The 85763-nt window shown below is 68.8% G+C and carries 67 protein-coding genes, 2 pseudogenes and 1 riboswitch; of the genes and pseudogenes, 32 read left to right on the forward strand and 37 right to left on the reverse strand.

The annotated features are described in order from the left end of the window. Window positions 1-164: 164 nt before the first annotated feature. Window positions 165-1559, reverse strand: coding sequence for a glycine--tRNA ligase (locus tag GZ997_RS00110; protein ID WP_161924254.1), 1395 nt, complete (start codon window positions 1557-1559; stop codon window positions 165-167). Window positions 1560-1692: 133 nt separating this feature from the next. Between GZ997_RS00110 and GZ997_RS00115 the strand changes: the two genes are divergently transcribed. Genes GZ997_RS00115 through GZ997_RS00130 form a run of 4 tightly spaced genes read left to right on the forward strand, consistent with a single transcriptional unit; the run spans window position 1693 to window position 4991 of the window. Continuing rightward, complete coding sequence (locus tag GZ997_RS00115; RefSeq protein ID WP_162678385.1) at window positions 1693-2739, forward strand: metal ABC transporter substrate-binding protein; 1047 nt, start codon at window positions 1693-1695, stop codon at window positions 2737-2739. Between the two features lie 31 nt (window positions 2740-2770). Further along, window positions 2771-3637, forward strand: a complete 867-nt coding sequence (locus tag GZ997_RS00120) for an ATP-binding cassette domain-containing protein (protein WP_162678386.1) — start codon at window positions 2771-2773, stop codon at window positions 3635-3637. A gap of 8 nt (window positions 3638-3645) precedes the next feature. Beyond that, the gene (locus GZ997_RS00125; protein WP_162678423.1) at window positions 3646-4560 is read left to right on the forward strand and encodes a metal ABC transporter permease; all 915 of its coding nucleotides are present in this window, start codon (window positions 3646-3648) and stop codon (window positions 4558-4560) included. Continuing rightward, a complete protein-coding gene (locus GZ997_RS00130) occupies window positions 4557-4991 on the forward strand; it encodes a transcriptional repressor (RefSeq protein ID WP_162678387.1) in 435 nt (144 codons plus the stop codon). Before GZ997_RS00125 ends, GZ997_RS00130 begins: the two co-directional genes overlap by 4 nt. Before the next feature lie 80 nt (window positions 4992-5071). Here the strand turns inward: GZ997_RS00130 and uppS are convergent, their stop codons facing one another. The 3 genes from uppS to leuA all read right to left on the reverse strand — a co-directional run bounded on the left by uppS (window position 5072) and on the right by leuA (window position 8443). Next, a complete protein-coding gene (gene uppS / locus GZ997_RS00135) occupies window positions 5072-5830 on the reverse strand; it encodes a polyprenyl diphosphate synthase (RefSeq protein ID WP_203233831.1) in 759 nt (252 codons plus the stop codon). A 73-nt stretch (window positions 5831-5903) separates the two neighbouring features. Then, complete coding sequence (gene recO / locus GZ997_RS00140; RefSeq protein WP_161924259.1) at window positions 5904-6653, reverse strand: DNA repair protein RecO; 750 nt, start codon at window positions 6651-6653, stop codon at window positions 5904-5906. Window positions 6654-6664: 11 nt separating this feature from the next. After that, entirely contained in the window at window positions 6665-8443 is a 1779-nt protein-coding gene (gene leuA, locus GZ997_RS00145) for a 2-isopropylmalate synthase (protein WP_162678389.1), read from the reverse strand. A 332-nt stretch (window positions 8444-8775) separates the two neighbouring features. Between leuA and GZ997_RS00150 the strand changes: the two genes are divergently transcribed. The 4 genes from GZ997_RS00150 (at window position 8776) to GZ997_RS00165 (ending at window position 11419) form a co-directional block, all read left to right on the forward strand. Further along, window positions 8776-9711, forward strand: coding sequence for an ABC transporter ATP-binding protein (locus tag GZ997_RS00150; RefSeq protein WP_162678390.1), 936 nt, complete (start codon window positions 8776-8778; stop codon window positions 9709-9711). Further along, window positions 9708-10559: an ABC transporter permease gene (locus GZ997_RS00155; RefSeq protein WP_162678391.1), complete on the forward strand. Its 852-nt coding sequence runs from the start codon at window positions 9708-9710 to the stop codon at window positions 10557-10559. Before GZ997_RS00150 ends, GZ997_RS00155 begins: the two co-directional genes overlap by 4 nt. 1 nt (window position 10560) lies before the next feature. Then, complete coding sequence (locus tag GZ997_RS00160) at window positions 10561-10785, forward strand: helix-turn-helix transcriptional regulator (RefSeq protein WP_162678392.1); 225 nt, start codon at window positions 10561-10563, stop codon at window positions 10783-10785. A 286-nt stretch (window positions 10786-11071) separates the two neighbouring features. Then, window positions 11072-11419 (forward strand): type II toxin-antitoxin system PemK/MazF family toxin, encoded by a 348-nt coding sequence (locus GZ997_RS00165; RefSeq protein ID WP_162678424.1) that lies wholly within the window; start codon window positions 11072-11074, stop codon window positions 11417-11419. A gap of 36 nt (window positions 11420-11455) precedes the next feature. Here GZ997_RS00165 and GZ997_RS00170 read toward each other — a convergent pair whose 3' ends face one another. The 13 genes and pseudogenes from GZ997_RS00170 to GZ997_RS00230 form a co-directional block, all read right to left on the reverse strand. Beyond that, window positions 11456-12139, reverse strand: coding sequence for an ABC transporter ATP-binding protein (locus GZ997_RS00170; protein WP_162678393.1), 684 nt, complete (start codon window positions 12137-12139; stop codon window positions 11456-11458). Beyond that, window positions 12132-13184, reverse strand: a complete 1053-nt coding sequence (locus GZ997_RS00175; protein ID WP_162678394.1) for a hypothetical protein — start codon at window positions 13182-13184, stop codon at window positions 12132-12134. The genes GZ997_RS00170 and GZ997_RS00175 overlap by 8 nt, the downstream gene beginning before the upstream one ends. 25 nt (window positions 13185-13209) lie before the next feature. Beyond that, window positions 13210-15087: an acyl-CoA thioester hydrolase/BAAT C-terminal domain-containing protein gene (locus tag GZ997_RS00180; RefSeq protein WP_238994132.1), complete on the reverse strand. Its 1878-nt coding sequence runs from the start codon at window positions 15085-15087 to the stop codon at window positions 13210-13212. A gap of 12 nt (window positions 15088-15099) precedes the next feature. Next, window positions 15100-16116, reverse strand: coding sequence for a GTPase Era (era, locus tag GZ997_RS00185; protein ID WP_161924266.1), 1017 nt, complete (start codon window positions 16114-16116; stop codon window positions 15100-15102). A gap of 5 nt (window positions 16117-16121) precedes the next feature. Beyond that, entirely contained in the window at window positions 16122-17462 is a 1341-nt protein-coding gene (locus GZ997_RS00190; RefSeq protein ID WP_162678395.1) for a hemolysin family protein, read from the reverse strand. Further along, window positions 17459-17917, reverse strand: a complete 459-nt coding sequence (gene ybeY, locus GZ997_RS00195; RefSeq protein ID WP_162678396.1) for an rRNA maturation RNase YbeY — start codon at window positions 17915-17917, stop codon at window positions 17459-17461. The genes GZ997_RS00190 and ybeY overlap by 4 nt, the downstream gene beginning before the upstream one ends. Then, window positions 17914-19074, reverse strand: coding sequence for a PhoH family protein (locus GZ997_RS00200; RefSeq protein ID WP_162678397.1), 1161 nt, complete (start codon window positions 19072-19074; stop codon window positions 17914-17916). Before GZ997_RS00200 ends, ybeY begins: the two co-directional genes overlap by 4 nt. A gap of 118 nt (window positions 19075-19192) precedes the next feature. Further along, a pseudogene (locus GZ997_RS00205) lies at window positions 19193-20557 on the reverse strand (IS256 family transposase). 536 nt (window positions 20558-21093) lie between these two features. After that, a complete protein-coding gene (locus GZ997_RS00210; protein ID WP_162678398.1) occupies window positions 21094-21840 on the reverse strand; it encodes an ABC transporter permease in 747 nt (248 codons plus the stop codon). Next, window positions 21837-22622, reverse strand: a complete 786-nt coding sequence (locus tag GZ997_RS00215) for an ABC transporter ATP-binding protein (RefSeq protein ID WP_238994133.1) — start codon at window positions 22620-22622, stop codon at window positions 21837-21839. Before GZ997_RS00215 ends, GZ997_RS00210 begins: the two co-directional genes overlap by 4 nt. Window positions 22623-22708: 86 nt before the next feature. Continuing rightward, window positions 22709-23362 (reverse strand): TetR family transcriptional regulator, encoded by a 654-nt coding sequence (locus tag GZ997_RS00220; RefSeq protein WP_161924271.1) that lies wholly within the window; start codon window positions 23360-23362, stop codon window positions 22709-22711. 272 nt (window positions 23363-23634) lie between these two features. After that, entirely contained in the window at window positions 23635-23898 is a 264-nt protein-coding gene (locus GZ997_RS12900; RefSeq protein ID WP_257505926.1) for a zinc-binding dehydrogenase, read from the reverse strand. Window positions 23899-23984: 86 nt separating this feature from the next. Further along, the gene (locus GZ997_RS00230) at window positions 23985-24857 is read right to left on the reverse strand and encodes a 16S rRNA (uracil(1498)-N(3))-methyltransferase (protein WP_162678399.1); all 873 of its coding nucleotides are present in this window, start codon (window positions 24855-24857) and stop codon (window positions 23985-23987) included. A gap of 55 nt (window positions 24858-24912) precedes the next feature. Here GZ997_RS00230 and GZ997_RS00235 point away from each other — a divergent pair, with 55 nt between their 5' ends. After that, window positions 24913-25761 (forward strand): YggS family pyridoxal phosphate-dependent enzyme, encoded by an 849-nt coding sequence (locus GZ997_RS00235; RefSeq protein WP_162678400.1) that lies wholly within the window; start codon window positions 24913-24915, stop codon window positions 25759-25761. A 50-nt stretch (window positions 25762-25811) separates the two neighbouring features. Here the strand turns inward: GZ997_RS00235 and dnaJ are convergent, their stop codons facing one another. Both dnaJ and hrcA read right to left on the reverse strand, forming a co-directional pair. Next, window positions 25812-26933: a molecular chaperone DnaJ gene (gene dnaJ, locus GZ997_RS00240; protein ID WP_161924275.1), complete on the reverse strand. Its 1122-nt coding sequence runs from the start codon at window positions 26931-26933 to the stop codon at window positions 25812-25814. Window positions 26934-26977: 44 nt separating this feature from the next. Further along, a complete protein-coding gene (gene hrcA, locus GZ997_RS00245) occupies window positions 26978-28039 on the reverse strand; it encodes a heat-inducible transcriptional repressor HrcA (RefSeq protein WP_161924276.1) in 1062 nt (353 codons plus the stop codon). 189 nt (window positions 28040-28228) lie between these two features. Between hrcA and GZ997_RS00250 the strand changes: the two genes are divergently transcribed. Continuing rightward, a complete protein-coding gene (locus tag GZ997_RS00250) occupies window positions 28229-29335 on the forward strand; it encodes a DUF3097 domain-containing protein (protein WP_219109889.1) in 1107 nt (368 codons plus the stop codon). A gap of 194 nt (window positions 29336-29529) precedes the next feature. Further along, window positions 29530-31467, forward strand: coding sequence for a subtype A tannase (locus GZ997_RS00255; RefSeq protein WP_162678401.1), 1938 nt, complete (start codon window positions 29530-29532; stop codon window positions 31465-31467). Between the two features lie 69 nt (window positions 31468-31536). Here the strand turns inward: GZ997_RS00255 and GZ997_RS00260 are convergent, their stop codons facing one another. The 6 genes from GZ997_RS00260 to glf all read right to left on the reverse strand — a co-directional run bounded on the left by GZ997_RS00260 (window position 31537) and on the right by glf (window position 39682). After that, on the reverse strand, window positions 31537-32940 hold the full coding sequence (locus GZ997_RS00260; protein ID WP_161924278.1) for a sodium:proton antiporter: 1404 nt from the start codon (window positions 32938-32940) through the stop codon (window positions 31537-31539). Between the two features lie 259 nt (window positions 32941-33199). Beyond that, on the reverse strand, window positions 33200-34468 hold the full coding sequence (gene hemW, locus GZ997_RS00265; protein WP_162678402.1) for a radical SAM family heme chaperone HemW: 1269 nt from the start codon (window positions 34466-34468) through the stop codon (window positions 33200-33202). Beyond that, complete coding sequence (trmB, locus tag GZ997_RS00270) at window positions 34465-35373, reverse strand: tRNA (guanosine(46)-N7)-methyltransferase TrmB (protein ID WP_161924280.1); 909 nt, start codon at window positions 35371-35373, stop codon at window positions 34465-34467. The genes hemW and trmB overlap by 4 nt, the downstream gene beginning before the upstream one ends. 88 nt (window positions 35374-35461) lie before the next feature. After that, the gene (locus GZ997_RS00275) at window positions 35462-36331 is read right to left on the reverse strand and encodes an MOSC domain-containing protein (protein WP_162678403.1); all 870 of its coding nucleotides are present in this window, start codon (window positions 36329-36331) and stop codon (window positions 35462-35464) included. Window positions 36332-36425: 94 nt separating this feature from the next. Beyond that, complete coding sequence (gene lepA / locus GZ997_RS00280) at window positions 36426-38297, reverse strand: translation elongation factor 4 (RefSeq protein ID WP_161924282.1); 1872 nt, start codon at window positions 38295-38297, stop codon at window positions 36426-36428. Between the two features lie 230 nt (window positions 38298-38527). Next, window positions 38528-39682 carry a UDP-galactopyranose mutase gene (gene glf / locus GZ997_RS00285; RefSeq protein ID WP_162678404.1) on the reverse strand — a complete coding sequence of 385 codons (1155 nt, stop codon included), beginning with the start codon at window positions 39680-39682 and terminating at the stop codon, window positions 38528-38530. Window positions 39683-39944: 262 nt separating this feature from the next. Here glf and GZ997_RS00290 point away from each other — a divergent pair, with 262 nt between their 5' ends. Continuing rightward, window positions 39945-40685, forward strand: a complete 741-nt coding sequence (locus GZ997_RS00290; RefSeq protein WP_161924284.1) for a LytTR family DNA-binding domain-containing protein — start codon at window positions 39945-39947, stop codon at window positions 40683-40685. Next, on the forward strand, window positions 40682-42016 hold the full coding sequence (locus GZ997_RS12980) for a GHKL domain-containing protein (protein ID WP_161924285.1): 1335 nt from the start codon (window positions 40682-40684) through the stop codon (window positions 42014-42016). Before GZ997_RS00290 ends, GZ997_RS12980 begins: the two co-directional genes overlap by 4 nt. Window positions 42017-42576: 560 nt before the next feature. Here GZ997_RS12980 and GZ997_RS00300 read toward each other — a convergent pair. The 4 genes from GZ997_RS00300 to GZ997_RS00315 form a co-directional block, all read right to left on the reverse strand. Continuing rightward, window positions 42577-43665: a glycosyltransferase family 2 protein gene (locus GZ997_RS00300; RefSeq protein ID WP_161924286.1), complete on the reverse strand. Its 1089-nt coding sequence runs from the start codon at window positions 43663-43665 to the stop codon at window positions 42577-42579. A 122-nt stretch (window positions 43666-43787) separates the two neighbouring features. After that, window positions 43788-44429: a hypothetical protein gene (locus GZ997_RS00305; protein WP_161924287.1), complete on the reverse strand. Its 642-nt coding sequence runs from the start codon at window positions 44427-44429 to the stop codon at window positions 43788-43790. Between the two features lie 78 nt (window positions 44430-44507). After that, window positions 44508-46925, reverse strand: coding sequence for a glycoside hydrolase family 3 C-terminal domain-containing protein (locus tag GZ997_RS00310; protein ID WP_162678405.1), 2418 nt, complete (start codon window positions 46923-46925; stop codon window positions 44508-44510). 126 nt (window positions 46926-47051) lie between these two features. Further along, entirely contained in the window at window positions 47052-49976 is a 2925-nt protein-coding gene (locus GZ997_RS00315) for a glycoside hydrolase family 3 N-terminal domain-containing protein (RefSeq protein ID WP_343212227.1), read from the reverse strand. A 234-nt stretch (window positions 49977-50210) separates the two neighbouring features. Here GZ997_RS00315 and GZ997_RS00320 point away from each other — a divergent pair, with 234 nt between their 5' ends. Continuing rightward, window positions 50211-50996 carry a hypothetical protein gene (locus GZ997_RS00320; protein ID WP_162678406.1) on the forward strand — a complete coding sequence of 262 codons (786 nt, stop codon included), beginning with the start codon at window positions 50211-50213 and terminating at the stop codon, window positions 50994-50996. A gap of 72 nt (window positions 50997-51068) precedes the next feature. Here the strand turns inward: GZ997_RS00320 and GZ997_RS00325 are convergent, their stop codons facing one another. Then, window positions 51069-53474, reverse strand: coding sequence for a glycoside hydrolase family 3 N-terminal domain-containing protein (locus GZ997_RS00325; RefSeq protein ID WP_162678407.1), 2406 nt, complete (start codon window positions 53472-53474; stop codon window positions 51069-51071). 388 nt (window positions 53475-53862) lie between these two features. Between GZ997_RS00325 and trpB (GZ997_RS00330) the strand changes: the two are divergent. Further along, a pseudogene (trpB, locus tag GZ997_RS00330) lies at window positions 53863-55038 on the forward strand (tryptophan synthase subunit beta); the annotation flags it as partial. A gap of 58 nt (window positions 55039-55096) precedes the next feature. Here the strand turns inward: trpB (GZ997_RS00330) and GZ997_RS00335 are convergent. Continuing rightward, window positions 55097-58138, reverse strand: a complete 3042-nt coding sequence (locus tag GZ997_RS00335) for a glycoside hydrolase family 3 protein (RefSeq protein ID WP_203233827.1) — start codon at window positions 58136-58138, stop codon at window positions 55097-55099. Window positions 58139-58560: 422 nt separating this feature from the next. Here GZ997_RS00335 and GZ997_RS00340 point away from each other — a divergent pair, with 422 nt between their 5' ends. The 7 genes from GZ997_RS00340 (at window position 58561) to GZ997_RS00370 (ending at window position 66970) form a co-directional block, all read left to right on the forward strand. After that, window positions 58561-60246: an anthranilate synthase component 1 gene (locus GZ997_RS00340; RefSeq protein WP_162678409.1), complete on the forward strand. Its 1686-nt coding sequence runs from the start codon at window positions 58561-58563 to the stop codon at window positions 60244-60246. A gap of 1 nt (window position 60247) precedes the next feature. Then, window positions 60248-60883, forward strand: a complete 636-nt coding sequence (locus GZ997_RS00345; protein ID WP_161924293.1) for a gamma-glutamyl-gamma-aminobutyrate hydrolase family protein — start codon at window positions 60248-60250, stop codon at window positions 60881-60883. Window positions 60884-60936: 53 nt separating this feature from the next. Continuing rightward, window positions 60937-62064 carry an anthranilate phosphoribosyltransferase gene (gene trpD / locus GZ997_RS00350; protein ID WP_162678410.1) on the forward strand — a complete coding sequence of 376 codons (1128 nt, stop codon included), beginning with the start codon at window positions 60937-60939 and terminating at the stop codon, window positions 62062-62064. Continuing rightward, window positions 62061-64343, forward strand: coding sequence for a tryptophan synthase subunit beta (gene trpB / locus GZ997_RS00355; RefSeq protein ID WP_161924294.1), 2283 nt, complete (start codon window positions 62061-62063; stop codon window positions 64341-64343). The genes trpD and trpB (GZ997_RS00355) overlap by 4 nt, the downstream gene beginning before the upstream one ends. A gap of 1 nt (window position 64344) precedes the next feature. Beyond that, window positions 64345-65220 (forward strand): tryptophan synthase subunit alpha, encoded by an 876-nt coding sequence (gene trpA / locus GZ997_RS00360; protein WP_162678411.1) that lies wholly within the window; start codon window positions 64345-64347, stop codon window positions 65218-65220. A 363-nt stretch (window positions 65221-65583) separates the two neighbouring features. After that, complete coding sequence (locus GZ997_RS00365; RefSeq protein WP_162678384.1) at window positions 65584-65784, forward strand: hypothetical protein; 201 nt, start codon at window positions 65584-65586, stop codon at window positions 65782-65784. A 202-nt stretch (window positions 65785-65986) separates the two neighbouring features. Continuing rightward, on the forward strand, window positions 65987-66970 hold the full coding sequence (locus GZ997_RS00370; RefSeq protein ID WP_343212229.1) for a putative sulfate exporter family transporter: 984 nt from the start codon (window positions 65987-65989) through the stop codon (window positions 66968-66970). A gap of 369 nt (window positions 66971-67339) precedes the next feature. On the opposite strand, the gene GZ997_RS00375 is transcribed toward GZ997_RS00370, so the two are convergent. Further along, complete coding sequence (locus GZ997_RS00375; protein ID WP_162678412.1) at window positions 67340-68137, reverse strand: hypothetical protein; 798 nt, start codon at window positions 68135-68137, stop codon at window positions 67340-67342. 404 nt (window positions 68138-68541) lie between these two features. Here GZ997_RS00375 and GZ997_RS00380 point away from each other — a divergent pair, with 404 nt between their 5' ends. The 9 genes from GZ997_RS00380 to ribH all read left to right on the forward strand — a co-directional run bounded on the left by GZ997_RS00380 (window position 68542) and on the right by ribH (window position 75846). Continuing rightward, a complete protein-coding gene (locus tag GZ997_RS00380) occupies window positions 68542-68952 on the forward strand; it encodes a hypothetical protein (RefSeq protein ID WP_162678413.1) in 411 nt (136 codons plus the stop codon). 127 nt (window positions 68953-69079) lie between these two features. Then, entirely contained in the window at window positions 69080-69712 is a 633-nt protein-coding gene (locus tag GZ997_RS00385; RefSeq protein ID WP_162678414.1) for a type II toxin-antitoxin system PemK/MazF family toxin, read from the forward strand. A 229-nt stretch (window positions 69713-69941) separates the two neighbouring features. Beyond that, window positions 69942-70202, forward strand: a complete 261-nt coding sequence (gene rpsT / locus GZ997_RS00390; RefSeq protein ID WP_161924300.1) for a 30S ribosomal protein S20 — start codon at window positions 69942-69944, stop codon at window positions 70200-70202. Window positions 70203-70449: 247 nt separating this feature from the next. Next, window positions 70450-71937 (forward strand): DUF1846 domain-containing protein, encoded by a 1488-nt coding sequence (locus GZ997_RS00395; RefSeq protein ID WP_161924301.1) that lies wholly within the window; start codon window positions 70450-70452, stop codon window positions 71935-71937. Window positions 71938-72005: 68 nt separating this feature from the next. After that, window positions 72006-72134: riboswitch (FMN riboswitch) on the forward strand. Window positions 72135-72220: 86 nt separating this feature from the next. Further along, window positions 72221-73327: a bifunctional diaminohydroxyphosphoribosylaminopyrimidine deaminase/5-amino-6-(5-phosphoribosylamino)uracil reductase RibD gene (gene ribD, locus GZ997_RS00400; RefSeq protein ID WP_162678415.1), complete on the forward strand. Its 1107-nt coding sequence runs from the start codon at window positions 72221-72223 to the stop codon at window positions 73325-73327. Further along, window positions 73327-73779, forward strand: coding sequence for a riboflavin synthase (locus GZ997_RS00405; RefSeq protein ID WP_275405334.1), 453 nt, complete (start codon window positions 73327-73329; stop codon window positions 73777-73779). The genes ribD and GZ997_RS00405 overlap by 1 nt, the downstream gene beginning before the upstream one ends. 2 nt (window positions 73780-73781) lie before the next feature. Beyond that, window positions 73782-73982 (forward strand): hypothetical protein, encoded by a 201-nt coding sequence (locus tag GZ997_RS12905; RefSeq protein WP_343212228.1) that lies wholly within the window; start codon window positions 73782-73784, stop codon window positions 73980-73982. Between the two features lie 2 nt (window positions 73983-73984). Next, entirely contained in the window at window positions 73985-75373 is a 1389-nt protein-coding gene (locus GZ997_RS00410; protein WP_161924304.1) for a bifunctional 3,4-dihydroxy-2-butanone-4-phosphate synthase/GTP cyclohydrolase II, read from the forward strand. Then, window positions 75370-75846 (forward strand): 6,7-dimethyl-8-ribityllumazine synthase, encoded by a 477-nt coding sequence (ribH, locus tag GZ997_RS00415; protein ID WP_162678416.1) that lies wholly within the window; start codon window positions 75370-75372, stop codon window positions 75844-75846. The genes GZ997_RS00410 and ribH overlap by 4 nt, the downstream gene beginning before the upstream one ends. Before the next feature lie 41 nt (window positions 75847-75887). Here ribH and holA read toward each other — a convergent pair whose 3' ends face one another. The 4 genes from holA to GZ997_RS00435 all read right to left on the reverse strand — a co-directional run bounded on the left by holA (window position 75888) and on the right by GZ997_RS00435 (window position 80380). Further along, the gene (gene holA, locus GZ997_RS00420; RefSeq protein ID WP_162678417.1) at window positions 75888-76922 is read right to left on the reverse strand and encodes a DNA polymerase III subunit delta; all 1035 of its coding nucleotides are present in this window, start codon (window positions 76920-76922) and stop codon (window positions 75888-75890) included. Window positions 76923-76925: 3 nt separating this feature from the next. Next, window positions 76926-78662, reverse strand: coding sequence for a ComEC/Rec2 family competence protein (locus GZ997_RS00425; protein ID WP_161924307.1), 1737 nt, complete (start codon window positions 78660-78662; stop codon window positions 76926-76928). Beyond that, complete coding sequence (locus tag GZ997_RS00430) at window positions 78659-79450, reverse strand: ComEA family DNA-binding protein (RefSeq protein ID WP_203233828.1); 792 nt, start codon at window positions 79448-79450, stop codon at window positions 78659-78661. Before GZ997_RS00430 ends, GZ997_RS00425 begins: the two co-directional genes overlap by 4 nt. A 99-nt stretch (window positions 79451-79549) precedes the next feature. Then, window positions 79550-80380 (reverse strand): DegV family protein, encoded by an 831-nt coding sequence (locus GZ997_RS00435; protein ID WP_162678418.1) that lies wholly within the window; start codon window positions 80378-80380, stop codon window positions 79550-79552. 229 nt (window positions 80381-80609) lie between these two features. On the opposite strand from GZ997_RS00435, the gene GZ997_RS00440 reads away from it, so the two are divergent. Then, complete coding sequence (locus GZ997_RS00440; RefSeq protein WP_161924308.1) at window positions 80610-82604, forward strand: helicase HerA-like domain-containing protein; 1995 nt, start codon at window positions 80610-80612, stop codon at window positions 82602-82604. Between the two features lie 118 nt (window positions 82605-82722). Here GZ997_RS00440 and GZ997_RS00445 read toward each other — a convergent pair whose 3' ends face one another. Continuing rightward, window positions 82723-85683, reverse strand: coding sequence for a class I tRNA ligase family protein (locus tag GZ997_RS00445; protein WP_162678419.1), 2961 nt, complete (start codon window positions 85681-85683; stop codon window positions 82723-82725). Window positions 85684-85763: the final 80 nt, after the last annotated feature.

Consider the following 85763-nt stretch of genomic DNA (forward strand, 5'->3'; position numbering starts at 1 on the left):
CGTTGCACGACCTTGGTGCCTGTTGCACGACCACCCGGGGGTCGTGGAACACACACCAAGGTCGTGCAACGTCCCGAGGCCGTGGAACGGTCGCACGCACCGGCCAGACGCCACTCAGGCGTCTGGCCGGGCAGCCGGCATCTGACCGGCGGGCAGCCGACTGTTCAGCAGCCGATCAGGCGCTCGGCCAGGTAGCGCTCCACGCCCTCAAGCGGGATGCGCTCCTGGGCCATGGTGTCGCGCTCACGCACGGTGACCGCGCCGTCCTGCGGCGACTCGAAGTCGTAGGTGATGCAGAAGGGGGTGCCGACCTCGTCCTGGCGGCGGTAGCGGCGGCCCACCGCGCCGGCGTCGTCATACTCGACGTTCCAGGTGCGGCGCAGCCGGGCGGCAAGCTCGCGGGCAGGGCCGGTCAGCTCCTCCTTGCGGCTCAGCGGCAGCACCGCCGCCTTGACCGGAGCCAGGCGCGGGTCCAGCCGCAGCAGCACCCGCTTGTCGACGCCGCCCTTGGTGTTGGGAGCCTCATCCTCCGTGTAGGCCTCCACCAGGAAGGCCATCAGGGATCGCGTCAGTCCGGCCGAGGGCTCGATCACGTAGGGGGTCCAGCGCTCGTTCTTGCCCTGGTCGAAGTAGGACAGGTCCTTGCCGGAGTGCTCGGCGTGGGTAGACAGGTCGAAGTCCGTGCGGTTGGCAATACCCTCCAGCTCGCCCCACTCCCCGCCGGCGAAGCCGAAGCGGTACTCCAGGTCAACGGTGCGCTTGGAGTAGTGGGACAGCTTCTCCTTGGGGTGCTCGTACAGCCGCAGGTTGTCCTCGCTGATGCCCAGGTCGGTGTACCAGGCCTTGCGGTAGTCGATCCAGTACTGGTGCCACTCCTCATCGGTGCCGGGCTCCACGAAGAACTCCAGCTCCATCTGCTCGAACTCGCGGGTGCGGAAGATGAAGTTGCCGGGGGTGATCTCGTTGCGGAAGGACTTGCCTACCTGGCCGATGCCGAAGGGCGGCTTCTTGCGCGCGGCGCTCATCACGTTGGTGAAATTGATGAAGATCCCCTGGGCGGTCTCGGGGCGCAGGTAGTGCAGGCCGGCCTCGTCGTCAACCGGCCCGAGGAAGGTCTTAAGCAGGCCGGAGAACGCCTTGGGCTCGGTGAAGGCGCCACGAGTACCGCAGTTGGGGCACACGAGCTGGTCCAGGGTGACGGTGTCGGGGTTGTCGATGCCGTGCTTAGCGGCGTAGGCCTCCTGCAACTCGTCCTCGCGCAGCCGCTTGTGGCAGGAGGTGCACTCGATCAGCGGGTCGGTGAAGGCCGCCACGTGGCCGGAAGCCACCCAGGTCTCGCGCGGCAGGATCACCGAGGAGTCCAGGCCGACGACGTCGTCGCGCGAGCGGACCATGTACTGCCACCACTGGCGCTTGATGTTCTCCTTCAGCTCCACGCCGAGCGGTCCGTAGTCCCAGGCCGAGCGGGTGCCGCCGTAGATCTCGCCGCAGGGGAAGACGAATCCGCGCCGCTTGGCAAGGTTGATGACACGGTCGAGCGTTGAGGGAGTTGCTGCCACTGTGTTTCTCCGTAGGTCCAAATACTGATGCCGTCTACAGTCCGCACGCGGTCGGTGGGACGAGCGGGGCCAGTCTACGGGTCCTGAACAGCGGATTTGACGACTCACCCACGAGGAGATGAGAATGGTTCCCATGAACGTTCCTTTCCGCCCCCGTCGAGCACTCGCTGTCACCGCTGCGGCCGCGCTCGGAATCGCCTGCCTGCCGCTGGCCGCCTGCTCCTCCGACGCCGGCGGTAGCGACTCCAGCCAGGCGCTGTCCGTCGCCGCGTCCTTCTACCCGATCCAGTACTTGGCGCAGGCCGTCGGCGGGGAGCACGTGAACGTCACCTCCGTTACTCCCACGAATGTCGAGCCGCACGACTACGAGCTCGCCCCCAAGGACGTCACCGCACTGTCCGGAACCGACCTGGTGGTATATGTCCCCGGCTTCCAGCCCTCCTTGGACGACGCGCTGAGCGAGGTCTCCGGCCCAGACGTTCTCGATCTCACCGACGCGGTCGAGCTCACTCACCACGACGGCGTAGAGCACGACCATGACGATGCTCGTAAAGATGCTCACGACGATTCCCATGACGATTCCCATAACCATGACGGTGACGTCGATGCGCACGGCGACCATGCGGATGAGGCCGACGCTGACCACGCTGAGGAGCATGACGCCGACGCAGCGGACCCCCACTTCTGGCTCGACCCGGTGCGCATGCAGTCTGCCGCGCAGGCCATCGAGACCGCCCTGTCCCAGGCCGATCCGAATCACGCGGATGACTACCAGGCCAATCTCTCCAGCCTCACCGAGACCCTCGAAGGCCTGGACTCCGACTACTCCACCGGTCTGGCCCAGTGCGAGCGCACCACCTTCGTCACCTCTCACGCCGCCTTCGGCTACCTGGCGGATCGCTATGGACTGACCCAGGCCTCCGTGTCCGGGGTCGATCCCGAGTCCGAGCCCAGCCCGGCCGAGCTGGCCGCCGTGAAGAAGATTGTGCAGGAGACCGGCACGACGACGATCTTCACCGAGGACCTTGTCTCCTCCAAGACGGCCGACGCCCTTGCCGCGGAGACCGGCGCCACCACCGCCGTCCTGAACCCGCTTGAGTCCGCCCCGTCCTCCGGTGACTACGCCGATGCCATGTCAGCCAATCTGCAAGAGCTGCGCACCGCGCTATCCTGCCAGTGATCACGGTTCCCATCATCGGCAGAAGGACTTCATGACACTCAAGTCGCTTTCCACCTCCACGAGCTCGGGCACCGCGCCCATTGAAGTGGCTGAAGCCAGCGTGGTACTGGGATCCAGCCTCATTCTGGACGGGGTCGACCTGACGGTAGGCGCGGGTCAGTCGCTCGCGCTGCTGGGCGCGAATGGCTCGGGCAAGTCGACCCTGGTAAAGGCGATCCTCGGCCTGGTGCCGACCTGCTCCGGATCGGTGCGCCTGTTCGGCCACGACGTTCGCGAGCGCCGCGCGGTGCCGTGGCAGCGAGTCGGTTATGTGCCACAGCGGGTGGGGGCCTCCTCCGGCGTGCCGGCGACGGCGCTGGAGGTGGTCCGCTCCGGACTACTCTCGCCGGGGCGCCCCTTCGCCGACCGCGGCCGTGCGGCCCGTCGGCGCGCCCTGGATGCTCTGGACGCCGTAGGTCTGGCCGACCGCGCGCAGGACCACGTGCAGGTGTTCTCCGGCGGACAGTCCCAGCGCGTGCTGATCGCTCGCGCCCTGGTGCGCTCTCCCGAGCTGCTGCTACTGGACGAACCCCTGGCCGGGATTGACCGCGCCTCGCGTGCGGCGCTGGCGGTCACCCTGGACGACTTGCGCGCGCAGGGACTGACGCTGCTGACCGTCCTGCACGAGATGGGCGAGCTGGCGGATGTTGTTGAACGGGCGGTGGTGCTGTCAGAGGGGCGGGTGGTATTCGACGGGCCGCGGGAGGCGCTGGCCCACGATCACGCCCGCCATGACGAGCTCGGCCACGACCGCCTGGACAACTGCGAGCACGAGCATGAACACGGCGCCACCGAGCCGACGGCCCACCACGCCCCGGTACTGACCACCTCCGTGCGGCAGGCAGGAGGCCTCCAGTGAATGACTTTATGACCGCTCTTGGCCAGATGCTGGCAAGCCCGCTCATGCAGCGTGCTTATATCGTGGCCGTGCTGGTAGGGCTGTCCGCCCCGGTGGTGGGCACCTACCTGGTGCAGCGGGGCCTGGCACTGCTGGGCGACGGCATTGGGCACATCGCCCTGACCGGCGTGGCGCTCGGCTGGATCGCCGGCGCGGCCGCGAACGTCACCCCCCACGACGCCTGGGCCATTCCGGGGGCCATCATCGCCTCCGTGCTCGGCGCGGTGCTGATTGAGGTCATTCGCGCCCGCGGGCGCACCCGCGGCGACGTGGCCCTGGCGATCCTGTTCTACGGGGGCATCGCCGGCGGCGTGATCCTGATCAAGCTGGCAGGCGGGACGACGACGAATCTCACCAGCTACCTGTTCGGCTCGATCGCGACCGTGTCAACCTCTGACACTTGGTTTACGGTGGTGCTCGCCGCCGTGGTGCTGGCGGTGGGGATCGGCTTGCGTGGGCCACTGTTCGCGCTGTGCCACGACGAGGAGTTCGCCCGCTCGATTGGCCTGCCCACGGCCGCGCTGAACGTGACTGTGGCCGTGGTGGCGGCACTGACCGTATCCGTGTCCATGCGGGTGGTGGGCGCGCTGCTGGTCTCCGCAGTGATGATCGTTCCCGTGGCGATCGCCCAGCTGGTGTCATACTCCTTCGGACGCACCATGCACCTGGCCATGGTGATCGGCGTGGTCGCCTGCGTAGCCGGGCTGACCATCACGTATTTCCTGGCGGCCTCCCCGGGTGCCATGATCGTTGTGCTACTGGTGTGCACATACGCCGTTGTAGCGCTTGTCGGCGGGGTGGTGCGTGCCACCCGCTCCCGCCACGGTCGCCGCCAGGGAGGCGGCATGCGAATTGATCACGGACAGCAGGAGGTGCCCGCATGAGTGTCAACGCCACCAGGGGTAATGGAAATCCACCGCATCACCGCGCTACCTGGCAGCGGGCTGCAGTGGCCGACATCCTGTCCCGCACCAACGAGTTCCGCTCCGCCCAGCAGATTCACGCCGCCCTGCAGGCGGAGGGCACCAAGGTGGGGCTGGCGACCGTGTACCGCAACCTGACCGCCATGGCCGAGGCCGGGGAGGTCGACCAGATCCGCAGCGCCGACGGTGAGGCGCTGTACCGGGAGTGCGAGCGCCCCGGGCACCACCACCACATCGTGTGCCGCTCCTGCGGTCGCACGGTGGAGGTCGCCGGGGACGAGCTGGAGGAGTGGATCCGCCGAGTCTCCGCCGAGCAGGGCTTCACGGACATGCAGCACACCGTGGAGTTCTTCGGCCTGTGCCCCGCCTGCTCCCGAGACCGGCACCAGTAACACACCCAGACCGGCACTTGTTACGTACCGAGACCGGCACTTGTTACGTACCGAGATCGGTAGAAGTAGCGCCGCGATGCTTAGGCGCCGGCGACCCGCTCGACGGCGCCGCCGAAGCGGCGCTCGCGGTGCGCGTAGGCCTCGCAGGCGCGCCACAGCTCGGTGCGGTCGAACTCGGGCCAGGGCAGGTCGGAGAAGTACAGCTCCGCGTAGGCCGAGGACCACATCAGGAAGTTGCTGGTGCGCTGCTCCCCGCCGGTACGGATCAGCAGGTCCACGTCCCGCATGTGCGGGGAGTACAGGTAGCGCTGCACGGTCTTCTCGTTGATCGACCCTGCCCGCAGCCGCCCGGCCTCCACGTCGCGGGCCATGGCTCGGGCGGCGTCGGCGAGCTCGGCGCGGCCGCCGTAGTTAAGGCACATGTTCAGCACCATGGTGTCGTTGCCGGCGGTGATGCGCTCGGAGCGACGCACCTCCTTGAGCACCGACTTCCACAGCTTCGGCTCGCGGCCCACCCAGTTCACTCGCACGCCCCAGGCAAGCAGGTCGTCGGTCTGGGCGCGCAGCACCGTGCGGGTGAAGCCCATGAGGAAGCGGACCTCCGCCGGTGAGCGCTTCCAGTTCTCGGTGGAGAAGGCGTACACGCTGAGTTCCTTCACCCCCAGCTCGACGGCTCCGGCAATCACGTCCATCATGGTCGACTCCCCCACCCGGTGCCCCTCGGTGCGGGGCAGGCCGCGCGCATTGGCCCAGCGGCCGTTGCCGTCCATGACGCAGGCGATGTGCGCGGGCACGGACGCCGGGTCGAGAGCCGGCGGGGTGAGTCCCTCGCGGTGCAGGGGGACGACGTCGAGCGGGCGAGGGTCGGAGCCGCCCCCGACGGCGGGAGCGGCGTCGGTAGCGTCAGGCACGTCAGGCCCTTTCTACGAGGGAGAGTGAACGCAGGCGCCGTTCCAGGTGCCAGGTCAGGTAGGCGGACACGCATCCGGATGCCTCGGCGCGCTCGCGCGGACTGGAGGCATCGGCCAGCTCCCAGTTCCCCGAGAGCAGGGCGCCGAGCAGCGCCATGGCACCCGGCTCGACGTCGACGGAGCCGGCGGGTCGGCAGGCGGAGCAGACGGCACCGCCCGCCTGTACGTGGAAGGCGGTGTGGGGGCCTGGGGCGCCGCAGCGGGCGCAGTCGTAGCAGGAGGGCGCCCAGCCGGCCAGGGCCAGGGCCCGCAGCAGGTAGGAGTCCAGCACCAGACCGGGCGCGTGACGGCGTCGCGCCAACGCGGACAACGCCCCGTACAGCAGCAAGAACTGCTGGGGGGAGTCGGTGGTGCCCAGGTCGCCGTCGTCCTGCGTGAGGCGCTCGGCGGTCTCCGCCATGGTCTCGGCGCAGGTGAACATGGCGTAGTCGGCGGCGATGTTACGGCCGAACGGATCGATGGTCTCCACCTGGGTAACCACGTCCAGGCTGCGCCCGGCGTGCAGCTGCACGTCAATCATGGAGAAGGGCTCAAGGCGCGCACCGAAGCGCGAGGTGGTGCGGCGCACTCCCTTGGCGACGGCGCGCACCTGCCCGTGGGCGCGGGTGAGCATGACGACGATGCGGTCCGCCTCGCCCAGCTTGTAGGTGCGCAGGACGATGGCCTCGTCCCGGTAGAGCCTCTCCCCCAACGGCGCCCCTGTCAGCGCATGGCGCGGTTGACGGCGGAGATAACGGCCTTGAAGGAGGCAGTGGTGATGGAGGGGTCGATGCCCACGCCCCACAGGACCTGACCACCGACCTCGCACTCGACGTAGCAGGCGGCGCGGGCGTCGCGGCCCTCGCTTAGGGCGTGCTCGGCGTAGTCGAGGATGCGCACCTGTACACCGGTCTGCTCCAGGGCGGTGACGAAGGCATCCAGCGGGCCGGAGCCGGATGCGGTCAGCAGCTTGCGCTCGTCGCCGTCGGAGATGGTGACGGTAAGGATGGACTCGTCGTCGCCAACCGCGGTGAGTGTGGCGCCCTTGAGGCTGTAGCGGCCCCAGGTGGGCAGGTCGGCGCCGGGTGCCGCCGAGGCCGGCAGGTACTCGTCGGCGAAGATCGACCACAGCTCGTTGGCGTCGACCTCGCCGCCGAAGGTGTCGGTGTGGCGCTGGACGATGTTGGAGAACTCAATCTGCAGGCGGCGCGGCAGATCCAGGTTGTGGGTGGTGCGCAGCAGGTAGGACACCCCGCCCTTGCCGGACTGGGAGTTCACCCGCACCACGGCCTCGTAGGAGCGGCCCACATCGTGCGGGTCGATGGGCAGGTAAGGCATGGACCAGGGCACGGCCACGTCCACCTCGGCCTCGGTCAGTCCCTCGGCGGTCTTGGCGGCGACCTTCTCGGCGCGTGCGGCGAAGCCCTTCTTGATGGCGTCCTGGTGGGAGCCGGAGAAGGAGGTGTAGACGAGCTCGCCGGCGTAGGGGGTGCGCGGGGGCACGTCCATCTGGGTGGAGTGCTCGACGACGCGGCGCACCTCGTCGATGTCGGACAGGTCGAGCATGGGGTCGATGCCCTGGCTGAACAGGTTCAGGGCGAGGGTGACCAGGTCGACGTTGCCGGTGCGCTCGCCGTGGCCGAACAGGCAGCCCTCCACGCGGTCGGCCCCGGCGAGCACGCCGAGTTCGGCGGCAGCGATGCCGGAACCGCGGTCGTTGTGGTTGTGGATGGACAGGCACACGGCGTCGCGGTGGGAGAGGTTGCGGCTCATCCACTCGATCTGGTCGGCGTAGACATTGGGGGTGGCGCGCTCGACGGTGGCGGGCAGGTTGAGGATGATCTCGCGGTCGCCCTCGGGCTGCCACACGCCCATGACGGCCTCGCACACCTCCAGGGAGTACTCGCGCTCGGTGTCCACGAAGATCTCCGGGGAGTACTCGTAGCCGAAGATGGTGTCATCGGTGAGCACCTTCTCGGCACGTGCCATTACCTGGCGGGTGCCTTCGACGGCGAGTTCGCGGATGTCGTCCTTGCCCATGCGGAAGACGACCTCGCGGAACAGCGGGGACAGGGCGTTGTACAGGTGGACGGTGGCGCGCGGCGCGCCGACGCAGGCGTCCAGGGTGCGGTCAATCAGGTCCTCGCGGGACTGGGTCAGCACCGAGATGGTCACGTCCTCGGGAATGGCGTCGTCCTCCACCAGGGAGCGCACGAAGTCGTAGTCGGTCTGGGAGGCGGCGGGGAAGCCGACCTCGATCTCCTTGAAGCCCATGCGCACCAGCAGGTCGAAGATCGCGCGCTTGGCGGCGGGCCCCATGGGCTCGATGAGGGACTGGTTGCCGTCGCGCAGATCGGTGCTCAGCCAGCGGGGGGCGTGGGTGATGCGGTTGTTCGGCCAGGTGCGGTCCGGCAGGGAGACGTCGACCGTGTCGAGGAAGGGCCGGTACTTGGTGAAGGGCATGCCGGAGGGCTGCTGTGGGGCGGGGCGGGCGGTACGCATGGGTCTGGGTTCTCCTGAGCAGATGTGCTGGTTGCCGGCGCCGGAGCCCGGCGCGCCGGGGTGGCTGGCTACGCGAAGTTAGCCGCGGTCGGGGTGCCGGCCTGTTCAGGCCCCGCCGCGGCGACTAAGCAGGAGGTTCCGCTCCCGGACCGAGGTCGCGCGCACGGGGACACCGTACCGCGAATCCGCCGCTCCGCCACGCCAGGTCACAGTGTGGACGGCGCGACGACGAGCAGCTCTCGCAACTCACGGCCACAGCACCCGTCATCATCACACGCAATATGTAGTAGGTCTGCTACATTCAGTAGCGCACCTACCAGGAAGGAGCGGACATGTCCCCTGCCCCACCCGTGATTAGCGCCCAGGGTGTCGGATTCGCCTATGGCAAGCACCCCGTGTTGCACGACGTCAGCCTCACGGTCCAGCCCGGCGAGGTGGTCTGCCTGCTCGGCCCCAACGGCGTCGGCAAGACCACGCTCGTGGAGAACCTGCTCGGCTCACTGCGCCCGCACGCGGGCAGCGTCCGCGTCTTCGGTACGGATCCGCGCCGCACGGATGCAGCCTTCTGGGCGCGGATCGGGCTGGTGCAGCAGAACTGGACCGATCACGCCAAGTGGCGGGTGAAGGACCAGCTGGAATGGATTCGCTCCATGCTGCTGACAGCGACGACGCGGGTGGCCACGGTGGCTGAGGTGCTCGACGCCGTGGGGCTGGCGGACAAGGCCGATTCCCGCCTCTCCCGGCTTTCGGGAGGGCAACGCCGCACGCTGGACTTCGCGGCGGCGCTGTTGGGTCACCCCGAGCTGCTGATTCTCGACGAGCCGACGACGGGGCTTGACCCCGTCTCCAAGGCGCGTCTGCACGACCTGATCATGGAGCGGGTGGACGACGCGGCCACCGTACTGATGACCACACATGACCTCTCCGAGGCGGAGCGCCTGGCCTCGCGGGTCGTCATCATGGCGGCGGGCCGGATCATCGCCGAAGGCACCGTCACCGAGTTGCGTGAGCGCATCGGCCGGGAGGCCGAGGTGACCTGGATGCAGGATGGCGAGCGCCATGTGCATGCCACCGCAGCTCCGGAGCGCTTCCTGCAACAGCTGGACCTGGACGCGATCAGCGAGTTGACGGTCACTCGCCCCACTCTGGAAGAGGCCTACCTCGCCCTGGTCTCCCAGCCCGCGGACGCCGGACAAAGCAGCACGGATCACTTGGCCATCCGGAGTGATTCGGCAACCACCCCTAGCGCCAAGGAGCCCAGGCCATGACCTCCACTCGATCTTTGCCCCTGTCCGTACTACGCGCAGCGGCGCGTCAGGCCTACGGCGACCTGCGCCCGAGCATCGTGGGAGCCGGAGCGACGTCCATCCTGTTTACAGTGGCCGCCATATTGGTCGTCTCCCGGATAAGCGACGGCCCACTCAGCGGACTCGACTCCACCAGTGCCTTCGGCACCATGCTCGCGGCCGGCGCCGTCGGCGGCTTCGCCAGTCTCGTCATGGCACAGATTGGAGCGGAGACCTATACCGATCGCATCGGGGGCGCACTGCTGCGGGTGCGCATCCTCCCGCACGGACCGCTCACCTGGGCGATCGGCAAGACGCTGTCCACCGTGGTGCTGGTGTTCCTCATGCAGGCGATGATCCTTCTAGGGACTGTCCTGTTCATTGCTGTCACGATGCCCTCCACCGGAACGACGCTGCTCTGTCTGCTTATTGCCGCGCTGGCCTCGTTGGCGTGCGCGCCGCTCGGGTTCTTCCTCAGCGTGTTCATCCGCGGCGTTTACAGTTACATGGTGAACATGGTGATCTGCCTGGTGCTGTTCCTGGCCGGTTGCTGCTACCCGACCTCCGCGCTGCCGGGCTGGGTGCAGGGCATTCAGATGGTGCTGCCGACCTACTGGTCCGGGCACCTGACCCGCTGGGCGCTCGTGGGCGATCCGTCCTGGGAGATCGGCGGCAGCTTCCACCCGGCGCTGGCCGTCGGGGTGCTGCTGACCTGGATCGTCGTCGGCTTCGGGCTGGTGCCGCCGGTCATTCGCCGCAGCTTCCGCAAGGAGACAATCGGCGGGCTGAATCGCACCCAGTCGACGATCCGCTCGCAGACTGGGCTGTGAGATGTCCGGAGAGGTCGTTCACAACCGCATCGCCGTGCTGCGCGCGGACCGCAGGGTCAGCCGCCGGCAGCTGGCGGAGGCGCTCGGCGTGCACTACCAGACGGTCGGCTATCTGGAGCGCGGCGAGTACGCCCCGTCGCTTTACCTGGCGCTGCGCATCGCCCGCTACTTCGACGTGCCCGTGGAGTCGGTGTTCTCCCTGGAGGAGTTCCCGCCCCTGGCCTGAACACAACACCGGCACACCGGTTCTGCCACCAGACTGCCACCGTTTAGCGACTAGCGGTAGTTGTTGGGTATGAAAGTCAGTGTGAGCCTGAGTGAGGCGGATCTAGCACTCCTAGACGAGTACGTGAGCCAGGAAGGTCTTCCTTCAAGATCCGCGGGAGTCCAAACGGCTATACGTCGTCTTCACCGGGAGAATTTGCGCGATGCCTACATGGAAGCCTGGAGGGACTGGGCGGATTCCCCAGACTCATCCGAATGGGACATGACAGTCGCCGACGGGGACGATGATGCTGCGCGGTGAGATACGGATTGTGAACCTCGATCCCGTGATCGGCAGCGAGGCAAACACGCGCAGACCTGCCGTCGTGGTAAGCAACGACGACGCCAATACGGCGGCCGCGGTTCTCGACCGAGGTGTTGTAACGGTGGTACCAGTCACGAGCTCAACTGAGCGTGTTCTCCCGTTCCAAGTCCTTCTCCCTGCGGAGTTAACCGGGCTGTCATTGGACTCCAAGGCACAGGCGGAACAGGTGCGTTCCGTGGCGGTTCAACGCCTCGGTCAGGTGGTAGGACACTTGCCGGCAGAGCTCATGGCCAAGGTTGATGCCGCATTACGACTTCACTTAGCACTGTAGGTCACCATCCAGAGTGTTACGTCAATGCGTGCCCACTCACTGCCCAAAGACCTCGAGGTAGGCCCGCTCGGCGCCGCCGTTGCGCACGTCCACGGTAGCGGCCACCAGCCCGTCCTTGAGCAGCACCACCCGCTGACAGACCTCGTCGAGCACGCTGAGGATGTGGCTGGACATCAGGGCGATGCCGCCGCCGTCAAGGTAGTCGGCCAGGGCGCGTCGGAACAGCAGCACGCCCTCCACATCGAGCCCGTTCAGCGGCTCGTCCAGCACCACCACCCGAGGGGCACCGAGGAAGGCGCAGGCGATCCCCAGGCGGCGGGTCATTCCCTGGGACAGGTGCCTTACCTCGGTGTCGCGGAAGTCGGCGCAGCCGAAGCGGTCCAGCTGCCCCTCCAGCGCGTCCTCGTCCACCTCCAGGTGCCGCATGGAGGCCTCGAAGCGGCACGCCTGACGGGCGGTGAGCTGTGGGAACAGCCGACTTTGCTCGGGCAGGAAGCCACAGGCCTCGGCGGGCAGGCGCCGCCCCAGCTCGCGTTCGTCCAGGCGGACGGTGCCGGACTGGAAGTCGTTCACCCCGCACAGGGCGCCGAAGAGCGTGGTCTTGCCCGCCCCGTTGGGGCCGACGACGCCGAGCACCTCCCCCGCTGCCACCTCCAGGGTCAGCGGCCCGGTGCCGCGCCCGCCGCGGTACCGACGCTGTACGCCAATGACTTCAAGCATGTTTGCTCCTGCGCAGTAGGTGGGCGGCGGCCGGGAGCACCGCCAGGGGCAGCCCCGGAACCAGGGTGAGCAGTGCCCCGCCCAGTTCCGCGGCGGGCAGCATGCGATGCCGCCGGGTGTAGGCGGTGGCGGCGTCGGCCAGCGCAATCGCCAGTAGCGGCAGGTATACCAGGCACACCAGCAGGTGGACGGCATCGATGCGGGCCCCGGCGACCATGCCGAGCGTGCTAGCCGCCAGGCATTCGGCAACCAGTAGCGGCAGCGCCAGCGCGAGCTTGGCGCGCCGCAGCTCCGCGTCGGCGATGGCGTAACGGCTCCTGGCATAGCGGGCTGAAGGCGTGTCATCGACCTCGGCGAGAACGCCGATCACCGTCGCAGCCAGGTAGGCACCCGCGACGAACACGCCAACGAAGACCGACTGACCGAAGCGTCCCAGCGCGTATGCGCTCACCATGCCCGCAGCTGCCACCAGAATCGTCGGCAACCAGGAGGCCGAGCACAGGTAGACCACGCACAGCGAAGAGACCCGGGTCCGCAGCCTGGCACCAATCCGCAGCTTTAGCCGCGTCATTGGGAGCCCGGGTGCAATGCCGACGTGTCCAAGCCAGTCCGCGGCAACCGCCCCCAGCGCCGTCGTCACCGTCCACGCCGCCAACAGCAGCCCGAAGCGGCCCGGTTCGGACCAGCCCGGAAAGTCCAGTACTAACGTTCCACACACAGCCTCCAACGCCGTCAGCGGCAGGGACATGACTGCGTACAGCGCGAGGAAGTCCGCCGGCCGGAATCCGTAGTAGCGCAGCGCCCCGCGTCGAGCGGAGTCGAGATCGCGCAGCAGTGCCGAGGCATTCGCCACCGCGACCAGTGCCCCGAGGCCCGCAACCGTCAGCGACCGGGCGAGACCGCCGGTGATGGTCACCTCGCCCCGGGTGGCGGCCCAGATGAGTACGAGCATCAGCGCTAGCGCGAACGAGCGTACCGACGGGGCGAATACCAACCCGGGGCTACGCAGGCTGCACGCCCAGGCGACCAGCTTCAGGGCTCTCACGGCCTGCCTGCCCGCTCACTACCACTCATACCAGCATGGGGAACAGGCCCCAGTAGGCGATGGCAACTAGTAGCGTCGCAGCCCCGATCACGGCCGCAGAGAGCACCGCCGCCGCAGGGACGGTGAGCCAGCGTCCCTTCTCGCCGCGCTCCCGGTTGGCATCATGCGCCGCCGCCCGCATGAGGCGGGCGCGGTAGACGAGCTTGACGAGCATGACGACGGCGATAACCGCCACCAGCTGGACTACTACCCAGCCACCGTAGGAGAACAGGTGATTGGTGCGGTAGCTAGTGGCAAGGGAGGCCACCCCCAGAATGTAGACCACGTACAGCAGCCAGGCCGCAGTCACACTCATGCACAGGGACACGGACCAGCGCCCGATGGGGTCGGGCAGGTGCAGGCCACGCCGTCCACGCAGCCGGGGCGCCTGCCCCACGAGCCAGCCGATTCCCGCCATCACCATCAGGCCGAAGCCGATCACGAGGGTGGCGAGCATCAGGTCTCCGGAGGCGTACCAGCGGGTGGGGTCGGGCGTCTGCGCCCAGTAGGCCTGGGTGGGGGTGGCGCCGGCGACGTGGGGCTCGGCGGCCGCGGTCTCCGGCAGTCCTGTCACCCACCGTGAAAGGTCACGGGTTACCCCCGGGGCCAGGGACCCGTCGGTGGTGATACCGAGCTTGAGGCCGTGGTTTGCGCCGTCGTAGTAGCGGACGGTGAGCTGGTCGTTGCCCGCGTCCTGCAGGGCCTCCCACACGGTGCCGGGTCCCTGCACCAGGGGCATTGAGGCGTCGGCGGTGCCGTAGACCATGAGCACAGGGACGCTGATCGTCTCTAGGTAGGCCACGGAGTCGAAATCGGCGTACTCGAATCCGCCTCCGGGAATCTGGGTGCTGCCGAGCACCCGCGGGATCAGGTCGAGCATCGCATCCGGCACACCCACGTTGCGCATGTAGCTGTCCACCGCCAGCGCGGCCTGCTCCCGCAGCCGCACCACGGGGGCACTGGCCAGGATCAGGAAGGCAACGCGCTCGTCCTGGGCAGTCAGCACAACGCCGGGAATGGCGCCCTCTGACTCGCCGTAGACGCCGACGTCGTCGGCGTTCACGCCGTCCAACGCAATCAGATAGTCAAGACTGCACTGATAGTCGGCGGCCATGGACAGGTAGTTGCGCTCGGTTGTGGAGTAGTCCTCCATGGGTTTGGAGGGAACCAGGGTGGTTACTCCGGCCGAGGCCAGCGACTCGGCCTGCTCGGAGAAGCCCCAGATGCTGTGAGTGCCGGCGCCGTGCATGAAGACGACGCCGGGGGTGTCTGCATCCACCCCGATGGGGCGACGCAGCAGGGCGGGTACCTCCTCACCGTCGGCCTGAGTGACCATGACAGTGCTGGTGTCCACCGCGTACGTGCCGACGGGGGCGGTGGTCACGGCCCCGCCGATGCTGGTGTCAGTGGTGGTCGGGGCCAGGGAGTCCGTCAGGGGCTGAGGGTTCCAGCGCGGCCCGGCGAGCGTGCCGACGAGGCTGAGCCCCAGCACGGTAACCGCCACCCCGCCGATGGTGCGGTGGTCGGTGGAGACCGCAAGTACGAGGGCGCCCAGCCCTATGGTCAGCAGGATCTCCCAGATCTCCCGCCCCCCAGTCCCGAGCAGCCCCATAAGGATGGCCACGCCGATCGCCGCGGCCAGCACGATCAGGGTGCGACGGCGCTCAGTGCGCCACAGCCCGGACAACAGCGTCCAGGCGCGGTGCGGGAACTCGCGCATCCAGGCCCAGCCGGAACGCAGCTCGGCTGCGGTAATGCGTGCGGGTTGCCGCTTGGGGCCGATCCTGCGAGCCAGGATGGTCATGGGGCGGCCGCGACGGGTCCGGCGCTTGGGACGGCGGTGGGAGTCGGGGAATGGGTGCATGGGCGAGGAGTCTTAGAATCCTAGTTTGGTCAGTGCCTTGGGGTCGGACTGCCAGTCCTTGACGGTGCGCACATGCAGGTCGAGGTAGACCTTGCGGCCCAGCAGCTCCTGGATGCCGCGCCGTGCCTCGGAGCCGATGGCCTTGAGGTTGGCGCCTGCCCGGCCAATCACAATGGCCTTCTGCGAGTCGCGCTCCACCAGCAGGCTCACGCGCACCTGCAGCCGGTTTCCGGTGCCCTTTACACGGCCCGCATTCTCCGCCTCCGCGGCCGGGTCCACGATCTCGTCGACGACGACGGCCAGCGAGTGCGGCAGCTCATCCCGCAGGCGCTCCAGGGCGGCCTCTCGGACGAGCTCGCCGACCATGACGGCCTGGGGCTCATCGGTGACGGAGTCGGTGGGGTACAGCGGCGGGGAGGGTGGCAGGTGGGAGGTGAGGACCTCCTCCAGCACGTCGACCTGGTCCCCCTTGAGCGCGGAGACGGGCACGATATCCGCCCAGTCGCCGAGTGCGTCGACGGCAAGCAGCTGCTCGGCCAGCTTGGCGCGGGAGACGGAGTCGGTCTTGGTGACGACGGCGACGACCGGCTTGCCCAGGTCGGCCAGTTCCCGGGCGATGAGCCGGTCGCCGGGGCCGATCTTGTCGCCGGCGGGGATGCAGAAGGCGACTACGTCCACGCCCGTGAGCGTTTCACGCACCAGGTCGTTCAGGCGCTGGCCGAGCAGGGTGCGGGGGCGGTGGAAGCCGGGGGTATCCACCAGCACCAACTGGCTGTCCGGTCTGCTGACGACGCCGCGCACGTTGTGGCGGGTGGTTTCTGGGCGGCCGGAGGTGATGGCGATCTTTTGGCCCACCAGCGCGTTGGTGAGTGTGGACTTGCCGGTGTTGGGGCGGCCGAGCAGGCAGACGAAGCCGGCGCGGAAGTCCTCAGGGTGTTCGGGGACGGCGATGGGTGCGCGGGTGGGGTCATCCGCGTCCGGTTCGTCCGGCAGGATGGGGAAGCCGTCGGCGTCGGTGGCATTGGTCATCGGTGTCACTCTTCCTTCCGATCATGGTCGGTTCTCGCGCCCGCCGTACTGCCGGCAGCGGCGGCGTTCCGGGGCCGCGACTGGGCGGAGGCGCTGCGGGAGGCCAGCAGGGTGGCAACCTGCCGCCGTCGCCCGGTGGCCTCCTCAGCCACCAGGTGGATGCCCTGCACGTCACCGCTGGCGCCGGGCAGCGGCACCCTGCCGATGGCCTTTGTGAGCAGCCCGCCGGCGGTGTCGACGTCGTCGTCCTCGATCTCCAGGTCGAACAGCTCACCGAGGGCGTCCAGGCCCAGGCGCACGGGCACGCGGAACGTGCCATCACCAAGGTCCTCAGCCACCGGCTCGGCGGGGTCGTGCTCGTCGGTTAGCTCTCCCACGACCTCCTCCAGCAGGTCCTCCAGGGTAACCAGGCCGGCGATACCGCCGTACTCGTCCACGGCCAGGGCAATGTGAAAGTGCCCCAGCTGCATCTCGCGCAGCAGGTCATCGGCGAGCTTGGTCTCGGGCACGTACACGGCCTCACGCGTGAAGTCGGATACCGGCCGCTCCCAGTACTCAGGGTGGTCCGACAGGCGCCGCAGCACGTCCTTGAGGTAGAGGATGCCGTGCACGTCGTCGGCGTCCTCCCCGATCACGGGTACGCGTGAGAAGCCGGAGCGGATGAACAGGCGCATGCCGGCAGAGGTGGGCTTGTCCTCATCGATGGTGACCATGTCCGTGCGGGGCACCATGACCTCGCGCACGAGGGTTTGCCCGAGCTCGACCACGCTGCGCATCATCTCGCGGTCCTCGTCCTCAATGGTCTCGGAGTCGCCGATCTCGTCGATCATCTCGCGCAGGTCCTCGGTGACCTCGGCGCGCAGCTCGGCATCAGTGAGTGCGGCGGCGTGCCCGAACCGGGCCTGCAGCCAGCGCCAGGGTGCGCCGAGAGCATCGACCCGCTCCAGCAGGCCCGCCAGCGCCAGAAGGGTACCGGCGGGGTTGCGGCGGCCGGCCGAGCGCGGAGAGACCCCTACGAGCAGGCCCAGCAGCACCAGGTTCAGGCCGATTGCCACGAGGAGGACCTGCCACCACTTCTCGAAGTGCCCGGCAACGCCCAGGGTGACCAGGACCGCCACCAGCATGTCCACGCCTGCGCGCAGGCCGACGAGCGTGCCGAGGACCTGCTCGCGGCGGGATGTCAGGGCCACGACCCTCTCGGCGCCGCGCCGCCCTGCCTCCGCGAGATCCTCGGCGGCGGCCCGGGTCATGCGGGTAAGCGCCCCCTCCCCCGCTGACAGCGCCATCCCGAAGCCGAGCGCCACCACCGCGGCGAGCAGCAGTAGCACGGAGGGAGCGGCGGTCACTTGCCGCGCTCCGCCAGGAAGGTCAGCAGGAGCTGGCGCTGGAGGTCGAACATCTCCTTCTTCTCCTCCGGCTCGGCGTGGTCATAGCCGAGCAGGTGCAGGATGCCGTGCACGGTCAGCAGCAGCATCTCCTCCACGGCGCTGTGCCCGGCCTCAAGCGCCTGCTTGGCAGCCACCTGCGGGCACAGCACCACATCACCCAGGGTGCCCGGCGGTGTCTCGTTCTCGGCAGTACCGGGCCGCAGCTCATCCATGGGGAAGCTCATCACGTCCGTGGGGCCCTCCAGGTCGAGCCAGCGCACGTGCAGCTCGGCCATGGGCTCGGGGTCGATGAACAGGATGTTGAGCTCCGCCATGGGACTGACGTGCATGGCGGACAGCACGTGGTCCGCCAGGGCGGCGAACTCGGCGGCGTCAATGGTGGTGGTGGTCTCGTTAATGACCTCGGTGGTCATGGGCGGTTCCTGTCTCGGTACTCGGAGGGGGTGCGGCGGTGGGAGCCTTCACGGCGGTGCGGGGCCGGACCGGGGCGACCGGCCGGTTCGGCGTGCTCGGCGTCATAGCGGGCGTAGGCGTCGACGATCTGGCCGACCAGCCGATGGCGTACTACGTCGGCGGCGGTCAGCTCGCAGAAGCTGATGTCCTCCAGGCCGTCGAGGATGCGGCGCACCACCCGCAGCCCGGAGGGGCGCCCGCCGGGCAGGTCGATCTGGGAGACGTCCCCGGTGATCACCATCTTGGAGCCGAAGCCGAGGCGGGTGAGGAACATCTTCATCTGCTCGGGGCTGGTGTTCTGGGCCTCGTCCAGGATGATGAAGGCGTCGTTCAGGGTGCGTCCGCGCATGTAGGCCAGCGGGGCCACTTCGATGGTGCCGGCGGCGATCAGCTGCGGCAGGGCCTCGGCGTCGAGCATGTCGTGCAGGGCGTCGTACAGGGGCCGCAGGTAGGGGTCGATCTTGTCGGTGAGGGTTCCGGGCAGGAAGCCGAGGTTCTCCCCCGCCTCCACGGCCGGGCGGGTGAGGATGATGCGGGAGACCTGCTTGCGGGCCAGGGCGTCGACGGCCTTGGCCATGGCCAGGTAGGTCTTGCCGGTTCCTGCGGGGCCGATGCCGAAGGTGATGGTGGAGTTCTCAATCGCGTCGGTGTAGGCCTTCTGGCCGAGGGACTTGGGGCGGATGGAGCGCCCGTGGGTGGTCAGGACCTCGTCGGTGAGGATGTCGGCGGGGCGGGCGGAGGCGTCCAGCAGGCTAATGGCGCGGTCGACGGCGTCGGCGGTCAGGGGCGTGCCGGCGCGGGCGACGTCGATCAGTTCAGACAGCAGCACGACCACCACGTCCACGCGGGCGGCAGCGCCCGTGACAGTGACGGTGGTGCCACGCACGTGCACGGACACGTCGGGGAAGCCGCGCTCGACTGCGCGCAGCACCTCGTCGCGGGCGCCGAGCAGGGCGACGGGGGCGAGGTCATCGGGCAGGGTCAGGGTGCGGGTGACGTCCGCCGGTCCGGCGGTTGCGGACGCACCGGCAGAACCTGCGGTGGAAGTGGATCCGGCGGAGGCCGGAGAGGTGGTCGCCGCGGTCGCGGCTGCTGGTGTGATGGGCGAACTCGTCATCTTGTCCCCCATGCTACCGGCCAACCGAAGCAACCGCCGAGGTCGGTCGATATAACCGCCGAGGTCCGTAGACGTTACGTGTGAGCCTGTCAAGTTTTCTGTGTAAGCGGGTTGTTGCTTACAGGTAGGGGCGGATTCGTTCGGGGTAGGCGGCGGCGAGTTGGGCGAGGGCTTGCTTCCAGTTGGTGGTGACTTGTCCTTCGACCATGCGGCCCTTGGCCTTGCGTTTGCTGGCGGGTAGGCCGGCTTCCTTGGCTCGTTCTCTGGCGCGCTCGTCCTCGATGTTGCAGATGGCCAGCCACAACAGCTTCACGGCGGCCTCGTCGGAGGGGAACTGTCCCCGGTTCTTCGAGACCTTGCGCAGCTGGTAGTTCAGCGACTCAATGGAGTTGGTTGTGTAGATGACCCGGCGCAGCATCGGCGGGAACGCCAGGAACGGCGTGAAACGCTCCCAGGCCCTCTCCCAGGTCGCCACCGCCTCGGGATACTTGCTGCTCCACTGGTCGGAGAAGTCGGCCAGTGCCTTCAGGGCGGCCTGGTCGTTGGGGGCGGTGTAGACGGGCTTGAGCGCTTTGGCAACCTGCTTGCGGTCCCCATAGGCCACGAACCGCATCGAGGCGCGTATCAGGTGCACGACGCAGGTCTGGACCAGGGAGTTGGGCCAGGTCGCCTCGGGTCGCCCCTGGGCAGGCCGACAAGTCCGCCCGGCACACGATAAGCACGTCCTTGATGCCGCGGTTGGCCAGCTGCGCGCACACGAGCCGCCCTTCAGCGAGGCTCCTTCCTCGGCCTGTACCCAGATGCCCAGCACGTGCTTGATCCCGTCCATGCCCGTCCCCTACGGCGATGTGGGCTGACCTGGTGGTCACGCGGTGGTCGGCGCGGACCCTGGGTGCGGATGGCATCGAGGTAGATGACCGGGTAGAACTCCTCCAGGGGGCGGTTCTGCCACTCCAGGACCGCCTCGCACACGGCGTCGGTGACCTTACTGATCGCCCCCGGGCCGACCCCGCCCGCACCCAGGGTGGTCTCCAGGTGGTGGCGGATCTCCCGCACCGTCATGCCGCCCGCGTACAGGCTCACAATCATCGAGTCCAGGCCGCCCCGTGCGCCGCTGGCCCTTACGCACCAGGCGGGGCGTAAACGAGCCGGCCCGGTCCCGGGGGACCTCGATCTCGAAGGAACCGACCTCGGAGTCGATCATCTTGGTCGTAGTGCCATTACGAGCGTTACCACGGGCGGCCTTGGTCGGCTCGCCTTTCTCGTAGCCCAGGTGGTCGGTCAGCTCCGCCTGCAGGCCCCGCTCCAGGGCTTCCTTCAACAGCGCCGGCAGCAGACCGTCAGCACCAGTGAGCTCCACATTGCCGGACCCGACCTGCTCAAACAGGTCATCCAACGCACCAGAGGCGGCCAGCTCCCGGGCCACACCACTACCAGTCGGAACGGTCTCAGACGGCGCGGTCTTCTTCTTCTCATCAGTCACAGTCATGACAGTAGGTCCTCTCAATCAGGGCTTACACAGACCATTGAACACGCCCTTACGTGTCGAAGTCGGTCGAAGTAACGTGCCGAAGGGCGGTGTCTGGTGCTGGGCGTCGAACTCCCGCTCCCGCTCGCCGAATAGGCGCGCATTGCCAGCCGCATCGATGACAGGATCTCACCCCAGCTCGCTCCAGCCATCGACGTGTGACGCTGGGAGAGACGACAATCCTTGCCGCCTGCCCCGCCCCACCCGCTTCCTGGGGGCACCGGCGTCCGGCGCGTATTCGAGCAGGCGGCCGAAGCCTGCACACCTGAGCCCGTCATCGATGTGGAGGACCGGGTGCGCGCGGACTACCTTTCCGGCAACAACTCGGCCAAGGTCGGTGAACAAGCGCGCGAGTCAGCCGAGTGTGACGGTACCCCAAGCGTGCCGGTCGAGTCACTAAGTCGAGCCACTAAGTCGGTGCACGAAGGCACCAAGATGAGGCACTAAGACACCAAGTCGGTGCAGCGAACACACCGCCCGCCACACCGCCCTCACCGCACCCGCCGCGGCACGGTCAGGGCGGCCACCGCGAGGATCGCCACGCCTGCCCCGGCCACCAGCCCCAGGTCAGCGCCGAAGGCGGTGGTCGGTACGGTGTTCGCGCTCAGCTCGCCGACGGCGTCGACGGCCCAGCTCATGGGCAGCACGTTGCTGCACAGCTCCAGCACCCGCGGCAACTGATCGCGCGCGACCAGCAGGCCGCACAGGAAGATCTGCGGGCCGATGATCACGGGGAAGAACTGCACGGCCTGGAACTCGGTGCGGGCGAAGGCGGAGACGAACAGGCCCAGTGCCACGCCGAGGAAGCCGTCGACCAGCGCGGTGAGAATCACCCACGCCCAGGAGGCGGCGATCTGCACCCCCAGGCACCACGCGGCCACGGCGCACAGCACCAGCGACTGCCCCACCGCCGTGGCGGTGAAGGCGGCGGCGTAGCCGAGCAGCAGGTCGGCGCGGTGCAGGGGTGTGGTCCACAACCGCTCCAGCGTGCCGGAGCCGCGCTCGCGCAGCATGGTCACGCTGGTGACCAGGAACATAACCAGCATCGGCAGAATCGCCATCATGGCCACGGCGATCCGGTTGAACAGCTGCTCTCCGTGCGGGTAGTCGTAGTAGACGAAGTAGAGCAGGGTCAGCAGCGCGGCGGGCACCACCATGATCAGCCCGAGGGTGCGGCGGTCGGCCACCAGCTGCGCCAGGACGCGGCGGACGGTGGCGGCGAAGGTACGCGGGTTCACCGCTCCCCCTCCCCGCGCTCCGCCCGCCGGACGACGTCGAGGAAGGCGGCGTCGAGGGTGTCGGCGCCGGTGCGCGCCAGGAGCTCGGCGGCGGTAGTCGAGGCCAGGAAGCGGCCGGCGCGCATGAGCAGCACGCGATCGCACCGCAGGGCCTCGTCCATGACGTGGCTGGAGATCAGCAGGGTGGCACCCGCATTGGCCAGATCCCGGAAGGTCGCCCACAGCCCCTCCCGGGTCAGTGGGTCCAGGCCGACCGTCGGTTCGTCGAGTATCAGCAGTTCCGGTCCGGCCACCAGGGCGCAGGCGAGCGAGACCCGACCGGTCTCGCCGCCGGAGAAGGTACTCACGCGCCGGTCGGCGAGGTCGGTCAGGCCCACCGTGTCCAGCACCTCGTCGATGTCGCGGGCGCGCCGACCGGCCAGTGCGGCGAAGTAGCGCAGGTTCTGGCGGGCGGTCAGGTCCCTGTACACGGCCGCCGCCTGCGTCACATAGCCGACCCGGTCGCGGACGGCGGGAGCACCCGGCCGCTTCCCCAGCACTTCAATCGTGCCTTCGTAGTGCTGTACGCCGACGAGTACGCGCATGAGGGTGGTCTTGCCGCAGCCCGAGGGGCCGAGCAGGCCGATGATGGAGCCGGGGCGCAGCTCCAGGTCCAGGCCGTGCAGGATCTCGTTGCCGGCGCGACGCACCCGCAGCCCACGAACGCGAACAGCGCTCGGGGACGCGACCGCTCCGGTAGGCGCGCGGCCACCGCGGCGGGTACTCCACCCGTTTTTCATCATGCGATGAATATAGGGGTGCCATACCTGCAAGGCAAGGCCGCTCCGCCTTGTGCACGCAAACTCCCGGCGACTCAGCCTGCGGCTCCCTAGGCCCGGGAGTCGGAGTCGGTAGCGTCGAGTTGCCCACTGGCGACGCCGTCTTGTCCGCCGAGCTCGCCGGTCAGGTAGTGCTGGATCACCGGCCCGACGGCGGCCGCAAGTTCCTCCGGGCTCGCGGCGGATACGGCGTCGAGGCGGGCGACCCAGCGCGTCATACCCAGTCCCACCAGGTGGCCCGCAACCAGTTGGGAGCGCAGGCGGACTCGGTCTGGGGCTACTTTCGCGACCAGCGGGGTTATCAGAGCGCCGACCACGAGTTCACGCACTCGCCCCACCATGCCCTCGTTGGTCAGTGCCGCGCGCAGCAGCGCAGAGAAGCGGTCCTGGCCCATGCGATCCCACTGAGTGATGAACACGCGCACCAGTGCCCCTCCCTGCTGACAGGCGGGCAGGCGTCGGACTTCGTCAAGCGCACTCGGGTCCATCGGCGGCCCGTCTGGCCCGTCATAGACCGCCTTCACGAACAGGTCGGAGCGCTCCGGGAAGTAGTGGTGCACCAGCGCCGGGTCCACGCCCGCCTCGCGTGCAATGCCGCGCAGCGAGGTGTTGTAGCCGTCGCGGGCGAAGGCGGCGCGGGCCGCCTCCAGAATCGCCCGCCGGGCATCCGGGCTCCCGGCCCGCCTACGACCCCGCGTGCCCATCTCACCCTCCTGCGCGACTATTGATAGGTCGAAGGATACGTTCGGTGTCGCCCTGCTGCCGAGCTTCAGCAGATAACCGCCACCCACCGACACGGCGTCCGCACCCAAAAGTGTCCATCTCTCGCCACTTTCAGATATCGACTCAGCGGATCCCGCAACAACAACGGCTCTATAGCAGGCACAACTGTGGTTCCTCCGGCGAACGAACGGGCACCGCACCGTCAAAGTGGCGACGGATGGACACTTTTCCGCCGAACACACCCCACCCGAGCTCACGCACCGACCGATCCGGCCACGTCGCAGACGAGCTTGCCGATCTGGTGGCCCCGGGCGAGTCGGGCGTAGGCGGCGGGCACCTCGTCCAGCGGCATAGTCTCAGCCACGCAGGTGTTAAGCCTCCCGCCAGCGACGAGCTCCAGCAGCTCGGCAAGCATGGCGGCCAGGTCGGGCCGCCCGTCATAAAGGCCGGGCCGCCGGTGAGGGCGAGCGCACCCAGTTTCGCGCCGTCGCCGACGCTCGTGCGGCCGGTGAGTCATGGACCGTAATAGGCGCGGCCCTCGGTGTCTCGAAACAGGCCGCGCACAAGCGTTTCGGCCACTCGTCCCCCTGCTAGAGACCCGCCTCAGCCCCAGAGGCCGGCGCGCTGCGCGAGGACCGCGAGCGCCACCGGCCCGGCCGAAGCCGTACGCAGCACATGCGGCCCCAGACGCACCGTGGTCGCCCCGGCATTCTCCAGCGCCGCCACCTCTGCGGGGCTGATCCCGCCCTCGGGCCCGACGACGACGGCGAGTACCGGCACCTCTCCCGCACCGCCAGCACCCCCCTGATGGTCGCCCTCGGTTGTGCCAGCCGCTTCCGATGCCGCCGCTCCCACCCGCGTCTCCGACAGCACCACGTCGCCGACCGGCCTGGTCGCCTCCTCGTGCAGGATCAGCACCGTCCCGCCGTCCCGACACACCTGCCGCACCCAGTCGGTCAGCTCGGCGGTGGTGAGCAGCTCCGCGATCTCGGGCACGCGGGCTCGCCTCGCCTGCTTGGCGGCCTCGCGGGCGGCTGCCTGCCAGCGCTGACGCCCACGGGCAGCCTTCACACCCCGCCACACCGCCACGCAGCGCTCAGCCGACCAGGGCACGATCAGGTCCGCACCGACTTCGGTGGAGGTCTCCACCGCCTGCTCGTCACGCCCGCCCTTGGCCAGCGCCTGCACCAGCGCTAGGCGTGGCACCGCCTGGGGTTCCACCAGTCGTTCAGCCACGCGTACGGCCAACCGCTCTCGGCGCCCCCCTTCTGCGACGGCGTCGGTCACCTCACATACCAGTCGTAGGCCGGCGCCGTCGACCAGGTCCACCCGTTCTCCCGGTCGCAGCCGCCGCACGGACACCGCATGGTGCGCCTCAGGGCCAACCAGCGTGAGCAGGCTCCCCGGACCCGCCGTGTCGGCCGCCCCGGCGGGCTCGACGGTTTCGGGAGTGAAAACGAATACAGGCGCGGTCACCTCCTCAGGGTACGTTGGCCGACGCGCCCACACCGCAGTGCTAGCGTCACGGAACATGACCGATCCCGCGCCCGTAGCGCCCTCCCCGAAGCCCGCCGCCCCGTCATCCGCACTCCCGCCCACTGATCACGAAGCCGCGGGCCCACTGACTGAGTCGGCAGCACCGAGTGCCACCACCGCCGAAGACTTCCGCCGCAACCTTGCCGCCGTGCGCGCCCGCATCGACGCCGCCGCCCGCGCGGCCGGCCGGGATCCAGCCGAGATCCGGCTGCTGCCGGTGTCCAAGACGGTACCGGAGGAGCGGCTGCGGGCCGCCCACGCCGCCGGCATCACCCAGATGGGCGAGAACAAGGTGCAGGAGGCCAAGCGGAAGGCTACGAATCTGGCCGACCTGGGCATCCACTGGGCGCTGATCGGCCACCTGCAGACCAATAAGGCCAGGGATGCGGCCGCCTTCGCCGACGAGTTCCAGGCGCTGGACTCGCTGCGCGTGGCCGAGGCCCTCGACCGGCGGCTGCAGGCGGCCGGCCGCGGCCTGGACGTGTACGTGCAGGTCAACTCCTCCGGGGAGCCCTCCAAGTTCGGCCTGGAGCCGGACGCCGTGGCGGATTTCCTGGCGGCCCTGCCGGCCTACTCCTCCCTGCGGGTGCGCGGCCTGATGACGCTGGCCGCACATACCGACGACGCCGACCGCATCCGTGAGTGCTTCCGGATCATGCGCTCCCTGCGGGACGCCGGCCTGCAGGCGGGCACCGTAGGCGACGGGCAGCTGTCCATGGGCATGAGCGGCGACTTCGAGCTGGCGATCGCCGGCGGCTCGACGTGCGTGCGCGTGGGCCAGGCGATCTTCGGGGCGCGCCCCGCCACGGATTCGCCGCAGCGGCCTGCAAGCAGTGCCCGTTAGGCGCCCGCGGGCGGTCCGGCAGCGGCCAGGCCGCCGCCGCGCGCGGCCGGTCAGCGGCCGGAGAGCTTCTCCTTGAGCTTGCCCATGACTGACTCGTCCTTGGGCGCCTCGTAGCCGTCCTCCCCGCGCAGTGAGGCCAGCTCGGTCAGCAGGGCACGCTGCCGGTCGTTCAGGCGGGTGGGGGTCTCCACCACGATCTGTACGCGCAGGTCGCCGCGGCCGGGCCGGCGCAGCCGCCCCACGCCCAGGCCAGACAGGACGATCTCGTCCCCTCCCTGGGTGCCGGCGCGCACGGAGACGCTGCGGTCGCCGTCGAAGGTCTCCAGCGGGAAGGTGGCGCCGAGCGCGGCAGCGGTCATGGGTACGCGCAACTCGGTGTAGAGGTCGTCGCCCTCGCGGGTGAAGGACTCGTGCTCCCTCTCGTGGATCTCCACGTACAGGTCGCCGTTGGGGCCGCCGGCGGGTCCGGCCTCGCCGCGCCCGCCCATACGGATGCGGGTGCCGGTGGACACCCCGGCGGGGATGTTGATGTCGATGGGGGTGCGCACGTGCTTGCGGCCCTCGCCGTCGCACTCCTTGCAGGGGGAGGCGATCACGGTGCCGTAGCCCTGGCAGCGCGGGCAGGGGCTGGAGGTAACCACATTGCCCAGCAGGGACCGTTGCATGCGCTGGACGGAGCCCTGCCCATTGCATTCGGCGCAGGTGACCGGGGAGGTGCCCGGGGCACAGCAGGAGCCGTTGCAGGTATCGCACGTGACGTAGGTGTCCATGGTGACGGTCTTGGTGGTGCCGAAGACGACGTCGGCCAGGTCCACATCCACGGCCAGCAGTGAGTCCTGGCCGCGGCGGGTGCGGGAGGCCGGCCCGCGGGAGGCGGCGCCCCCGAAGAAGGCCTGCTGGAACAGGTCTGAGAAGCTGCCGAAGTCCCCGGTGAAGCCGCCGCCGAAGCCGTTGTTGCCGTGCAGGGCGTCCTCACCGCCCAGGTCGTACATCTTGCGCTTCTCTGAGTCCGAGAGGACCTCGTAGGCGGTGGATACCTTCTTGAACTCGTCCTCGTGCCCCGGTCCGGCGACGTCGGGATGCAGCTGGCGGGCCTTCTTGCGGTAGGCCTTCTTGATCTCCTCGGCCGTGGCCTGACGGGTTACGCCGAGGACGTCGTAGTAGTCGCTCACGCTTGCTGGTGTTCCTTCGTGGTGGGGTTGTGTGGGTGGCCGGCTCAGCCCGCGGCGGTTTCAGAGTCGGTAAGGAATCTGGACAGGTAGCGGGCGACGGCGCGGACAGCCGCCATGGTGGCCGGGTAGTCCATACGGGTTGGGCCGATGACGCCCAGGTGGGCGACTGCGTCTCCCGGTCCGTAGGCGGCGGAGACCACGGAGGCCTCTGCCAGGGCATCCTCGTGCGTCTCCGAGCCGATCCGCACGGTGGTACCGGTGTCATCCTCCTCACCGATGCGGGCGGCGTCGGCGGAGCTGAACAGCCGCAGCAGCACCACCTGCTCCTCGACCGCGTCCAGGAGTGCGCCGATGGCGGTGAAGTCCAGGGAGCGGGCGAGGTTAGCGGTGCCTGCAACCACGATGCGCTCCTCGGCGTCGGGGCGCAGCGCGGCGATCAGCTCATCGGTGACGGCCGCCAGTACGGCCCGCTCGTCGTCGGGAGCCTGCTCGGCAAGCGCCGCGAGCACCGGAACGACCTCGGCTGCACGGCGACCTACCAGGGCGGTATTCAGTCGCAGGCGCAGCCGCTCCAGCACTGCGGGGTCGACCAGCCCGTCGGGGCCGCGTCCGGACAGGCCGACGGTGCGCTGCTCCACCCGGCCGGTGTCGGTGATGATGATCAGCAGTAGGCGGGTGGGTCCCAGGGCCACCAGCTCCAGGTGGCGCAGGGTGGTGCGGCGCAGGCTGGGGTACTCGACGACGGCGAGCTGCCCGGTCAGCTGCGCCAGCGCGCGCACGGTGCGGGCGACCACCTGCTCCAGGTCCACGGCCCCGGAGAGCAGGGCGTTGATGGCGGCCCGCTCGGGAGCGGACAGGGGCTTGATGCGCGCGACCTCGTCGACGAAGCGGCGGTAGCCCTTCTCGGTGGGGACGCGGCCGGCACTGGTGTGCGGCTGGTGGATATAGCCCTCATCCTCCAGGGTGGCCATGTCGTTGCGGATGGTGGCCGGAGACACGCCCAGCTGGTAGCGCTCCACCAGGGCGCGGGAGCCGACCGGCTCGCGGGTGCGTACATAGTCGGTGACGATGGCGGACAGCACCTTCAGACGGCGATCGTCCGACATGGGGCTCTCCTTCCTCGTCTGCGGTGCGGCCTTGGCGCGGGCGCCGCCCTGACCGGGCGTCCCTGCCGACGCGCTCGGCCGCAGCACTGGCCGGTATGGTTAGCACTCCTAGCGCTTGAGTGCCATCCTACGCCGCGGCGCGGCGAGTCAGCAGGGCCAATCGCGTGACCTTCCCCTACCGTGCCCTGAGTGAACACGACACCGTCCCGCCGACCGGGCCCCGTCCCCGGGTCCACCGCCGCCCGCCGTCAGGCCCTGCGTGAGCAGGCCGCCCGCCAGCAGGCCGCTTCACAGCGCAAAGACGGTCCGGCTGGCGCGGGCGGTGCCGCCACGGCCTCCAGGAGGTCCACGGCGGGACGCGGTGGCCGGGCCGATGCCACTGCCTCGCCCGCGCGTCCCTCGGCGGGCAACCGGTATGGCGGGGACGTGCTGTCGGTGGACCCGCACCGCGTGGGCCCGACGGCGGTGCGACCAGAGTCGGTGCATATGCACCTCAAGCGCGGCATGGTGCTGGAGGACCGCCAGACCGGATTCGTGGGAGCGGCTGTAGCCGTGGAGAAGTCCGGGGGCAAGCACCTGGTGGTCCTGGAGGACCGGCGGGGCGTACGGCGCGCCTTCCCGCTCGGTCCGGGCTTCTGGCTGGAGGGGCGGCCCGTAATCCTGGATCCGCCCGCCCCGCGCAAGCGTCCACCCGCCGGTCCGGTCAGTGCCGGCGGGCGCAGGCTGACCGCCTCGGGCTCCTACGCCGTTGAGGGCGAGCGGGCCCGGGTGGCGCGAGCCTCGCGGATCTGGGTGGAGGGCAGGCACGACGCCGAGCTGGTGGAGAAGGTGTGGGGCGATGACCTGCGCCATGAGGGCGTGGTGGTGCTCATGCTTGAGGGGGTCGACAACCTCGAGGAGGCAATGGCCCAGTTCGGGCCGGCGCCGCAGCGGCGGGCAGGTGTGCTCGTGGACCACCTGGTGCCAGGTTCTAAGGAGTCACGCATCGCCGAGCAGGTACGGTCTATGCCGGGCGGGGAGAACGTGCTGATCCTCGGCCACCCGTATGTGGATGTGTGGCAGGCGGTGCGGCCTGACCGGCTGGGGCTGCGGGCCTGGCCGGAGATTCCTCGCGGCACGGACATCAAGCACGGAACCCTGGAGGCTCTCGGGTGGCCGCATGCCGACCAGGCCGATATCGCGCGCGGCTGGCAGCGGATCCTGGCCACGGTGCGCTCGTATAAGGACCTGGAGCCGAGCCTGCTGGGTCGCATGGAGGAGCTGATCGACTTCGTCACCGCCCCCGGCACCCACTGATAACGCGCCCTCCTCCCTGCTCCCGCACCCAAATGCCGAGATCGGTAGAAGTAGCACCTACCACTGGGCATGGCCGCATCCCCACGAGCCATGCAGCCTCATAAGCGACTCACAGCAAAATCCCCGGGTGCCGCTCAGAAGACACCGGTTGCATCCTGCCTGTCACCCTGACGTCGACTGGAAGGAATCCGACGATGATCTTCTCACGACGCACCGTAATGCGCGCGGTGCCGGTGGCGACGCTGCTCGGCGTCGCGGGCCTGGCCGCCTGCTCCACCGACTCCGGCGGCTCGACCAATACCTCGGGGTCCACCGCCGCCCCCACCACCAGCACCGATCTGGCGCTCAACCCGGCGGCCTGGAGCTATGACGCTGACGGCGACGTCTACTACCAGCTGGGCCTGTCCTACGTCGCCTCCCCGCAGGACACCAGCTACGAGACCCTGGGCGTCTTCGTGCCCGGCGCCTACATGTCCTCCACCGACAACGGTAACGGCACCTTCACCGCCGAGGTCGCCTTCGACGGCGCGGTGGGCGACTGGACGGCGTCGACGGCGCCGATCGTGCTGCCGGTCAACACCCCGGGCTACGCCGCCCAGCAGCCGCCCACCGAGTACTCCTACGACACCGTCGCGGCCTATATGGAGGCCGACTTCATCTACGTACAGGCGGGCCTGCGCGGCAAGGACTCCACCACCGACGCGGCCCCCGGCAACGCGCCCTGGGGCGTGACCGACCTGAAGGCGGCCGTGCGCTACCTGCGTTACAACGCCGCCGCCCTTCCCGGCAACTCCGAGCAGATGTACGTCTTCGGCCACTCCGGCGGCGGCGCCCAGTCCGCGGTGATGGGTGCCTCCGGCGACTGCGCGCTCTACACCCCCTACCTGGAAGCACTCGGCGCAGCCACCACCGGCACCGATGGAGCCGTCCTTTCCGACGCGATCGCGGGGGCAATGTGCTGGTGCCCGATCACCAGCCTGGATGCTGCCAACCCCGCTTATGAGTGGAACATGGGCCAGTTCGCCACCACCGGCACCCGCGCGGAGGGCACCTGGACGGAGGCCTACTCCAAGAACCTGGCCGCCGCCTACGCCGAGCACCTCAACGGCCTGGGACTGGTCGACTCCGACGGCAACACCCTGGCCCTGGAGGAGTCCGCGGACGGGCAGTACCTGGCCGGCTCCTACTACGAGCACATGGTCGCCGTAGTCGAGCAGTCGCTGAACGACTTCCTGGCCGCGACCGAGTTCCCCTACACGCCCAGCTCCACCGAGATGGCCGGCATGGAGGCCCAGGGCAGCTCCGGCGCGCCCGCAGGCGGTCCGGGCAGGTCCGACGACAGCGTCGCCTCCGGCGCCCCCGGTGACGGCCAGGCCCCCGACGGCGCACCCACCGGCGAGGGCACGCAGGGTACCCCCGCCGACGGCGGCCCGGACGGCGACGGTGCCACCGCTGGTGCGGGCCGCCCCGGGGAGGACTCCTCGGCGGTTTCCTCCGAGTCGGTCACCTACGCGACCGTCGCGGACTACATCGCGGCCCTGAATCAGGACGTGGATTGGGTCGCCTACGACTCCTCGACCAACACGGCCACGATCACCGGTCTGGAGGGCTTCATCACCAGCCAGAAGGCGGCGACGAAAGACGTGGGCGCCCTGGACGGTGTCGACCGCGGCCAGACGGAGAACACCGTCCTTGGGGTCGGGGCGACGGCGATGCACTTCTCCGGGCTCTCCCGCGACGTGATCGCCGCCAACCAGGACACCTACGCCGCCCTGACCAACTGGTCAGACGAGTACGGATCGTCCGAGTACGACTCGGACTTTGCGCAGACCGACGAGCTTGGCGTCGACGTGCTCACCCGCGAGCACATGTACGACCCCATGTACTTCCTGTCCAGCGCCTACGAGGGCGCCGGAACCTCGACGGTTGCGCCCAGCTGGCGCATCCGCACCGGCATCATGCAGGGCGACACCGCCAGCACGGTGGAGGTGAACCTCGCGCTCGCCTTGCAGGCGGCCGGTAGCTCGGTGGACTTCGCGACCATCTGGGGGCAGGGGCACACGATGGCCGAGCTGACCGGCACGGGCGAGGAGAACTTCATCTCCTGGGTCAGTGAACGGGCAGCATCCTGACGCAGCAGGTGTGTGGGGCCCGGGCACCAGTGGTGCCCGGGCCCCGTAGACCGTTGAATAGCGGCGGCGTCAGGCGTCGGCCAGTGCCAGGCGGCGGCTGGAGCGCAGCAGCCGGATGTTGTTGGCCAGCAGCAGCAGCACTAGCACCACTCCGCTGAGCTTGGCCCACAGCGAGCCGGCGATGAACAACAGGACCATGGCCACCAGGATCGGCCCCAGGTACAGGTACGCGCGGGCGATATAGCCACCGAAGGATGGCATCTCCACGTTGCGTGCCTCGGCAACGGACTTGACCATGAAGTTCGGGCCGTTGCCGATGTAGGTCAGTGCGCCACACAGCACGGCGCCGAGCGATATCGAGCGCAGGTACAGCTCGGGCACGCCCGCGACTGTCGCGCCGCCCGGGTGCGCCACCTGACCGGCCATCTCGAAGAAGGTGGCGTAGGTGGGGGCGTTGTCCAGCATGGATGACAGCCCGCCGGTGAACACGAAGAACGTGATCTCGTTCAGCGGGAGGCTGCCGGCGATCTCGTCCAAGTAGCGCAGCGCCGGGATCATGGTCAGGAAGATGCCGATGAACAGGGCGGCGACCTCGGCGATCGGCCCCCACTCGAACTGGTTGTCCTCGAAGCGGGCTCGCTTGTCGCCCAGCGTGTAGGAGGCTCCGGCGGCGGCGAGCATGATGATCTCCCGCAGCGGGATCCAGTCGGTCAGTACGGCGTGCCCCTCCTCAATGGCCTCTGCGTCGATCGAGGGTGCGAAGGCAACGGCGGCGATGATGACGACGAACCAGATCAGGTTGGAGGCGCCCCGCAGGCCCAGGGGCTCGATCTCCGTCTTGTCGGCAAGAATGTCTGCGGCGGGCTCCTGTGAGTAGTACCAGGTGTCCAGCGCGAAGTAGCTCAGCAGCAGCATGGCGTTCACGAACAGCCATTCGAAGACGAGGCTGAAGGTCCAGGTGAAGGGCACGCCGCGCAGGAAGCCGAGGAACAGGGGCGGGTCACCGAGGGGCGTGAGCAGGCCGCCACAGTTGGCCACCATGAAGATGGTGAACAGGACGGTGTGTACGCGGTACTCGCGCTCGCGATTGGTGTTCAGCAGGGGCCGGATCAACAGCATGGCGGCACCGGTGGTGCCCACGAAGCTCGCCAGCAGTGCGCCAATCGCCAGGAAGATGGTGTTATTGCGCGGGGTGGCCTGAATATCACCCTTGAGGAAGATGCCGCCGGAGACGACGAACAGCGCCAGCAGCAGCGAGATGAACTGTATGTACTCCACCACGGCAGCGAAGACGGGCTCCCAGCCCAGGGCGAACCACATCCAGATCGCCACGGGCACCCCCAGCACCAGGGCGACCGTCAGCTGGCTGGAGTTCTTCTCCCACCAGTGGGACGTCGCCGGGACCAGCGGGAAAACCGCGATCGAGGCGAGCATGACGACGAATGGCAGTATGGACCACCACTGCAACTCCACGTGAGACTCCTCAGTTCGGGGTCGGTGTGCTCGTCGCCCATCAATGATGCGGCGACGCTTGCCTCACCCTATGACGATAATCGGTCCGGATCGCGAGACGCAGGCGTGCTTCCTGGCACACGGTGATCTGAAGCACGCCTGCTTCACCCGGCAGCAGGCGCACAGAGCCCTGCGCATCACGGGCCCCCGCGCGGGGCCTCTTTTTCCGTTTACCGTGTAGTTCCCTGCACTCGGCGCCGTGCACAGGCGCTAGCACGCGTCACTGGGTGAGCCGATACGTGACCGTGTCCGCCATAAGCCTTCCGCGCAGTGTGAGCACGGCGCGGCCCGCCAGGGCGGCAGCACCGTCGAGCAGGCCCTGCGCCACGAGTCCTCCCACCACCGGCACGAGCCGCCGTGGGGTGCCCGACGCCGTCGTCGCCTCCCCCGGCCGCGTCAGACTCCGCAGCTCCAGACCCTCGCGCATGCGAATGCCGAGCATGACCCGCTCCAGTTCTCGTGATTCGGCATCGACGACCTCGTGCCCGGCCACGGGCAGCCGCCCGGCCGCCGCCTGCCCGGCCCAGGCCACCGGGTGCTTGGTGTTCCACATGCGCACGTCCCCCAGGTGGCTGTGCGCCCCCGGGCCGGCGCCCCACCAGTCCCAGTCGCGCCAGTAGGCCTGGTTGTGCACGCACTCATGCCCGGGCCGCGCCCAGTTGGAGATCTCGTACCACTCGTAGCCGGCCCCGCCCAGCAACGCGTCGGCCAGCTCATACTTGGCGGCCTCGTCGTCGTCCGTGGGCAGGGGCAGCTCCCCGCGGCGCACCTGCGTCCACATCCGCGTGCCCTCCTCGATCACCAGGGCGTAGGCGCTCAAGTGATCCGGGCCGATCTCCACCGCCGCCTCCAGGGAACGCCGCCAGTCGTCCAGGGACTCCCCCGGCGTGCCGTAGATCAGGTCCAGGCTCGTGGCCAGCCCGGCCCGGCGTGCCCAGGACACCACCTGCGGCACCCGCTCGGGGGTGTGGGTGCGGTCCAGCGTGCGCAGCACCTGCGGCACCGCCGACTGCATGCCGAAGGACACCCGGGTGAACCCGGCCTGTGCCAGGGCCGCCAGGTAGCGCTCGTCCACGGTCTCCGGGTTGGCCTCCGTGGTCACCTCCGCCCCTTCGTCCAGGCCCCAGGTCTCGCGCACCAGCTGCAGCATGCGGGCCAGGTCCCCAGCCGGCAGCATGGTGGGGGTGCCCCCGCCCACGAACACGGTTTGCGCCGCCCGCTGCGGCAGGCCGACCTGTTCCATGGCCGCCCGGGCCAGGCGCAGCTCGCCGGCGAGCGTGTCCACGTAGTCCCCCGCCGAGGCTCCGCCGCCCATGGCCAGGTTCGTGTAGGTGTTGAAGTCGCAGTAGCCGCAGCGCACCCGGCAGTAGGGCACGTGCAGGTACACCGCAAATGGCCGCTGCCCGCCCGACGACGCCGCAGCGCGCACCTGCTCGGGCAGCTCCCCCGCTCCGGGCAGGGGCTCCCCCGCCGGCTGCTGCGGACTCATAGGGCAACCGCCTCACGCCGGGGCGGCACCCACATCTCGCCGGTGCGCACCGCGGTCAGGTCGCGGATAGTACGGCCGGCACGAATGCCCTTCTCCTCAAAGCGGGTCAGTACCCGCCCCTCATAGCGCTGCGACCAGCCGCCTAGCACGCCGGCCGGCGAGCCGGGGTCGCGGCCATTACCCAGGCTGCCCTCCTCGGCAGTCCCGACGCCCAGGTCCGGGCGCGCCCCGGCGTCGGGGTAGCGGAAGTACGGGCCGGTGCAGTCCGCCTCCAGTCCCTCGGGCAGCGCGGAGGCGGCCTCCAGCACGTCGCGCATCTGCCAGGCATAGTCCGCCCAGTCGGTAGCCAGCCGCCACACCCCGCCGGGGCGCAGCACCCGGGCCACCGAGTCGGCGAAGGCGGCATTAACCAGCCGACGCTTGCGGTGCCGAGGCTTGCGCCACGGGTCCGGGAAGAACACCCACACCTCGCTGGCGCAGCCGACCGGCAGGGCGGTTGCCAGCAGCTGGGCGGCATCTGCGGGCACCACCCTGATATTGCGCAGGCCCGCCCTGCCGGCACCGGCCACGATCCGGGCGATCGCCGTCTCCCAGGCCTCAACAGCCAGGTGGTCCACCCCCGGGTGGGCGGCGGCGTGGGCCAGTATCGCCTCCCCCGCGCCCGAGCCGACCTCCACGATGAGCGGACGCAACTGGCCTGCGTGCCCGAAGGCCGTTGCTGGGTCCAGCCGGAAGGAGGGGGCGACGGTGCGGATCGCATCGGCGCGGGGCACGTCGATCACGTATCTGTCCCTGTAACGCTCCAGGGCCCGTTCCTGCGCCTCGGTCAGGCGGCCGCCGGCCCGCGAGTAGGAGCGCACGCGAGCGCGGATGGCGTGAGAGCGGGGCGGGTGCTGCTGTGGCACTGGACCGGTTCCTCCTGGTTGTGTTCGAACGGCTTATACGGCCGGCTGAGCCGATTTCCCCTGCGGCAACTGCCCCAGCGCGTCCCGCTCAGCCGACCTGCTCGTGGGCGGCGGCCTGCACGTACTTCTTGGTGAAGGGGGCGATCACGCAGTTGCCGAAGATCTCCGAGTCCAGCATCCTCTGGGCGTCGCGCGGGTCGTGGTGGGCGAACCAGCGGGTGCAGGTGACCCGGTGCCCGGGCGCGCTGACCACCCGCACCTCATCACCTGCGCGCACCGTGCCCTCCTTGAGGACAGCCAGGTAGACGCCCACCCGGTTGCGGGAGGAGAAGACCTCCACCCAGTCGCCGCGTCCGACTCCGCGGGCGAAGGTCGCACAGGGATTGCGCACGCCGGTCACCCGCACGCGCAGCCCCTCGCCCCGCGGATCCCCGATAGACAGAACCGCACCGATCTCGACGTCGTCGATGCCGCCGGCCGGACCCGGCTCAATCGTCAGGTTCTCCCCCAGGGACCCGGGCTCGATACCGCCGAGCACCGCCGCCCAGTGACGCTGCTCGGCAGCGTCCAGGACGTACAGTGCCTTATCCCGGCCGCCGTGGTGGGCGTGATCGCCCTGCTGGTCACCGACGACGCCGAGCCGGTTCACCGCCGAGGGCCCCTCCAGGGGCGCCTTGTGGATGGCGGACAGGCCCGCCTCCCCGGCGTCGGGACGCACCCGCGCCAGGGCGCAGACGGCGCCGACGGTGCCCACCGGGTCGCCGTCGCGGAAGGGCGCGGGCTCGTCGGCATGACGCCCGTCGGCTCCCGCATGGGGCACGCCCAGGCGCCGTGCCAGGGTGGCGGTCAGCTCCAGCCCGGAACCGTCATCGGCCAGGGCGGCCTGCACCGTGCCCGAGGTGACCGGGACGCCGTCGATCCGCTCCGGGTCCCGCTCCACAGAGCCGGTTTTGCTCATATGTCCGCTCCTCGCTACCACGGCTAACGCCGCGCCGACGTCCGGCCCACCCTACTGCGGGCCACCCGCCCCGCCGAGGCGTTATCCGTCCGGGTTACTTTCCGGTGGGCTGATCCGCTCCGAGCACGGCGATGAAGGCCTCCTGTGGGACCTCCACGCGACCAACCGCCTTCATGCGTTTCTTACCCTCCTTCTGCTTCTCCAGCAGCTTGCGCTTACGGGTGATGTCACCGCCGTAGCACTTGGCGAGCATGTCCTTGCGCAGGGCCCGGATCGTCTCGCGGGCGATGATGCGGCTGCCCACGGCCGCCTGCACCGGCACCTCGAACTGCTGGCGGGGAATCAGCTCCTTGAGCCGCCGGGTCATCTTCTGCCCGTAGGACTGGGCCGAGTCCTTGTGAACGATGGCGCTGAACGCGTCCACCTTCTCCCCGTTAAGCAGAATGTCCACCTTGGTCAGGTCCGCGCTCTGGGTGCCGTCGGGCTCGTAGTCCAGGGAGGCGTAACCGCGAGTGCGTGACTTCAGGGCGTCGAAGAAGTCGAAGACGATCTCCGCCAGCGGCAGCCGGTAGCGCATCTCCACGCGGGTCTCGGACAGGTAGTCCATGCCCAGCATGGTGCCGCGGCGGGACTGGCACAGCTCCATGATCGCGCCGATGTACTCGCTGGGCGTCAGGATGGTGGCACGTACCACCGGCTCCTGCACGTCGCGGACCTTGCCCTCGGGGAACTCACTCGGATTGGTGACCGTGTGGACGCTGCGGTCCTCCATGGTGACCTCGTAGACCACGGACGGCGCAGTAGAGATGATGTCCAGGTTGAACTCGCGCTCCAGGCGCTCACGAATAATCTCCAGGTGCAGCAGGCCGAGGTAGCCGCAGCGGAAGCCGAAGCCCAGCGCCACCGAGGTCTCCGGCTCGTAAGTCAGGGCGGCATCATTGAGCTTGAGCTTGTCCAGGGCGTCACGCAGCGCCGGGAAGTCGGAGCCGTCCACGGGGAACAGCCCGGAGAACACCATGGGCTTAGGGTCCTGGTAGCCGGACAGCGGCACAGTGGCCGGGGCGGCGGCGGAGGTGACGGTATCGCCGACCTTGGACTGGCGCACGTCCTTCACGCCGGTGATCAGGTAGCCGACCTCACCGGCACGCAACCCCTGGGTGGGGGCCGGCTCAGGACTGATGACGCCGATCTCCAGCAGGTCGTGAACGGCTCCAGTGGAGACCATCTTGATGCGCTCGCGCGACTTCAGGGCGCCGTCGACAACACGCACGTAGGTGACCACGCCCCGGTAGACGTCGTACACGGAGTCGAAGATCATGGCGCGGGCGGCGGAGTCGGGATCACCGGACGGCGGCGGGACCGCCTCGACGATCCGGTCCAGCAGCTCGGGCACGCCCGCCCCGGTCTTGCCCGATACACGCAGTACCTCCTCGGGCTCGCAGCCGATCAGGGAGGCGATCTCCGCCGCGTGCTGATCCGGCTCCGCCGAGGGCAGGTCGATCTTGTTCAGCACCGGGATGATCGTCAGGTCGCCCTCCATGGCCATGTACAGGTTGGCGAGGGTCTGCGCCTGGATGCCCTGGGCGGCGTCGACCAGCAGCACCGCGCCCTCACAGGCCGCCAGCGACCGGTTGACCTCGTAGGAGAAGTCCACGTGCCCGGGGGTGTCGATCATATTCAGCGCGTGGGCGCGCGTGACGCCGTCCTCCCCGGTCACCGCCCAGGGCATGCGCACGGCCTGGGACTTGATGGTGATGCCGCGCTCGCGCTCGATGTCCATGCGGTCCAGGTACTGGGCGCGCATGTCGCGCGGGGCGACTACGCCGGTGGCCTGGAGCATCCGGTCCGCCAGCGTGGATTTGCCGTGGTCGATGTGCGCGATGATCGAGAAGTTTCGGATCTGGGCCTGCTCGGTGGCTGCGGGGGCGACGGTTGCAGCCTGCTCGGACGTGGGGATCGGTGGCACGTGAATCGGTTCCTGGCTCTTCCTGCGGTCAGTGTGGATCAGTGTGGATCAGTGTGGACGTGCGGTCGGCTGGCGCCGCCGGCTTGAACGCGGTCTAGTCTCCCATGGACTGCCCGCGGGCCCCGCGTCAGGGCGCTGTGAGGTGCGGACCGGCCACGGCTCGCAGTGCTTCGCTCAGCGGCGTGCCGCCCGCGGGTGCGGCGCCAAACGGCGTTACTCGGCGGAGCGGCTCACCCGAACCACGGCCGCACCCACTGCTCGAAGCTATGCAGGGCGGAGGCGATCGTCCGGTCCATGTCCAGATACTGGTAGGCGCCCAGGCGCCCGCCGAAGACGACTCGCTGCGGCTCCAGCTCTGCCGCCAGCTGCTGGTAGCGGGCCAGCCGCTCGCGGTCTGCGGGCGTGCCCACCGGGTAGCAGGGCTCGTCGTCGGGGCCCGCCATGCGCGAGTACTCCCGCATGATCACGGTGGCATCGTCGGGGTAGGCGCGCTCGGGGTGGTAGTGGCGGAACTCGTGCACCCGGGTGTACGGGACATCGGCATCGGAGTAGTTGATGACCGCGGTGCCCTGGTAGTCCCCTGTGGGCAGTACGCGTGTCTCGAAGTCCAGGGTGCGCCACGTCAGGGCACCGAGCCGGTAATCGAAGAAGCGGTCCACGGCGCCGGTGTAGACCACCGGCACCCGGTCCACGCAGGCGTCACGGGTCAGTACGCCGTCGGCCGCCAGAAAATCCGTCCCCAGGCGTACCTCTATGCGCGGGTGGTCCAGCATCCGCTCGACCCAGGTTCCGTAGCCGTCCACCGGGATGCCCTCGTAAGGGTCGGAGAAGTAGCGGCTGTTGTAGTTCAAGCGTACCGGCAGCCGGGTGATGATGCCGGCGCCCAGGTCGGTGGGGTCGGTCTGCCACTGCTTGGCGGTGTAGCCGCGGATGAAGGCCTCGTACAGGGGGCGGCCGATCAGGCTGACGGCCTTCTCCTCCAGGTTGGCGGGCTCGCCGGTGATCTCGGCGGCGTGCTCGGCGATGAGCGCCCGCGCCTGCTCCGGGCCGAGGGCGGCGTGGAAGAACTGGTTGATGGTGCCCAGGCTGATGGGCAGCGGGTAGATCTCCCCGGCATGGTTGGCGTAGACGTGGTGCCGGTAGTCGTTGAAGGCGGTGAACCGGTTGGCGTAGGCCCAGACCTGCTCGTTGGAGGTGTGGAAGATGTGGGAGCCGTAGCGGTGCACCTCGATGCCGGTGTCCGGATCCGGGTACGAGTAGGCGTTTCCACCCACGTGGTTGCGACGCTCAGCCACCACCACGTGCACGCCCAGCTCCTCGGCGGCGCGCTGGGCGACCGTGGCACCGAAGAGCCCCGAACCGACCACTACCAGATCCGCTCGCATCGCTAATGCCCTCCGTCGTCTCTCAGCGTGATCGCGCCAACGGCTGGCACCGGATCAGTGCTGAGCTGATCGCTGACTGATCGTGGCCGCGCGCGTGCCCGTCTCCACGGCCGCGGCCGACCCCCGGCGCCGGTACACTAACATGCTTGTAACCGTTACTTTCGGTGCCCATGGCCGCGTTCGTAGCGAACGCTTCCCCGGCTGTCGCGCCTTCCCCGCGCGTCCGCCACCACCATGCCCGCGCCGTAACCAACAGCCGCCGATGAAAGTGAATACGAGCCCCTCCGCCACACTCCGTATTGGCGTCGTCGACGACGACGCCCGCCACCGCAACGTTCTTTCCGAGTACCTCGACCGCTTCGGCCGTGAGCGAGGCCTGGATCTGCAAGTGTCCGTTTTTGAGGCCGGCGGCGACATCCTGGACGGCTTCCGCCCCATTTACGACATCCTCATGCTGGATATACGCATGGAGGGCACCGACGGCCTATCCCTCGCCCGGTTAGTGCGTCGTATCGACCCTGATGTCATCATCATCTTCATTACTGCCGCGCAGCAGTACGCGATCAACGGCTACGAGGTGTCCGCCCTCGGTTACCTGGTAAAGCCCTTCCCCTACTCCTCCCTGGCCCGAGAGCTGAGCCGCGCCCTGGAGGTACTCGGCCGACGGGACAACGCCGGCATCGTCCTGAAGGACGGGCAGGGGCTGCGGCGCGTGCCCGTGCGCGACATCGTCTACCTGGAGTCCTCTGGTCACCGCCTGGACGTGCACCTGACCGACGGCGCCATCACCCTGACCGGATCGCTCAAGCAGATGGAGCCGAAACTGGCACCCCATGGCTTCTTCCGCTCCAACTCCTGCTACATCGTCAACCTGCGGCACGTGGTGGCGGTGCGCGAGCAGGACTCCGTGATGAGCACCGGGCAGTCCCTGAGGATCTCCCGCCCCCGGAAGAAGGAGTTCATGCGGGCCCTGGCCGAGCACGTGTCCGGGACAACCGCGTGATCCAGGAGGCTCTGCCGGACATCCCCCGGTTGTGGACCGCGCTGGCCGAGTGGGGCGCATGCCTGGCGTACGTACTGGCCACGTGGCGGCCACAGGACTCCAGGCGCCGCGCACTGGTAGTGATGGCAGCAGCGCTTCCGGCGCTGAGCATCTACCAGACACTTGCGGCCCGCCTGCCGATCTCGCTGTGGCTGGCAGGGATGCTCGGAGCGGTGATCGCCATGTGGGGCATCCTGCACCTGGCGCTGAGCGGTTCCCTGCGCCGGTCCACCTACCTGGTAGTGCGCGCCTTCGTGGCCGCCGAGCTGGCGGCCTCGCTCGAGTGGCAGTTGGAGGTGTTCCTCCTGGGAGACCGGGCGGGCGCCTTCTGGGGTGCGGCATTGGCGATAGCCGTCGACGGCACCGTACTGGGTGCGGTCTATCTGCTGGAGCGTCCCCGGTTCCGCGCCGAAGTGGTGCCCACAGCTGCCACCGTGGCCGGGGCGGCGGCGATCGCCGCCATCACCTTCGCCATGTCAAATCTCAGCTTCCTAAGCACCGCCACTCCCTTCTCCGGCCGACTGGGGGCAGAGGTCTTCTATATCCGCACGCTCGTGGATCTATGCGGGTTCATCATTCTGTACGCGCAGCGGGAAGTTGACCTGCAAAACCGTGCTTCCTTCGAGCTGGCCAGCTCCGAGGCGCTGCTGCGTTCGCAGTACGAGCAGTACCTGACCTCCAAGCGCGCCATCGACATCGTCAACCGTAAGTACCACGACTTGCGCCACATGATCGCCTCGGTGCGGGCCGAGCCGGATCCCGCGGTGCGCCTGGACCGGCTCGCTGAGCTGGAGTCCTCAGTGCGGCCGTATGAGGTGTTTGTACGCACCGGCAACCCCGTACTGGATGTAATTCTCACCGACCGGGAGCAGGTGTGCCTGGAGGCCGGCATCACCATGACTGCCATCGTCGAGGGCGCCGCGCTCGGCTTCATGTCCACCGCCGATCTGGCCACACTGGTCGGCACTGCCCTGGACAACGCCTTGGAGGCTGTCTCCGGCACCGGCGACGCCGACCGGTGGATTCGTCTTGATGTGCGTACTCGCCGTGGATTCGTGCTGATCGAGGTCGAGAATCCGGTGGCACCAGCACGCTCGGCCCCGGGTCGCACCGGCCCAATACGTGCTGTTACCGACGGTAGCGCATACGGCTTTGGTTACGGTGCCATGCGCTCGGCCGCCGAGGCCTACGGCGGGCAGCTAACCACTACTGAGAGCCCACGCGGCACCTTCACGCTGCGCGTACTGCTGCCGATCCCCGCCGAGCTCCCTCACCGAGGACGTAATCAGTAATACGGCTCCTCCGGTTAGGGAGTGCGGTGGAGGTAGCTGAGCCATTCCCAGGTGTAGGCCGCAACGGAGCCCTCGGACTCGGCACGAGCACGCGTCGGCGGGCGGGTCCGGCGGTGTTCTGCTCGCGCAGCAAGGACAGATCCGACCCGGCGCCAGCGCGCGCCGCACGCTCAGTCCCGGCACGCTTCCACAGAAACGGCGTAATCACGCGGAAAGCACACCACCCGAAAAACAGCCCAACCAGCTCCAGCGTGCGGCAACCCCCGCGCCGCACGCTGGAGCCAACCAACCCCCACCAGCCAAAAACCAAAAACACCGAAATTCCAGGCAAAACCCGCCAACCGGCCAGAGCGCCAAACCAACTGAGCGTGCGCCACACCCAAGACCACCCAACCGACCCCACCCACACCCGCCTACCCCACCCGCACGCACCCGCAAACCGGAGGAGCCGAGAAACCGACCTGACACACCACATGCATGCCAGTCCTCCAGGCCCACAAACGCGAAAAGCCGCAACGTTACCGCCTGGGCTGCATGGCGGGCCCACGCTGGTCCCGCTCTCAGTTCAGGGCAAGTACCCGGCGGACCACCTGGTATCCGGCCACCGTCACCCAGCGCCCGGTCCGTCCCGGCAACGTCATCAGCCGGCCCATTACAGAACCGCGCACCCACCGCGCCACGTCCGGTCGAGTAGCGTCCAGACGCTCCCACAGCCGCTGCTTGATGGCCAGGTTCTGCGGAGTACCCGACCGCAGCGCCATGGTGGTAATCACCACCGCGCTCAAGGTGTAGATGTGTACCAAGTAGTGCAGCAGGGACACAGGTACCTCGCCCTCGCGGGGCATCGCCTCCAGCATGAGCGCGTTGACACGGTCATGCTGGTCCAGACGTGCCACGATCACGTCATCGGCCACGGACTGCCCCGCCCTGCCCACCGTGTAGTAATACAGGTCCAGATCCAGGTAGGTCAGCGTGCGCACGTGCCGCAACGGCTCGAATGCGAACAGGTTGTCCACGTAGAAGCAGTGCTCCGGCAGCCGCATGCCGGAATGCTCCAATACCTCACGACGATAGGCGAGCGAGTGCATCATGAGGTACTGGTCGGGGCGAAAACTCCGCACGTCCCGCCAGCTGCCAATACGCCCGGCCGGGAGGATGCCCCGGAAACGCACTACATGGCGGCCGGGCCGTACACCCCGGGGGCCCCGCCGGGCAGGTCCGTGGCTGAGGCGGTACCAAGCGGGTGTGCCCTCGCGTACGTACACGAAGTTCGTCACCACGAGGTCAGGCTCAGTGCCCGCCTCACGCCAAGAGCGTAGGGAGGCGAGCAGGGCACGCAGTGTCCCGGGGTCGATGGCGTCGTCGGCGTCGCACACCTTCAGCCAAGTGCCGCGGGCCGCAGCGACCCCGGTATTAATGGCGCCGCCGTGCCCCTTGTTCTCCTGGTGGATTACTTCAATCGCCGTGTGTGCCCGGGCGTAGGCATCAGCAAGAGCGCCGGTTGAGTCCGTGGCGCCGTCGTCGACGACGATCACCTCCAGCTCATCACGGCCGCCGTCCGCCGCCACGAGGCTGGACAGGCAGCGCCCCAGGCAGTCCTCGGCGTTGTATGCCGGTACTACGACCGTTATTAGCGGGCTGGCTGGCACCGTGCGGGTCTCCTTGCTCGACGGAGTCAGCCGGCGTTTCGCGGAATGCGGGCACCTGCCCGCGCCGCGCCCGAGGCGCTCCTGGTTACTGGTGCGGATGACACTACCGGAAGGAACCCGGATCAGTGCGCCGACAGCACCTCGGTCTGCCCGGACCCGTCCGGCTGCGTATCGGCATCCTCGGGCACCCGCTTGAAGATGACCTTGAAGATCGGGAAGAACACCCAGAAGGAGATTGCGGCGTTGATGATCATCGTCACGACGTCCGCCACGGTCTCACCCGTGGATGCGCCGAGCGTGCCCTTGCACCAGGAGTAGATGGGCTCCTTGTACAGCACCTGCAAGGCGGCGGCGACGATCGTGATCACCACGTATGCCAGCGCGTACCAGAACGCCGCCTTCCAGATCGAGGAGTTCGATTTGAAGGTGATGGAGCGTTGGGCGAAGAAATTGATTACCTGGGCGATCAGCAGGGTGATCTCCACGGCCAGGAAGTAGGCCAGCCCACCACCGGAGCCGTCGGCCTGGATGGGGCCGGCCACGTAGTCAAACAGGTAGACGGGGCTGCCTCCGGAGGAGCCCACCGGGAGGAACTGGAAAGTGGTGCCCTGCAGCGAGGTGAATCCGAAGATCCACCTGAACGCTGGCATCAGGATCAGCTGCAGCAAAGTCACACCGTTGGACAGGATGAAGAACACGATGAACTGGGCGATGGTCTCGTGACGCTCTTCGAAGCGGTGCCACCAGGCGGTCATTGGGTTCATGTTTGGTCTCGATTTCTAGTTGCTATGACAGGAGTCTACGCGGGCCTTTGCCCTGGCGCGTAAGCGATCAGCACCGATTCAGTGCGCCGCGTCGAGTCGTTTCTGGGTGGCCTTGTCCTGGCGCCGGTTACGGAAGAATCCGCCCACGATGGTGCGCAGCCCGCGCAGGCCGTGGCCATCCACGAAGTCGACGATGCCGTCGACCATTTCAGCAGACACCATGCCGCCGGTCATCTTGCCCATGGCACGCAACGGCATGTTGAGCATGAACAGGATATTCAGGTCGGGCTTGCCGGAGGCATCGGCCTTCTTCTTCTGGCGTTCCAGCACCTTGACGGCGACCTTGCCGATGCGGCTCCGCCCGTGCGCCAGGTCGGCAATCGGGCTGTTGGGAACGATCCGGCCGGACAGGTCCGAACGCGGCACCGCCCTTCCCAGCAGCGCAGCGAACTCACTGTCACCGACCTGCGTGACCCTGCCGTCAAGATAGTGCCCCAGAGCCGGGTCGGCGGGGGCAACCGGGTCGCCCTCCACCTCCCAGGTCTCCTCGAGCGGAAGGTCCTCGGCGTTGCGCCCCACCCGCACCGTCCAGGTGCCCGCGGGGCGGATCCAACGCCCTTCGGTCACCGAGTACCGGCGGAAGGTGTAGTCGTCGAAGGGGACGGTCACGGCCACCGACTTCCCCGCAGACACGGACACCTTGACGAAGCCCTTCAGCTCCCGGGTTGGCCCCCACACGCCCGCGGGCGCCGTGACGTACATCTGCACCACTTCGGCGCCGTCGGTGGCGGAGGTGTTGGTGACCGTCAGGTGTGCCCCAGCCTCGTCCAGGCTCAGCCCGGAGTACTCGAAGCTGGAGTACGACAGGCCGAAGCCAAAGGGGTGCGCCACCGGCGTGCTGGTGGTGGTGTAGTAGCGGTAGCCGACGTAGGGGCCGTCCTGGTACAGGGCGAGTTCCCCCGTAGCCGGGAACCAGGCGGAGGTGGGGTTGTCCTCGTAGCGCACCGGGTAGGTCTCCGCCAGGCGGCCGGAGGGGTTGACCGCGCCGGTGAGCACCCGCAGTGCAGCGCTGGCACCTGCCTGTCCAGACAGGCTGGTGTGAACCACGGCCCTGGTGTGCTCCTCCCAGGCGGTCTCCACTGCGGACCCGGCGGAGAGGACGGCAACCACATTGGGGTTGGCGCGGGCGACGGCCTCCAGCAGCCGGGTCTGCACCTGCGGCAGGCGCATGTGGGAGCGGTCCAGGCCCTCGGACTCGGACAGCTCATCCAGCCCGATGTAGGCCAGTACCACCTCCGCTCGCCCGGCCAGGGCGACCGCCTCGTCGAGCAGGGCCTGGTCGGGCTTGCCCTGGCGGTCATAGCCCTGGGCGTAGCCGACCAGCTGCAGACCGTTGCCGGCGATCTCCTCCAGAGTGCTCTCCAGCCGGGTCGGGTTGATCTGGGAGGAACCGGAGCCCTGATAGCGGGGCGTCTTTGCCATGTCGCCGATGACGGCGACGCGTGTGCCGAGGGCCAACGGCAGGACGTCGTCCTGGTTGCGCAGCAGCACAATCGACTCTTCGGCGACTCTCCGCGCCAGCGCGTGGTGGGCGTCGACGTCGAAACCGGGGCGATCCGCCTCGGGCGTGCGGGCCGAGGGCGCGGAAGCGGCCATCGTGATGACCTCGGCGGCGCGCGCGTAGACCGCCTCGCGGCTGATGCGCCCCTCCTTGACAGCGGTGACGACCTCGCGGGCGGAGTGCAGACCGGGTGCGGGCATCTCCAGGGAGGAGCCGGCCGCGGCGGCCGCCGCGGCGTCATTGGAGCCGCCCCAGTCGGAGACGACCATCCCCGTGAAGCCCCATTCCTGCCGCAGGATCTCGGTGAGCAGCTGCGGGTGCTCGTTGGCGTAGGTGCCGTTGACCCGGTTGTAGGAGCTCATCAGTGCGCGGGGATGCGCCTCGCGCACCACGATCTCGAAGGCGGTCAGGTAGATCTCCCGCATGGTGGCCTCGTCGACCACGGAGTCGGAGGCCATGCGCCGCAGCTCCTGGCCGTTGACGGCAAAGTGCTTCGGGGTAGCCGCCACGCCCTGAGACTGGATGCCGCGGACCAGGCCGGCGGCCATGCGCCCGGCGAGGATGGGGTCCTCGGAGTAGTACTCGAAGTTGCGTCCGCACAGCGGGGAACGCTTGATGTTCAGTCCCGGGCCCAGCAGCACGTCCACCCCAAGGGCGAGCGCCTCCCGCCCCAGCGCCTGCCCCATCTGCTCAGCCAGGACGGGGTCCCAGGAGTTGGCGACGGTAGCCGCCGTCGGGTAGCAGGTGGCTGGCTCGGAGGCGGCTATACCGAGGTGGTCGCCGCTGCCGAGCTGACGGCGCACCCCGTGCGGCCCGTCGGACAGGACGAAGGACGGGATACCGCGCTCGGGCAGGGGGCGCGAGTCCCATTCGGAGGAGCCCGATAGCAGGGCGGCGGCCTCCAGGAGCGTGAGGTCGGAGGCGGTGACGGTCACAGCGTGTTCCTTCCCTTGAGGGTTGGTCGGGATGCGGCGGGGTCCTGGTGTGTAAAGCGCAGGAGGGCGGCCGGTGGGCGGGGCAGAAGATCCGCCCCGCCCACCGGGGCGTCAAACGCCCAGTGCCTACTCCGTCTCGGAGCTCTCGACGACGGCGGAGGCCTCAGCCTGACGCTTGCGGTAGCGGCGGATGGCGATGATCTCCAGGGCGAGCAGGCACGCACCCAGGGCTGCCAGGACGCCCCAGGTCACGTACTCCCAGGAGGCGCGCTCCACCGCGGGCTGCCCGCTGTCGTAGATCCAGGAGTTGGCCACGGTGTACAGGATGTTGTGCGACGCCTCCCGCATGGCGATCACTCCGGTCGCGGAGGTGTTCTGCACCGAGTTGACGGTGATGTCAGTGGTGGCGAGCATCATGTCACCGCCGTTACGGGTGAGCTGGTCGGCATTCTGGTACCCGTAGCCGGCGAAGTAGTCCGTCAGCGTCATGCCGCGGAAGCCCCATTCGTCGCGCAGCACGGTCTGCTGCAGCTCGGGCAGTGCGCCGGCGTAGGTGGTGCCGATGTAGTTGAAGGCGGTCATGACCGCGCCGGCACCGCCGTCCTTGATGCCGATCTCGAAGGACTTCAGGTAGATCTCGCGAATCGCCTGCTCATTGGACCAGGTGGCCAGCATGTTGGTGCGGTTGGTCTCCTGGTCATTCATGGCGAAGTGCTTGATGAAGGCGTACACGCCCAGTTCCCTGGCACCCTGGATCTCCTGTGCCACCTGCGTGCCGGCCAGGACCGGGTCCTCGGAGAAGTACTCGAAGTTGCGTCCGGCGTACGCGTACCTGTGGGTGTTGGTGGCCGGGGCGTACCAGCCGGCCACGTCCATGTCGTGGGCCATGGTGCCGATCGCGGTGCCGAATTCGTGCGCCAGCTCCTGGTTCCAGGTGGCGGCGACGGACACGGCAGAAGGCAGGCCGATAGAGCCCACGCCGGTGAAGTTGTTGTTCAGCGAGGCGGGTCCGTCCACGTCCGAGACGCGCACCTTGCCCACGGAGTCCACCGCCACCGAGCCGTACCCGCCGTTGGCGATCAGGCTGTTCATCTCGGCAACCGACAGCTGGTCCAGCAACTGGTCCCACTTGGCGTCGTCGTAGTCCAGGCCGTACATGTCACCCAGGACCAGGCCGTTCTTGGCGCCGGTGGTGGGCATCTCGTCGGCATCGTCGTCAAAGGCGGCGGAGTCGTAGTTGGAGTTGGCGATGAAGGCCTGCTGGTGCTCCTCCGACATCTCCAGGCTAGCCGGGGCGGCCGTGGCCTCCTCGTAGTTGGCGAAGGAGTCCGCCCGGGATAGGTAGGTGACGTCGCCTGCGGCAGAGTCGAACTGGTTCGTCGCGACCGCAACGTCTCCGGCGTGGGTGTTGTCCTCGGAGTCGTAGGTGATGGTCGCGTCAACCGTGAGGGTCTGCTCGGCGATCACCGTGTGGGAGTCCGCGCGCACGGAGACCGTGTACTCACCCTCCTCCAGCACGTAGGCCTTGGCATCCTGGTAGTCGTAGGAGGCCATGTCATCCTCGGCGAAGGTAAGCGTGACGGTCTCGGATGCTCCGGGCTCAAGCAGGCCGGTCTTGCCGTAGGCAACCAGGTTCACGGCGGACTTCTCAATGCCGCCGTTGGTGTAGGGGGCGGTGTAGTAGACCTGCACAACGTCCTTGCCGGCCACGTCCCCGGTGTTGGTGACGGTCACGTCGAGGCTGATGGCGCCGTCGGCGTCGCGGGCGAGCTCACCCATGTCCTGGCTGAAGGTGGTGTAGGACAGGCCGTAGCCGAACGGGTAGGTGACGGCCTCTTCGTAGTCGATTACACCCTCGACGGCGGCGGTCTCGTACCAGCGGTAGCCGACGTAAATGCCCTCCACGTAGTTCACGAACCCAGGGTAGGTGGTGTCTTCAGTGAAGGGCGAGGACTGCCCATACTCCTCCATGTTGGTGTAGGTGAAGTCGCCGAAGTTGTTGGCGACCGGGGATGCCTTCAGGTCCGTGACGAAGGTGTCCGGGGTCTTGGCGGAGGGGTTGACCTCGCCGTCGAGGATGCGGCCCAGGGCGTTGAAGCCGACCTGGCCTCCGGGAATCGCCCAGATGATGGCGTCAATGTCCGGGTCGGCGGCCAGGTCAGACAGGTCGAAGGCGTTGGCACCGTTGTAGACGACTACCACCGTCTCGGAGTTGTCCTTAGCTAGCTGGATCAGGTCGCGCTCGGGAGCCGTGAGTTCCAGGTAGCCCTGGCCGTCGGCGAAGTCGGTCTGGGTAGCGGAGTTGTCCGTGTAGGAGAAGGCGCCGTTAGCAGCCACCTCCGCGTTGACGTCCAGCGGCAGATCGAATCCCTCACCACCGGACCGGGCAATGGTCACCACCGAGGTGTCAGAGAAGTCCTGGATGGAGCTGACAAGGGCGTCGGTGTAGTCATCGGAGGTGGGCTCGGGCAGCGTCCAGTCGGCTGCGAACATGCCGACCTCCGGCCGCTCGGCACGGTAGCCGGCGTAGAAGTCGCTCAGCTCCGTGTTGGTCTGGAAGCCAGCGTTGTGCAGGCCATCCAGCAGGGAGGTCGTGGGGTTGTCAGGGGACAGCGAGCCGGAGCCGGTACCGCCGTAGACGGGGTTGGTGGAGGCCCAGCCGAGAACGTTGATGGCGGCGCCGTCCTCGAGCGGGAGGGCTGCTCCCTCGTTCTTCAGCAGGACCATGCCCTCGTCAGAAATCGTGTTACCGAGTTCCTCCACGGTCGCCTTGGTCTGGTCGGTGAGCGTGCCGGATCCGGAGGACAGGTCCAGGATGGTCTTCAGGCCGCCATACATCATGCCGGTTACGGCAACCGCGACGGCGACCACCGCGGCAACCCAGGTAGTGGAGCGCACCAGCTTCCGGGTCGGCTTGCTGAGCCGACGCGCGGCGATGGTGATGATGAGCGCCACCAGCAGCGCCACGCCGATGGCAATGAGCTGCGGTCGCAGGCTCACCACCACGTTCCAGACGTCGTTCCAGTTGATTGACAACACTGTCGCAGACACCTCTCTGTGCTCCTTGCGCGGGGACGCAAGGGGGATGGGGATGCTCACTGGCGGGCGGGTCCCGAACCGCCCTCGCATCAGGCCTACGGGACCGGACCCCGCCGACAATTGGCATGCAGGCCTATTCTCGGTCGATGTCGGTTAGCGATAATGTCTTGACCGCTCGATCTGTCGGTTCGGACGCATAACCTGTCGGTTGCCGGTACACGATCATGCAGCCACCCGGGAGGCTTCATGGAGACCCCACACATACTCATCGTCATCGCCACCTACGCACTTGCTATTATCATGGCGGTGCTCACGATCCCCCTGCTGCGGGTCGGGGAGCGTGCGGACAGGGCCCGCATAACCGAGCCCGTCCCCGGCGCGGGTACAACCACCTACGAGTACCCCGTCCAGCGCCCCGATGCCCGGCTCCTGATCGGCCTGGTCATTATGTTCGGCTGTGGCGGCGTTCTCCTCGTCCTGCTAGCCCTGCCGGTAGTTGATGACCTGAAGGCCGCTGGGATCATCGCTGCGCTGGCTCTCCTGTGCGTCGGCTACTGCTGCTACAGCCTGGCGACGTATCGCAACGCCAGCCTCGTCGACGCCCCAACACTGATCGCCGGCACCGACTGGCGTGGCCGCGCCGTGCAGATCCCCCACCAGGAGATCGCCTCGTTCTCGGCCACCGGTCAGCGCTCATCCGTCGTGCGCGATCAGCACGGGCGGAACCTGAAGCTGAATATGAACTGGTTCTCCGCACCGAACCTCGCCCTGTACCTGCTGCGGTCCACCGCTGAGGGGCGCTTCCCCGGCAAGCGTCCGGGCGATCCGCGGGAAGTCGGCCGGGGCCTAAATCGCGTGCAGTCCGCCCTCAACTTCCAGTGCGCCCAGCCCTTGCGGCAGGTCCTGCTCCAGGGGCCGGCAGCCAATCCGACGGCGTTCCGCCGCAACCCCACCGCGCCGGAGGGCACCGGCTGGACCGGACCTGAGTATGACGCCTGGGTCGCCGCGGTCAACACCACTTTTTGGAGCTAACGCCGGGACTGCGGGCGGATGCGGCAGCCCACCGCCTGCACCCGCCCGCATAACCACCGGAGCCCTGTTTGCTCAGTCCTTGATAACCGAGCCGTCCAGGTGCAGGCCGAAGCCGTAGTCATAGGTGTTTCCGGCGGAGTCCGTGTAGGGCGTCAGGTCCTTCGGGACGTCCTCCTGGTTGGCCTCCACGGTGTCCATGCCTGCGGGGAACTGGATGGGCAGGCGCCCGTTGGACTCGTGCAGGCCGAGGGCGACCTGGATGAGGGCTTCGTCCGCGACGCCGAAGCCGACGACGATGGCGTCGGCGCGCGCCTCGAACTCCGCGGGAATCACCGGGTTCGTGGCCTTGAGCGCCACGACGACGGGAATGTCCCGGCCCGATGCGGCCACCGCGTCGGCGGCGCGGTTGAAGGCGTCCAGGTCGGCGCCGTTCGAGATCGCCGATTCGGCCCCGTAGTAGGAGCGGTTCTCCCGGCTGCCGTCGGCGAGTACGTCCCCAGAGACGGAGGTGCGGCGCACATTCTCGCCGTCGGCCGTGTACGTGCTGTACTGCAGCGAGAGCGGGTACCAGGTGCCCGCCTCCTCGTTCCAGCCTGCCTTGGAGAAGCTGGTGCCGTTAATCGGCGAGCGCATGCCCACCAGCACCAGGTCCACATCGGTCAGGTCGGGGGCGGTGTAGCCAGTCACGTGGCCGTCGGCATCGTATTCGACCTCATCGGTAACAACCTTGCCGAAGTACTTGCCCGCAACCTCCACGTCGAGGGAGGGCCCCTCGGTGTACTCGGCCTCGCTGAAGGCACTGTTGAATCCCGTGTCGTAGGTCTGCGGAATGTACACGGTCTTGTCGGAGAAGTCCGCCTCCGGATCCAGGTTGATGGCGCCGTCGTTCTTGAGGGTGACGATCGAGTTCAACTGCGCCTCCTGGCCGGCGGCGACCTTGTCCTGAGAACCCACCTGAGCCTGGGAGGTGGCCAGGTCCAGGAAGGGGTCGTCGAAGGCGCCAATGTTGAAGGACATGGTCAGGATACGGGCGGCGGACTGCTGCCAGCGGGTGCGGGCGTCCACGTCCAGTTCCCCGGCCTCGTAGGCCTCCTGCCACAAGTCGTAGGCGGCCAGTACCGGGGCGGCGTCGTTGTTGCCGCCGAACATGTCGGTTCCGTTCTTGATGATCTCGAAGTGGCGCTCCTCCACGCTCAGGTCCTCCGCGCCCCAGCCGGTGGCGATCACCGGGTTGTCAGGATCGGTGGTGGCGCGGGTGACGCCCCAGTCGGTGACGACGACGCCCTCGTAGGAATTGGCCTCACGCAGTTCGGAGAGCTTGCCGTCGTCGTAGGAGGAGCCCATCCGCTGGGAGTACTCGGGCTCGCCGTCGGCGTTCAGGGTGACCGAGTAGGACGTCATCGCAGCGGCTGAGTCCAGCGCCTGCTGGAACACCGACCGGTGCTCGGCCGAGTTGCCGCCCACCATGACCTCGTACTTGCCCGCGTTCGTGTGCGACTCGCGCCCGCCCTCGCCGGCGCCGTCGCCGGGCCAGTGCTTGATCATGGTGGCCACCGAGTCCGTGCCCCAGCCGGCGTCACCACCATCCTCTGCGTAGGTGCCCTGGAAACCCGCTACATAGTTGGCGGCCATGGCGCCGGCCATCTCGGAGTCCTCGCCGAAGGTGCCCGAGACGCGCAGCCACCGGGGCTCTGTGGCCAGGTCGATCTGCGGGGACAGGGCCGTGCCGATGCCTAGGCTCCGGTACTCCTGGGAGGCCATCTGCCCGAACTGGAGCACCGTTTCGGGATCGAAGGTGGCGGCTAGACCCAGCGACCCGGGCCAGCTGGAGATCTCCCCGACGTCTGTGAAGGCCCCGTCGCCCGAGGCGTCCGAACGCGGGTCGGAGGAGAAGTTGACGGGGATGTAGGGGGTGTCCGCGGAGGCCAGGGTCTCCACGTAGGCCTGCATCTGGTTGACCCACTGCACGTTGGCGGTCACGTCAGAGCCGCCCGCGTTCAGCACTGCCCGCAAGTAGGAGTCGGACAGGTACTCCTGCTGCTCGGGCGTCAGTCCGTCCTCGGGCGCACGTTCATGAGCGGAGAAGAGCATCAGACCAGCCATCTGCTCCTTGGACAGGCCGGTGGCGTAGTCGGCGGCCCGCTCGCTCCCCTCCAGTCGCCAGTCCTCGGCGGGGTCAAGCTCTCCATTGCCGTTGAGGTCCTTGAAGGCGTAAGTGAACTCGCCATCGACCTGCTCAACGATGGCCATGCCGCCTTCGGCCGAGTAGCTCAGCACCTGGCCGCCGTTCGGGTTGATGACCCGGGTGAAGAGGGTCTGTCCGTCATCCAGTTCTTGCGTGATGTAGGTGTTGCCGTTGTTCTCCAGGGTCGAGGACGCGGTCGCATCGGCGGTGGAACCGCCGGAGGTGCATCCCGTCAATACCAGAGCCACAGCCACGCCAACGGCGGCCAGGCTCCTTCCATAGGTGATCCTCATTGATCTCTCCTTGCAGGGTCTCGCAGGGTTCACCACCATCATATGAGACGCAGGCCACACCCGGGAGTGTCAAGCGTGATCTGTCGCTTGCTGCGCATAACCTGCGTCACCGCCGCTGAGTTCGTACCTGCGCCGCCGCAGTCCCGGTATGCGAGACGCCGAGGTGCGCTTTTGCTCGCCGCCGACAGCGCCTCTAGCCTCGCGAACGCGACCGCCGTCGGGCGGTGGAGACAGCAAGGAGGCACTCATGCGCACCCCCGCCGGACCAGACGCAGCCCTGCCCGGGGCAGCACCCACCGCCAACCGCGTGCCCACCGGGCCACTCGGCCCCGACGCACCCGGCTACACCCCTCCCCCGCCAGGTGCAGACACTCCGCGCGAGACGATCCTGCCCGCCTACTTCGGGCGCTTCGGCGGCCAGGAGGTGCCGGCGGAGCTGCTGCCCGCACTTGACGAGCTCGAGGCCGCCTTCGTAGAGGCGGTGGCCGACCCCGCCTTCGAGACGGAACTAGCAGGCCTGCGGGTCGACTACCTGGGTCGGGAGACGCCCATCTTCGAGTGCCGGCACCTACCGCTTTCCGGGAGCGCCCGCATTGTGCTCAAGCGGGAGGATCTCGCCCACGGTGGCGCGCACAAGGGCAACAACGCGCTCGGCCAGGCGCTACTAGCCAAGCGCATGGGCAAGCGCCGCCTGATCGCGGAGACCGGCGCCGGCCAGCACGGCACCGCCACCGCCATGGTGGCGGCGCTGATGGGCATGGAGTGCACCATCTACATGGGCGCGCACGATGTGGAGCGGCAGCGCCCCAATGTGGAGCGCATGGAGCTGATGGGGGCCACCGTGGTACCGGTAACCGCCGGGCAGGCGGGCCTGAAGGATGCGATCGACGCCGCCCTTTCCGAGTGGTGCACCCGGTTGGAGGACACCTTCTACCTGATGGGCTCAGCCACCGGGCCGCACCCCTTCCCCACTATCGTGCGGCACTTCCAGGAAGTGATATCCAGCGAGTCCCGCCGCCAGGTGCTTGCGCGCTACGGCACCCTGCCCGACGCGGTGATCGCCGCTGTTGGGGGCGGCTCCAACGCGATCGGAGCCTTCGCCGCCTACCTGGATGACCCGTCAGTGCGGCTGATCGGCGTGGAGCCGGCCGGGCGCGGCCTGGCCACCGGCGAGCACGGCGCCCCCATCAGTGCCGGGCGCACCGGAGTGCTGCACGGCATGCGCTCCTTCGTCATGCTCGACGACGACGGCACGGTCCTGCCCTCCCACTCGGTCTCCGCCGGGCTCGACTACCCGTCGGTGGGCCCGGAGCACGCCTACCTGGCTGACGCCGGACGCGCCGAGTACGTGGCCGTCACCGACGCCGAGGCGCTGGAGGCCTTCCGGCTGCTCAGCCGCCACGAGGGCATCATCCCGGCCATGGAGTCCGCGCACGCCGTCGCCCAGGCGCTGAAGATCGCCCGCGGCCACGCCGAGCGGACGGCGCCGGGCGAGCCCGACGCCGTCCCGCTGCTGCTGGTGAATCTGTCCGGTCGCGGTGACAAGGACATGGACGAGGTGCGCGAGCACTTGTCCTGACGGTGGCCCCCGCCTCCGGCCTGGACTCGTCTTCAGCGGCTCACTAGTCAGCCGCCCGGGACCTGGCCCGCTTTGAGCGCCACCGCAGCACGACGGCCGTCATCGCGCCGACGCAGACCAGGCAGGCCACTACGTCGATGAGGATCGCCCTGGTGGTCAGCCGGTCCAGTCCGCCGTCATCGGTCTCCACAGTGTAGTTGCCGGAGTTGGCCACCGTGTAGAGCACGTTCTTCGAGGCCTGCCGCAACGCCGTCACCATGGTCGGCGAGTCGGGATTCTCGATCTGGGAACGCGCCTGTGAACCCATCCCCAGCATGATGTCGTTGCCGTTTAGCACCGAGTCCATGGTGATCTGGTATCCATAGGAGCCGTACCAGTCGGTCAGCACCATGCCCTCAAATCCCCACTCGTCGCGCAGGACGCCGTTGAGCAGATCTGCATTGGCTCCTGCGTACCGGTTGCCGATGAAGTTGAAGGCGGACATCACCGCGTAGGGCCCCTCCGCCCGGTTCTTCACCACGATCTCGAAGGGCCTCAGGTAGATCTCCCGCACCGTCTGCTCGGTGGCGAAGGTCTGCAGGAAGGTGCAGCGGTTGATCTCCTGGTCGTTCATCGCGAAGTGCTTGATGTAGGGGTACACGCCCTTAGCCGCAGAGGCGTTCGAGGTGGCCGAGGCGATCCTCCCGGCCAGCACGCCGTCCTCGGAGTAGTACTCGAAGTTGCGGCCGCCGAAGGCTGTCCGGTGCATGTTCATGGCGGGGCCGTACCAGCCGTAGATGTGCGCATCGACGAACTCCTGGGCGATGCCTGCACCAACCTCAGAGGCGAGCTCGGTGTTCCAGGTCTGGGCAATGAGCACCTCGGCCGGGTAGGGGGTTCCCATGACGCCGATGACCCAGTCGTTCAGGCCGGCGGGTCCATCTGAGTCGAGGGTAGCCCGCTTGTCGATGGAGCCGATGGCCACCGTCTGGAATCCGCCGACGGCAACCAGCTCGGACATCTCCTCCACGGTGAGCTGATCCAGCAGCCGCTCCCACTGCTCGTCGTCATAGGCCAGGCCGGTCATGTCCCGTAGGGTCAGGTCGCCGCTGGCGCCGGTGGTCGGCATAACCGCGTCCGGGTCCTCGTGGTCGGCCGGGTTGTAATTGGCCACCGAGTAGGAGTCGATGAAGGCCTTCTCCTCCTCGGTCATGGTCAGGTTCTCGGCACTCGGCGCGGCCGTGGCCTCGTCGTAATTGGCGAAGCCGTCCGCGCGGGACAGGTAGGTGGCATCGCCCGCGGAGTAGTCCTCGAAGCGGTTGGTGGCCGTCTCACCGTCAGAGGCACGCCCATCGGTGGAGTAGTCAATGTCCGCCTCCACCGTGAAGGTCTCCGAGTCCAGCACGGTGTGCGAGTCAGAACGCGCTGAGATGACGTACTCGCCGGCCTCCAGCACGTACCCGCCCCCCTCGGCCTTAAAGCCGGAGGAGTCGTAGGAGGCCAGCTCCTCCTTGGGGATCACGAAGTCGACCGCCTGGGTGGCACCGGGTTCCAGCAGGTCGGTCTTGGCGAAGTCAACCAGGTTGACGGAGGCCTTTTCGATCCCGCCGTTGGTGTACGGCGGCGTGGAGTAGAGCTGAACGACATCCTTGCCGGCCACGTCGCCGCTGTTAGTGACGGTGACCGTCACCTGTACCTCGTCCCCGTCGGCGTTAAAGGCGGTGATCTCGTGGTTGAAGTCGGTGAATGACAGCCCGTAGCCGAAGGGGTAGCGCACGGCGGCGTCGTAGTCGAAGCCCTCCACGGCGTCGTCGTAAGCGGTCTCGTAGTAGCGGTAGCCGACGTAGATGCCCTCGTTGTAGCTCACGCGGCCGAGCACGCCCTGGAAGCCGGGGTCGGCTGCCGTGTACTGCTCCACCAGGTCATCGACGCCCGTGTAGGTGAAGTTGCCGAAGTTGTTGTAGGCGGGCGTGGAGGTCAGGTCGTTGATGAACATGTCCACGGTGCGACCGGAGGGGTTGACCTGGCCGGACAGGATCCGCCCCAGCGCCCCCATGGCGTTCTGCCCGGTACCAGGCGCGAGCAGCACGGACTTGATGGAGGGGTAGTCGTCCAGCCAGTCCAGCTCCATGGTGTTATTGGAGTTGATCAGGACGATCACTTGGGGGAAGTTGTCGTTGACGATCTGCAGCATGTCCTTCTCGGTGCGCGAGAGCTGAAGGTAGTGCTCGCCGGACTCAAAGTCGTCGTAGTCGCCGTTATTGGTGTACTCGGAGTCAAAGTAGCGGTAGCGCTCGTTACCTCCCGCCACGGTGTTTGACATCTCGGCATAGTCGCCGTCGATGACCGCCTTCATGTCGGTGGGCAGATCCTGCCCCTCGCCGCCGGAACGGGCCAGGACAACCACGGCAGTGTCCGAGAACTCCTTGGCCTCGCTGAGCACCTCGTCGGTATAGGCGTCTGCGGTGGGCTCAGGCAGGCTCCAGTCAGTGAAGCCGATCGTGCCGGTGGTGCCCAGGGACTCACGAGTGTCCCGGTAGGCGGTGTACATCTCGGTCAACGTGTCGTTGGTGGTGTAGCCAGCATCATGCAGGGAGTCCAGGACGCCGGTGGCGCTTGACATGTCGGCCGCTCCGGAGCCGGTGCCGCCGTAGATCGGGATGGTAGAGGCCCAGCCGAATACGTTGAGGCTGGTCGTCTCGGCGGGTAGTGGCAGCAGGTTGTCATCGTTCTCGGCCAGCACGAAGCCCTCGTCACCGACGCGTCCAATGACCTCCTCAGAGGCGTCACGCGAGGCCTGCGAGACACTGCCCTGACCGTTCACGAGGATGGATACGGTCGAGTGGAGCGGACCAAATACCACCAGGTTGCCGATGAGGACCACGGACAGGACCGTGGCCAGTCCAGCTCCCCAGCGCCACAGGTGCCGGTCGCCCCGCCTGGCGAACCAGTGGGCGCCAATCGCCACGGCGACGGCCACAACAATGATCGCGACGAGGGCGTAGATGTAGCCCGCACAGTTGTGCACGTATGTTTCGACGTCGGCAGACGAGACTCCCATGCCGCCAAGGATCGGCGTCAGGAAGTCGATGATGAGTTCGAGCACGTTGCTCTCCTATGAGCCGTTAGGAACAGGTGGGCGGGGTCGTTTGGGCGGCGCGAGCACGGCGCCGCCCGGGCCATCATTGGCATGCACTACTTTATGACACCCGTCACTCGCAGGGGCGGGCTGCGCACAATCTGCTCACCGGGCCGCATATCCTGTCCCGTGATCCCCCATGATCATGGGGCTCGCCCGTGCCGCCACCGCCCCGGCCCGTCTCACCACGCGTCACCGATTTGGCGGGCTCAGCACGACGCTCTACTGTTCACCTATGACCGCGTTCCGCACCAGCCAGTGGTGGTGGCTCCCCAGTGGGCGAGCCACTCGCGCCGCATAGTAGGCGCCGGATTACAAGAGCTCGCCACCAGGCGGGCTCTTCGCATACGGGGCGGATCCCACCGGTGGCACCTACAGGAAGGTACCCCATGACACTTCCCCCACCCGCCGTGCTGACGCGGTCGGTGCGCTACCAGCACGATGGCGGCACCCTGCTGGAGCACCTGGCGCGCCGGAGTCTGATCTCCACCACAGTGGACGTCTCCGAGAACCCACGCCCCCTCGACGCCGTCCTGCTGGAATCGGTCGATATTGCCACCAAGGTCTCCCGCACCACGATCGCCGTCCTGGAGGCATCCGCCCGCCTGACCTGCCAGGGCCACACCGTCGTCGCCGAGGCACTCCCCCAGGCAAGCGCCGACGGCACCGCCGCCCTGGACCGGCTGCGCGCCGCCCTCCCCGCGTATGTCACCGCCGACACCGGCGCTGCCCTCACCCTGGCCTTCCCTGCCGCCCCCGACGCGGTGGAGGAACGTGAACGGCTCAAGGCCACCTCTACCATCGAGCCGCTGCGCGTGCTGGCGGCGACCGCTGTGGACCACCCGCACCTGCCGCTGGAGGCGGGTGTATTCGCCTTCGACTATCTGGCCACCTTCGAGGCGCTGCCCGAGGTGGCGATGGGCGCGAACACCTGCCCCGACTACCTCTTCTACGACGCCCGCATCATCCTGGTGATCGACCACCCCACCCGCACCGCGACACTGGTTGGTGCCTCGGTGGACGCCGCCGACCTGGCCGCCCGCCTGGATGCGCTGGCCGCCGCGGCAGACGCCTTCGCGGATCAGGTGCCCGCCGCCGACGCCGCGGACCCCACGCCCGCGGGGCGGGCCGCCGCTGCCGAGCAGCGTCCGCCCTTGCACGCCGTACCCACCCAGTCCGACTCCGACTACGCCGCCGCGGTGGAGACCATGAAGGAGTCCATCGCCGCCGGGGATGTCTACCAGGTGGTGCCGGCCCGCGGCTTCACCCTGCCCTGCCCGGATGCGCTGGCCGCCTACCATGCGCTGCGGCAGTCCAACCCGAGCCCGTACATGTTCTACGTCGGCGCCCCGGACTTCGAGCTGCTGGGGGCCTCCCCGGAGTCTGCTCTGCTGCACTCGGCCAAGACCGAGCAGGTCGCCATTCGGCCGATCGCCGGCACCCGCCCGCGGGGCCTGGCTCCCGACGGCGCCGTCAACCACGAGCTGGATACGCGCCTGGAGCTGGAGCTGCGCACTGACGCCAAGGAGGTAGCCGAGCACGTGATGCTGGTGGACCTGGCCCGCAACGACGTCGCCCGGGTGTCTGTCCCCGGCACCCGCAGAGTCGAGGACCTCCTGCGCGTGGACCGCTACAGCCGGGTCATGCACCTGGTCTCGGAGGTGTCCGGGCAGCTGGCCCCGGACCTGGACGCACTGGACGCCTTCCGCGCCTCCATGACCATGGGCACACTCACCGGCGCCCCCAAGCTGCGGGCGGCCGAGCTGATCCGGGACGCCGAGGGGGTACGGCGGGGCAGCTACGGCGGCTCGGTCGGCTACTTCCGGGGCGACGGCGAGCTGGACACCTGCATCGTCATCCGCTCCGCCTTCGTACGCGAGGGCACCGCGCTGGTGCAGGCCGGGGCGGGCGTGGTAGCGGACTCGGTTCCCGCCGCCGAGGCGGCCGAGACCGTGCACAAGGCCAGCGCGGTGCTGGCGGCAGTCGCCGCCTCCCAGGGAGCCGAGCTCGTCATCGACACCGGCGCGGACGACGCTCCGGTCCCCGCGGCCACAGCACCGGAAGCGAGGCACTGATATGCACGTGGTCCTGCTCGACAACCGCGACTCCTTCGTCTACAACCTGGTGGACCAGTTCGCCTCCTTGGGGGCGAGCATTGAGGTCTACCGCAACACCGCGCCGACGCCCACGGTGCTGGAGGCGCTCGCGCCCGCCGACGGCGAGTCGCCGCGTCCGGTGCTCTGCCTGTCCCCCGGCCCGGGCCACCCGCGCACCTCGGGCAACCTGATGGAGCTGATCGGCTCCGCCCTGGACCGCGGTATCCCCACGCTCGGAATCTGCCTCGGGTTCCAAGCGATTGTTGAGGCCTGCGGCGGTGACATCGGGCGAGTCGGCCCCGTGCACGGGCGCAGCGTGCGCGTGGAGGTGACCGAGGCGGGACGCACCGACCCGGCCTTCCGGGCCCTGCCCGACGGCCGTCTGGACGTTGCCCGCTACCACTCATTGGGAACCCGCGCACTGCCGCCGGCGCTGGAACCGCTGGCGGTGACCGGTGCCGGCGACCCGGTCGGCCCCGGCGTAGTAATGGCGGCCCGGCACCGCGCCCGGCCCATCGTCGGGCTGCAGTTCCATCCCGAGTCCGTGCTGACGCCGCAGGGTCCTGGAATACTGCACGCGCTCACGACCGACCTCGCCCGGGCGGCCACTGCCTGAACCCACCACATCCTCGTACTGCGCACATCAACCCCGTCTTCAAGGAGCAGCTCATGAACCCCGCACCCACCGAGAACAACGCGATGAATACCGCCGTGAATGAAGCCGTGAGTAATGCCGACGCCGCAGACTCCGCGCCCGCCATCGCTCATGCCGAGGACGCCCACCGCTTGCTACGTGAGGTAATTCAGGGCAAGCGCCTGACCCAGGACGAGACCGGAATCGTCTTCGCGGCGCTCGGTGCCGGCGACCTTTCCGAGGCCGAGACCGCCGCCCTGCTGGCTGCGCTGCACGCCCGTGGTGAGACCGCCGATGAGGTGGCCGGCGCCGCGAGCGCCTTCCGGGACGCCGCACGTGCCTTCCCCGAGGTCACTTTCCCGCTGGTTGACGTAGTCGGCACCGGTGGCGACGGCGTGGGCACCATCAACATCTCCACCGGCGCCGGCATCGTGGCGGCATCCATGGGGATCTCCGTGGCCAAGCACGGCAACCGGGCGGTGTCCTCCAAGACCGGGGCCGCCGACGTCGTAGCCGCCCTGGGCCTGCCCCTGGACGTCACCCCGGAGCAGGCGGTGGAGATCCTGGCCCGTGACCACTTCACCTTCCTGTTCGCCCAGGCCTACCACCCGGCCATGCGGCACGTCGCCCCGATCCGCAAGGCCCTGGCCACGCCCACGATCTTCAACGTGCTGGGCCCCCTGCTCAACCCCGCCCACCTGACCTACCAGCTGATGGGTGTTGCGAACCCTGACATCCTCGACATGATCGCCCAGACCATGGTCAAGCTGGGTCGAAAGCGGGCCCTGATCGTGCACGGGGCCGGCACCGATGAGATCGCTGTGCACGGCATCACCCAGGTGCGGGAGGCCACCCCGCGCGGGGTGAAGGCCTACGAGGTCACGCCCGAGGAGCTGGGAGTGCGCACCTACGCCCTGGAGGATGTGCTGGGCGGCGAGCCGACGGAGAACGCGGCCCTCCTGCGGGAGGTGTTCGCCGGCCGGGGCGAGCCGGCCCACCGCGACGCGATCGCCGTCAACGCCGGGGCGCTGCTGTACCTCGCCGGACCCGCCGACAACCTGGCCGATGGCACGCGCATGGCTCTGGAGCAGCTGGCCAGTGGCCGAGTTGCCGAGCACCTGGACTCCATGACCAAGGCCGCCGCGGAGGATGAGGCCCGATGAGCGGCGTCTCCACCCCCGGTGGTGCCCGGCCGGAGCGCCGTCCGGTGGATGAGCGTCTGATCGCCACCGGCACCGTCCTGGATACGATCGTGGCCGCCCGGCGTGAGCGCCTGCCCGAGCTGCGCGCCCGCTTCGGGCACCTGCGCGCCGAGCAGCTGGAGCCCTCCCGGCGCTCCTTCGCAGATGCGCTGCGCACCCGCACCGGCGGGCACGCGAGCCCGCGGCCCGCGCTGGTCATGGAGTGCAAGTCCGCCTCACCCTCGCGCGGCACCATCCGCTCCAGCTATGACCCGGCCGCGCTGGCCCGCGCCTACGCGCCGTGGGCGGCGGCGGTGTCCGTGCTGACCGAGCCGGACCGGTTCAACGGCTCCTTCGAGGACCTGGCCGCCGTGCGCGCGGTGGTGGATGTGCCGGTTCTGTGCAAGGACTTCATCGTCGATCCGGTCCAGGTGCTGGCCGCCCGCAGCCTGGGGGCGGACGCGATCCTGCTGATGCTCTCGGTGGTGCCCGACGACGTCTACGCCGAGCTGGCACAGCTCGCGCACTCGCTGGGCATGGAGGTGCTCACGGAGGTGTCCACCCCGGAGGAGATGCACCGGGCCGCCACCCTGGGTGCGCGGGTGATCGGTATCAACAACCGCGACCTGCGCACGCTGGCCACCGACATCTCCCGCACCGAGCAGATGGCGCCGCTGGCGCCGTCGGGCGTGGTGCTGGTGGGCGAGTCCGGGGTGGAGACCGCCGACGACGTGCGGCGCCTTGCCGGGCAGGTAGATGCCCTGCTGATCGGCTCGACCCTGTCCGCAGCCCCCGACCCGGGCGTGGTGGCCGAGGTGCTGGCCACCGCCGTGCCCATGCCTGCGAGGGGTGCTGCGCGCCCCGCTGCCGCCGACGCCGCCGAGCCCAGTGTCGGCGCAACAGACGCGGTCCCGGCGCGCCGGGAGCACGCCGACCACACGCACCCGCGGTTGAGTGCCTACTTCGGCCCCTATGGCGGCCAGTACGTGCCCGAGCTGCTGATCCCCGCCCTGGACCAGCTCGAGGACGCCTTCATCGACGCCCAGTCGGACCCGTCCTTCGCCGCCGAACTGGACGAGCTCATGCGCCGCTACCTGGGGCGCCCCACCCCGGTCACGGAGCTGCGCAACCTGCCCCGGGAGGGCAACGCCCGTATCTTCCTCAAGCGGGAGGACCTGGTGCACGGCGGCGCCCACAAGGGCAACCAGGTGCTGGGGCAGGCACTGCTGGCCAAGCGCATGGGCAAGACCCGCATCATCGCCGAGACGGGCGCCGGCCAGCACGGCACCGCCACCGCCATGGTGTGCGCACTGCTCGGCCTGGACTGCACCATCTACATGGGTGCCACCGACGTGGTGCGGCAGGCCGCCAATGTGGAGCGCATGGAGCTGATGGGGGCGCGGGTGGTGCCCGTGGCCAGTGGCGCCGGCACCCTGAAGGACGCCGTCAACGAGGCCCTGCGCGACTGGACCGCCTCCTTCGCCACCACCCACTACCTGCTGGGCACGGCCGCCGGGGCACATCCCTTCCCCACGATCGTGCACGAGTACCACCGCTGCATCTCCCTTGAGGCACGCGCCCAGATCCTGGCCCTGACCGGGCGGCTGCCCGATCAGGTGATCGCCTGCGTGGGCGGCGGCTCGAACGCGATCGGCATGTTCTCCGAGTTCATCGACGACGTCGGCGTCGGCCTGGTCGGGGTGGAGCCCGCCGGCGAGGGGCTGGACACGCCCCGCAACGGCGCCCCCATCAACAATGGCACCACCGGCATTCTCCACGGCGCCCGCAGCTACCTGATGCGCACGCCAGAGGGCCAGGTGGAGGAGTCCTTCTCCGTGTCGGCGGGGCTGGACTACCCCGGCGTCGGTCCCGAGCACGCCTGGCTGGCCGACTCCGGGCGCGCCCGGTACGTGGCGGTCACCGACGACGAGGCGGTGGAGGCTTTCCGCCTGCTGAGCCGCTGGGAGGGCATCGTCCCGGCCCTGGAGTCCGCCCACGCGCTCGCCCAGGCGCTGAAGATCGCCCGCGAGACGCCCGCCGACGCTCCCACGCCGCACCTGCTGGTGTGCCTGTCCGGCCGCGGGGACAAGGACCTGGAGCAGGTGCGCATGCGCCTGGGCGGCACCTTCTCCGAGGACTCCGCCGTGGCCCGGGCCGCCGCCATGGTCGAGGAAATGGGCAAGCGCACCGAGTACCTGTCGCTGGCGCGCGCCGGGGCGGCCGCCTCGTCCGTGCCGGGCCACGCGCAAGAGGAGGCCTGAGATGAGCCGCTACCCCGCCATGTTCTCCCGCCTGGCAGACGCCGACGCGGGCGCCTTCGTGCCCTTCGTCATGGTCGGCGACCCCACCCCGGCCGCGTCCGAGGCCATTATCGAGGCGCTCATCGCCGGCGGTGCGGACGCCCTGGAGCTGGGCACGCCCTTCTCCGACCCGGTGGCCGACGGGCCGACGATCCAGCGCGCGCACCTGCGGGCACTGGAGGCCGGGGCAGGTCTGGCCGACTGCCTGGAGGTGGTGGCGCGGGTGCGCGCGCGCCACCCTCAGCTGCCTATCGGCATGCTCATCTACGGCAATGTGCCCTTCGCGGTCGGCCTGGAGGAGTTCTACGCCCGCTGCGCCGCCGCCGGGGTCGACTCGGTGCTGCTGCCGGACGTGCCCGTGCGCGAGTCCGCGGAGTTCTCCGCCGCCGCGGCGGCCGCCGGGATCGACGCCGTCTACATCGCCCCGCCGTCGGCAACTGCCCAGACCCTCGACGCGGTGGCCAGGGCCTCCCGCGGCTATGTGTACGCGGTCTCCCGGGCCGGAGTGACCGGCACCGAACGCGCCTCCTCAACCGTGGGACTGGCGCAGTCGGTGGCGCGGCTGCGCCAGGATGCGGCCGCGCCGGTGATGCTGGGCTTCGGCATCTCCGGCCCCGAGCAGGTGGCCGAGGCGATCGCCGCGGGCGCGGACGGGGCGATCTCCGGCTCGGCCGTGGTCAAGCTCGTGGAGGCGCATACCCCGGCCCTGGCGGCGGCTGCGCGCACCGCTGGTGAGGACTCGCCCGAGTACGCCGCCGCAGTTGCGGCCCTGCAGGCCGAGCTGCGCGACTTCGTCGCCACCATGAAGGCCGCCACCCACCGAGACCGGCACCAGTAACACGCCGAGACCGGCACTCGTTACATACCGAGACCGGCACTTGTTACGTGCCGAGAATCACCGTAGTTCGCCATGCGGACAGGTCTGGATAGTCCCCTCCGCCCTGCCCTATTGTCCAAAGCGTGTTCAGTCCTCTCCCGCTCCGTTCGGTCGTCGGCACCGCCGTCGACCGCTTCGGCGCGGCCGAGATGTGTATGTGTCGCGGTATCCGCATCACCGCTGCCGACTGACACGCCCTTCCCTTGACACGAGCTGCGTCGGCAGGTGCCTGCCGACGACTCCTGATGTGTTTGTCCCTCTTACGGGCCCCATTTGTCGGGGCAGGCCCTGGCGTGTACGTAGCAGTACCCGAAAGGTCTGCCCATGCCCCCTGCCAGCCACACGTACCGTAGTACCAAGGCCGCAGACGGTCACGTCGACGTCCCACCCGCCACCGTCATCCCGCCCGACGGCGACGGAAAGTTCTCCCTGAGCGAGGACTGGCTCGCCACGATCACCGGACTCGCCCTGCTCGGCCTGGCCCTGCTCGGCATCATTCCGGACATCTCGGGGTGGTTGGGATGACTGCTGCCGGCCGCATCAGCACTCCCGCCAACACCGTCCCCGACGCCGAGCGCAGCCCAGCACTCGCCAGGAGACCGCCGCCCCGGGCTGGACCCTGCTCGGACTCGTCATCGTCGTCGGCCTGGCCGCCGCCGTCGACTACCTGGACAGCCACGTCCCCGTCTGGAGCGAGGGCACCTGGTTCGGCGCGATCGCCGGAACGATCGAGTTTCCCGTATACGCCATCGCCCTGGGCTTCGCCGCCAATGCCCTTCTGTCGACGCTCGGCGTCATCGACCGTCTCTCGGCGGCGTTCCGCACCGAGTTCTTCATCAAGACAGGCCTGGTACTCCTGGGGTCCACCGTCAATATCAACGTGATCGCCTCGGCGGCGGCGCCGGCGATCATTCAGGCCCTGCTCATGATCTCGACGGTCTTCCTGTTCACCTGGTGGATCGCCGGCCTGCTGCGCGTGGAGCCGCACCTGAAGGCGCTGCTCGCCACCGCCCTGTCGGTCTGCGGGGTCTCGGCCGCCGTGGCGGCGGCGGGAGCCGTCAACGCCAAGCGGGAGCAGCTCGCCTACACGGCCGGACTGGTTGTGGTCTTCGCCCTGCCGAGCATCTTCCTGCTGCCCTGGCTCGCCGCCCTGATGGGGCTGTCTGCGCCGGTTGCGGGCGCCTGGATCGGCGGAAACATCGACACCACCGCGGCCGTGACCGCCGCCGGTGCCGTCGCGGGTGAGGACGTGCTCGAGTTCGCCGCGATTGTGAAGATGACGCAGAACGCCTTGATCGGCTTCGTAGCCGTGGGCCTGTCCCTCTGGTTCACCCTGCGCGTGGACCGCGGCACCGACGGCACCGCCGCGTCCCGTCCCGGTTGGCACGAGGTCTGGCAGCGCTTCCCGAAGTTCGTCCTCGGCTTCATCGCCGCGTCGGTGCTGGTCTCCGCCATCGCCGCCGCTGCGCCCGGCCTGGTCGCGGACGATACCAGTTGGTTGAGCACTGGCCTGGCCTCCGCCAAGGCGCTCCAAACCCTGTTCTTCACCCTGGCCTTCGTATCAATCGGCCTGGAGTTCCGTGCTGGCGCCCTGCGGGAGGCCGGCTGGAAGCCCGTGCTGGTGTTCCTCGCCGGCACGCTCTGCAACCTGGTGGCAGGCCTGCTCTACGCCCAGGCCCTGTTCGGCTGGGTCTTCGGCGGACTGTTCTAGCGGTTCCGGTCGGGGTAGGCGGTGTACCTTCCCCCGCACCGCCGACGCCGACCGGGACCAGGCCGCGTCCCGATCCGGACGGTTCCGGTTGGCTATGGCGCGGGCTCGGTACACACGACCGGCAGCATTAGAGAACCCGCCACAGATAAACACAAGTCATTCACCAACCTAAACAGAAAGGCGCCCCATGTTACTAGGCCTAGCATGAGATTGCCAACACAGGCAAGCTCACAGCAGACGCACCCGCCAAGCATATGCCAAGCACATATACCGCACACCGCCTAGCAGCCGGAACATCCGCACACAAACTGCACCCAGGGCCCCAAAGTTCCCACTAATCCCAACGAACACTTCGGGCTGCGCAGCATATCAACTATCGCGTAACCACCTCACCTGCACATCATTGAGTTCAGCCGGAAATACCGAATCAACTTCCGAAAATGACTCCGAAAGTTCCACTGTCACAGTATCGCCAAGAGCCTCTAGTTTTTTGTCGCTCAGGTTCGCCCTGCCTCCCTCAATACCCGCCAACGCCGAATACACCTTACCAGGAATAGCTATTTCGAGGTCACCCCCCAAAAGATTCGCAACAACAAACTCACTTCCGCTTATATATTCACTGCGCACATCACCATTCCGAGATTCATCCTCAATTTCTCGAAATGCTCTCACGACAGGAAGATAATGTGCGACATCGACAAGGATGCGCAAGCGCTCAAGGTCACACCGATCGTCGCCACCCGCTTCAGGGTCAACCAAATGGCTGCGCCAAACGCTACCCTGCTTAGTACTTTTGGCGCCGATCGCCGCGTCCGAAAAATGAGCAACAGAGGCGACGTGTATAGCGTTTGCCCCCACAAGGGACCTGACTTCCCTCGGAGGGTCATTGACCTGCTTGACCGCACTAGCGACCACCGCTTTAGTTCCTCTATTTGTCCTACCTTTCGCCTCAAATAGTGCGCTACCATCAAAGACAACCCCTGAACTCGACACACGCCTCCTGTAGCCGACAAGGTCCGGCCTACTGCCCCGCAGCACCTTTCCAGACAGCGCGAGCACACGGTCCACGTGCACCAACGGATACGCACCAAACACCCTTTCAGCAACAAGCCCGCATTGAACCATGCCGAGAAAATAGCTAATCGCTACCTTTTCCGAAGGATCCATCCGATCGTACGCACCACTCCGGCGCCACCGCCTCCCGCCTCCGTCGACCTTAGTTTCCTCCAAGCTCGAAGCGACCATATAGCAGCGCCATATGAGTTCAAGAAGCGGGCGCCTTGGCCACTTATTTATCTGACCTGGATCACCTACAGCACCAGCGTGTCGTTGCAGTTCTCGCAGGGGCGCAGACACGTTACCTACTGGATTCTTTACGCGCAAGGAGTCTTTAGGGCATCCGACAACTTCGTACGGGATTTCAGGGAAATTCGTCTTGGGCATGTGCCGAGTGTAACAGAAAGTGACTGACAGGACGACCGTTTAATCAAAGCACTAGCTATCCTCGCCGCAGGACGTGAGACGCTGACGCTGCACTAGCTATGAGAATGCCGCCGCTTCACACTGCTCCGATGCTGATCGCACTCACCTATCTGTCAGGTCTGGTGCTCCTGCACCTGGATGGGGGCCTGCCCATCGGCTTCACGGTCTGCGCACTGCTGGCGGTGGTGGCGGCAGTGCCGCTGGTGGGCTGGCAGTCGGCCCTGTCGATGCGGCTGCGGTCCTTCGCTGCACCCGTGGCCCTGGGGCTGGCGGGAGCGGTCATCGGCATTGCCGTCACCTACCAGTCGCGGTCCCTGGCAGGGATGTGGCCTTACTCGCTGGTGACGCGGGCGCTGACGCTTGGACCGAGCGCCCTGACCGACGCCGGCGGCCTGGAATGGAGCAGCGTCGGCCCCGTCCTGGCCTGGGCCGCGGTGGGCGGCGCGGTCTTCTGGGCACTGCTGGCACGTATGGCGGATCCGCCAATACCTCGGGCCTAGCCGAGTGCCTCTCGCGCCCGGGCCCGTGCCCCAACCGGTCGCGCGTTCGGGGCGGCTCCACGCGTGCGTGTGGCTGGAAGTCGTGTGTGTGGCAGCAGGTCGTACCTTCGACGATAGGGTCTGCTCCATGTCCTCCCCACTGCTCAAGCGGATCGCCAGAATCTTCGCCTCCACCGCCAAGGATGCGGTGGCTGACGCGATTGACAAGGAGCTGGCCGCCGGTGAGAAGTCGCGCAAACGCGCCGTAGCCGACTCCGGGCCAAGGCGGCCGGGAAGCGCAGGCCAAGGCGTCTCCCGCACTACCTCCCTGCCGGGTGCCCGCAGCTCCCGCGCAGGCGCGCACGACGGCGTCGCCGGCTACGACGTCGCCTCCCTGGGCCTGCCGGACTTCACCTACTCCCCCGACCCCGACGGCGACGCCGATCCTGGCGAGGTGGTATGGACCTGGGTGCCCTTCGAGGAGGACCCCACCCAGGGCAAGGACCGGCCCGTACTCGTCCTGGCGCGGCACGGCAAGCGACTCGTCGTCGCGCAGCTGACCAGCAAGGACCACGATCTCGACGCCGCCCAGGAGGCCCGCTGGGGCCGCTACTGGCACGATGTCGGCACCGGGCCGTGGGATTCCAAGGGCCGCCCCAGCGAGGTGCGCCTGGACCGGCTGCTGCTCGTGGAACCCGATGTGGTGCGCCGCGAGGGTGCCACCATGAACCGGTCCACCTTCAACGGCGTCGTTACTGCCCTGCGCGCCCACTGGGCCTGAGCACACGAGGCGGTCGGAAGTAGCGCGACGCACCTCACGTCAGCGGGGCTCATCCGGCCGGGATCAGTGCCTGCGCCTGGTGCTAGAGTGCCCTTTGGACCTCTGGCCTGGCCGGCTTCGGGGTCCGGCGATCGGGCCTGCCGGGTGCTTCCACCACCTCAAGTCCGCCCGTAGCGCCAACCCTCTCTCCGGCCATTGACCATTCAGACACCAGAAAGCTTCACTCACAGTGGCGAACATCAAGTCTCAGATCAAGCGCATCAAGACCAATGAGAAGGCCCGCCTGCGCAACAAGTCCATCAAGTCCGAGCTCAAGACCTACGTGCGCCGCACGCGCGAGGCCGTCGAGGCCGGCGACAAGCAGGCCGCCGAGGAGCATCTGCGCAAGGCCTCCCGCAAGCTGGACAAGGCCGTCTCCAAGGGCGTCATTCACCGCAACCAGGCCCGCAACCGCAAGTCCAAGCTGGCCAAGCGCGTCAACGCCATGTGATCGTTGCGCATCCAACTGCGCCACGAGGGGGCGTCTCTCACCGGAGGGATGCCCCCTCCGCATTTCTTCCCTCATCCCTGCTGCGCAATACACCAGACTCCCCTGGCGGTCCGGCCCCGTCCCGGAAGGCACGTGAGACTTCCATCCATTGGCGCGGTTCTATCGGCATGCGCCGATGGCGTTACGATTCCTCAGGCCGGCGTCCTACCGCCAGGCCGCACCATTGAAGCGACCGCGAGGAGAAGGCATGCGTATCGGGTTCGATCGGGACAAGTACCTCAAGATGCAGTCCGAGCGCATCGCCCAGCGGCGCGCCCAGTTCGGCGGCAAGCTGTACCTGGAGTTCGGCGGCAAGCTCATCGATGACATGCACGCCTCCCGTGTCCTGCCCGGTTTCACTCCCGACAACAAGATCGTGATGCTCGCCGAGCTGGCCGACGACGTCGAGATCATCGTCGCCGTCAACGCCAAGGACTTCTCCCGGAACAAGATCCGCGCCGACCACGGCACCTCCTACGAGGACGAGGTGCTGCGCCACGTAGACGCCTTCCGCGACTACGGGCTGTACGTGGGCAGCGTGGTGATCACCCAGTGGACGGATGACAACCAGCAGGCCGCCGAGTTCAAGCGCAAGCTGAACAAGCTCGGAATCAACGTCTACCGCCACTTCCCGATCCCGGGATATCCCAACGACGTGGCCCGCATCGTCTCCGACCAGGGGTACGGGCGCAACGAGTACATCGAGACGTCCCGCGATCTGATCGTCGTCACCGCGCCGGGGCCGGGCTCGGGCAAGATGGCCACCTGCCTGTCGCAGATCTACCACGACCACATGCGCGGCATCTCCTCCGGCTACGCCAAGTTCGAGACCTTCCCCATCTGGAACCTACCACTTGACCACCCCGTCAACATCGCCTACGAGGCCGCCACCGCCGACCTCGACGACGTGAACATGATCGACCCCTACCACCTGGCCGCCCACGGCGTACAGACGGTCAACTACAACCGCGACGTCGAGGTGTTCCCGGTACTGTCGCGCCTGTTCGAGCAGATCATGGGCGCCTCCCCCTACGCCTCTCCCACCGACATGGGGGTGAATATGGTCGGCTACTGCATCAGTGACGACGCCGTGTGCCGGGAGGCCTCCAAGCAAGAGGTGATCCGCCGCTACTACAAGGCGCTGGTGGTGGAGAAGCGGGACATGCTCGAGCCGGTCCAGTCAGGGCGCATCGCCCTGCTTATGAGCAAGCTCGGCATAGCCAAGGAGGACCGTCCCGTGGTCCGGCCGACGCTGGAACTGGCCGCTGCGACCGACGCCCCTGCGGCGGCCATTGAGCTGCCGGACGGAACGATCGAGCTGGGCAAGACCTCCCCGCTGCTGGGCTGCTCCTCCGCCATGCTGCTCAACGCCCTCAAGCGCCTGGCCGGTATCGACCCGGAGGTGGACCTGCTGGCCAAGGAGTCGATCGAGCCGATCCAGACCCTCAAGACCCGCCACCTGGGCAGCCGCAACCCGCGCCTGCACACCGATGAGGTGCTGATCGCGCTGGCGGTGTCCGCCAACGGGGACGCCAACGCGGCCCGCGCACTGGACCAGCTGGGCAGCCTGCGCGGCTGCGACGTGCACACCTCCACCATCCTGGGGCCGGTGGATGAGGGCATCTTCCGGTCCCTGGGGATCCAGGTGACCAATGAGCCGGTATTCGCCACGAAGTCCCTCTATCGCAAGAAGTAGTGACGCCTTGGCGCGAACCGCTGGTGCCAGTGACCGTAACTCGGTATATTCACCGCGACGAGACATTCTCGTGTGCTCTGGGGTCGGTGTAAGTCCGAGCCGGCGGTGACAGTCCGCGACCCGCCCGCAGCTGCGGGCGGCTGACCAGGTGAGACTCCTGGACCGACGGTGATAGTCCGGATGGGAAGTGCACACGGGCACTCGGTGCTGCGGCGCGCTATCTTCCTGCCGTCCGCTACACCCGCGTGTCCTCTCCCCCAGCGCGCCCGGGAGAGAGGATCACATGACCGCATTCTCATTGGCGGAGCGGGCCGCGATGCTGCGCGCCATCGCCATCGCCGCCTCGCCGGACGCCCCCGCCGGCCCTAATCCCCGCGTCGGTTGCGTCATTGTCTCCCCCGCCGGCGACGTCCTGGCCGAGGGGCATCACCGTGGCGCAGGCACTGCCCACGCCGAGGTCGACGCCCTGACTAGTCTGGCAGCAAAGGGCATCAGCGCGCGCGGCACCACCGCCGTCGTCACACTTGAGCCCTGCAACCATCAAGGCCGTACCGGTCCTTGCACCCAGGCGCTCCTGGACGCGGGGGTCGCCACGGTCGTCTACGCGCTGGCGGATCCCACTGCGCAGGCTCGGGGTGGCGCGGAGGCGCTCGCAGCCGCCGGGGTCAGCGTCAAGCGGGGTATTTACGCCGAGCAGGCCGCTGAGCTCATTCGCCCGTGGCTCTTCGCCGTCACCACGGGCCGTCCCATGGTGACGTGGAAGCTCGCGGCGACCCTCGACGGCCGCATCGCCGCCGCCGACGCGACAAGCCGGTGGATCACCTCCGCTACGGCCCGGCATGACGCCCACCGGCTGCGCCGGGACTGTGACGCCATCATGGTGGGTACCGGCACCGTCCTGGCCGACGACCCGGCCCTGACCATCCGCGACCAGTCGGGGCGGCCGGCACCTGACCGACTGCAGCCGCTGCGGGTGGTTGCCGGCTCGCGGCCGATCCCGCCCACCGCACAGGTACTCGCCGACGCCAACCACCTGCTGCTGCCGCAGCACGATCCGCACGCCGTTCTGGCCACCTTGGCATCCAGGCAGGTCCGCCACGTCCTCCTGGAGGGCGGCCCGACCCTTGCGGCCGCCTTCCTGCGCGCAGGCCTGATCGATGAAGTGGTCGCCTACATTGCGCCCGCGCTGCTAGGTGCGGGGCCCGCCGCCGTCGCAGACTTCGGAGTGTCAACAATCGCTGACATCCTGCGGCTCGAGCACGTCAAGGCTGAGGTCCTGGGCGCAGGCGAGGATCTTGTGGTCCGGGTGGCCGGCGAACCCGGCGGCCGGCACCGCGCCGTCTCATCAACCACCCCGCTCACCGGCATGAATACCGAGGAGATTCACTAATGTTCACGGGAATTATCGAGGAGCTCGGGCGGGTCATCCGGCTCGACACCCACGCAGAGTCCGCCCGGCTCACGGTAGCCGCACCCACCGTCACCGCGGACGCCCGGGAGGGCGACTCCGTCTGCGTCAACGGCTGTTGCCTTACCGTCGCCGAGCTGCACGACGGCGCCTTCACCGCAGACCTGATGGCGGAGACGCTCACGCGCACGGCCCTGGGGATGCTTGCTCCCGGGGACCGCGTCAACCTCGAGCGGGCGCTGCGCATGGGTGACCGGCTCGGCGGCCACGTGGTCCAGGGCCATGTCGACGCCGCAACCGAGGTCCTTGAGCGCCGGCACGGGGAGAACTGGGACCTCCTGCGAGTCGGCCTGCCTCAGGATCTTGCCCGGTACGTCGCCGCCAAGGGCTCGGTCGCCGTCGACGGGGTATCCCTGACCACGGGGTATCCCTGACCGTGGTCGGCGTCAGCGCCGGCGGCGGCAGGGGGCCTGACCGGGACGAGCCGTTCTTCAGCGTCAGTCTCATTCCCGAGACTCTGCGCCGTACGACACTCGGTATCAGGATGCCGGGCGACCGGGTGAATCTGGAGGTAGATGTCATGGCGAAGTACGTCGAGCGGCTCCTGGCCGCAGACTCCCACCTGGAGGAGGAGTGAGCATGCCCACCAGCTGCCCTCCCACGGCGCAGCGTGGGCCCGCGGGCACCCAGCCGGGCCACCGCCCCGGCGGTCATGACGGCACTCGCCTTGACACCGTCGAGCAGGCCCTTGACGCGCTCCGGCAGGGCCGCATGGTCATCGTGGTCGACGACGAGGGCCGGGAGAACGAGGGAGACCTCGTCTTCGCGGCGGACACGGCCACGCCCCAGCAGCTGGCATTCGCGATCCGCCACTCAACGGGCATCATCTGTGTTCCGACGACGGCCGGTGAACTAGACCGCCTGGACATCCCCATGATGACCGAGCACAACACCGATCCCAAGCGGACGGCCTTCACGCTGAGCGCCGACGCCAGCCTTGGGATAACCACCGGCGTGAGCGCGGATGACCGGGCACGCACCATTCGCGTCATAGCCGACCCCGGGTCGGCGCCGGCCGACCTCGTCCACCCCGGCCACGTGTTCCCCCTGCGTGCACGCGAGGGCGGAATCCTGGCGCGCCGTGGGCACACGGAGGCCGCCGTCGATCTCATGCGCCTATCGGGACACCGGCCGGTCGGGGTCCTAGTCGAGATCGTCAACGACGACGGAACCATGGCGCGCCGCCACCAACTACGGGAGTTCGCCGACGCGCACTCACTGCCCATGATCTCGGTCGAGGACCTGGAGCGCTTCCGGTGGCTGCACGAGGAGCTCGTCGAGAAGGTCGTCACCGCGCATCTGCCCACTGCGCACGGGGAGTTCACCGCGCACGCCCTGCGCTCCAGGGTAGACGGCGCCGAGTACCTGGCACTCGTGTGCGGCAGTATCGCGGACGGTGAGGATGTCCTCACCCGAGTGCACTCCGCCTGCCTGACCGGCGACGTGCTGTCCTCCCTGCGCTGTGATTGCGGTCCGCAGCTACGCGCCGCGATGGAGGAGATCAGCGCTCGCGGACGCGGTGTGCTTGTCTACGCCTCCGACCACGAGGGGCGCGGCATCGGCCTGATCGACAAGCTGCGGGCCTATGCGCTTCAGGAGGCGGGCATGGACACCCTGGATGCCAACGTCGCCCTGGGGCTGCCGGTTGATGCGCGCAGTTATGCCACGGCCGCCCAGGTGCTGCGTTTCCTGGGAGTGCGCTCGGTGGAGCTCATGACGAATAATCCGGACAAGGTTACGGGCCTGGAGCGTTACGGGGTGCGCGTTTCCGCCCGGCGGGCGACCCCGACCTTCACCAATGGGGAGAACCTCGCTTATCTGCGTACCAAGCGCGATCGCATGGGCCATCTGCTCGCCGGCCCTGAGCTCGGTGATGCATCGCCCGCAGTCGTACCGCAGTCCGCTGATCCCGCCGCCAGCGTTCGACCCGCACACACCAGTACCAGAGCAGAAGGAGCAGCACGATGAGTGGAACCGGGGCACCGGAGCAGAGCGCGCCGCGCGCGCCAGGCATGCGGGTGACGGTTGTCGCCGCGCAATGGCATGAGCAGGTCATGGACGGCCTGCTCGCGGGGGCACTGCGAGCCGTTGAGGACGCGGGGGCGCAGGCAAGCGTCGTGCGGGCGGTCGGTTCCTTCGAGCTGCCGATCCTCGCTGCCGCTGCCGCGCGGGGCGGGGCCGAGGCCGTGGTTGCGCTGGGAGTCGTCATCCGCGGCGGCACCCCGCACTTCGACTACGTGTGCCGGGCCGCCACCGATGGGCTGAGCCGAGTTGCCCTGGACACCGGGGTGCCGGTGGGGTTCGGCCTGCTCACCTGCGATACCGAGGCCCAGGCGCTGGCCCGTTGCGGCGCTCCGGGATCCGATGAGGACAAGGGCTACGAGGCGGCGTGCGCGGCGATGAGCACAGCGCTCACGCTGGCCCGCCTCGCGGACGGCTGAGCAGTGGGGGCCCGCGCCCGTCGCCCGAGGCGGGCGCGGTCCTAGGAGGCACGCCGGGGAAGCCGGCCACGGCGGGCGTCACAGATCGTGAGCACCGCGCGTTCGACCGCGTAAACAGGGTCGCGGGAGGCGCCCTTGACCTCGGCGTCGGCGCGGGCCACCGCCTGGATCGCAACGGCGAGGGCGTCATCGGACCAGCCGGCCAGTTCACGGCGGGCGCGATCGGCCTGCCACGGCGCCATGCCCAGGTCGCGGGCCGTCACTCCCCGGCGACCGCCCATGGCGGCAACCCGGGCGAGCTGACGTATCTTCATGGCCAGGGCGGCGACGATGGGCACGGGATCGGTGCCGGTAGCCAGGGCGTGCCGCAGGGCGGTGACGGCCTTGACGACGTTCCCGGCCGCGGCTGCGTCGGCAACAGTGAAGCCGGTGGCCTCGAAGCGGCCGGCGTAGTAGGTGTTGACTGCCTCTACGGTGATCGTTCCCTGGGTGTCGCTAACCAGCTGCTCGGCTGCGGCGCACAGTTCCCGCAAGTCGTTGCCGAGGGCGTCCACCAGTGCGCCGACGGCCTCGGGATCAATGCGCCGTCCGGCGCGCCGCACATCCGCACCCACCAGGGCGGCCTTGTCCTTGGGGGACTTCACCGCCTGGATAGTCACTACCGGGTAGGGGGACTTGGCCAGCGCCTCCAACAGCTTCTTGCCGCGCTGGCCGCCATTGTGCCGCAGTACGACGACGACGTCTGGGGCGGGTGCCGGCACATAGGCGAGTAGGTCGGTCAGCAGCGCGTCAGTCATCTGCTCAAGGGAGGGGATGAGCACTAGCTTGGGCTCACCGAACAGGGACGGTGATACCAGCGTGTCCAGCTGGTGGGACTCGTAGGTGGCGGCCTCCACGGTGCTGACCTCCGTGGCCGGGTCCTGCTGACGTGCCTGGGCCAGGAGCCGGGCGACGGCCCGGTCGGCCAGCAGCTCCTCTCCCGCTCTTATCAGCACGATGGGCGCGAGGCGCACCTCGTCCCAGGCGGGTCCGTCGGGGGTACGACGCGCGCCGCGGGAGGGTCGTGAGGTTGCCATGGCTCATAGCCTGCCACGCCTGCGCCGACGAAGCGTGCGACGCCGCCCCCGCCAGTAGGCGGCGGCGATCACTGCGGCTTCAATACCCGCCAGCAGTAGCGCCCCGGTAATGTGCCCCGGCCAGTTGACCGATGCCCCGGGCAGGCGGGCGAAGGCGCGGGCCACTAGTACCAGCCAGGCGCATGACGCCGTCGCCGGCCAGGCTATGAGGACCGCGGCCCGCGGGCTCAGCGGTGACACCAGGGCCGCGAGGATGCCGCACACGGTTGCCACCGGCACCGGTGGGGCGGCGAGCACATTTGCCGGCACCGACCAGATCCCTACGGTCGGGCGCAGCAGCACCAGCACCGGGGCGCAGGCGAGCTGCGCAACCAGCGGGAGCGCCACCCCGGCGGCCAGTGGACGTGGCAGGCGCCGGGACAGCACGGCGGTCAGCGGCGCAGAACCGAGGAGGATGCCGGCCGTGGCAAGCACCGACAGTGCGAAGCCGTAGTCGCGGGCCTGCCAGGGATCAAGCAGCAGCAGGACGATCACGCCCGCGCTGAGGGCGGGCAGGGAGGCGGAGCGCCGTCCCGCACCCACGCCCAGCAGCATCACCGCGCCCATAGCCGCCGCCCGCAGCACGGATCCATCCGGCCGCACAAGCACCACCAGCCCGGCCAGAACCAGTGCCCCCACGGCGGCGCGCGCCCATCGGGGCGCAGCCCCCAGGGCGGCCAGCACCAGCCCCAGGACGATGGCGACGTGCTGGCCGGACACTGCGGTCAAATGCGTCATAGAGACAGCCCGCATGTCCTCCCGCACCGGCGTAGGCAGGGCGTGGTCGTCGCCTAGGGCGACGCCGGGCACCAGGGCGCGGGTACCGGCAGGCCAGTCCACTCCGGTCCGCGAGGGGTCCGCGGCAGGCGCGGTCGGCTCTGGTCCCACGGCGTCGCCGAGCCCGTCCCTTAGCCGCGCCACGATGCTCAGGAGGCCCGTGGCCGGGCCGGTCACGCTCACGGTCGCGTTGGCGCCGATGATGGCCGCCTCGCTCTTACCGGGGGCAGCGGGGCGCAGCCGCGCCCGCACCCGCACCGGCGCCCCCAGGGGGACCGCCAACCAGTCGGCGTCTCCCAGGACAGTGGCAGTCAAGTGTGAGGGGGCACCGTCGACGGCGTCCACGGACAGCGCGGAGAGTACGGTCGTGCGCCTGGATGTAGCGGTGGCACGCGGAGTACGGGTGAGCGTGCCAGTCAAGGTGACGGTGCGCTCCTCCTGTGCGGCGATTGTGAGCGGGTCGCGAGCGCGGGACCAGGAGTCGGCTGCTGTCACGGTCAGCACTGCCGTGATGGTCAGGGCCAGGGCAAGCAGGGAGGCCGCCAGTGAGCCTACGGCCGAGTCCTCAAGGTAGCCCGCCCCGGGCCTGGGATCGTGCCGGTGACGAGGAGGGCGGAACCGTGCCGCCGCCGCGCCGAGTGGCATCGCCGCGGCCACGGCGACCAGTGCCCCCAGCAGAGCTGGGGACCAGGGGCGGGGCCCACCCAGACCCACAGCCCAGAAGGCGGACGCCCAGGCCGCTGCGGCGGCTGGCGCCAGCCGCAGGTCCAACGGTTCCGGGGCGCGGTCCCTGGTGGCATGACGAGTGCGAGGGCGCGGGGACAGGCGTCGCAGCGTACTGGGCTCGTCCCAGGGCGCGACGTCCGCGCGGGGCGCGTTGCGGCCCGCGGGGCGTCGTTGTAGGAACCGGCTCGTTCGACTCATACCGCCGCCCGGTCCCGTAGGGCCTCGAGCTTGGCCGCACCGATGCCGGAGACACTCGTCAGCTCGTCTACAGAGGCGAAGGGGCCGTGCTCATTTCGGTAGTCGACGATGCGCTGGGCCAAGGCCGGACCGATACCGGGCAGCGCCTCGAGCTCGGCGGCGTCAGCGGTGTTGATGTTGACGCGCCCGCCGACGGTCGTGCCCGAGCCCTCACTGCCGGTGGCGCCGGAGTCGGATCCGGCCTGCTCACCTATGCCGCCGCCGGTGTTCCAGGCAGAGGCGTCCTCCCCCACGTGTGGTACGCGCACCTGTTCGCCGTCGCTCAGGGTGCGGGCGAGGTTGAGCTGGTCGGTATCCGCGTCGGGCAGCGCTCCGCCGGCGGCGTCGATGGCATCCACGACCCGCGCGCCCGCCGGGAGCACGACCACGCCGGGACTGCTCACGGCTCCGGCCACGTGCACCACCAATTCGCCGGCCATGCCCGTGCTCACAGCGGTGCTCTCCGGGGCCTCGGGACCCGGAGCCGTTGCGGTGGCAGGGGTAGTTTCGGGAGCGGGCGCCCGTGAGTCGGCTTGGGGCGTCGACGGCGGCGCCATCAGGACTGTCCTGAGTGCCAGGGCGAGTGCGACCACCACCAGGGCCATGCCGAGGCCGATTGCCGCCCTGGGGGCGAGGGCGAGGCGACGGGGACGGCGCACGGGCTCCGCGGGGTCGGTAGAGCAGGCGATACGCACGAATTCGTCCAGGGAGCGCCTGCCCACACGATCCGCCACCCGCTTGCCGCTCATAGGCCGACGGTAGAGGTATCGGGCACGGTCCGTCTCGAAGGCTGTGGGTACTGCCTGCCGGGCCTGTGGCGACAGGAGCCTGTGGACGACGGGGCGTCCTTACCGTGGCTGATCCAGGTGCGGTGCAACCACGATCCCCAGGGCGCCCGGTCCCAGGTGGACTCGGCTGGCCGGGTCGGCGGGTGAGCGCATGATGGACTCGACGACCGCTCCTGCCTCAACCATCGCGTCGGCCAGGTCGTTCTCCAGGGCGCGTCCGGCGGCGGGGTCGTCGCAGAAGTGAACGGCGAGTCGCACGGGTGCGGCCGGGGGGCGCGGACCAGTCAGCGATGTTCCGCCGGCCGCGCGCACCGCCTGCGCGATCAGGTGTCGGCGGGCGCGGGCGGTGCCCCGGACCATCTCCACAACGCTGATCCCCTGCGGCCCGGTGGTCAGGATGGGCCGGATCCCCAGGGTGCCCCCGGCGAATGCGGTGGCACGGTCAATCCTGCCGCCGCGGCGCAGGTATGACAGGTCCTGGACCAGGAAGAACAGGCGGGAGCGGGCTACGGACTCGCGCGCACGCGCGGCCCCACGGCGGGCGTCATCGGCCTCCGCCGCTGCCACTGCGGCCAGCCCCAGCGCGCCGCCGGAGGCACCGGAGTCCAAGGTCGTCACCGCCACCCCTTCTGCGGCCAGTTCGCGTGCGGCTATGCGGGCGTTGTCCACGGTGCCGGACAGTGCGGAGGCGAGGTGCAGGGCCAGCACCTCGTTTCCTCCGGCAGCCGCTTTGCGGTATGCCTCAGCGAGTTCAGCGACAGCCGGGCGCGCCGTCGTCGCAGTACCGGCGTCGTCCTCCGTGGTGTGCAGGGGGATAACGACAATCCCCCGCGCATCTGCGAGCGCGGGGGGCAGGCAGGCTGCCGAGTCGGTGACCACCGTGAGCGCCATGCTAAAAGCGTATGCCCCCGGCCCGGGCAGCCGGGTGAACGGCGGCTGCTTGTCACGGGCGTGTCAGACCAACGGCGCGGTGATCGCAGCCACAGGGAGGTACCAGACGCCGGTGCACTCGTCCGGTTCGCGCCGGACTCCCTCCCCGGCTAGCAGGAGGCACGGATCGGCCGCCCCGGAGATAACGGCCGACAAGACGCAGGCGGTTACGTCCGCATACGATGCGGGCATGACGAGCAGCACACCGGACCCAGCCGAGATCGCCCGCCTCAAGGCCGCGGCGGCACAGGCGGCCGCCGACGCAGCCGCCGCCAAGGCTGCTGCGGCGCAGGCGGCACTAGAGGCGGCGCTGGCCGCCCAAACCGAGTCCACCGCCGAGTCCTCGTCCCAAGCCATCGACGCGCCGGCTCAGCCGCAGGCACCTGGAGACGGGGACCCAGCGGCCGCGGAACCGACGCCCTCCGCTTCATCGGCACCCAAGGACGCCCCGGCCGAGGGGTCGGAAGCACCGTCCGGCTACGCCGCCCGCGTGCGAGACGGCTACGCCTTTGCCGGCCCCGTGTTGCCGGTGGGCACCTACCTGGCTTACCCCACGCAGGAGGAACCGGCCCAGGAACCGGCCGCAGAACCCGCCCCGGTGCCCGGCGTGAATGTGGGAATCCCGCTCGGTCTGCTCAACCGTCACGCCCTGGTCGCCGGCGCCACCGGCACCGGCAAGACCCGCACGCTGCAACTGCTTGCGGAGGGCCTGTCAGCCGTGGGCGTGCCGGTGTTCCTGTCCGACATAAAGGGTGACCTAACGGGCCTGGCGGAGGCCGGCACCGCCTCAGACAAGCTCGTGGCGCGCAACGCCGCCACGGGGCAGGCGTGGCAGGGGCGGGACTTCCCACTGGAGCTGTTCACGCTCGGCGGCCCGGAGGGGACAGCGGCGCAGCCGGCCTCGGCCGCGGGCGCCTTAGCCGGGACTCCCATCCGCACCACGGTGACGGCCTTCGGCCCGGTGCTGCTGGCCCGCGTGCTGGGTCTGAACGATACCCAGACCTCCGCGCTGGAGCTCGTGTTCCACTGGGCGGATGCGCAGGGGCTGGCACTGATTGATCTGAAGGACCTGCGTAGCGTGGTCGACTACCTGACCGGCACCGAGCAGGGCAAACAGGAGCTGCGCGGCATCGGCGGTGTGTCCAGTGCGACCGCCGGAGTGATCCTGCGGCAGGTCTCCGCCCTGGAGGCCGCCGGCGGCGCGGTCTTCTTCGGGGAGCCGGCCCTGGACGTACGCGACCTGCTGCGGACCGCCGCCGACGGTCGCGGCGTCATCTCCTCCCTGGAGCTGGCGGACATTCAGTCCCAGGGGAGGCTGCTGTCCACCTTCCTGATGTGGCTGCTGGGCGAGCTGTTCGAGGTGCTGCCCGAGGTCGGGGACCCGGATAAACCGTCGCTGGTGTTCTTCTTCGACGAGGCTCACCTGCTCTTCGACGGCGCTGGCAAGGCCTTCCTGGAGGCGGTTACCCGCACGGTGAGGCTGATTCGCTCCAAGGGGGTCGGCGTCGTGTTCATCACCCAGTCCCCCACGGACGTGCCCGAGGCGGTGCTGGCCCAGCTCGGCAGCCGTATCCAGCACGCGCTGCGGGCGCACACGCCGGCCGACGCCGCCAAGCTGAAGCAGGCCGTGTCCACCTTCCCGGTCTCGCCATTGGATCTGACGCGGGTGCTGACCGGCCTGGGAACCGGGCAGGCGGTCGTATCGGTGTTGGATGAGAAGGGCCGACCCGCGCCGGTGGCGCCCGTCGTCGTGAATACCCCGGCTGCGGTGATGGGTCCGGCACAGCCGGCCACGATCCAGTCGGTGCTGGCGTCCTCGCCGCTGCGCCACAAATACGCAGAAGCGGTTGACAACGAGTCCGCCTACGAGTTGCTGACCAAGCGCGCCGAGGAGGAGGCCGTCCGGGCCGAGGCCGCGCGCGCGGAGGCCGAGGCGCAGGCGGCCGCCCAGAAGGCTGCGCAGGAGGCGGCCAAGGCGCAGGCGAAGGCGGACGCCGCGGCCGCCCGGGAGGCCCAGCGCACCGCCGAGCGGCTGCAGCGGGAGGCGGAGAAGGCGGCCGAGCGCGAGCAGCGGGCCCGGGAGCGGGCGGCAGAACGGCGCCAGCGTGAGGTGGAGAAGCTGATCGGCTCCGCCGGCCGCCAGATCACCCGCTCCATACTGGGAAACATCCTGCGCGGCCGCTGAGCCTGGCCCGCAGCACGTCGGCGCCCGGCGTCTCACACGCCGACTATCGACCTGGTAATCGTCATCGGCGTGTGCATCCTGGTGTGACCGGACACGCGCCCGGCGGGGCGCCGCCCCCTCACTCGGGGACGACGGACACCAGCTTGGGGGCGCGCACGATCACCTTGCGCACGCCGCGGCCGTCCAGAGCGCGGACCACACCGGGGGCGGCCAGGGCCAGCTTCTCCAGCTCGGCGGCGTCGATGTCGGGGTCGACCTCCAGGCGGTCACGGACCTTGCCCTTGACCTGCACCACGCAGGTGACCTTCTCGGCCGCCAGGAGCGCCTCATCGGCGACGGTCGGGAAGGACTCGTGGGCGAGGGAGCGGCTGTGCCCGAGGCGCTGCCAGATCTCCTCGCAGATGTGCGGGGCGACGGGCGCGGCCATGAGTACCAGGGCCTCCACGGCCTCGCGCGGAACCGTCTTGAGCCCCGTGAGGTGGTTGTTGAGCACGATCAACTTCGCGATCGCCGTGTTCAGGCGCATGCCCTCATAGTCCTCGCGCACGCCCACGGTGGTGCGGGCGACCAGGCGGCGGGTCGCCTCATCGGCCGGGGCATCGGAGACGGTCACCTCGCCGGTGGTCTCGTCGACGACGTTGCGCCACAGCCGCTGCAGGAAGCGCTGGGCGCCGGCGACGGCGCGGGTGTCCCAGGGACGGTCCTGGTCGAGCGGGCCCATGCTCATCTCGTAGACGCGGAAGGTGTCGGCGCCGTAGGCGTCGTACATGTCGTCGGGGGTGACGATGTTCTTCAGGGACTTGCCCATCTTGCCGTACTCGCGGCTGACGGGTTGCCCCTGCCAGGTGAATACGGGCTTGCCGTCCTCGTCCTGGGTCTCCTCGACCTCGTCGGCGGGCACGTACTGGCCGCGGGCGTCGGTGTAGGCGTAGGCCTGCACGTAGCCCTGGTTGAACAGCTTGTGGTAGGGCTCGGAGGAGGACACGACCCCCAGGTCGAACAGCACCTTGTGCCAGAAGCGGGAGTAGAGCAGGTGCAGGACGGCGTGCTCAACGCCGCCGACGTACAGGTCGGTACCGCCGGAGACGTTGCCGCCCTCGGGGCGGGGACCCATCCAGTAGGCCTCATTGGCCGGATCGACCAGGTGCTCGGCGTCGGTCGGGTCTATGTAGCGCAACTCGTACCAGCAGGAGCCGGCCCACTGAGGCATGGTGTTGGTCTCGCGGCGGTAGGTCTTGAGCCCGTCGCCAAGGTCGAGCTCGACCTCCACCCACTCACTCGCCTTGCCCAGCGGCGCCTCCGGGGAGGAAGTGGCGTCGTCGGGGTCGAAGGTGCGCGGAGAGTAGTCGCTGACCTCGGGCAGCTCCACGGGGAGCATGGACTCCGGCAGGGCGTGGGGGCGGCCGTCCTCATCCCACACGATCGGGAAGGGCTCGCCCCAGTAGCGCTGGCGGGAGAACAGCCAGTCGCGCAGCCGGTAGGTGACGGCGCCGTGGCCGTAGCCCTTGGACTCCAGCCAGGCGGTCATAGCCGCCTTGGCCTCGTCCTTGCCCATGCCGTTTAGGTTGATCTCGGCGTTGGCGGAGTTGATGATCTGCCCGTCGCCGGTCCAGGCGGCCTCGTCCAGGGAGAATCCCTCCGGCGGGGCAATGGTGGCGATGACGTCGAGGTCGTAGGCGCGGGCGAAGTCCCAGTCGCGCTGGTCGCCGGAGGGCACCGCCATGATCGCGCCGGTGCCGTAGCCCATGAGCACGTAGTCGGCGACGAATACGGGAACCTGTGCCCCGTTGACGGGGTTGGTGCCGAACAGGCCGGTGAAGACGCCGGTCTTGGTGCGGTCCTCATCGGTGCGCTCGGCCTCGGTGGCCTGGGCGGCGCGGGCCCGGTAGGCGGCCACCGCCTCGGCCGGGGTGGTGTAGCCGCCGGTCCAGGCGTCGCGGGTGCCCTCGGGCCAGGCCTGCGGCACGGTCAGGGCGGCGGCGTCGTGCTCCGGGCTGGCGCCGGACAGGCCACCCAGCAGCGGGTGCTCCGGGGCGACCACCATGAAGGTGGCTCCGAACAGGGTGTCGGGGCGCGTGGTGTAGACGGTCAGCTCGTGCTGGCTGGCTCCGACGGCGTCGGCCCCGGGCAGCGCGAAGGTGACCTCGGCGCCCTCGGAACGGCCGATCCAGTTGCGCTGCATGGTCTTGACCTTCTCGGGCCAGTCCACCGTGTCCAGGTCCTCAGCCAGCCGGTCGCCGTAGGCGGTGATGCGCATCATCCACTGGCGCAGGTTCCGCTTGAACACCGGGTAGTTGCCGCGCTCGGAGCGGCCCTCGCTGGTGACCTCCTCGTTGGCCAGGACGGTGCCGAGCCCCGGGCACCAGTTGACTGGGGCGGAGGAGACGTAGGCGAGCCGGTGGGAATCGACGACGTCAGCCTGCTCCCCCGGTGTCAGCTCCGCCCACGGGCGCCCGTCCGGGGTGGGCACCTGCCCGGAGGCGAGCTTCTCGATCAGTTCGCTCACGGGGCGGGCGGCGCCGGTGCCGCGGCCGTCGCGGCGTGGGGCGTCCGGGTCGAACCAGGAGTTGTACACCTGCAGGAAGATCCACTGGGTCCAGCGCACGTAGTCCACGTCGATGGTGGCCAGAGAACGGCGCGGGTCGTGGGACAGGCCCAGGCGGCGCAGCTGGCGGCGCATGTTGGCGATATTGGCCTCGGTGGAGATGCGCGGATGCTGTCCGGTGGCGACGGCGTACTGCTCGGCCGGCAGGCCGAAGGCGTCGTACCCCATGGTGTACAGCACGTTCTTGCCGGTCATGCGGGTGAAGCGGGCCACGACGTCGGTGGCGATGTAGCCCAGCGGGTGCCCCACGTGCAGCCCCTTGCCGGACGGGTAGGGGAACATGTCCAGCAGGAAGAACTTCTCCTTGGCGGCGTCGGGGCCGGCCAGGGAACCGACGGGGTTATCGGCGTTGAAGGTCCCCTCGCGCTCCCACCGGTCCTGCCAGGCGGTCTCCAGGCGTCCGGCAAGGTCGGCCGTGTACCGGTACGGCGTGGGGTTGTCGGTGGTCTGCTGCGACCGGCTGTTCTCCGTCATTGCGGGAGTGCTCCCTCAAGGCTCGTGTGGATGGGGCGGGGCCGCTGCGCCGTCGGCGAGCAGGCCGAACGGCGCGCGGC

The organism is Actinomyces sp. 565, from assembly GCF_010365615.1.
In the GTDB taxonomy this organism is placed as follows: Bacteria; Actinomycetota; Actinomycetes; order Actinomycetales; family Actinomycetaceae; genus Actinomyces.

Bases quoted from the DNA above. Each gene is read 5' to 3' on its own strand.
- GZ997_RS00180 (WP_238994132.1), bottom strand. From the start codon at position 15,087: ATGCACCCATTCCCCGACTCCCACCGCCGTCCCAAGCGCCGGACCCGT.
- GZ997_RS00405 (WP_275405334.1), top strand. From the start codon at position 73,327: ATGTTCACGGGAATTATCGAGGAGCTCGGGCGGGTCATCCGGCTCGAC.
- GZ997_RS00320 (WP_162678406.1), top strand. From the start codon at position 50,211: ATGGAGACCCCACACATACTCATCGTCATCGCCACCTACGCACTTGCT.
- GZ997_RS12900 (WP_257505926.1), bottom strand. From the start codon at position 23,898: ATGACTCACCGGCCGCACGAGCGTCGGCGACGGCGCGAAACTGGGTGC.
- GZ997_RS00290 (WP_161924284.1), top strand. From the start codon at position 39,945: ATGAAAGTGAATACGAGCCCCTCCGCCACACTCCGTATTGGCGTCGTC.
- GZ997_RS00255 (WP_162678401.1), top strand. From the start codon at position 29,530: ATGATCTTCTCACGACGCACCGTAATGCGCGCGGTGCCGGTGGCGACG.
- trpB (WP_161924294.1), top strand. From the start codon at position 62,061: ATGAGCGGCGTCTCCACCCCCGGTGGTGCCCGGCCGGAGCGCCGTCCG.
- GZ997_RS00375 (WP_162678412.1), bottom strand. From the start codon at position 68,137: ATGGATCCTTCGGAAAAGGTAGCGATTAGCTATTTTCTCGGCATGGTT.
- GZ997_RS00120 (WP_162678386.1), top strand. From the start codon at position 2,771: ATGACACTCAAGTCGCTTTCCACCTCCACGAGCTCGGGCACCGCGCCC.
- GZ997_RS00440 (WP_161924308.1), top strand. From the start codon at position 80,610: ATGACGAGCAGCACACCGGACCCAGCCGAGATCGCCCGCCTCAAGGCC.
- ybeY (WP_162678396.1), bottom strand. From the start codon at position 17,917: ATGACCACCGAGGTCATTAACGAGACCACCACCACCATTGACGCCGCC.
- GZ997_RS00215 (WP_238994133.1), bottom strand. From the start codon at position 22,622: ATGATGAAAAACGGGTGGAGTACCCGCCGCGGTGGCCGCGCGCCTACC.
- GZ997_RS00435 (WP_162678418.1), bottom strand. From the start codon at position 80,380: ATGGCGCTCACGGTGGTCACCGACTCGGCAGCCTGCCTGCCCCCCGCG.
- era (WP_161924266.1), bottom strand. From the start codon at position 16,116: ATGACCAATGCCACCGACGCCGACGGCTTCCCCATCCTGCCGGACGAA.
- GZ997_RS00170 (WP_162678393.1), bottom strand. From the start codon at position 12,139: ATGCTTGAAGTCATTGGCGTACAGCGTCGGTACCGCGGCGGGCGCGGC.
- GZ997_RS00395 (WP_161924301.1), top strand. From the start codon at position 70,450: ATGCGTATCGGGTTCGATCGGGACAAGTACCTCAAGATGCAGTCCGAG.
- GZ997_RS00115 (WP_162678385.1), top strand. From the start codon at position 1,693: ATGAACGTTCCTTTCCGCCCCCGTCGAGCACTCGCTGTCACCGCTGCG.
- GZ997_RS00340 (WP_162678409.1), top strand. From the start codon at position 58,561: ATGACACTTCCCCCACCCGCCGTGCTGACGCGGTCGGTGCGCTACCAG.
- GZ997_RS00430 (WP_203233828.1), bottom strand. From the start codon at position 79,450: ATGAGCGGCAAGCGGGTGGCGGATCGTGTGGGCAGGCGCTCCCTGGAC.
- trpD (WP_162678410.1), top strand. From the start codon at position 60,937: ATGAACCCCGCACCCACCGAGAACAACGCGATGAATACCGCCGTGAAT.
- GZ997_RS00160 (WP_162678392.1), top strand. From the start codon at position 10,561: ATGTCCGGAGAGGTCGTTCACAACCGCATCGCCGTGCTGCGCGCGGAC.
- hemW (WP_162678402.1), bottom strand. From the start codon at position 34,468: ATGAGTCCGCAGCAGCCGGCGGGGGAGCCCCTGCCCGGAGCGGGGGAG.
- ribH (WP_162678416.1), top strand. From the start codon at position 75,370: ATGAGTGGAACCGGGGCACCGGAGCAGAGCGCGCCGCGCGCGCCAGGC.
- GZ997_RS00165 (WP_162678424.1), top strand. From the start codon at position 11,072: ATGCTGCGCGGTGAGATACGGATTGTGAACCTCGATCCCGTGATCGGC.
- hrcA (WP_161924276.1), bottom strand. From the start codon at position 28,039: ATGTCGGACGATCGCCGTCTGAAGGTGCTGTCCGCCATCGTCACCGAC.
- leuA (WP_162678389.1), bottom strand. From the start codon at position 8,443: ATGCGTACCGCCCGCCCCGCCCCACAGCAGCCCTCCGGCATGCCCTTC.
- GZ997_RS00275 (WP_162678403.1), bottom strand. From the start codon at position 36,331: ATGAGCAAAACCGGCTCTGTGGAGCGGGACCCGGAGCGGATCGACGGC.
- glf (WP_162678404.1), bottom strand. From the start codon at position 39,682: ATGCGAGCGGATCTGGTAGTGGTCGGTTCGGGGCTCTTCGGTGCCACG.
- ribD (WP_162678415.1), top strand. From the start codon at position 72,221: ATGACCGCATTCTCATTGGCGGAGCGGGCCGCGATGCTGCGCGCCATC.
- GZ997_RS00130 (WP_162678387.1), top strand. From the start codon at position 4,557: ATGAGTGTCAACGCCACCAGGGGTAATGGAAATCCACCGCATCACCGC.
- GZ997_RS00425 (WP_161924307.1), bottom strand. From the start codon at position 78,662: ATGAGTCGAACGAGCCGGTTCCTACAACGACGCCCCGCGGGCCGCAAC.
- GZ997_RS00155 (WP_162678391.1), top strand. From the start codon at position 9,708: ATGACCTCCACTCGATCTTTGCCCCTGTCCGTACTACGCGCAGCGGCG.
- GZ997_RS00410 (WP_161924304.1), top strand. From the start codon at position 73,985: ATGCCCACCAGCTGCCCTCCCACGGCGCAGCGTGGGCCCGCGGGCACC.
- GZ997_RS00235 (WP_162678400.1), top strand. From the start codon at position 24,913: ATGACCGATCCCGCGCCCGTAGCGCCCTCCCCGAAGCCCGCCGCCCCG.
- holA (WP_162678417.1), bottom strand. From the start codon at position 76,922: ATGGCAACCTCACGACCCTCCCGCGGCGCGCGTCGTACCCCCGACGGA.
- GZ997_RS00220 (WP_161924271.1), bottom strand. From the start codon at position 23,362: ATGGGCACGCGGGGTCGTAGGCGGGCCGGGAGCCCGGATGCCCGGCGG.
- GZ997_RS00125 (WP_162678423.1), top strand. From the start codon at position 3,646: ATGACCGCTCTTGGCCAGATGCTGGCAAGCCCGCTCATGCAGCGTGCT.
- trpA (WP_162678411.1), top strand. From the start codon at position 64,345: ATGAGCCGCTACCCCGCCATGTTCTCCCGCCTGGCAGACGCCGACGCG.
- GZ997_RS00150 (WP_162678390.1), top strand. From the start codon at position 8,776: ATGTCCCCTGCCCCACCCGTGATTAGCGCCCAGGGTGTCGGATTCGCC.
- GZ997_RS00305 (WP_161924287.1), bottom strand. From the start codon at position 44,429: ATGAACCCAATGACCGCCTGGTGGCACCGCTTCGAAGAGCGTCACGAG.
- GZ997_RS00380 (WP_162678413.1), top strand. From the start codon at position 68,542: ATGCTGATCGCACTCACCTATCTGTCAGGTCTGGTGCTCCTGCACCTG.
- GZ997_RS00200 (WP_162678397.1), bottom strand. From the start codon at position 19,074: ATGACGAGTTCGCCCATCACACCAGCAGCCGCGACCGCGGCGACCACC.
- GZ997_RS00345 (WP_161924293.1), top strand. From the start codon at position 60,248: ATGCACGTGGTCCTGCTCGACAACCGCGACTCCTTCGTCTACAACCTG.
- GZ997_RS00385 (WP_162678414.1), top strand. From the start codon at position 69,080: ATGTCCTCCCCACTGCTCAAGCGGATCGCCAGAATCTTCGCCTCCACC.
- GZ997_RS00445 (WP_162678419.1), bottom strand. From the start codon at position 85,683: ATGACGGAGAACAGCCGGTCGCAGCAGACCACCGACAACCCCACGCCG.
- GZ997_RS00325 (WP_162678407.1), bottom strand. From the start codon at position 53,474: ATGAGGATCACCTATGGAAGGAGCCTGGCCGCCGTTGGCGTGGCTGTG.
- GZ997_RS00365 (WP_162678384.1), top strand. From the start codon at position 65,584: ATGCCCCCTGCCAGCCACACGTACCGTAGTACCAAGGCCGCAGACGGT.